The sequence below is a fragment of the Celerinatantimonas sediminis genome, from assembly GCF_046054195.1.
Taxonomy (GTDB): Bacteria; Pseudomonadota; Gammaproteobacteria; order Enterobacterales; family Celerinatantimonadaceae; genus Celerinatantimonas.
Genome location: NZ_JBEQCS010000010.1, coordinates 1 through 115,343 on the forward strand (window position 1 = coordinate 1; position 115,343 = coordinate 115,343).

Below are 115,343 nucleotides of genomic sequence, written 5' to 3' on the forward strand. Positions count from 1 at the left end.
CCTGCTAGGGCGCTGCTGGCAGGAAAGCCTTACAGGCGCATATGAAAAACCTCCGGCTATGCCGGAGGATTGTTTTTATGAATGTTTGTTAAAAATGATGGGTTTAGGCTCTTTCATTGGTTATTTCTATACTTGCTCTAATTAGCTGGATATTTGAGCGTCCTCACTCCCATCTTTTAGGTAAATTTGATAGACTCTATTTTTAACTACTGCGCTGAATTAGGATAATGGGAAAGAATGTAGTTGTTCTCGGCTCCCAATGGGGAGACGAAGGGAAAGGTAAGGTCGTTGACCTACTAACCGATAAAGCCGCTTATGTAGTGCGCTTCCAAGGTGGCCATAACGCTGGTCATACGCTTGTCATTAATGGTGAAAAAACAGTCCTTCACCTCATTCCATCTGGCATATTACGTGAAAAAGTTACCTGTGTGATTGGTAATGGTGTTGTTTTGTCTCCTGAAGCATTGGTTGATGAGATGACCACCTTAGAAGAACGTGGTATTCCTGTTCGTGAACGGATGGTGCTCAGCGAAGCATGTCCATTAATTTTGCCTTACCACGTTGCACTGGATGCTGCTCGTGAAGCAGCGCTTGGCAAAAAAGCGATTGGCACGACAGGTAAAGGTATTGGCCCAGCTTATGAAGATAAAGTTGCGCGCCGCTGTCTGCGGGTTGGTGACTTGTTCGATATGGAGCAATTTGCTGCCAAATTAAAAGAAGTTCTGGATTATCATAACTTCCAACTGACTAACTATTATCACGTTGACCCGGTCAGTTATGATGATGTTCTAGCGCGCATGCAAGAACTTGCACCACTGCTGACTTCGATGGTTAAAGATGTTGGTAGCCTGTTGGATACTGCTCGACGTAATGGCGATGGCATTATGTTTGAAGGTGCGCAAGGCACATTGCTGGATATCGACCAAGGGACTTACCCATTTGTAACATCCTCTAACACCACCGCTGGTGGGGTTGCAACAGGAAGTGGTTTTGGCCCTCGTTACTTAGATTATGTTCTGGGAATTACCAAAGCATACGCGACTCGTGTCGGTGCTGGCCCATTCCCAACTGAGTTGTCTGATGATGTGGGTGAAATGCTTTGTCAGAAAGGTCAGGAATTCGGAGCTACCACTGGTCGTCGCCGCCGTACAGGTTGGTTAGATGCAGTTGCGATGCATCGAGCGATTCAAATTAACAGTATTTCTGGCTTATGCTTGACCAAGTTGGATGTTCTTGATGGTCTCAAAGAAGTGAAAATTTGTGTTGGCTATAAAATGGCTGATGGTTCACTTCGTGATATTCCACCGATGGCAGCTGATGGTTATGAACATGTTGAACCTGTTTATGAAACTCTGCCTGGTTGGGATGAATCCACATTTGGTGTTAAAAGTCGCGATGGACTGCCTGAAAATGCATTGGCTTATATTGCACGCATTGAAGATATTTTGGGTGTTCCGGTTGATATCATTTCAACGGGTCCGGATCGTGAAGAAACGATTATTCTTCGTCATCCATTTGCCTAACATCTTGCACTTGATTGGATATGAAGCGGCTCAGTGAGCCGCTTTTTTATTTTTATTAAAAACACAATTTTATCTGCAGTTTTAGCTGACATAGAAACAAATTCACTAGATATTCATACTTTTTAGTGCTTTCTATGCCGTTTTTGCCTGCTTTTTAGCGCTATTCCAACATCTTCATACTTTTTTATAAATGACTTAATTCTTTTGCCTTATCAGCTAATTATCCGCTGTTATTAACAGAAAGTTGAAAAATTACTCAATTCGATGCACTGGCAAGCTTGCAAAGGGCTGGGAGGCTCCTTAAACTTACTAACGTGGTAAAAAGTGGATCATTGTGGATCAGAAAGGATTTTAATACTCATGTTACGTGGCGCGAATTCGATCAATCTTGATAGCAAGGGCCGGCTGGCAATGCCGACTCGTTATCGTGATTGGCTTAGCGAAGAGTGCCAAGGGCAGATGGTTTGCACAGTTGATATCACGCTCAATTGTTTGTTGCTTTATCCACTTAATGAGTGGGAAGAGATTGAGCGTAAATTACGTAAATTATCGAGTATGAACCCGGCTGAGCGCCGTTTGCAGCGTTTGTTATTAGGATATGCAGATGACTGTCAGATGGATAAAAACGGCCGATTGCTGATTTCTGCACCGCTGCGCCAACATGCTGGGCTTGAGAAGCAAGTGATGTTGGTTGGCCAATTGAACAAGTTTGAAATATGGTCGGATCAGAATTGGAATGACCAAATTGAAAGCGATCTAAGCGTGTCGGATGACGACGAACTATTTAGTGACCAGCTGCGGGACTTTTCTTTATAGATGACTGAACAATTTAAACATCAAAGTGTATTGCTGAATGAATCGGTGGATGCACTTCAAATTTTTGCCGATGGAATATATATCGACGGAACGTTTGGCCGAGGAGGTCATAGCCGTCTTATTCTTTCGCAGCTTGGCAAAAATGGAAAATTACTGGTAATAGACCGAGATCCACAAGCGATTGCGGTCGCAGAACAGCTTGCGTTGGATGATGCGCGAGTAACTGTATTAAAAGGGCCTTTTTCTCATCTACAAGAGTATGTTGAACAACTCGGTTTATCGAAAAAGATCAATGGTGTTTTATTAGATTTAGGTGTTTCTTCACCGCAATTAGATGACCCATCGCGAGGATTTAGCTTTTTACGTGATGGTCCGTTAGACATGCGTATGGATCCAACCCGCGGGCAAACTGCCGCGCAATGGTTAGAAAAAGCTGAACTGGAAGATATTGTCTGGGTATTGAAGACGTTCGGTGAAGAAAAGTTTGCAAGACGGATCGCCACCGCCATTATTGAGCAACGCGCTCAACAACCTGTGCGTAGCACGCTTGAATTAGCCAACTTGATTAGCCAAGCGATGCCTGTAAAAGAAAAGCATAAGCATCCTGCTACGCGTAGTTTTCAGGCGATCCGTATCTTTATTAATAGTGAGCTTGATGAAATAAGCCAAGCTCTGGAAGGCGCTGTTGAAGTGCTCGCTCCTGATGGGCGATTATCTGTGATTAGTTTTCATTCATTAGAAGATAGGCTGGTAAAACGCTTCATTCGTAAACAGCAAAAGGGCAAAGATTATCCCCCTGGTTTGCCATTAACCGAGGCGCAGCTCAATGAAGGGCGCACTTTAAAAGCCATTGGCAAAGCGTATAAGCCATCGCTTGAGGAAGTTTCCCAAAATAGCCGTTCTCGCAGCTCTGTGTTGCGTGTTGCACAGCGAATCAATCTATGAATCAAAGTGCTCGCCAGCCAAGTTTACTCGGCATCATCTTAAGCGACCTTAAACATTTTAAGTTGTTTTGGCTGATTGTCGTTTTGTGTCTGGTCAGTGCTCTGGCAATTGTCGTGACGACTCAAAATACCCGTTTACTCATTACTCAACGCGCCAAACTTATCGATAAGCAAGACCAGTTAAATAACAACTGGCGTCACCTGTTAATTGAAGATAATGCGTTAGATGAACACAACCGTATTGAACAGCTTGCTAAACAAAAGCTGCATATGGTGCGTCCTCAACCCAAAGATGAAGTGTTGGTGACGCCATGAAACGTAAATCGAAATTAGGGAATCTCTATATACGCTGGCGTTTCATTGTCGTGATAATCTCTATCGCCTTGGTTTTCTCAGCATTGGTTGGGCGAGTGGCTTATATCCAGGTGGTGAATGCAAAACAGCTCATCAGTCAAGGGGACAAACGTTCGGTACGCGTTGAGACAACCCGTGAACAGCGAGGCATGATTACTGACCGCCATGGAAGTGAACTGGCGATTAGTGTGCCTGTGCAGGCCATCTGGGCTGATCCGCTGCGTATTCAGCAATACCATAGTTTTGATAAACGTCGTCAATGGCAAGCACTGGCCAAAGTTCTCAATACTAATGTGAAGGATTTAGAAGGCAGGCTTGATAATCCCAAGCGGCGGTTTGTGTATTTGCGCCGTCAAGTCAGCAGTTCTTTAGCTGATTATGTGTCTAAGTTGGATATTCCGGGTATTTATCTCAAGCCTGAGTCTCGCAGGTTTTATCCAACGGGTGAAATTAGTGCGCATTTGGTTGGGTTTGTGAACATTGATGACCATGGTCAAGAAGGCATTGAACGCTCTTATGACAAATGGTTGACCGGTAAACCCGGTGAACGACTGGTTCGCCAAGATCGCTTAAGACGCACCATTGAGGATCTCTCGATCATCAAGCAGCAGCAACCCGGACACTCGATTGAGCTGAGCTTAGATCAACGGATTCAGACACTGGCTTATCGTGAACTTAAGCGAGAGGTTGAAGCAACCAAGGCAACCTCAGGCAGTGTGGTGGTGATTGATATTCGCACCGGTGAAGTTTTGGCAATGGCCAACAGTCCGTCATTTAATCCTAATGATCGCAGCCAATTGCAGAGTTACCGTTATCGAAATCGAGCGGTTACCGATGCTTATGAGCCCGGCTCAACGATGAAGCCGTTTATTATGCTTACGGCTTTGGAAAAAGGTGTTGCTAACAAAAGCACCATTATTGATAACCGGCCAGGATACATTCGCATTGGACATCATATTGTTCGTGACGATGAAGTCCTAGGGCCGATGAATTTGACCACAATTTTAGAGAAATCGAGTAATATCGGCGCCGCAACATTGGCGATTCGCTCTGGAGTCGACTCGGTCATGCACACGTTTTATACCGTTGGCTTTGGCAACGTGTTAGGTACGGGGCTTGATGGTGAGTCCACCGGCATTGTGCCTCAGCGCCGACGCTGGTCTGACTTTGAGTTGGCAACGATGGCGTTTGGTTATGGTCTGACTGTCACGCCGCTGCAACTTGCTCATGCCTATTCAATTTTGGGCTCAGGTGGGATTGACCGACCGGTGTCGTTACTCAAGCTGGATAAAGCACCCAAAGGACAGCGTGTTTTTGATCGTCAGCACACTGAGATGGTGCTGAAAATGTTGCAGTCGGTGGTAAGCGATAAAGGGACTGCACCAAAAGCGCGAGTAGCTGGGTATCAAGTGGCTGGTAAAACAGGCACTAGCCGTAAAGCCAATGCCGGTGGTTATAGTGATAATTATGTCGCGCTATTTGCAGGTGTAGCACCTGTGAGTAATCCGCGACTTGCAATCGCCGTTGTGATTAACAACCCGCAAGGCGATCGCTATTACGGCGGGCAAATTGCAGCGCCAGTATTTTCAAAGGTCATGTCTGGCAGTTTACAGTATTTAAATGTTCCACCTGATGGGCAAGGCATCCGCTTGGTCGCATTAGATGATGGTTCAAAGTTACAGGATAAAAATGATGAAGGTTAAACTAGCTGCGCTTCTAGCGGGCTGGTTAGATGTCCCGCTACCTGATGCGCTTAATGTCAGCGTGGATGATTTGGTGATAGATAGTCGCCAAGTCAAACCAGGTTGTTTGTTTGTCGCGGTGGTCGGGACTTTAAGTGATGGTCGCTTATATATCGACAAAGCAATTGCCAGGGGCGCAGTTGCTATTTTAGCTCAGGCTCAAAGCCTTGAGCAAGATGGCCAAATTGAAAGTCGCAATGGTGTTCCAATCGTTTATCGGCACAGTTTAAAAGCTGATTTAGCAACGCTTGCTAAGCGTTGTTTTGGCCCATTACCAGAATATATTGTGGGTGTCACTGGCACCAATGGTAAAAGTACCACGACTCACTTACTCGCATCATTGGCCAATCAGCACAATATCCAAGCCGCTGTGATGGGCACCTTGGGTAATGGGCGTCCAGGGGAACTGCACGGGGCGCTTAACACAACCGCTGATATTTTAACGAGTTATCGAACCTTAAGTGAATTTGCTGGTGCGGGTATTCAGTTGGTGGCGATGGAGGTTTCATCTCATGGGTTGGACCAAGGGCGAGTTGCGGGAATAGCTTTTAAAGCGGCTATCTTTACCAATTTGACGCGGGATCATCTCGATTACCACGGCACGATGCAAGCTTATGGGCAAGCCAAAGAGCGGTTATTTGAGATGACGGATTCTCAGGTGCAGTTGGTTAATAGCGATGATGAATTTGGCCTTGAGTTGCTGGCTAGGCATCCTCATGCCAAAAGTTTTGGCCTAAACGCTAATGCCGATTGGCATGCTCAGATTGAAGCGATGACTCCCAAAGGCGTGAGCATTAGTGTGCATCATCACAACGAGCAAGTTGCGCTAGATGTGCCCCTGTTAGGTGAATTTAATGTGAGCAATCTGCTGGCAGCGGTGAGCTGTTTAGATGAACTTGGGTTAGTTGCGCTAAACCAGTTAACTGATTGCGATAAATTGCAAACCGTACCCGGACGAATGGAGCTGTTCAGTGGCAGTTCTCAGGTAGTTGTTGATTATGCCCATACTCCCGATGCTCTTGCTAAAGCGCTGCAGGGATTACGCAGCCATTGCCAAGGCAAACTCTATTGTATTTTTGGCTGCGGAGGCGATCGCGACCGCGGTAAACGGCCATTGATGGCACAGGCTGCCGAGCAATATGCGGACGTGGTGATTGTCACCAATGATAATCCTCGAACCGAAGTGCCTGAGCAAATTGCCCAAGATATCTGCAGCGGTTTTTCTGATTCTTTTTCTTATCGAGTGATTTTAGACAGACGAACAGCCATCAAGATGGCATTAGAACAGGCAGGGCACCAAGACATGATCTTGGTTGCAGGCAAAGGGCATGAAGATTATCAAATTATCGGCCATGACAAACTTGCTTACGATGAGCGCTCATTTGTCGCGCAAGCCGTTAAGGAGTGCTTATGTTAACAATGAATCTGTCTGATATCGCGCTGGTTTGCCAAGGACAACTGATTGGTGATGATCAGCCAATTAGCTCAATCTGTACTGACAGCCGCCATATTGCGCCAGAAGAGCTGTTTATCGCTCTGGTTGGCGATCACTTTGATGGTCATCATTACCTTCAGCAAGTGGCTCAGTGTGGCGCGGGAGCTGCGTTAGTGAGCCAGGATATCGAGCTGGATATTCCTATTGTTCGGGTGAAAGATACGCGCATTGCATTAGGACAAATCGCCGCTTGGCAGCGCCAGCAATTTACCGGACCCGTTGCGGCCATTACCGGCAGCAATGGCAAAACAACCGTAAAAGAGATGCTCAGTGCTATTTTAAATCTCAAATATAACGTGTTGTTTACCCAAGGTAATTTTAATAATGATATCGGCTTGCCACTGACTTTATTGCGCTTAAATGAAGAACATCAAGCGATGGTGTTAGAGCTTGGTGCAAATCATCCGGGGGAGATCACCTATACCGCAAATATAGCCAAAGCGGATGTCGCACTGGTCAATAACGTTGGGGATGCCCATATCGAGGGATTCGGCAGCCGTGATGGCGTGGCCAATGAAAAAAGTGAGATTTTTGCAGCGCTTGATGAACAAGGATGTGCTGTTTTCGAATCCGACAGTCCTTATCTTAATTTGTTTAAACAAAAAACAGATAAAGCTCGCAGCGTGAGCTTCGGTTTATCGCAAACCGCTGATGTTTGGGCTGAGGATGCGAAATGTTTAAGTGATGGCTGTTATCAATTCAATCTTTGCTGTGGTGTCGAGAGCGCTTTAGTCAAATTGAAAACACCAGGTTTGCACAATGTTAAAAATGGCTGTGCAGCTAGTGCTATGGCTTTGCAGATGGGCATGAGTGTAGATGAGTGCGCCAAAGCATTAAGTGAATTCTCCGGTGTGAGTGGCCGCCTGCGGCGACTGAAACTGTCTGAGCATATTACGCTTTTTGATGACACTTATAATGCCAATCCAAATTCATTTAATGCCGCTTTAGATGTGCTTTGTAGTCGCGATAGCTTTGCTATGTTAGTTGCCGGAGATATGGGCGAGTTAGGTGAGCAAAGTAAGTCAGCCCACCAAGCATTAGGCGAGCAGGCAAAAGCGCGTCACATTGAACTAATTGCAACGGGGGCTCAGATGAAATATGCCGCCCAAAGTGCCGGTGACTATGGCTTGTATTATGACGACCAGCAATCGCTGGCTAAAGCATTGTTAGCGCGCCTTCATGAGCTCGATGCGCATCATTCAAATGCGTTGGTTGTCGTGAAAGGTTCTAGGAGTAGTCAGATGGAAAAGACTGTCCAATTTATTCAACAAAATTTTAATAAGGTTCATCAATGTTAGTTTGGTTAGCGGGATTTTTAGAACAATACATCCACGCTTTTGCGTTGTTTGATTATCTGACCTTTCGGGCAGTGATGAGTCTTTTGACTGCGCTGACATTCGGGTTATGGCTAGGCCCAAAAGTCATTCATCGCCTGCAATTATTGCAGGTTGGGCAAACCGTCCGTGATGACGGCCCTAAAACCCATTTAAGTAAAGCTGGCACCCCAACTATGGGCGGCTTGATGATCCTCGCTTCGGTATTTCTTTCGACGCTGTTATGGGCGCGATTGGATAACCAGTATGTTTGGATCATGTTGTATGTGTTTGGTAGCTACGCACTGATTGGTTTTGTTGATGATTATCGAAAAGTCGTGCGTAAAAATACTGACGGATTAGTGGCGCGCTGGAAATACTTTTGGCAGTCAGTTGTGGCGCTAAGTGTTGGGATATTTATCTATGCTACTGCTGATAACCCAGCGCAAACGCAATTGGTGATTCCCTTTGTCAAAGAGATTATGCCGCAACTGGGCTGGCTGTTTATCCCACTGACTTACTTTGTGATTGTCGGTTCAAGTAATGCGGTCAATCTAACCGATGGGTTGGATGGACTGGCAATTATGCCAAGTGTTCTGGTTGCCGGTGCGTTTGCGCTGCTGGCATGGGTCACCGGCAATAGCCATTTCTCGCAATACCTGTTTATCCCTTATGTTCATCGAGCCAGTGAGTTAATGGTGGTTTGTACCGCGTTAAGTGGTGCCGGGCTTGCCTTTTTATGGTTTAACACTTATCCCGCGCAGGTCTTTATGGGCGATGTGGGCTCGCTCTCCATTGGCGCTGCTCTTGGCGCAGTTGCTGTACTGGTACGTCAGGAATTTTTATTAGTGATTATGGGCGGCGTGTTCGTTGCCGAAACTGTCTCGGTCATCTTGCAAGTTGGCTCATACAAACTGCGTAAAAAGCGGATTTTTCGCATGGCGCCGATTCATCATCACTATGAGTTAAAAGGGTGGCCAGAAACTCGTGTTATCGTCCGTTTCTGGATTATTTCATTGATTTTAGTACTGATTGGTCTTGTGACCTTAAAAGTTCGTTAGTCGAGGCAAGCGGTAAATGGGAATGCAAATGACACAACAATATGGCGTTATCGGACTGGGTCGCTCAGGGTTGGCTACAGTTCGTTATCTATTGCGTCAGGGGATTACACCTGTTGTGTTTGATACGCGTGAAAATCCGGCATTGGCAGAGCAATTGCCTGCACAAGTATCACTTTTAAAAGGCGAACTTGAGCGCTTTGAAGCTGAATTGATGGTGCTGGATACTTTGGTCGTTGCACCGGGATTGAGCGTGCGCAGCGAACTGTTTGCAAGATTACGTCTCGCAGGTAAAGCCATTATCGGCGATGTTGAGCTGTTTGCATCTTTGTGCGATGCCCCAGTGATTGGCATTACCGGCAGTAACGGTAAAACGACAGTGACGACGTTAGTTGGCAAGATGGCACAAGCGGCTGGAATTAATGTCGGTGTTGGCGGAAATATTGGAACTCCGGTATTGGAGCTGCTCGAGCATGATGCCAAGCTGTATGTGTTGGAGTTATCTAGTTTTCAGCTTGAAACAACTGACTCGCTGCAATTGGTTGGCGCAACGGTATTAAATGTGACCAGCGATCATATGAACCGTTATCGAGACTTAGCGGATTACCGGGATGCCAAACGCCGCATCTATCGCCATTGCCAAATGTGTTTGGTGAATGCTGATGACTTAGCAACGATGCCTGAGAATGCCAATGAGCAAAACATTAAGCAATTCTCATTGAATAAACCAGCGGACTATTGGGTCTGTGAAGATAATGGTCAGTACTGGCTGATGGCAGGCCAGAGCAAGCTTATTGCTTGCAGCGAATTGAAGATGAGCGGCCGGCATAACTGGGCTAACGCACTGTGTGCTATTGCCTTGGGCGATGCCGCAGGGATTGACCGCAGCGCCATGCTTGAAGTGCTTCGCACTTTTGGCGGACTAACGCATCGCTGTGAATTCATAGCGCAGTTTCAGGGCATTGACTATATCAATGATTCAAAAGCGACCAACATCGGTGCCACAATCGCCGCGCTACAGGGCTTTGAACATGATGCGGGACAAACTTGGTTGATTGCAGGTGGCGATGGTAAAGGCGCTGATTTTTCAGAGCTTGCACCTTGGCTGGCTAAAACGGCTGGTGTGGCAATCTTTGGTCAAGATGCGGATAAAATTGCGCAAGTTTATCCACTTTCGCACCGCGTAAAAGATTTACCCGAAGCGATTGATTATTTAACGGCACAAGCCAAACCAGGCGATCGAATTTTGTTATCGCCAGCGTGTGCAAGCTGGGACATGTATCCGGGCTTTGCCGCCAGAGGCGATCACTTTAGAGAGCTGGTGGAGGGATTATGCAGCTAAGGTTAATCCCGAAACTGCAGCGTCCATGGGGTTGGTTAAGACAACCTCAGGCCTTTGAAACTGGGCGATTGTATGACCGCCAATTGTTGTTGTTAGCGATTGGTTTGTTATGTCTAGGTTTGGTGATGGTAGCTTCAGCTTCTATTGCTGAGAGCATGGCTTCACACCACAGCCCATTTTTATTTGTTAAGCATCACGCGGTTTATGTCGTAATTTGTTTAATCGCCATGGCAGTCGTGGTGCAGTGCCCGGTAGAGCTCTGGAAGCAGCACAATGCCAAATTTCTCTTGGCCACAATGGCTGGGTTGTTATTGGTTTTAATCGTGGGCCACGATATTAACGGGAGTAAGCGCTGGATTGGCTTTGGACCATTAAATATCCAGCCTGCAGAGTTCGCAAAATTAGCTTTATTTGCTTATCTGGCTGGTTATTTGGTTCGCCGAAATCAGGAAATACGAGAAAACCTAAAAGGGTTTTTAAAACCGCTGGTTGTTTTGTGCGTATTAGCCGTGATGATTTTAGCCCAGCCAGATTTAGGAACCGTCGTCGTTATGTTTGTTGCGACCATCGGAATGCTGTTTATTGCCGGCGCGAAATTGATTCAATTTATTGGATTAATGTCTAGCGGCATTGTGGCGGTGGTGATTTTGATTGTTGCCGAACCATATCGAATGCGGCGTGTGACATCGTTTTTGAACCCTTGGCAAGATCCGTTTGGCAGCGGTTATCAGCTTACCCAATCCTTGATGGCATTTGGCCGAGGACAGTGGTTTGGTGAAGGATTAGGAAATTCGGTTTTAAAACTGGAATATCTACCAGAGGCACATACTGACTTCGTGATGGCTATTTTGGCTGAAGAGCTCGGTTTTGTTGGCGTCTGTATTGTTTTAGCGCTGTTTGCTTGGTTGTCATACAAAGCGATTGCGATTGGTCAGCGGGCGTTAAAAAGCAATCAACCATTTGAAGGGTATTTGGCTAGCGGAATGGGATTTTGGATTGCATTTCAAAGTGCTGTGAATATTGGTGCGGCATCGGGAATGATGCCAACTAAAGGATTAACATTGCCGCTGGTAAGTTATGGCGGCTCAAGTTTGTTGGTGATGTCGGTTGCTGTTGGATTGCTACTTCGAATTGATTACGAGTGGCGCCAAGCGAATCAACAAGCCTATCGCAAGGAGGGCGAATGAACCAGCATATGCCTCATTTAGTCGTAATGGCTGGTGGTACTGGCGGTCATGTTTTTCCAGGACTTGCTGTTGCTCGATTGATGCAATCACGCGGCTGGAAAATTACTTGGCTGGGTACGCCAACTCGGATGGAAGCTGACTTAGTTCCGCGCCATGGTTTTGATATTGAATTTTTAGATATTAAAGGCGTGCGTGGCAACGGATTAATTCGTAAACTTGCCGCGCCTTGGAAAATATTGCGGGCAGTGATGCAAGCGCGTTCAGTGTTTAAGAAGCTTAAGCCCAATGTGGTGCTGGGAATGGGCGGCTTTGCCAGTGGCCCCGGTGGCATCGCTGCAAGAATGATGGGTATTCCATTGGTGATCCATGAGCAGAATGCCGTTGCTGGAATGACCAATCGTTGGCTTAACCGGTTTTCGAGCCGTTCTTTGGCCGCGTTTCCTAAAGCATTACCGGGCGCGCAGCAAGTTGGCAACCCTGTGCGTTTAGAGATTGTGGAAGTCGGCCGAGGCGCACGGATTTTTACTAACCGAATGAATATTTTGGTGATTGGGGGCAGCTTAGGAGCCCAAGTTTTAAATGAACAGCTCCCTGGTGCTATCCAATCATGTGGAAACTTGGCCTTGCAGGTTCACCATCAGGTGGGCCGTGGCAATGGTGATTCAACCTTGCAGCGTTATCGCGCCCTCGGGGTGAATCATGTTCAAGTTGATGAATTTATAGATGATATGGCGCAAGCCTATCGCTGGGCCGACTTGGTTATCTGTCGAGCCGGAGCATTAACGGTGAGTGAATTGGCAGCCGCTGGTTTGCCCGCGATTTTTGTGCCATTGCCCCATGCGGTAGACGACCATCAAACGAAAAATGCACGTTATCTGGCAGATCACGGTGCGGCGCGAATATTGCCGCAAGCACAGCTAGATGCACTGCATCTAAGCGAATTATTACAAGAGCTGGCTAAACCATCGGTGCGTGAAATGATGTCACGCGAAGCGTTGAAATTGGCGATTAACGATGCAACACAACAAGTTGCCGATGTGTGCCAGCAAATAGGTAAGAAATGAGTAGAACAATGACAAAAGTCGAATTGGCCAAAATACGTTTAATGATCCCAGAAATGCGACGGGTTAAACGGATCCACTTTGTTGGGATTGGTGGCGCTGGGATGGGCGGTATTGCTGAAGTTTTAGCAAACGAAGGCTATCAAGTTAGCGGCTCAGACCAACAGCACAGTATGATGACGGATCGCTTAAGTGAGCTCGGTGCTGATATTGCTTTTGAACATAAAGCCGAAAATGTTAACGGCGCTAGTGTAGTGGTTGTTTCATCTGCCATTCATGAAGGTAACCCAGAAGTAGAAGCCGCGCGCAAATTGCGTATTCCTGTCGTGCGTCGAGCGGAAATGCTAGCTGAGTTGATGCGCTATCGCCATGGTGTTGCGGTTGCTGGCACTCACGGTAAAACGACAACCACGAGTTTGATTGCCTCTATCTATGCTCAGGCACAGCGCGACCCAACTTTTGTCATCGGCGGGTTATTAAATAGTGCCGGGACCAATGCCCGTTTGGGCACAAGTCGTTATTTGATTGCTGAAGCTGATGAAAGTGATGCGTCCTTTTTGCATCTGCAACCGATGATGGCTGTGGTTACAAACATTGAAGCTGACCACATGGATACCTACGCGGGTGACTTTAGCCGTTTGCAGCAGACATTTATCAAATTTTTACATAACCTGCCTTTTTATGGTGTGGCGGTTGTCTGCGCTGATGATCCCGTGGTGAGCTCATTAATTGCACAAATCGGGCGTCAAGTGATCACCTATGGTTTTTCCGAAGGCGTTGATGTTCGTATCAGCGATTTTACCCAGCTTAGAGATCGCTGCCGATTTAATGTCACTCGTCATGATTTACCACCTTTGGCTATTGAGCTGGCCATGCCTGGGCGACATAACGCGCTTAATGCCGCGGCAGCCATTGCAATCGCCAGTGAAGATGGCATCAGTGATGAGTATATCGTCGAAGCGTTAAATAATTTTCAGGGGATTGGACGGCGTTTTCAGCAATATGGTGAATTTGAAACCGGTCGTGGCAAAGCAATTTTACTCGATGACTATGGGCATCATCCAACTGAAGTAGCGGCAACGATTGCAGCGGCTCGTCAGGCTTGGCCAGAACGGCGCTTGGTGATGGCTTATCAGCCGCATCGCTATACGCGAACTCGCGACTTATATGAAGACTTTTTAGATGTGCTTAGTCAAGTTGACCAGTTATTGCTACTGGAAGTTTATAGTGCTGGCGAGGATCCGATCCCAGGCGTTGATAGTCGCGCATTATGCCGCTCTTTGCGTCAGCGTGGCTTAGAACCGATCTATGTGCGAACTCCACAGGAGCTACCCGCGCGTTTAGCCGAAGTTGTTCGCGATCAGGATCTGGTGATAACTCAAGGTGCTGGCAACATTGGCGCGTTGGCGCGCCGTTTGGGTGAACTTGAATTAAATATTGAAAAAATGAAAGAGTTATCTGATGGTTGCTAGAGAAAAGACCTATTATTGCAAGATATCGATAAATTTTGTTGCTAAGGCTTTGAATCTAGCATTTAAAGGCAATGAAGCTGGCGCTATAATGACCAGTTTTAAATGTAGGAATGATAAGTGCGCGTAGCACTACAGACAATTCCCAGATTACTGCGCTTTTCGAGTGCTGTGAGTGGGCGGATTGATAAACCGTATTTTGCCGGGGTGCTATTTTTTCTGGCGGTCGTTATTTTCTGCGTCAGTGGCGCAGTGGATATCTATCACCAGTTGAGTAACTCAAAACTGATGCCGATGACCTCAATTTTGATTTCAGGTGATCGTCATTATGTGAGTGATGCAGATTTACAAAGGGCCTTGAAACAGGTGCCTCAGGCTGGCAACTTTTTTACCTTAGATGTGAATAAGGTGCAAAAGGCTCTGGAAGCTTTGCCTTGGGTACAGCAAGTGAGTGTTCGTAAGCAGTGGCCTAACAAGCTCAGAGTTCACTTGCAGGAGCAGCAGGTCGAAGCGTTTTGGAATAATAAAGCGCTGCTCAATCCGCAAGGCGAGATATTTAATGCACCAGTGAGTGATGTTCACAAAGATCTGGTTCATTTAAATGGCCCTGATGATTTTGCCAGCGAAATACTCAGCGCTTGGCAAAATATGCAGAAATTGGTAGCTGCTAAGCAGTTATCAATTCAGTCAGTGACTTTAAACGCAAGGCGTTCATGGTCTCTGACATTGACAAATGGTATCCAGTTACGGCTTGGACAGAGTGACCGGATTAAACGGTTGCAGCGGTTTATCAGTTTATACGACCAACTGCATCCGGAAAAAATGGCTTATGCAGATTTACGTTATAACAACGGTCTGGCAGTAGGTTGGAAACAGCAACAGGATTCGACGGCGAATGACCAAGGCGACAGATAAAAATCTAATTGTGGGATTAGATATTGGCAGCTCAAAAGTAGCGGTGCTGATCGGTGAAGTACTCCCGGATAACCAATTAAATATTATTGGTGTCGGTTCTCATTCATCCAAAGGGATGGATAAAGGAGGCGTTAACGATCTTGAAGCTGTCGTGAAATCAGTGCAAAGAGCAGTGCACGAAGCTGAGCTGATGGCCGATTGCCAGATTAGTTCTGTTTATCTGGGGATTTCTGGCAAGCATATTAGCTGCATGAACGAAAAGGGCATGGTGCCTATCAACGAAGATGAAGTGACTCAAGAAGACGTTGATAATGCCATCCATACAGCAAAATCGGTGCGCTTAAAAGATGAACACCGCGTGCTGCATGTGTTGCCTCAAGAATTTGCGATTGATTATCAAGAAGGGATTAAAAATCCGATTGGATTATCCGGCGTGCGAATGGAAGCAAAAGTCCATTTAATCACCTGCCACAACGACATGGCACGTAATATCGTCAAGTGTGTTGAACGCTGTGGGCTTAAAGTTGATCAGCTTATTTTTTCAGCGTTGGCATCAAGCTATGCAGTTTTAACCGATGACGAAAAAGAGTTGGGGGTTTGCCTGGTTGATATCGGTGCCGGAACCATGGATTTAGCCGCGTATACTGGCGGCGCACTGCGACATACTACGGTTATCCCATATGCAGGTAATGCAGTCACCAGTGATATTGCCTATGCGTTTGGCACGCCACTGGGAGATGCTGAAAACGTTAAGGTTCAATATGGCTGTGCGTTAGGTCAACTAGTGAGTCGGGATGACACGATTGAAGTTCCAAGTGTCGGTGGTCGTCCTGCACGCAGTTTGCAGCGTCAAACATTAGCAGAAGTCATTGAGCCACGTTATAGCGAGTTGCTCTCAATGGTCAAAGCTGAGTTAGATGAACTGCGCGATAAATTGAAAAAACAAGGGGTGAAACATCAGTTGGGTGCCGGAGTGGTACTCACCGGTGGGGCAGCCCAGATGGAAGGAATTGTTGAGTGTGCTGAGCAAATTCTGCAGTGTCAGGTCCGGGTCGGTAAACCTGAGCGGGTCGCCGGTCTGACCGAATATGTTCAGTCATCAACATATGCAACGGCTGTTGGCTTGTTGCATTACGGAAGGGAAAACCGCTACGAGCGCTTTACCGATGATAAAGCGCCCGGTTCTGTAAGTAATCTTTTGAAACGAGTGAAGAGCTGGTTTCAAGGTGAGTTTTAATCCGTTGGTCTAAAGGCCGACGAATCATGCGGAGAGAGAATTATGTTTGAGATTATGGATAGTCATACCGACGAAGCCGTTATTAAAGTGGTTGGTGTCGGTGGCGGTGGCGGCAATGCCGTCGAGCATATGGTTCAACAGTCTATTGAAGGTGTTGAATTTATTGCAATAAATACTGATGCTCAGGCATTGCGTAATTCCACTGCAGATAAAACCCTGCAGATTGGCGGCAGTATTACCAAAGGCCTTGGCGCAGGCGCAAATCCAGAAGTTGGACGAAATGCGGCAACTGAAGACAGAGAACAAATTCAAGATTTGCTCGAAGGTGCCGATATGGTATTTATCGCAGCAGGAATGGGCGGTGGCACTGGTACCGGAGCTGCTCCCGTTGTTGCTGAAGTAGCTAAAGAGTTAGGAATTTTAACGGTTGCCGTCGTGACTCGTCCGTTTGCCTTTGAAGGCAAAAAACGTAGTGCTTATGCACAAAGCGGGATTGATGAGTTATCTCAATCGGTGGATTCATTAATTACAATTCCGAACGATAAGTTACTTAAAGTATTGGGCCGTGGTGTTTCACTGCTTGATGCTTTTAAAGCAGCGAACAATGTGCTGTTGGGATCTGTTCAGGGGATTGCTGAGCTGATTACTCGTCCAGGCTTGATTAACGTCGACTTTGCTGACGTTCGCACAGTAATGCGCGAGATGGGCACTGCGATGATGGGAACTGGTGTTGCCAAAGGTGATGACCGCGCAGAGGAAGCTGCTGAAACTGCAATTTCTAGCCCACTACTGGAAGATGTCGATTTAGCGGGTGCTCGCGGTATTCTGGTCAACATTACGGCTGGCTTTGATATGAGTATCGAAGAGTTTGAAACAGTGGGTAACGCGGTTAAAGCGTTTGCATCAGAAAATGCAACAGTGGTGGTTGGTGCAGTGATTGACCCTGACATGAGCGAAGAGTTGCGCGTGACGGTTGTTGCAACAGGGATTGGCTCTGAACGCCGTCCAGATATCACTTTGGTGAATAATCCGGTCAGTAAAGAAGTTGCCAAACCACAGCCACAACAAGTGGCATCAAACATGCAGCAATCTGCACCGCCAGCACCAGAAAGTAAAGCTGCGGTAGGTGGACATGCTCCAGCTCCTGCTGAGCAAAAAAATGATCTAGAATATTTAGATATTCCAGCATTTTTGCGCCGTCAAGCAGATTAAGACGTGAATCGAGCTGTAGAATTGTCTTTACTTATGATAGAATATCCGACTAATTTTTGACGATGGCCGGATTTGACGAGAGGTTTTTGTGCCCATGATTAAACAGCGAACACTTGCGAAACCTGTGCATGCGACTGGTATTGGTTTGCATTCAGGTAACAAAGTGACCATTGCGCTCAATCCGGCACCTGTCAATACCGGGATTGTATTCCGACGGGTTGATTTGGACCCTGTAGTGTCTATTCCGGCAAGCGCCGACTTGGTCCAGGATACAATGCTTTGTACTGGCTTGGTTGATGAACGAGGAAATCGTATCGCGACCATTGAACACTTGTTATCTGCTGTTGCTGCTTTAGGACTCGATAACTTAGTGGTCGAAGTTGATGCACCGGAAATTCCAATTATGGATGGTAGTTCTAGTCCGTTTGTCTTCTTATTGCAGTCAGCTGGCATTGAACAGCAGAATGCATTGAAAAAATTTATCCGCATTAAAGAAACTGTGCGGGTAGAGGCAGAAGAAGGAAAATGGGCAGAATTGCGGCCAAATCCTGCCGGCTTTAAAATCGATTTTGCCATCGATTTTGAACATCCAGCGATTTCTGGGCGCAATCAAAGTATCTCAATGGATTTTGACAGTGTTAAATTCGTCAAAGAGCTGAGTCGAGCCAGAACATTCTGCTTCTTGCGAGATGTTGAGTTTATGCAAGCGCATAATTTGGCACTCGGTGGGAGCTTAGAAAACGCAATTGTTTTGGATGAATATCGGATCATCAACGATGAAGGTCTTCGTTACGAAGATGAATTTGTTCGTCATAAAGTTCTGGACGCGATTGGCGACCTTTGCTTAACCGGACATTCAATTTTGGGGCATTTGTGTGCTTACAAATCAGGCCATGCATTGAACAATATGTTGGCTCGTAAATTGTTATCAACACCACAAGCTTTTGAAATTGTGACCTTTGATGATGAAGCTGCTGAAGTACCGCTCACTTACAGTCAGCCTCTGCAGGCATTCTAAGCAATCTTGTATAGCGGCGCGTTATTTTTTCTCTCCGCAAAGCGCCGCTATCCTTTCCAGTCTTTCTTTTAATTCATCAGGCAGATGTTTGGCTGAGTCGCGAATATTTTGCGCACTTTGCGGGCTAATTTGTCGTGATTTAGTGATTTTTACAGCCGCTTCTGGTTTAATGCTAGCCAAATTTGGATTGACCTTTATCTCCAGTGAGATAAGGCTTGGATGTGCTTTTCGAAGCTCGCTAAGCAGTTGACTTTTAAGTTGTCTTAAACGCGTCATCCAGGCTGCATTGGGTGCACTGATAACCGCTTTAGAGTTCTCTAAATGGGTGAGCTGACAGTTATCCAGATGATATTGGTGTAAAATATGTTGCGTGCTTTTAGTTAGCTTTTCTCGTTGTTCACTATTTTGCCTGATTTGAGCCAACGGACCGCGAGAAAACAAGTGATCAATATCAATAGGCTGGTGCACTCGTTTGGCCATGATCACTCCTTATTAAGCGGGTTAAAACGCAAATTTTTGCCAAAAATAAAAGTTGAGTCAATAATCTCGGCTCATCGTAAATGAAATGATAGGATAAACTCAATTCATTTGAGTTGAATTTTTAACATAACGCCTCCATCTATCAATATAGCCGATGGTTTAAGACGTAAGTCTCCTGAGAGCATGCCTTTAAAACCTTCATGTTTTCTCTTGATTGCACAGTGATTCAGTGTAGGCGTTTGTTTTGTACGGACAAGGATGAACTTGAGATTGCATCCGTTAATGGTATGGTAATTTGCCATGTTTAGAATCATTATGGCTCGTTTGCCCATAAAATATGACACTTGTCCGATTTGGAAGCGATTTTCACAAGCTTAGATGCTCTTAGCTTGTGTCATCATAATTTGAATGACTCTTAAAAGATAATACGCATGATAAGTAAAATTCTTACCAAAATTATTGGTAGCCGAAACCAGCGTACGGTCAAGCAGTTACGCAAGATTGTCCGACAAATCAATGAAATGGAACCTGATTTTGAAGCGCTCAGCAATGAACAACTGCAGGCGAAAACAGCAGAGTTTCGTTCTCGATTAGATGAGGGAGAAGCACTTGATGCGTTACTTCCTGAAGCTTTTGCAACTGTTCGTGAAGCTTCAAAACGAATTTTTGGAATGCGTCACTTTGACGTCCAGTTGATTGGCGGCATGGTGCTTAACGATAATAAAATCGCTGAAATGCGCACCGGTGAAGGTAAAACTCTCACAGCGACTTTACCTGCTTATCTAAATGCGTTAACTGGCAAAGGCGTTCACGTTATCACGGTGAACGATTATTTGGCCACCCGTGATGCTGACTCTAACCGGCCATTGTTTGATTTTCTGGGTATGAGTGTTTCAGTGAATGTCGCTGGAATGGCTCCTGAAGAAAAAATCGCTGCCTATAAAGCTGATATTACCTACGGGACCAACAACGAATTTGGTTTCGATTATCTACGTGACAACATGGCCTATGCACCAGAACAACGCGTGCAACGCCCACTGTACTATGCATTAATCGATGAAGTGGACTCCATCTTAATCGATGAAGCTCGTACACCACTGATTATCTCTGGGGCTGCTGAAGATAGCTCTGAACTTTATATCAAAGTTAATCAGGTTATTCCTGCGCTTCAAAAACAAGATAAAGAAGATAGTGAAGATTATACCGGAGACGGGCATTTTACCGTTGATGAGAAAGCTAAACAGGTTTATCTGACCGAACGAGGTCAAGAATTTGTTGAGCAGCTATTGCATGAGAAAGGTATACTCGCCGAAGAACAATCGCTTTATTCGGCCTCTAGTATTTCGCTTCTGCACCACGTAAATGCCGCACTGCGTGCTCACACGTTGTTTGAGCGGGACGTGGATTATATCATCAATGAAAAACAAGAAGTGGTTATCGTTGATGAGCACACCGGGCGTACAATGGAAGGGCGTCGTTGGTCTGAAGGCCTACACCAAGCTGTTGAAGCCAAAGAAGGTGTGCCAATTCAAAGTGAAAACCAAACATTAGCTTCCATTACCTTCCAGAACTATTTCCGTCTTTACGACAAACTCGCCGGTATGACTGGTACGGCTGATACTGAAGCCTTTGAGTTCCAGCAGATTTATGGTCTAGATACGGTTGTTATTCCAACCAACAAACCGATGGTCCGTAAGGACATGGGCGATTTGGTCTTTTTAACCGCAGAAGAAAAATACGAAGCGATTATCGAAGATATTAAAGGGTGTATGGAACGAGGTCAGCCAGTACTGGTTGGTACGGCATCCATTGAAAACTCAGAATATCTCTCGAATCTTCTGAAAAAGAACAAGATTAAACATGAAGTGCTAAACGCTAAACACCATGAACGAGAAGCGGATATTATCGCTGAAGCGGGTGTTCCTGGCGCTGTGACTATTGCCACCAACATGGCAGGTCGTGGGACCGATATCATCTTAGGTGGGAATTGGAAGTCAAAAGCTGAAGCTTTAGACGAGCCTAGCGAGGAACAAAGCGAGCAAATTAAAGCTCAGTGGCAAAAAGTGCATGAACAGGTTATTGCCGCGGGTGGTTTGCATATTATCGGTACAGAGCGCCATGAATCTCGTCGTATTGATAACCAGTTGCGTGGTCGTGCTGGTCGACAAGGCGACCCAGGTTCAAGCCGCTTCTATTTGTCGATGGAAGACCCCTTAATGCGTATATTTGCCTCTGACAAAGTCAGCGGCATGATGAAAAAACTGGGGATGAAACACGGCGAAGCCATCGAGCATCCTTGGGTTTCTCGCGCCATTGAAAATGCTCAGCGTAAAGTTGAAGGGCGTAACTTTGATATTCGTAAATCTTTGCTCGAATTTGATGATGTTGCCAATGACCAGCGTAAAGTGGTTTATGAACAACGTAACGAGCTCATGGATGCGGATGATATTTCTGAAACCATTCATGTGATTCGCGAAGATGTCTTTAATCAAGCTATCGATAACTTTATTCAACCGCAATCGCTTGAAGAGATGTGGGATATTAAAGGGCTTGAAGAGCACCTGAAAAATGATTTCGGTTTAGAGTTGCCGATTCAGCACTGGCTGGATGAAGACGATAAACTTTATGAAGAAACATTGCGCGATCGCATTATCGAAGAAGCCACAAAAGCCTATCAGACGAAAGTTGAACTGGTGGGTGAAGAGGTCATGCGGCAGTTTGAAAAATCAGTGATGTTGCAAACTCTTGACCAATTATGGAAAGAACATCTGGCGGCGATGGATTATCTGCGCCAAGGGATCCACTTACGTGGCTATGCCCAACGCGATCCAAAACAAGAGTACAAACGCGAGTCATTTGAACTGTTTACTCAGATGCTGGATTCACTTAAATACGATGTGATTAGTGTGCTCAGCCGGGTTGAAGTGCAAGCGCCTGAAGAAGTCGAAGAGATGGAGCGTTTGCGCCGTGAACAGGCTCAGCAACTGAGCGAAAATGCCAAACATCAAGGTTCGGGTGATTACGATAGCACTGGCGGCGATGATGACGAAGGCACGCGTAAAGTGCAGCAGTATATTCGCGAAGGCAAAAAAATTGGGCGCAATGACCCTTGCCCTTGTGGTAGTGGTAAAAAATATAAACACTGCCATGGGCGGTTAAATTAAATGTTGCAAAAGCCCGGTTTATCCCGGGCTTTTTTATCGACGATACAGGAGCAATGAAGTGAGCAAAGAAGTCAATGTGGTGGTCGGTGTAATTATCCGAAATGACGAAATCCTTATCGCCAAACGCAGTGCTAAACAGCATCAGGGAGGCTTGTGGGAGTTTCCTGGTGGAAAGGTAGAGTCTGGTGAAGGTGAGGTTGAGGCTTTAGCCAGAGAGCTTAATGAGGAGCTTGGAATTGAAATTAATCCAGAAGCTTGTCAAAAGCGCCAGCAGATCCACCATCAGTATCCTGATAAAGCGGTTAACTTAAATATCTACTGGGTTAATGATTTTTCAGGCACAGAACAAGGTAAAGAAGGGCAACCGCTAAAATGGGTGGCAAAAGAACAATTAGCTGATTACCCGTTTCCTGAGGCTAACCAGCCAATTCTAGATGAGTTACTGTCGAAAAATTAAAAATTCCAACTATCAGGCTTATCTTCATCCTCGGCTATCGATTGTCCGGGGATGGCCTTTTCTTCGTTAGCCCATTCTCCCAAGTCGATTAATTTGCAACGCTCGCTACAAAAAGGTCGCCATGGATTATCTTGTGAATACTCACATTGTTTATGGCAAATAGGACAATTCACCAAAGTTACTTTACTCATTGAAAACTCCTGCAACAGGTTAGCGTAAAGTTTAAGTCATCGGTGATGGCTCCTTCAAGCGACATAAACTTAATCGCGAAACGATTTTTATGACCGCTGATAGTCGGAAAGCCTCTGAGTTCACCATTGATGGCGATTCGAAGCATAACGCAACCTTCGCGCTGTCCCTGATAAAAACCGCCTTGAGCAGTAACCTGTTCTTCGACACTTTGTTCTCTGAGCATACTGAGTAAAAAGCCCATGACTTCAGCGATGATGGCAAATGGATGAACCCACTTTTCAATATCACTAATGCGTTGCTCAAGGCTTTGATGTTGCCAAAAATACAGTTGGGGGAGATCGAAACTGCATGTCCCACCTGGTAGCGTTAAGCGCTGCCGGATGAGGCTCAACAATCGGTCCTCTTTTATAAAATTAGCCAGTTTGGGATGCTGGTTGATGGTGCGAAAATAATCTTCGGTTTTTGAGACTAACTCATCGACCTTACCGATATCGATTTGTGGTGCATTGGCCCATTGACGAAATAGCTGGCGCTGTTTATCCAGATCTTTAAGCAAGTCGCTGCGCCATTCACAGCGATCTAACACATCATTTAAATCAAACAGTGTGCGGAAAAAATTTTGAACACTACTGTCGCCTTCACTTAAGGTCGTTTTGATCTGCTCAAGCTGATTAAATAGTGTTTCCACCCGCAGATAAGTGCGAATTTTTTCATTCAGTGGATGTTCAAAAACTAATTCACTAGTCACAATTAAAAACTCTAACCTTTGATGACTTATAGATATTAAGTGTAGTGTATCGATTGCATTATGCGCTGTCATTGCCTATTGATACACATCAACTATGAATCTTTATACAAAGATTCTAAATCTATTTAATCAAAGAAATGTGAATTGACAGGGTTTTAGCGACTTAACGGTGGCTTTGGCCCAAATTTAGGTGTTGATTAAGCGAGTTTTGCTTGGGCCAATTGCAGATATTGCCGATGCAAACTAATGGTTTTTTGCTTAAGCTCATCAATTGAACCATCGTTACAGATAACATCGTCTGCTATGTTTAATCGCTCTTGTCTTGCGCTTTGCGTTGCGACAATCTGTTTTGCTTGCGAGAGGGAAACTTCATCGCGCTGACAAATCCGTTTTAACTGCTCTTGCGGGTCGATATCGACCACTAAGACGCGATCAGCAAGTTTCTCTAATCCGCTTTCAATGAGCAATGGCACAATCAGTAACGTATAAGGCGTTGTTGACAAGCTCAGTTGCGCCTTAATCTGTGCTTTGATGCGCGGATGCAGACAGTTTTCTAACCAGCGACGTTCATCTGGATGATTAAATATATGCTCTCTGAGTTTTCGCCGGTTTAACTGGCCTTCATCGGTAAGTATTTGTTCTCCAAAATGGTTGGAAATGACACTTAGAGCTTCTTGCCCCGGTTCTACAATCTGCCGGGCAATCACATCTGCATCAATACAATCAATCCCTTGTTGTGCAATCCAATTGGCGACGGTTGTTTTGCCACTGGCGATGCCGCCGGTCAATGCCACGATCACGTTATACTCCCTACAGAATAACCCAATATAGATGATTAATTTGTTCGCCAAATATAAGATAAACCAAAGCGCCCATTGCTAAAAACGGGCCAAATGGCAATTGTAACTGTCGCTTCTGGCGATGTTTTATCAGCACGGCGATGCCAATCAAAGCGCCAGTTGCAGAGCTTAGCAATAAAATAACTGGTAAAGAACTCCATCCTAGCCAAGCTCCGATAGCCCCAAGAAGCTTGAAATCACCATATCCCATTCCCTCTTTAGCGGTCAGTAATTTAAAAACCCAGTACAATGCCCAGAGAAATCCATAGCCCAAAGCGGCTCCCCACAAGGCTTGATGAGTTGATACGAATATCTGATGAGTATTAACCAATAAGCCAAGCCATAACAATGGCAAAGTGAGCTGGTCAGGTAGCAGGAGAGTTTTTAAGTCGATGCATGCAGCGGCTATGAGCGTTAAGGCAAATACGCATGCCCAGAGCCATTGTAATGACAGTGAAAATTGCCAAAAGAGCAATGCTACAATCGCTGCACAGAGTATTTCCACCAGAGGATAACGCCAACTGATAGGCCCATGACAGTAATGGCAGCGGCCGCGCAGCAGGATAAAACTCAGAACCGGAATGTTCCACCAAAAAGCAATGTCATGATGGCAATGTGGGCACTGAGAACGAGGATAAGCTAGATTAAAGCGTCCCTGTGGAAGCTCTGAGTCATCTTTAAGCTCAGATAAAAATGTGTCACATTCATCTTTCCACTGACGTTTGAGCATTAATGGCAGCCGATAAATAAGCACGTTCATGAACGAACCGATTACTAAAGCAACAGCAATGCATAATATCCAGAAAAAGACCGGGAGTTGTTGCCAGATTGTGTGCAAATAGGCCATGTTTGCTCAGTCAAAAAGTTAGATTATAAAGTGGTGCACTTTAATGAATGACGTTGCCAATTTCAAAAATAGGCAGATACATTGCGATGATTACGCCGCCGATTAAAAGCCCTACCAAAGCCATGACCAATGGTTCAATCAGATCAACGGCAATATGCATGACGACATCCAGTCGTTCATCATCCTGTTTAGCTATTTTAACGAGAATTGTCGCCAAAGTACCACTTTCTTGAGCGATCTTTAATAACTGCTGCTGTTCGAGATTAAAAAGCTCAGCAGTGACAACTGCCTGATAGAGGCTTTGCCCATGCTCAAGTGCATTCACACATCCCTTAATGCGCTTGGCAAACGCTTGGTTGGCACAAATATCTTTTGCACATTCAAAGGATTGTTTAATAGGCATACCACTTTGATAGGTTGCCGCGATAAGCGTGGTTAATTTGACCTGCTCCTTCAGTTGAATAATCGCTCCAAGCACAGGTACTCGCAATAGTGACTTGTCAAAGCGCAGTTTAAAAAGGCTGTGGCGATGATACTGATAGCGTAACACGCCAATTAGTAGCGCGAGTGAAATCAGTATTTCTAATGAATAATGGCTCAATGCTGCGAGTTTAATAATCCATTGCGTATAAATAGGCAGTGGTGTGTGTAAGCTTATAAATAATTGTGTGAATTGCGGAACAATAAATTCCAATAGAAAACTAAACATACCGATGGCCATAAGGGTAACAACGAGCGGATAACTCAGGGCTTTAATCAGTCGTCTGCGTAATTGGACTTGGCGAGTCAGATACTGTGCCAAATAGCTGCAAGTTTGTGGCAGCTGGCCAGATTGCTCGGCGGTATAAAGAAGCTGCTGCTCAAGGTGAGTAAAATGCCCGCTTTGTGCTAATGACTCAGAAAGCGATGCCCCTTGAGACATTGTGTGATGTAAGAAGCTTAAAACTGCCGTAAGGTGTGGGTTGCTGGCGCTATTGAGCATTAATGTAAGAGTCTGTTTAACGGATAATCCAGCGCTTAGTGAATTAGCTAACTGCTCAATGATCTGATGGCGCTTGTTTAATGAGAGCTTGCGCGCATAAGCTTGAGCGAATATACGAGGTAACTTGCGCATTTTGAGCAAGCTGATTTGACGCTGCTCAAGCTGTTCAATTAATGCATATTGCGAGTTGGCAATATGCATGCCGCGACAGGCTTGCCCGTTTTGATTGATCCCCTGCCAGTAAAAACAGTCGAGATTATTCGCCAGCATGGCCTAAAACCCGTAAAACTTCTGCTTTTGTAGTGATCCCTTGATGAATATATTCATAGGATTGTTGATGCAACGTGCGCATCCCTTGTTGGTGAGCAACTTGCTCTAACTCATCTAATGGCAGCTGGTTATTAATGGCGTGACGGATGGCTGAATTAAATGAGAGCAGTTCAAAAACACCAATGCGCCCATGATAGCCATCATGACAATCTCGACAGCCCTGCGGTTGATAATGGCCATCACTGGTTTTAATTCGACATTTAGGGCAGAGTTTACGCAGTAATCGCTGCGCGATAATCAGTTGCAATGATTCGCTAATTTGATGGTAACTCAGCCCTAATTGGTGCAATCGCTCGATGGATTCTAATGCGCTGTTGGTATGCAGAGTTGATAATACTCGGTGGCCTGTTTGGGCTGCATGCCACGCCATTTCAAGCGTTTGTTGATCACGAATTTCGCCGACCATTAGAATATCTGGATCTTGGCGAAGTAAAGCGCGTAACACGCTTTGAAATGTCAGTTGTGCGGCAGGATTTATCGCGACTTGATTGACTCCGGATAGCTCTATCTCAACCGGGTCTTCGACACTGGCAATATTGACACTTGGATGATTCAGATGAGATAACGCGGCGTATAAAGTGCGGGTTTTGCCTGAACCAGTGGGTCCGGTGACGATAATTAATCCGCTGGGCTGGTTTAGGTGATGATACACGCAGTTTAGCTGCGCTTCATCCATACCCAGCTGAGATAATGATAGATGCTGCTGATCGCTGCCTAACAAACGCAGAACAACTTTTTCACCATGAATGGTTGGTAAGGTGCTTACGCGAATATCCAAAGGCTGTTCTTGGTCTTGGGGAAGGTTAAGACGCCCATCCTGAGGATGCATTTTCTGAGCAATATCAAGATTGGCATTCATTTTAAGCCAACTAACAATGCGAGGACCTTGCTCGGGGGCAAATCGATAATAATGCTGCAGTAGGCCATCAATTCGTGCTCGAACGCGATAACCTTGGTGGCTTGGTTCAAAATGTAGGTCTGAGATACCACTGACACTGGCCTGGTAAATTAACTGAGAAAGCTCAATAGCAATATTGTTATCAGGACTTTCAGGCGCAGATGGCGCTGCTTTGGAAGAAACAACAGTCTCACTTAACTGCGCAAGCTGTGTCTCAAGCCAGCTGGGATGGACGACTAGCGGTTCGATTTCTTGCTGCGTTAAGGCTGCTAATTCATCAATGAGCAATTGATCCTCACAATCAATTAATCCCACCTGCAATACGCCAGCATAGTGGCTGGTGAGAATAACCTGAAAATCAAGCAGATGATGTAGCTTTAATTGCCCTGGCAAAGTGGTGATTTGATGAGGTAAATCGCAAGCGGCTAAGAGGCTGCGCTGACATGCGGCCTGATAGAGCTGTTGTTCTTCGACACAGTGCTGCTTAACTAAAGTGAGAAGCCAACGTTGGCGTCGATTGGGATAATGAGTTTTTAGCCGAGCAAGCAAATTTTTCGCTGAATCACTGCAACAAACCTCATCGCAAAGTGGCTCTGCCATTAGCACCATCCAAGTTCTACACAGGTACCCGTGCGCTGCCAACTGACAATGCCGGTATCTTCATCAAAAGTGCCAGTTAAGATATAGTTCACTGGCTGATTGTCGTCAGTGGTGAGATCTTTGGCATCAGCAGTCACCGTATAGGCGTTAGTGTCGTGGCTAATCGTTAAGGAATTAAGCTGGGAGTTTTCATCAGTGTTTTCGCTGACGTTGTAGCTATCAGTTGCTGTCATACAGGGATTGTCATCGCTGCTATCTTCTAGCTCATCGACACTATGGCTTTGCATACAAATTTCAAGTGCTGTTTTAACCGGTTCGGTGGCGTTAATCACCGAGCTAAAACGGGCCTGATTCATATAGTTTTGGTAAACCGGCATGGCCATCGTGGCTAATACTGCAATGATGGCAAGCGTTATCATCAACTCAATGAGTGTAAAACCACTCTGTTTAGTTTTTGTGTGAGGGCGAGGCATCGTTAAAAAATCATTTATTGATATTTATATTAATAATGCACTTGTCTAAGTCACGATTCAATATGCCAGCAAGTATTTATTGATGATTAGGTAATTAAAGGATAATGACTGAATATAGTGGGATAACAGAAGGTAGTTTATGCAAACGACTAAATATCTGGTAAATCAAAAAAATGCTGAGCATTGGCTGAGCGGTGTTCGTCATACCCCAAGCCCTTTTTATAATGAGCGTCCAGAGCCCGATGATATTTCACTTTTGGTCATTCATTGTATCAGTTTGCCAAGAGGGCATTATCGCAATGGCATGATACGAAAACTATTTACCAGCGGTGTTCCCAGTGGCATTCATCCAGAACTTGATGATGTAAGCGATCTTAAGGTTTCTGCGCATATTGTGATTGACCGTAAAGGGCAAATTGAACAGTTTGTCCCGCTTAATAAAAGAGCCTGGCATGCTGGTGTTTCGCAATATAATGGCCGTAATAACTGTAATGATTTTGCGATAGGTATTGAACTGGAAGGAACCGATGATAGTGATTTTTGTCCGGCCCAATATCGTGCTTTGGTTGCATTAACCACCGTGATTATGCAGACTTACCCGCGCATTAGCCTTGATCGTATTGTCGGTCATAGCACGATAGCCGCTGGTCGAAAAACCGATCCAGGCAGCGGTTTTAACTGGTCGCAATATCTGGCTTTGATACAGCAACCACCAACTGAAGTTTAAAATCATAAGGAGAATGAGGGATGTCCCTGATTGCTTTGATTATTGCTCTGTTGCTGGAGCGAACTCGGCACAGTCAGTCACGCTGGGTGTTTCATGAATTATGTGAACACTGGTATCACTGGTTACCGTGCCGTCATAATTGGAGTTGGTTGTTATTCGGTTTTGCTCTGCCAACGATCATCCTGGTTGCGGTGCAGTGGTTTATTCAAGGCTGGTTGTTTGGGTTGCTCTCATTAATTTGGTGGATTGTCTTGCCTCTGTTAGTGTTAGGATGCCCTCAACTGCAACGCGCTTTTCGTGATTATTTGCGCCAAGGTTGTATGGCTCCGCAATTAGCAAGCCAGCATTTTAATGAAACTTTAGCGCGATTCTTCCCCGGTTGCCTCAATCATCCTATCGACTCACAGTCTCAAACTGGCTTATTTATGTGTTGGATTAACTTTCGCTACTATTTTGCCATTGTCTTCTGGTTTGCCATAGGTGGGCCAGCGCTGGCGGTGGGGTATGGATTGTTACGTGCGCTTGAGCAATGGTCGATTGATCATCCAGAGCAAGGCTGTACTCATAGCGTTGTAAGTCGGTTTATGTTTGTTATCGACTGGGTTCCTAGTCGGTTATGTGCGTTAAGTTATGTATTAACTTATAGTAGTGCAGCTGGGTTTAAAATCTGGTTGGCTAGCTTAAGCTCTTCTAAGCGCAATCATGGTTATTGGCTTGCTCAAATTGCTCGTGAATGCATTCGTGCTCAAACGCAAACTAAAACCAATACCGAACATGCGATGGCCATGATGCAATTATTAAAAAGCAGTATGTTGGTCACTTTAGCGGTCGTTGCGTTATTTACCATTTATGGTTGGTTAATTTAGTTAACTGTGTGAAGTGTCTTTTGCCTTCAGCTACGATAGGTTACAAGCTGATGTGAGATGCTTCACAAAAATTTAGCATTTTTTATACCTCTCAAAAACCTCATTTACAGTGTTATTGTGATTGCACTTTGTTTATTGTTTCAATGTTAAATTGATGTTTTATTTCATTGAAAAAACAATGTTTTCTCCTTATTAACTAAAAACTTTTTCGGTTTTATTTTTCAACATTTCTTTATTTTTTAATGCATTATCCATAGTTTGATCAAGGTCAAAACCACTGGACTTCACCAGCACGTTTTGTTAACGTGCCCGCTGTAAATTGGTATTACCAATAGAGATTTGCCAGTGACTTATCCAAAGGTCAAACATCCAAAATTATCTGATCTGATTGTCCAGAGTCTGGAAACTATGATTCTGGAAGGAAGCTTTCGACCTGGTCAACGGTTACCCGCTGAACGAGAACTGGCTCGACAATTTGATGTCTCAAGGCCTTCTTTGCGTGAAGCCATTCAAAAATTGGAAGCCAAAGGCCTTGTTATTCGAAAACAAGGGGGAGGCACCTACGTGCAGCAAGATTTGCGCGAAGGATTAACCGATCCGCTTTTTAAATTGCTTTCTGACCATCGCGAAGGCCAATTAGACTTACTTGAGTTCCGACATGCTTTCGAAGGTATTGCTGCGTATTACGCGGCTTTGCGCGGGACAGAGGCTGATTTCGAACAGATTAATAATTGTCACGCTCATATTGCCATGGCTCAAAGCCAAGGTGATGTCGAGGCTGAATCAGAAGCGGTAATGGATTTTTACGAAGCGATAGCCAACGCTTCGCACAATATGGTGTTTTTGCACTTAATTCGTGGCTTGCGGCCCCTACTTTTGCAAAACATCCTGCACAATTTCAAAATTTTGTACACCCGTACAACTGTCGCTGCAAAGATTACTCAGCATCGACAATTGTTACTTAATGCAATTGTACAAAGACAGCCGGCGCAGGCGCGTGATGCCTCGTATCAACACCTCGCCTTTATTGAAGAAACGCTGTTAGATATCGGACGCGAATCCAGCCGGATTGAACGATCTCTGCGGCGTTCAGAACAAAGTTGAATTCGTACCGGATAAAAAACCGGAAGTTAGAATAACTTAAAACTATCTTTAAGATAGCTTAACGATTGAGGAATATGCCATGTCAGATCTTCTGCAACATGATGTGGATCCACTTGAGACCAATGAATGGATTGACGCGATTGAATCAGTCATTCGTGAAGAAGGAATTGAGCGGGCCCAGTACCTAATTGAACAGGTATTGCATCAAGCCAGTATTGAGGGTGTTTCGGCCGCTGGTGGTCCAGCCGTAACCGATTACATCAACTCGATTGCCTTAAAAGATCAGCCTGACTATCCGGGCGATCTGGAACTGGAACGTAAAATCCAGGCAATTATTCGCTGGAACGCAGTAATGATTGTTTTGCGGGCGTCGAAAAAAGACTTAGAGCTGGGTGGCCACATGGCTTCATTCCAGTCGGCTGCAGCGATTTACGAAACTTGTTTTAACCATTTCTTCCGTGCTCCTAACGACAAAGATGGTGGCGATCTGGTTTACTATCAGGGCCACATCTCTCCTGGGATCTATTCTCGCGCTTTCGTTGAAGGTCGTTTGAGTGCTGACCAGCTGGATCACTTCCGTCAGGAAGTTGAAGGTAAAGGTCTGCCATCTTATCCTCATCCTAAATTGCTTCCTGAATTCTGGCAGTTCCCAACCGTTTCTATGGGGCTTGCGCCACTATCATCTATCTATCAGGCTCGTTTCTTAAAATATATCACCAACCGTGGATTGAAAGACTGCTCTGAACAGCATGTCTATGCATTCTTAGGTGATGGTGAGATGGATGAGGCAGAATCACGCGGTGCAATTGCATTTGCTGCTCGTGAAAAACTCGACAACTTAACCTTCGTCATTAACTGTAACTTGCAGCGTTTGGACGGACCGGTTTCTGGTAACAGCAAAATTGTTCAAGAATTAGAAGGGCAGTTTAAAGGTTCTGGCTGGAACGTTGTTAAAGTGCTTTGGGGTAGCGAATGGGATGACCTGCTTTCTCGCGATACTTCAGGCAAACTGATTCAGTTGATGAACGAAACCATCGACGGTGATTACCAGACTCTGTCTTCAAAAGACGGCGCTTATATGCGCGAGCATTTCTTCGGTAAATATCCAGAAACTGCTGCGTTGGTTAAAGATCTCTCTGATGAGCAGATTTATAACCTGCATCGTGGTGGTCATGATGTTCGTAAAGTCTATGCAGCGTTTGCCAATGCTAAAGCGACCAAAGGTCAGCCAACCGTTATCTTAGCATCAACCATTAAAGGTTATGGTATGGGCGATGCGGCCGAAGGTAAAAACATTGCGCACCAGGTGAAAAAAATGAACATGACTTCGGTTATGCACCTGCGCGATCGTTTAGGGCTTGATATCGATGACGAGAAAGTTAAAGAACTGCCTTATCTGACTATCGAAGAAGGCACTGCTGAGTATAAATATCTGCACGCTCGGCGCGATGCACTGCACGGTTATACGCCGCAGCGCCTGCGCAATTTCACCAAAGAGCTGCCAATTCCTGCTCTGGATGACTTTAGCTCGTTGTTGCAAGAGCAGAAAAAAGATATCTCGACAACGATTGGTTTCGTTCGAGCTTTGAACGTTCTGTTGAAAAACAAAGGCCTTAAAGAGCACATCGTGCCAATTATTGCCGATGAAGCACGTACCTTTGGTATGGAAGGTCTGTTCCGTCAGATTGGTATCTACAACCCAGGTGGTCAGCAATATACGCCGCAAGACCGCGAACAGGTTGCATACTATAAAGAAGATGTGAAAGGTCAGGTTCTGCAAGAAGGGATCAACGAAGCGGGTGCTATGGCAAGTTGGGTTGCTGCGGCAACTTCATACTCAAGCAATGACCTGCCAATGATTCCGTTTTATATCTACTATTCAATGTTCGGTTTCCAACGTGTTGGTGACCTTGCGTGGATGGCAGGCGATCAGCAGGCTCGCGGCTTCTTGTTAGGCGGTACAGCCGGTCGTACAACCCTGAACGGGGAAGGCTTGCAACATGAAGATGGTCATAGCCACATTCTTTCTAGCACCATTCCAAACTGTGTTTCATATGACCCAAGTTTTGCGTATGAAGTCGCTGTTATCATGCAGGATGGTTTACGCCGGATGTATGGCGATCAGGAAAATGTTTACTATTACCTGACTCTGATGAATGAAAACTATCATCAGCCAGCGATGCCTGAAGGTGCTGAAGAAGGTATCCGTAAAGGTATTTATAAACTTGAAGATTACAGCGGTGACAAAGCGAAAGTCCAGCTGTTAGGTTCAGGTACCATCATGCTGCAGGTGCGTGAAGCTGCGAAAATTCTTAGCGAAGAATATGGTATTGCAAGTGACGTGTTCAGCGTAACTTCATTTACTGAACTGGCTCGTGACGGTCAAGAAGCAGAACGCTTTAACATGCTGCATCCAACTGACGAACCTCGTCAGGCATACATCAGCTCTGTTCTGGATAACTTGCCAACTATCGCTTCAACTGACTATGTCAAAGCATTTGGCGAACAGGTTCGTCATTATGTTCCAGGTCCATACCGCGTATTGGGTACTGATGGCTTTGGACGCAGTGACAGCCGTGACAATTTACGTCGTCATTTTGAAGTGAACGCAAGCTATGTTGTTGTTGCAACACTGCATCAACTGGCTGAACAGGGTCAAATCGATAAAAGCGTGGTTGCGCAGGCAATTACTAAATACGGTATCGATGCAGACAAGATTAACCCTCTACACGCTTAATTGAAGGTTTTAAATAATGGCAATTGAAATTAATGTACCTGACATCGGCGATGATGAAGTTGAAGTCACTGAAATCATGGTTAAAGTTGGTGACAAAATTGAAGCAGAGCAGTCACTGATCACCGTTGAAGGCGATAAAGCGTCAATGGAAGTTCCAGCGCCTCACGCTGGTGTGGTTAAAGAGATTAAAATATCTGAAGGCGATAAAGTTAAAACTGGCTCGTTTATCATGATATTTGAAGAAGAGGCCGGTGAAACTGCAGCTCCTGCAGCAGAAGCTGCCCCTGCAGCGGCACCAGCCGCTGCGACTGCAACATTAGAAGTAAACGTTCCAGATATCGGCGATGATGAAGTTGAAGTCACTGAAGTCATGGTTCAAGTGGGTGACAAAGTTGAAGCTGAACAGTCACTAATCACCGTTGAAGGCGATAAAGCGTCAATGGAAGTTCCAGCGCCGTTTGCCGGAACTGTGAAAGAAATTAAAGTAGCTTTAAACGATAAAGTTAAAACTGGCTCGTTTATCATGGTATTTGAAGCTGAAGGCGCAGCACCAGCGGCTCCAGCTGCAGAAGCAGCCCCTGCGGCAGCACCAGCTGCATCAGCGGTAAAAGATGTTCACGTTCCAGATATCGGCGGCGATGAAGTAGACGTCACTGAAGTCATGGTGAAAGTGGGTGATAAAGTTGAAGCTGAACAGTCACTGATTACCGTTGAAGGCGATAAAGCGTCAATGGAAGTTCCAGCGCCATTTGCCGGAACAGTGAAAGAAATTAAAATATCTGAAGGCGATAAAGTCTCAACTGGCTCTTTAATTATGGTCTTTGAAGTGGAAGGCGCAGCCCCTGCTGCCGCTCCTGCTGCGAGTGCACCAAAAGCTGAAGAAAAAGCTGCTGCACCAAAAGCTAGCGCCAGCGCACCTGCAAAAGCGGATGGTTTTGTCGAAAATACAGCCTATGTTCATGCTTCTCCAGTCGTTCGTCGCCTGGCCCGTGAATTTGGTTTAAACCTTGAGAAAATCAAAGCAACTGGTCGCAAAGGTCGCATCACTAAAGAAGATGTCCAAAGTTATGTGAAAGATGCGGTAAGCCGCGCTGAATCAGGTCGCACTGGTGGCAGCGGTATGGATGTTTTGGCATGGCCAAAAGTTGACTTCACTAAATTTGGTGAAGTTGAAGAGAAACCTCTGTCACGCATTCAGAAAATCTCTGGTCCAAACCTGCATCGTAACTGGGTGAAAATCCCTCATGTGACTCAGTTTGAAGAAGCTGACATCACTGATATGGAAGCGTTCCGTAAAGCTGAAAACCAAGTTGTTGCTAAAAAAGACCTCGGCTTTAAGATCACTCCGCTGGTATTTATGATGAAAGCTGCTGCTAAAGCACTGGAACTTCATCCTAAATTTAATGCTTCGCTCTCTGATGATGAGCAGAGCCTGATCATGAAGAAATATATCAACATCGGTATTGCGGTTGATACTCCAAATGGTCTGGTTGTACCCGTTGTTCGCGATGTGAACAAAAAAGGCATCTATGAGTTATCTCGTGAGCTGACTGAGATCTCTAAGAAAGCTCGTGGTGGTAAACTGACTTCATCTGATATGCAAGGTGGCTGCTTTACTATCTCAAGCTTGGGTGGTATCGGTGGTACGCAGTTCACTCCAATTGTGAATGCACCTGAAGTTGCTATTCTTGGGGTTTCTCGTAGTGCGATGAAACCAGTCTGGAACGGCAGTGAATTTGCACCACGACTGATGTTGCCACTGGCATTGTCTTATGACCACCGTGTCATTGATGGTGCTGATGGAGCACGTTTCATTACTACTATCAGCAGTACGCTCAGCGATCTGCGTAAATTGGTTCTGTAATTAGTAGTTAAAAAGCCGGAGAAGTTTCTCCGGCTTTTAAATCAAATCATCGCATTGTGAGCCAATAAGTTCTCAATATGCAGGTGATTCGTTACACTCTTATAACGCGGAGTCGGTCAATGAGCATAAAACCGACAGTTATTATTCCCGAGAGGTTATTAACCCATGAGTAACGAGATTAAAGCCCAAGTAGTCGTGCTGGGTGCTGGACCCGCAGGATATTCTGCAGCATTCCGCGCGGCAGACTTAGGTTTAGAAACCGTGATCGTCGAGCGCTATAGCACCTTAGGTGGTGTTTGTCTGAACGTTGGCTGTATTCCTTCTAAAGCGCTCTTACACGTAGCTAAAGTTATTGAAGAAGCCAAATCTTTGGCAGCCCACGGGGTTGTCTTTGGTGAACCAACCACTGATATTGAAAAAATTCGTGGCTGGAAAGAAAAAGTAATCGGTCAGCTGACTGGTGGCTTAAGCGGCATGGCCAAACAGCGTAAAGTTACCGTTGTTAATGGTCTGGCGAAATTTACTGGCCCGAATTCATTAGCTGTTGAAGGTGAAGACGGAACGACCGTTGTAAACTTTGACAATGCGATTATTGCCGCTGGTTCTCGCCCAGTTCAACTGCCATTTATTCCACACAACGATGAGCGTGTTTGGGATTCAACTGATGCTTTGGAGCTTAAAGAAGTTCCTGAAAAATTGCTGGTGTTAGGTGGTGGTATTATCGGCCTAGAAATGGGAACGGTATACAGCTCACTCGGTAGTAACATTGATGTGGTTGAATTTGCCGATCAGTTAGTTCCTGCAGCCGATAAAGATGTTGTTAAAGTCTTTACCAAACGTGTTGAGTCTAAATTCAACATCATGCTGGAAACCAAAGTGGTTGCTGTTGAAGCGAAAAAAGACGGTCTGTATGTGAGCTTTGAAGGTAAACAAGCTCCAGATGCACCTGTTCGCTACGATGCAGTATTGGTTGCTGTTGGTCGTGTGCCAAATGGTCTGGCGATTGATGCAGATAAAGCTGGCGTGAATGTGACCGAACGTGGCTTTATCGAAGTTGATAAACAGATGCGCACGAACATTCCACATATTTATGCGATTGGCGATATCGTTGGTCAACCTATGTTGGCGCATAAAGGTGTGCATGAAGGTCATGTTGCGGCTGAAGTTATCGCCGGCAAAAAACATTACTTTGATCCGAAAGTCATTCCAAGTATTGCTTACACTGAGCCAGAAATCGCTTGGGTCGGTATGACTGAAAAAGAAGCTAAAGCTGCTGGTATCGCGTTTGAAACGGCATTGTTCCCATGGGCTGCTTCAGGCCGTGCGATTGCTTCTGATTGCTCTGATGGTATGACTAAACTGATTTTCGACAAGCAATCTAACCGCGTAATTGGTGGTGCGATTGTCGGAACTAACGGTGGAGAACTGTTAGGTGAAATTGGTCTGGCGATTGAAATGGGCTGTGATGCTGAAGATATCGCTCTGACTATCCATGCGCATCCAACGTTGCATGAATCAATTGGTTTGGCCGCTGAAGTCTTTGAAGGTTCAATTACTGACCTGCCAAACAAAAAAGCGAAAAAGAAAAAATAACGATTTTTCGAACTCGCTCATCTAAGCCCTAGCCTTGTGCTGGGGCTTTTTTTTGAGCTGAATGTTAGCTGCTTCTCTTTTTAACACATAATAAACCAATAAAATAAAACACTGTTTTAATAATTTGAGGGATTATGATGAAGTGGAAACAATTAACTTTGGCCGCTTGCTGTGTTAGCTGGCTGGGATGCGCAAGCGCCGCTAGTAGTGATTATCAGACCGAAGCGTTAACCAAAGGGATGCTCCCGAGCTTTTATCCGGCGCTCAAAGCGCAGTTAACTTATCCAATGTCCTACTTGAGCGGCAATTATAAAAGTTTTGCCAAGTGGAAAGTGGTTGCTCGTAAAAAACTGCGAGCCTCCCTGCTTACGCCAGATTCTCATCGTGCGTTTGATGCAAAAATCATAGATAAAGTCGACCGAGGCAGTTACTGGGGATATAAAATTGCCTTTAATCTAACGGATGAAAGCCGTGTCCTAGGGTTGATGCTGGTACCGAAAACCAAAGGCAAACATGCCGCTGCAATTTTGTTGCATGATCACGGTGCCAAATTTGATATCGGCAAAGAGAAGATGATCAAGCCTTGGGGAGATGAGAAAAAGCTAGCTTCCGCGGTGGCATGGTCTAAAAAATACTTTACCGGACAGTTTGTCGGGGATGCGATGGCCAAACGCGGCTATGTTGTTTTATGCGTTGATGCGCTAGGTTGGGGCGATCGCGGCCCAATGAACTATGAGCAGCAACAGGCGCTAGCGAGCAACATGTTTAATTTAGGGCGATCGCTGGCGGGGAATATGGCATACGAAGATATGCGCGCTTTTGACTTTTTACGCTCGCGCCCTGAAGTGGACTCGAAACGAGTCGCAATTGTTGGGTTCTCGATGGGAGCATATCGTGCTTGGCAACTTGCTGCACTTCGGCCACAAGCGGTGGCGACCGTTGTTGATTCATGGATGGGAACCTATCAAGGGTTGATGGTGCCAGGAAATAACGTTCTTCGTGGGCAAAGCTCTTTTTATATGTTGCACCCAGGGCTTGCTAAATGGATGGATATTCCTGATGAAGCAGCAATCTATGCGCCTAAACCAATGCTAATTTTTAATGGTGGTAAAGATCATCTCTTTCCTGAAGCGGCTGTTAAAGATGCCTATGCAAAACTGCATAAGATCTGGAACAGCCAAAATGCTGGTAGCAACTTAACGACGCGGACCTGGCCTGATCTTGGACACGTGTTTTATGCAAAAGAACAGACGGTTGCATATAACTGGCTAAAAAAATGGACACATCCAGAAAAAGTCATTCATTAATAATTAGGGGCTGTATCTGAGGGTGGTTGATTCAGCGTTAAACGTTCTTTGTGGCCAATCACGGTACAATGTTTAGCTTGGCTAAATTCATCTCAGATGGCTTAAAAACTAATCATAAAAAGCTCAATTGCCCCTGGTTAAAAGGCCAGTTAAGTGGCCTTTTAACTTACCTTTTTTGCTCTCGATATCCATATCATCAGCGGCTATAATTCGACAACTTGTTGAATTTATGTTACTGATGGCTATCTTTCCAATGTCTATTGACCTTCTCGCAGTTAGATACTTAAATATTCAAAGTTAAAAATAATCTGATTGCCAGGGCCATTAACGACCATAATTAAATGCTATGGAAGCGATTAAGGAGCAAGTCGTGTTAGAAACTTATCGAGATCATGTAAAGGAGCGAGCCGCTTTGGGGATTGTCCCAAAACCGCTGTCTGCCGAACAAACTGTTGAGCTAGTTAAACTATTAAAAAAACCAATTAAGGGTGAAGAAGATTTTCTGCTCGACTTGCTAGAAAACCGCATTCCACCGGGTGTTGATGAAGCGGCTTATGTAAAAGCTGGTTTTTTAGCAGCCGTGGCTAAGGGTGAAGAAAGCTCACCTTTAGTTTCCTCGCAAAAGGCTACTGAATTGTTAGGCACGATGCAGGGCGGCTATAACATTGAGCCGCTGATTAGCCTGCTAGATGATGAGCAATTAGCTCCGATTGCCGCTAAAGCTCTATCGCACACGCTGCTGATGTTTGATGCGTTTTATGATGTTGAAGAAAAAGCTAAAGCAGGGCACGTTTACGCCAAACAAGTGATGCAAAGCTGGGCTGATGCTGAGTGGTTTTTGCAGCGTCCAAAATTAGAAGAAAAAATCACGCTGAGCGTTTTTAAAGTTTCGGGTGAAACGAACACCGACGATCTATCTCCAGCGCCTGATGCTTGGTCGCGTCCGGACATTCCACTGCATGCATTAGCCATGTTGAAAAACCCGCGTGATGGTATTGAACCAGACGAACCGGGTAAAGTTGGACCGATTAAACTGATTGAATCCCTCAAAGCCAAAGGTCATCCGGTTGCTTATGTTGGCGATGTGGTTGGGACTGGTTCATCGCGAAAATCAGCGACAAACTCGGTGTTGTGGTTGATGGGTGAAGATATTCCAAATGTGCCAAATAAGCGCGCTGGTGGTTATGTCTTTGGCGGTAAGATTGCCCCTATTTTCTTCAATACGATGGAAGATTCTGGTGCGCTGCCAATTGAGTTCGATGTTGCGAACCTCAATACGGGCGATGTTATTGATATCTATCCATATCAAGGCAAAGTGACCGTTCATGATAGTGATGAACAGCTAGCAAGCTTTGAGCTCAAAACCGATATTATTTTAGATGAAGTACGCGCAGGTGGTCGTATTCCGTTGATTATTGGTCGAGGTCTGACTGACCGCGCGCGTGAGTCCTTAGGTTTGCCTCTGTCTGATGTGTTCCGCAGGCCAAAACCAAGTAAGGCATCAACCAAAGGCTTTACTTTAGCTCAGAAAATCGTGGGTAAAGCGTGTGGTGTCGCTGGAGTTCGTCCGGACCAATATTGCGAACCGAAAATGACGACCGTTGGCTCTCAAGATACGACTGGCCCAATGACCCGTGATGAGCTTAAAGATTTAGCATGTTTGGGCTTTACAGCTGATTTAACGATGCAGTCATTTTGTCATACTGCTGCGTATCCAAAACCTGTGGACGTTGAAACGCATCATACACTGCCTGATTTTATTATGAATCGTGGTGGGGTTGCACTTCGCCCGGGCGATGGGATTATTCACTCTTGGCTGAACCGAATGCTGCTGCCTGATACTGTCGGTACTGGGGGCGATTCACATACTCGTTTTCCGCTTGGGATCTCTTTCCCGGCGGGTTCTGGCTTAGTGGCTTTTGCCGCTGCCACTGGGGTGATGCCTCTTGATATGCCTGAGTCTATTTTGGTTCGATTTAAAGGTGAGATGCAACCTGGCATTACGCTGCGAGATCTGGTGCATGCTATCCCTTATCAAGCTATTCAAGATGGGTTATTAACGGTTGAAAAACGTGGTAAGAAAAACGCTTTTTCTGGCCGGATTATTGAGATTGAAGGTCTGCCTAAACTTAAAGTTGAGCAGGCATTTGAGCTGTCTGATGCAACGGCTGAGCGCTCTGCTGCGGGTTGTACCATTAAGCTTGATAAAGAGCCGATTATCGAATATCTCAACTCCAATATTGTGATGCTCAAATGGATGATTGCCGAAGGCTATGGCGATCGCCGCACCATCGAGCGCCGGATCCAAGCGATGGAAGCATTCATTGCCGATCCTAAGTTGATGGAAGCTGACAGTGATGCTGAATATGCTGAAGTGGTTGAAATCGACCTTAACCAAATCAAAGAGCCAATTTTATGTGCGCCAAACGATCCTGATGATGCACGCTTATTGAGCGAAGTCACTGGTGAGCATATTGATGAGGTCTTTATCGGTTCTTGCATGACCAATATTGGTCACTTCCGTGCCGCTGGTAAATTGCTCGATAATTATCAGGGGGCATTGCCTACTCGTTTGTGGGTTGCGCCGCCCACCAAAATGGATCAAAAACAGCTGATTGCCGAAGGTTACTATGGCATTTTTGGCCGAGTTGGTGCACGCACTGAAATCCCAGGTTGTTCATTATGTATGGGGAACCAAGCTCGAGTTGCTAGCAATTCAACCGTTGTTTCCACATCGACTCGAAACTTTCCAAACCGTTTAGGTGATGGTGCAAACGTCTATCTGGCTTCGGCAGAGCTTGCCTCTGTTGCTGCTATTTTAGGGCATTTACCAAGTGTTGATGAATACCTTGAATATGCAGCAAAAATTAATACGACTGCGGCTGATACGTATCGTTATCTTAACTTCGATAAGCTTAGCGAATACACTAATATCGCCAAAGATGTGATCATCCAAAAAGCAGTTTAACGAAAAGTTTGCCATAGGATGAAAAGCCAGCTGCAAAGCTGGCTTTTTTGCTACTTGCCAGTAAGACTCGCTCGCGATAAAGTGCTGCGCTTTGAACAGCGATAAAAAGTCATGGATATTGAGTTAACTTATCTTGATGACGGCTCTTTTAGCATTGATTGTGGGGATGAACATCGTCCGTTGGCAATGTGGTTAGAACAAAGCTGGCAGGATCAAAGCTTTCAACAACAATTGCGCCAAAGCCGGATGGTTGCATTATTGCCGATGACCATACGTGGCATTGAGTTTTCAGCTCAAATCGATGCTGACGAGGTAATTATTTACGCCCATGGTAGCGAGCAGGCGGAACCTGTCGATGATAATGGAGATTCTCTGGTTGCACTGGATGTTGAAGCTCACTGCGGCTATGATGATTATATTCACCTGCTAGATTACCTAAATTAAATACAAACAGGATCAATAAGTTATTTTACGTTTTTGAGAGCTATTCAAACAAAATAACCAATTTGGTGCAATTGGGAATGGAAAATGCACTAAAATAATGCATATTTTGGGGTGGATTCTATTATCCTATTTTAACCATATGATTTTAAATAAATTTATATTGTTGGCATGAGAGTTGTTTAGCTATCTCAAGGATTACAACAAGAATTTGACTCGGAGGAAGGTCAGATGAAACTCGTTAGTGCAATTATAAAACCTTTTAAACTTGATGACGTCCGTGAAGCCATCGCTGAAGTGGGTGTTGAAGGATTAACTGTATCTGAAGTAAAAGGCTTTGGACGCCAGAAAGGCCATACCGAGCTCTATCGTGGTGCGGAATATCAAGTTGATTTTTTACCTAAAGTAAAACTTGAAATTGCGGCTCAAGATGATGACGTTGATCGCATTATCGAAGCAATCACTAGTGCGGCTTATACTGGTAAAATTGGTGATGGTAAAATCTTTGTTCATGAACTGACCCACGTCGTACGTATTCGTACTGGGGAAGTCGACGACGAAGCAATTTAAGTAATTTTGCCCCCTCCCTTCGTGTCGTGGCAGACACTAGTCCGCCTCTTAAATTTAGAGGCGGTCTGTGCTGATGTGGCTACGAGTGCTGTTAGCTGTTAAACGCAAAGGGAGCTGAACTTTGTTCGAATAGTTCTTTGATTGAATCTTGTAATTGGCCTATATCCATTTCCTGTGTAGGTGTGATGAATATGGTGTCATCCCCGGCAATCGTTCCTAAAATCCCTTCAGCTTTACCCAGAGAATCAAGTAGCCGTGCTATTAGTTGTGCCGCTCCAGGGCTTGTTTGAATAACGATCAAGGCATCATTATGATCGATTTCCATCACTAAATTTTTTAATGGGCTGGTCGCGGTTGGAACACCTAATTCAGCAGGAAGGCAGTAAACCATTTCCATTTTGGCATTGCGTGTGCGCACGGCGCCAAATTTAGATAACATACGCGAAACTTTCGATTGATTGATATTATCAAACCCCAATTCTTGTAGGGCCGTCACAATTTCTGCCTGAGAGCCAAAACGCTCTTCTTTTAGTAAAGCTTTAAATGCTTGAATGAGGTATTCTTGTCGGTCTGAATTCGTCTTCATGAGTTCGACTCTTAAAACTGGTTACGGCTCAAGTTTACTGGGTTAGCCTCTGATTTCAACTTTATACAGCAAATTTGCATATTCATTCAACAATTATTCAAAAATTACTTTCGTCTTTGCCAGAATTGGGATGCTTGTTAAGATGTCTGCCAAATAATATAAATCCCAAATTTAAATTTAGTTGATAGGGTCTAAGTTGTGGTTGTGATGTACAAGCGTCAGTTGTTTAAAATACTAATCTCGTTAGCCATGCTTACGATTTTCCTCCCGTTTGGGGCCAGAGCTAATAGCGATGTTATTCAATTTGCAACCGAAGCTTCTTATCCTCCATTTGAATCACTCAATTCAGAGAAACATTTTGTTGGGTTTGATATCGATTTAGCCAAGGCTCTGTGTGAGCAGATGAAAGCTCACTGCGTCTTTACCGATCAACCTTTTGATAGCTTATTGGCTAGCATTGAATTTGGGCGCTATGATGCAGCAATTTCAGCTATAGATATCACGCCAAAACGGGAAAAACGGGTGGCTTTTAGCCAACCCTATTTATTAAACGGTGCGGTGTTTGTCGTCCCTGATGGTCAATACCACTCGTATAGTCAGCTTTTTTCTAAAGTGATTGCCGTGCAAAATGGCACCTCTGAACAACAATATCTTCTAGATCGATACGTCCGCCATGGGGCTGTCGTTGTGCCTTATACGAGCTATCAAATGGCACTCAATGATCTGGTTAAAAATAAGGTCGATAGCGTTTTTGTTGATGAAGCTGTTGCGGCTCTATGGTTAAAAACACATCCTCACTACGCAATGCTTGAGCCCATTACCAATAAAGATTACTTCGGTGCAGGCTTAGCTATTGCAATTAGTAAAGACAATTCTCACTTAAAGCAACGCCTTAATGATGCCCTTGCAATTATTCGTAAAAATGGCACGTATAAAAAAATCTATCGCAAATATTTTGCAGATAGTCCTGCTGATGTCGCTACGGGTGATTAATTGTTCTGATTGAATGCTCTGATTATTGAAATCCGCTCGTGATCCTGACAACAATTTGCCTGAAATAGTGGTTGGTTTTTGGAATTTTGTGCTAATTGTTTCTGTAGTCCTTGCAATTTCTGCACGGATTTAACAGGGGACGATGAATATGAAAGTTGCTGTGCTGGGCGCCGCTGGCGGTATCGGTCAGGCATTATCTTTAATGCTGAAAAACAGACTTCCAAAACATAGTCATTTAGCACTCTATGACATTGCACCGATGACGCCAGGAGTCGCTGTCGATTTAAGTCATATTCCAACAGATGTGGATATTATAGGTTTTAGCGGCACTGACCCTACGCCTGCGTTGGTGAATGCCGATGTGGTGATGATAAGTGCCGGTGTGGCCCGTAAACCGGGGATGGATCGAGCGGATTTATTTCATATCAATGCCGAGATCATTAAAGGCATTATGGAGAAAATTGCGGCTGTTTGTCCAAAAGCCTGTATTGGAATTATTACTAATCCTGTCAATTCAATGGTTCCTGTTGCTAAGGAAGTATTAAGCGCTAAAGGCGTTTATGATCGCGACAAGTTATTTGGTGTGACTACATTAGATGTAACTCGCGCTAAAACGTTTGTTGGACAGTGCAAAAAAATTGACCCAACGCCACTTCGCATCCCTGTTATTGGTGGCCACAGTGGGGTGACTATTTTGCCGTTACTCTCGCAGTTAGGGCTTGATTTTTCAGATAGCGAAATTGAAAAACTGACCGACCGGATTCGTAACGCTGGCACTGAAGTGGTGGATGCTAAAGCTGGTGGTGGTTCTGCGACGCTATCAATGGGACAAGCTGCAGGTGCATTTTGTTTGAAATTAGTCGATGCACTATTGGGCAAGGCTGATTTACAGTTGTGTGCCTATGTGGATGATGGCGGTCAGTATGCAGGCTTTTTTGCGATGCCAGTATTACTTGGACGCAACGGTATTGAAAAAATACTGCCCATTGGCCCGCTTAGTGACTATGAACAACAACAGTTTGACCAAATGTTACCAATTTTAAAATCGGAAATTGAACAGGCCAAACAGCTTTAATTTAACCAAGTCAAAACAAGCCAGTCAGAATTAAAGTTCTAACTGGCTATAGTTTTGTCATATTTGGCCGATAGAATCGTTAGGTAATATTTTCATGAGTTTGTCATGCGTTTACATGTGAATCTAATCGGTCTTGTTGGTTTGCTGGTTTCCTTCAGCTGTCTAGCTGCGACAACAGGTAGCAGTGCGTTGCCTAATATGAGCGGCCCAGAGGTTAATTCGCCAGAGCCTGCGGATCCTAAAAGCGCCCAAGATGATGCGCCATACAAACCGTTGCAGGCTGTGCAAATTTATTCTCAGGATGAGCTATTAGATCTCATCAATAAAAATCAGCATTTAGCGCGAGTAAAAGCAGATCGTTGTCAGCTTAATCAAGATATTGAGCTTAGAGCTGAAAAGCTTGAATTGCCTGCTTATCAGTTTTTATGGGGCGATATGTTAGCGTGGGGCGTGTGTGTGCCACGCGATGCCAAACTTGGGATTCATTATATGTGGCAGGCCGCTCAACAGGGATTGCCTGCCGCGTTAGAACAACTCGGCCGTTATTATGCGCATGGCACGTTGGTTCAGGCTAATCCTGAGCGAGCGGTCCAATTACTCAGAGAATCAGCCAGTTTAGGATTTTTAAAAGCCAAGTTAGAGTACGTAAATTTATTGGTACAAGGCTACGGAAGTCCGTATGATTATAAACAAGCTTATCAATGGTTGTATAATTCGATTATTGCCGATAAAAAACAACATAAACAGGCCACAATGTTGCTTTTATCGTTAGCTCAGAAAATGCCACCAGGTGTGGTTGCCCAAGTGCAGGACAGCCGACCTGAACCATAATAATAACATTGCTAATCGAGGCTTAGTTTTACAAAACTAGCCTCCGGGCCAGATTAGCTATACCATACTCTCATTGCTCGCCTATTTTTTGCGAGATTATAAAAGGTTAGAATTTATGCCCAACGACGACAATCATGTCGATATCCCGTCTGAATTAGTCGCTTTTATCAAGCAGCAAGATGCTCCAGTTTCTTCTACATTTCTATGTAACCAGTTTTCACTGGCTGAACCAGATTTAAAATCCCACTTAAAATCGTTATGTCAGCAAGGGCTGATAGCTTCAACACGCAAAGGCGAATATACCTTGCCAGAGCGTCTTGGATTAGTCGTGGGGGATGTCATCGGCCACCGTGATGGCTATGGCTTTTTACGCTGCGCGGATAAAGGCAATGATCTGTTTATTCCTGCCAATAAGTTTGGCGGCGCGATGCATGGTGATCGCGTCTTAGCAGCACCTGGACCGGTTGATAAAAAAGGACGCCAAGAAGCTCGGGTTTTGCGAGTTCTGCAGCCGGGTCAACAAGAGATTGTTGGACGCTTTTTTAAAGAGCGATCAGGGTCGTTTATCGTTCCTGATGACAGCCGTTTTAATTTTGATGTTTGGGTCGATGACTCTGCCACATTAGGAGCCCGCCAAGGTCAGGTCGTTGTGGCTAAGCTGATTCGGGGAAGTAAAAGCGATCCGGTTGTTCGGGCTCAGATTATCGAAGTTCTGGGCGAGCAGATGGACCCTGGCATCGAAGTCGAAGTGGCGCTGCGCAACTATGATATTCCGCACTCTTGGCCCGATGATGTAACAAAACAGCTGGCCGGTATCGGTGAGCAATTAAGTGAAAAAGACTATCAGAATCGAGTCGATTTACGCCAATTACCGTTGGTCACAATTGATGGCGAAGATGCCCGAGATTTTGATGATGCAGTTTATTGTGAGCGTAAAAAGTCCGGCGGTTGGCGCTTATGGGTCGCGATTGCTGATGTCTCTTATTATGTCCGCCATGGCAGCGGCTTGGATAATGAAGCGTTTGAGCGCGGAACTTCGGTCTATTTCCCTGATCAGGTGATCCCCATGTTACCTGAGAAACTGTCGAATGGTTTGTGCTCGCTGAACCCTGATGTTGACCGGGCTTGTTTAGTTGCTGAGATGACTATCTCTGAAGCAGGGCGATTGTCTGGGTATAAATTTTACCCTGCGGTGATGCACTCTCATGCCCGGCTTACCTATAACAAAGTCGCAGCAATTTTAGATGGTGATGAACTGCTTCAAGAGCGCTATCAGGCGCAAGTGCCGCATCTAAGACAATTACATCGATTGTATTTGGCTTTAAAACAAGCGCGCTCTGAGCGTGGTGGTATTGAGCTTGAAACGGAAGAAGTCCGCTTTATTTTCAATGCCCAGCGAAAAATCGAACAGATTGTGCCGCTCAAACGCAACGATGCACACAAGATGATCGAAGAGTGCATGATTCAAGCGAACGTTGCAGCTGCAAAATTTGTTGAAAAACATAAAGCTCCGATTTTATTTCGTGTTCATGATAAACCGAGCACCGAACGGCTTAACAACTTTAGAAGTTTTCTAAATGAGCTGGGATTAACCTTAACTGGCGGTGATGAAGCCGAGCCTAAAGATTACTTTGCGCTGGTGGAACAAATTGTTGAACGTGAAGATAAAGATCTGATTCAAACGATGTTGCTGCGCTCGATGATGCAAGCGGTCTATCAGCCCGATAATATTGGACACTTTGGGTTAGCGCTTAAAAGCTATGCGCATTTTACTTCGCCGATTCGTCGTTATCCTGACTTATTGCTGCACCGAGTCATTAAATATTTATTGGCCAAAGAGCAGGCAAATCCGAAACATCGTTGGACGCCCAATGGCGGTTATCTGTATAAAATTGAAGAGATGGATAACTTCGGTGAACATTGCTCAATGGCTGAGCGCCGCGCTGATGAAGCCACGCGTTCGGTGAGCGATAAACTCAAATGTGAGTTTATGCTTGATCATGTTGGCGAAGTTCGCAGCGGCAAAGTCGCAGCGGTGACTAATTTTGGACTGTTCATCCGTTTAGATGAGCTGCATATTGATGGATTGGTGCATATCAGTAATTTGGGGCGCGATTACTTTGAATACGATAATGCGCGCCAGAGCTTAGTCGGCCGGGCAAGTGGTATCCGTTATCGAATTGGTGATTCTCTTCAAGTGAAGGTCGCCAGTGTCAATATGGATGATAGTAAAATTGATTTGATGTTAGCTTCAGGCGACAATGCTGGTGCATCGGGTAAAACTCGTCGTAAAGCCACTAAAAAGGCTCCGATTGCTGAAGCGGAAATATCGCAGGATAAGCCTAAATCGAGTAAATCGAAAAAGAAAAAGGCGCCGCCTAAAGCTGTAGAAGCGAAACCCAAACGCAAGAAAAAACGTAAAAGTCGGCCTGGTAAAAAAGAACGGGCCAAATTGAAAAGTGCATCGAAGTCTTAAATTATGAGCCGTCCATATTATGTATACGGCCTGCATGCTGTGCAGGCTATTTTAGAGCACAACCCTGAGCGAGTGATCGATTTAGCCCTGTTGCAAGGGCGTGATGATGAGCGCATGCAACAGATTTTATCGTTATCTAAAAAGATGGGATTGAGCATCCAGCGAATGAATCGCAAAGCGCTTGATGAGCGTGCAGGCGATCCGCACCATCAAGGTGTGGTTGCCCGCGTTAAAGAAGCTAAGAATTATACAGAGCATGACTTGTCAGCGCTGATTCAAGAAAATCCTAGCCCGCTTTTCTTGGTTCTCGATGGAGTAACAGATCCTCATAATTTGGGTGCGTGTTTGCGAAATGCTGACGCAGCCGGTGCATGCGCGGTCATTGTGCCTAAAGATAAATCAGCGCAGCTTAGTGCAACCGTTCGAAAAGTTGCGGTAGGAGCTGCTGAAACAGTGCCTTTAGTAAGTGTTACTAACCTCGCTCGTACGCTTAAGCAGTTGCAAAAAGAGGGCGTTTGGGTTGTTGGCACCGCTGGCGAAGCGCAGCAGTTAATCTATGATTGCAAACTTAATGGCGCTTTGGCGCTGGTGATGGGAGCTGAAGGCAAAGGCATGCGCCGTCTAACTCGCGATACTTGCGATGAACTGGTTAAGTTGCCCATGGCTGGCAGTGTATCGAGCCTTAATGTCTCTGTTGCGGCAGGTATCTGTTTGTTTGAGGCTGTGCGTCAGCGCCGCGGCTAAACGTTGTTGATAGCGAGCCATTTTTTTGCTCGCTATCAAAACTCGTTTATGAGTGAATCTTTATTAATCGAAGCAATATAATAGCCCCTAATAATATTGCCTCTAGAAATACACCAATTGCACCGATAATGCCTGGCAAGCTTTGTGGTGCAGGGATGGGGCATTTCAAAGCCAAAAACCACCAATAATTAATCCGTCCCAAAGAGCCTAAAAACATTCGAGGATAACTGTCTCGGTGTTATTGATTAGATGTGATCATGAGATATTAACGGGCTTAAAATTTTTCGTTTTATGATATCCCTCCACAGCGGTTGATATTTGCCAATAATCGATTGCACATAAAGCGGCAATTGTGTAAAATCTTCGCCCTCAAAACAGTTACTTCATATTAGTTCCTTGCCTCCACGCGTTTGACTGTACGCAGAGAGAGGCTGTAACCCGTAAGGAGCAATCATGCGTCATTACGAAATCGTATTCATGGTCCATCCGGATCAGAGCGAACAAGTTCCAGGTATGATCGACCGTTATAAAGGCATTATTGAAGGCCAAAACGGTATTATTCACCGCTTGGAAGATTGGGGTCGTCGTCAACTGGCTTACCCAATTGAAAAACTGCACAAAGCACACTATGTTCTGTTGAACATCGAAGCGACTGCAGAAGTAGTTGAAGAGTTGGAAAGCGCATTTCGTTTCAACGATGCCGTTATCCGTAACATGATCATGCGTAAAAAACACGCTGAAACTGAAGCATCTCCAATTGCTAAAGCAAGAGAAGATCGCCCAGCTCGTCGTGACCATCGCGATGATGCTTCACGTTCTCAATCAGATGATTCTGAAGAGAATGAAGAGCAGAGCGAAGCAGCTGAGTAATAACGGTTGTGGAAAACTCTTTGGTAATTGTTGGCTCGCTTACTAAAGCCCCACGTTATCGTAAGAGTCCGAGCGGCATTGAGCATTGCCAATTTTGGCTAAGCCACCGTTCCCAACAAACCGAAGCTGGATTACTTCGCTCAGCCCAATGCTTTATCGCAGTTGTGGCAAGCGGCGAGCAATTTAGCAAGCAATTACTCCCGTTAGAAATGGGGTGCACAGTGCGCGTTAGCGGTTTTTTACAAACCCAACGCTCTAGAAACGGTGAATCAAAGCTGGTTCTGCATGCCCAACACATAGAATTGTTATCTTGAGGATAAACTTATGGCACGCTTTTTCCGTCGTCGTAAATTCTGCCGTTTTTCGGCTGAAGGCGTAGTTGAAATCGATTATAAAGATATCGCTACTTTAAAAAACTACATCACTGAAAGTGGTAAAATTGTACCTAGTCGTATTACTGGTACTAGCGCTAAATATCAGCGCCAACTGGCACGTGCTATCAAACGTGCTCGTTACCTGGCTCTGCTGCCTTACACTGACTTACACAAGTAAGGCATTGGCCTAACTCAATTACATAACTTTCGAGGAAAGGTAATGGATATTATTCTTTTAGACAAAATTGGTCACCTGGGTAGCCTGGGCGATAAAGTGTCTGTAAAACCTGGTTATGCTCGTAACTATTTGTTCCCACAAGGTAAAGCTGTTCCTGCAACTAAAGCTAACCTGGAACATTTTGAAGCACGTCGTGCTGAATACGAACAACACCTGGCTGAAACTCTGGCTAAAGCAGAAGCTCGTGGCCAGCAGTTAACTGCCTTAGAACAGGTAACTATCACTTCTAAAGCTGGTGATGAAGGTAAACTGTTCGGTTCTATCGGTACTCGTGATATTGCTGATGCAATCACAGCTGCCGGTGTTGAAGTAGCTAAATCTGAAGTTCGTCTGCCTAACGGTGTTCTGCGTAACACTGGCGAATACGATATCGACGTTCAGGTTCATGCTGATGTGACAGCAACTGTTAAAATCGTTGTTGAAGCTGAATAAGCATCGAGTCTACTTTAAAAGTGAAAACCACGCTATTGAGCGTGGTTTTTTTATGCCTATTGGCAAGAGTCATCTGTTCAGCTAGGGTTATAAGCATCAATTTAATAAAAGGATTCTTTGATGAGGCTTGAAGCTCTATTTAATTATCCCCTCAAAGGCTGCCGCGCGAACCCAATACAGGTAGCCGAGCTTGATAGTTTGGGAATTCGCGGCGACCGGCGCTTTATGGCTGTCAATCACCGGGGACAATTTGTTAATGGTAAAACATTTCCCAAGCTAGTATTGGTGAACTGTCAGGTAGAAGATGAGCAATCGGTAATTTTTTCGGCGCCGAATATGCCTGAGCTAAAAGTCGATTTAACTGGCGATGATGGGCGAGTCGATGTGCGAGTTTGGCGCTCAGATGTCAATGCCAAAAGCTTAGGTGAAAAGGCCAATAGCTGGATCAGTGACTTTTTAGGTGGTGATTTTAGGCTTTGTTTTTATGACCAAAATTCTCATCGCCAGGTCAATAGTCTTCCTGAATATCCCGTTAGTTTTTCAGATAGTGCGCCCGTGCTAGTTGCAAGTCGGCAGTCTCTTGAAGCTTTGAATGCTTATACTGGACGAGTTGATAAAATTGAGCAATTTAGACCCAATATAGTCATCGATGCCGATTCAGCCTTTGCTGAAGAAACGTGGCAACGCATTCGCATTGGGGACGTGGAGCTTTTAGCCGTGAAAGCTTGTGCACGTTGCCCTGTGATTAATACAGATGTCGAGTTTGCACAACCAGATCCAAACCAAGAGCCGCTTCGCTCTTTGACAAAGTTGCATCGACGAGTCAGTGATGGCAAGGTGATCTTTGGGCAATATTTTGTAGTGACTCGGCCCGGGCAAGTTGCCAGAGGTGATAAAATTGAAGTTTTGCAGTCTATGCAAGCTCAAGAGTATCAGCCGTTGCCTGATGAAGAGCAAGGTAAATACACCATCACCTTTGAGCCAATGACCCAGAGCGCTATAGCGGCGGTTAATGATACGATTTTAGAAGTGGCTGAAAACGCCGGTATTGCACTTTCAAGTAGCTGTCGGGGCGGTAGTTGTGGTGCTTGCCGAGTAAAATTAATCAGTGGTGACGTCGAAGTCGGTGCCGATTATGCGTTAACGGAGCAACAAATTGAGCAAGGCTATATTCTCGCATGCAGCTGTTTTGCCCGTAGTGATGTGGTAATAAGTTTGGAGGATTGATTTTAAGGTTGTTTAGCTTGTGCCTAACGCTGTTTAAAGCATCTGTGTTGGCGTTTAAATAACGCCCTTTAGATTGGGTTTGGGCAAACAACCCCTAGCTAGATAGCATCAGGAGGTGTTATGCAGTGGTTAAAAGCAAAACTCGTTGAACGTAAGTTTTGGACTGAGACACTTTTCTCTATCAAAGTTGAGGCCCAACTTGAGCCTTATAAAGCGGGGCAATATGCCCAGCTGGGGATGATGATAGATGGCGAATTGGTTAAGCGTGCCTATTCTTTTGTAAATCCGCCATCCACAACATTGCACGAATTTTACCTAGTCGATGTGGCAGGTGGTAAATTATCCCCCCAGTTAGCTACAGTGCCATTAGGTAGTGAATTAGAAATCGCTGAACACGCGACGGGTTTCTTTACGCTAGATGAAGTGCCTGATGCGCACCATTTGTTGATGCTTTCCACAGGCACTGCGGTTGGGCCATTTTTGGCGATGCTACAGAGCGAGCAATGCTGGCAAAAATTTGAGCGAATTACCCTGGTTCAGGGCGTTCGTTATAATCAGGACATTAATTATCAGCCACTGATTAAATCGATTGCTAAGGAGCACGAGCACTTTCAGTTCATTGCGTTAGTCAGCCGTGAAGCTCCTGAAGATGGATTGTCTGGACGGATAACCGATGCTATCGCCACTGAACAATTGAGCGAGTATGGCCACTTCACGCTTTCACCCGAGCTGTGTCAGGTGATGATCTGCGGTAATCCAGCAATGGTCAAACAGACTCGTGATATGCTCAAAGATCGCAATTTTACACGTAACTTACGCCGTAAACCCGGACAATTGACTGTCGAAAATTATTGGTAGTTTTTGCTCTGAGTGTTTGATGAAGATAGTCAATTGAAGCACTGCTTTTTTTATGGATAATAGCCGAGCAGTTTGAATAAGTGAGTCATAGATGGCTGAACGAGATAATAGAACAAAAATTTCCGATGCTCAGGTTTCGGCGCTAAAAGTTCCACCGCATTCTTTTGAAGCAGAGCAAGCCGTGCTGGGTGGCTTGATGCTGGATAATAATTCTTGGGATGATGTTGCTGAACAGGTTGTTGAGCAAGATTTTTATTCGCGCCAGCACCGCTTGATTTTCGCTGCCATGCATCGTTTGGCAGAGCAGGGTAACCCAATTGATTTAGTTACCGTTTCAGAAGAGCTCGAGCGTCAAGAACAGTTAGAAGATATCGGTGGTTTTGCCTATTTAGGTGAAATTGCCAAAAATACACCTAGTGCAGCCAATATTCGTGCTTATGCTGAAATTGTTCGCGAGCGAGCGGTCACGCGTGAGCTCATTAGTGTGGCGAATGAAATTGCTGATGCAGGTTATGAACCGCAAGGGCGTAAAAGTGGTGAGTTATTAGATTTTGCTGAAAGCAAAGTATTCCACATCGCTGAAGCTCGAACGACCAATGATGAAGGCCCCCAAGGCGTTAAAACTCTGCTGGCAGAAACCTTAGACCGTATTGAAGAGCTCTATAAAAGTCCTGGTGCCGGTGGTGTCACGGGGGTTTCAACCGGTTTTACTGACTTAGACAAGATGACCAGTGGTCTGCAGCCTGCCGATTTGGTTATCGTTGCCGCGCGTCCTTCAATGGGTAAAACAACCTTCGCCATGAATCTGGCTGAATACGCCGCTATGACGCAAGATAAGCCAGTACTCGTCTTTAGTCTTGAGATGCCCTCAGAGCAGATTATGATGCGTATGCTCGCATCTTTAGGGCGTATTGACCAAACTAAGATTCGAACTGGTAATCTTGATGATGACGATTGGGCGCGATTGTCATCGACGATGGGTTTGGTGGCTGACAAAGGTAAAATGTATATCGATGACTCCTCTGGTTTGACGCCGACTGAAGTTCGATCCAGAGCGCGGCGAGTCGCCCGAGAGCATGGCGGATTGAGCCTGATTATGATTGACTACCTGCAGCTGATGCAGGTGCCTGGGATGGCAGAAAACCGGACCTTGGAAATTGCCGAAATTTCACGCTCGCTCAAAGCTCTGGCTAAAGAGTTGAGTGTGCCAGTTGTGGCGCTTTCACAGCTTAACCGTAGTTTGGAGCAGCGCTCAGATAAGCGCCCGGTGAACTCGGACTTGCGTGAATCAGGCTCTATCGAGCAGGATGCAGACTTGATCATGTTTATTTATCGGGACGAGGTCTATCATGATGATCCGAACAACAAAGGTTTGGCCGAAGTGATTATCGGCAAACAGCGTAATGGTCCGATTGGGAAAGTGCCATTAACGTTCCAAGGGCATTTTTCTCGTTTTGATAATTATGCAGGGCCTGAGTTCGACGATTTTGAATAGCTTTGCTAAGCCATTTGGTTCATTTGCTTTAGTCGTGGCTAAAATGTAGTCGAGACGTTAATAAAATTTCAAAAAATATTCTTCAAATGTTGAAAACATTTGATCCATCCCCATATATAATGACAGAGTTTTTGATAGGGCATTGTTTTTGATTTGAAAACAATGAATTTTTTACCACAAATGCAAGCATTGAGGAAAAGAATATGAGCGTTTTAGTAGGTCGTCCTGCTCCTGATTTTACTGCTCCTGCCGTTTTAGGTACTGGTGAAATCGTTGATAGTTTCAACTTTAAAGAAGCCACTAAAGGTAAAAAAGCGGTAGTTTTCTTCTATCCAATGGACTTCACTTTTGTCTGCCCATCTGAAATTATTGCTTTTGACCATCGTCTGGCTGAATTTAATAAAAAAGGTGTTGAAGTCATCGGTGTTTCAATCGATTCTCAGTTTACCCATAATGCATGGCGTAACACCGCTACCAAAGATGGTGGTATCGGTGCTGTGAAATTCCCACTGGTTGCTGATGTTAAACATGAAATCTGCCAAGCATATGATGTTGAACATCCAGAAGCTGGTGTTGCTTTTCGTGGTTCATTCCTGATTGACGAAGACGGTGTTGTTCGTCACCAGGTTGTTAATGATCTGCCTCTGGGTCGTAATATCGATGAAATGTTGCGTATGGTTGATGCTTTGGCATTCCATCAGGAACATGGTGAAGTTTGTCCTGCTCAATGGGAAGCAGGTAAAAAAGGTATGAAAGAATCACCTGACGGTGTTGCAGCTTACCTGTCAGAAAACGCAGATAACCTGTAATCTGATACATTGGTATTTTGAAATCAAAAAAGCTCGCTGCAAATGCGGGCTTTTTTATTGGCTTTTAAGTGATTAAAAACAGTTTGTTTAGATTAAAATCAGCGCGTTAAACTTCTACTTTGAGCAAAAAATCATCATGCTTATTTATCAAAACAAATTTCGATGGTTGCATGGCCATAATCGGATGTAAATGGCATTAAAATCTTTGCACCATCAGATTTATGCTGAATTGTATGACCAGGGCCTGAGACAACAATCGGTGTTGCCATATCAAATTCATACCCCTGTTCGGCCAAAATGCGTTTTGCGCCACCAGTGACCATGTTGGTAATTTCACCGACCATGTCAGTCACTTCGTCATTAATCGATTTAGGTTGTTCCCCTAACATGCGGCGCATGATCTCAAGAGATAATGATTTATCAAAACTTACCGAAAAAGACCCTTTCGTTGTTGGCCCTATCATCCCTATGACACCAGAAACATCCCCACGGGCAACGTCGTCTTTTTTGAGTCGTGGCGCCTGAGGCTTGAGCTCAAGCTGGGCCATGGTACTAACGACATTGAGTAATGAACTTAAAAATGGGTTGACGAACTTTGCTTCCATAATAGTTTGATATCCCTCACCGAGAATATGGGCAGAATACTAAACTTCTACCATCCACCTCTTAAAACATAGTCAATATAGCTGACGATGTGAAAAAAGTTACATCATCATGTCAGCATATCTTTTAGGGATCAACTTATATGTGAGCAGTTAGGTAGTAAACTCAAACAGTTAGCTTATTTTTTTACCGAGTTATTCAAATGGATAACAGGGTTTTCCGAAAATAGGTATCGGTCATCTTGCAAATCACCATCAAAATTGGTGGCTTTAAAGAGCATTTCCTTGGTGTTTTCAAGATGCTGCCAAGTCGTCAGTTTGGCTTCGCGAGGATCTTTACGCATCAGTGCTCGTAAAATTTGCTCATGATCTGATGTCCAGCTATCTATCGCTTTATCGTCAATATGAGAATGAAGTTTCAACCAATAGGGGTTTTTATCCCGATGAACCCAAAGGTTCTCGATAACGATGACTAGAACTGAGTTTTGTGTCGCTTTAGCGACCTGAATATGGAATTGTTTATCCCAAGCTGAATCTCGAGCTCTGTCTTCATAACGGCCCTGTTCAACGATTCGGGTTAATTCAAGGATATCTTGTTTGGTAACTTGGGTTGCTGCAAATTCGGCAATATTACTTTCTAATAACTGCCGGGCCTGTAGTAGCTCAAATGGACCAGCGGTTAATAATCCATCATTGGCATTTTCAAGCGTTTCATCAGCAGATGAAACCTGAGAGGCGATGATATGAATCCCGGATCCTTTCCTTACTTCGACTAATCCTTCCACTTCCAACATGATAATCGCTTCACGAATGACCGTTCGGCTTACATTCATGGTTTCAGCAATTAGTCTTTCAGCTGGTAATCTATCTCCAACCTGATAAATGCCCGATGCAATCTGAGCTTTTAGCTTGGCGGCAATAGATTGATAAAGCCTTTTGGGGTGAAAACTCGTATCGATATTATTCACAGATCCAAATCCTAGTAGATTCAACGAAGAAATACTCTGGGGACATCATGTCCCCAGAGGAAAGGGCGCTAATATAACCCGAATAACTTAGGTAAAAACAGACTCAATTGTGGGATGTAAGTAATCAACAGTAACGATACGACCAGTGCTGCAAAAAATGGAAGCATTGGTTTAATCAAATTTTGAATTTTCAGATTAGCTACAGAGCAACCGACGAACAGAGCACTACCTACTGGTGGTGTACATAATCCAATACATAAGTTAACTACCATCATGATACCAAAATGTACTGGGTCCATACCAATGCGAGTTGCAATTGGTAAGAAGATTGGTGTGAAAATCAGTACCGCTGGCGTCATATCCATGAACACCCCAACAACTAACAGGATGATGTTAATCATCAGCAAGATGATAATTGGGTTGCTCGATACTGATAACAGACCTTCAGCAATGGTATTTGGAATTTCTGCATCTGTCATAACCCAAGACATCCCAACAGATACCCCAATCAGCATCAATACAATTGATGTCATTACAACTGATTCAAGAATAATTTTTGGCAACTGTTTAGGTTTGATCTCGCGATAGACAAAGACCGACAGAATAAAGGTATAAACCACCGCAATTGCAGAGGCTTCTGTAGCTGTACAAATCCCTGCTAAGATCCCGCCCATTACGACGACAACCAATAACATACTTGGCACAGCATCAAGGAACGCTTTAATAACCTGTTTGAAGGTTGGGCGTGCTGCGATTGGGTAGTTACGGCGTTTGGCGATAACTGCGCCAACTATCATAACCGACAGACCCATAAGGATCCCTGGGATGTAACCTGCCATAAATAGCGCGGCAACAGATAAGCCACCTGCTGTTAATGCATAAACGATTAACACGTTTGAAGGTGGAATCAAAAGCCCTGTAATACATGATGTTACGTTAATCGCTGCAGAATATGGCGCTGGATAACCGGCTTTTTTCTGCATTGGTGCCATGGTTCCGCCAACTGCGGCACAAGCTGCAACAGCAGAACCTGAGATAGAACCAAACATCATATTAGCCATTACGTTTACGTGGCCCAATGAACCAGGCATCCGACCAACGATGACTTGCGAGAAGTTAATCAGCCTTTGGGCGATACCGCCGTTGTTCATTAAAATCCCAGCTAAAATAAAGAATGGGATGGCAAGTAACGAGAAGCTATCTAAGCCTGTTGCAACTTTTTGTCCCAAAATTGCCAAGGCAACTTGAGGCGGAAGCAAGGTAAAACATGATAATAGTGATGCCAAACCAATCGAAAACGAAATAGGCACGCCACTAAAAACTAAGATAAAGAAGCTGCCGAACATAATCAGCGCTGTCAACCATTCCATATCCATTATGCTTGCTCCTCGTGAACATCATCGTCAGGTTGATTAATATGGACAATTGCATCCAAAATAAATAACAGGCTGTAGTAACACATAATAATGCCGGCAAGAGGCAGAACAGCATATACATAAGCCATTGGGACTTGCATCGCGGGAGAAACTTGACCACTTTGCATGACACGTGTTGCTAAGTGAATGCCCCCCCAAATCATCGCGCTAGCTGCAAAAGCTAAGACACAAAGATTGGTATAAATTGTACAAATTCGTTTTTTTACTCCGGTCAGGTGAGCAACCGCTAAGTCGATTGCCAAGTGACGTTGTGCGCCGACGGTATAAGCTGCGCCTAGCAAGCCTACCCAGATCATACTAAAACGTGCGATCTCATCGGTGAAAGTACTAGGGGCATTGAGCACCCAACGACTAAAGACCTGCCATACAACGCAGACCACCAAAGAGGTCATAACAACGACACAAATTGTAGCAACCACTAAATCAACGGGTTTTTTAAAGGATTCCAGACGCATATTTTACTCCTGCATAGCCGGACACTGGCATGTCCGGCTGTTCGTCCTTGGTAGAATTTCTATTTAACAGCTTCGATTTTGTTCAGCCATTTGGATTTAACAGGATCTTTTTCGAATTCATCCCAAAGCGGTTTCATTGCTTTTTGGAATGCTGCTTTGTCAACTTTTACGAAAGTAGCTCCCAGTTTGATAGCTTCTGCTTTAGATTTTTGAACCTGAGCATCCCACAGTTTTTTCTCATATTTTTCTGAGTCACGAGCTGCTTGTTTAACAACTTCCTGTTGTTCAGGAGTTAAACGTTGCATTGCCATGGTTGAGATGGCCAGAAAATCAGGTACAGAAGTGTGTTGGTCTTCAGAGTAGTATTTAGCAATTTCAACATGACGCGTCTGAACATAAGACGGAATGTTGTTTTCTGCTGCATCAACCACGCCTTGTTGCAGAGCAGTATAAATTTCACCAAATGGAATTGGAGCAGGTGAGCCGCCGAGCAATTCGATCATTTTGTTGGTGGTTGGTGTTGAAACTACGCGAATTTTTAAGCCTTTGACATCAGCAGGTTCTCTAATTGCTTTTTTACCATAGAAGCTACGAGTACCTGCTTCATATGCTGCTAACAGAACAAAGCCATTTTTCTTCGGTAGCTGTTCCATTTCATGTCCGACTGGGCCAAATACGACTTTATCGAAGTGCGCAGGGCTGCGGAATAGATAAGGTAAGCTAAAGATAGAGAAAGCAGGTTCAAATGGTTCCAATTCACTGGCACTGACTTTAGTCATTGAAAGTGCGCCTTGTTGGAGCATTTCCAAAGTCTGACGAGGGCCGCCCATCTGGCTGTCACCATAAATACGAATTTTTACTTTGCCATTGGTTTTATCACTGATTTCTTTGGCCATATGGCGCAGAGTAACGGCAACCACGTGGTCAGCTTGCAGGTTATGCGCAAGTTTTAGTGTGACAGCTTGAGCTGACAAACTGGCAACAGTAAGAGGTGCAGCGAGCAAAACACTCAGTGATAAGGCTTTCATTTTCCATTTCATAAAACTAATACCCCATTTGTAAAGGTTAGAGATAGGTTCTTCAGACAATACCAATAGATGGGAACGTCCTGTCCTATAAGTTATCCAGCGGTAATATAATTGGTATGATATATATTAAAGTTGAGAACCATCACAATTTTGAAGGTCTTTATTTGGGATGGCGTGTTATTAGTTAGAAAGGAGATTTTGATCACGTTTTATAAAGGGTTTTAATAAACTTATATGACTAATAAAAGGATAGTTATTTTATTTATTAGTAATAAAAATGTAGTTGCTTATGTTATTTTTATGAAAAATATTTTGTTAAAATAAATTATAATATATTGATTTTATTGTATTTTTTATAATTTCTTGGGTTTTTATTTTAGCCTATCCGTACTTTTCATCTCTGTTTTATCGACAATTTTATGGTTTTTATCTGGTTTATAGATAAATCGAAAAATGCTCTATTTGAGCATTTATTTGTATATTAAAACATTTACAAAAAATAAATCTTCAACTGACTTTTATCGGAAGTTATCAACCTCTTTGGTTTATAAATACCAATTGGTATTAAATGTATTATGCAATAATTAATTAAAATATTAGATTGCTAATTTTCGCTAATTAATAATAAAGTTGTTATACCAATATTATCCTGTCTGTGTCCTATCTCTCATAATTGACTAATTAATTATCATTGTTTTGGTAATTTTAATTCTGTCACGGTTTTTTCCGTTAACACTCGAAAAAATGATAACTGTGTCACATTAAATGAATCTCATACCCGTCATTACCTCTCTAATTTGATGAGGATCAAGTAAGGTGTACTACCAAAAATAAGAGAATTAGACCAATTCATAGATTTGGTATAACCAATAACGGTTAAACATCATATAAATTTTATTTTTCCTTTTGGTCTGCTACATCGCAATTTCAACAGGAATCAGAGGTTGATTTTGCTTTAGCCCATACATATTGACGGAGTTACTATGCGTAAAATTAGAGGGATGCGTTGGTATATGATCGCGCTGGTCACATTAGGCACAATTCTGTGCTATTTGACCCGTAATACCATTGCTGCCGCTGCACCAACATTGCAGTCTGAGTTACATATTACTACTCAGCAGTATTCATATATTATTGCCGCGTTTTCTGCGTGTTATACCATCGCCCAACCTATTACTGGTTTCATTGTTGACACACTGGGAACTAAACTGGGCTACGGTATTTTTGCTCTGTTATGGGGGGCTTTTGCAATTACTGCCTCATTTGCCAATGGCTGGGTCGGTTTAGCCGCAGCTCGCGGGCTTGGCGGTTTTGCTGAAAGTGCGATGATCCCATCAGGTCTTAAAGCATCAACTGAATGGTTCCCTTCTAAAGAACGCTCTGTTGCAGTCGGTTACTTCAACGTTGGTTCATCTATTGGTGCTGTTTTCGCTCCGCCAATCGTTGTATGGGCGATTATGTATCAGAGCTGGCGTTTAGCATTTATTATCGTTGGTCTGTTTTCTCTAGCCTGGGTTGCGTTGTGGGCATATTCATATTTTCATCCTTCCAAACAAAAACATTTGAGTGAAGAAGAATATAAATACATCACCGATGGTCAGCCAAAAGTTAAAGCCGTAAAAGAGAAAGTGCACTTCTTGGTCCTGATCCGCCAGAAAAAATTCTGGGGTATTGCATTGCCTCGGTTCTTGGCAGAACCTGCTTGGGGGACTTTTAATGCCTGGATCCCACTATTCATGGTTAAAACCTATGGTTTTGATTTAAAAGAGATTGCTATCTTTGCCTGGATGCCAATGGTCTTTGCTGATGTGGGTTGTATCTTAGGTGGTTACATGCCTGTCATGTTCCAGAAATTCTTCCACGTTAACCTCGTCGTTTCTCGTAAATTGGTTGTGCTATTAGGTGCTGTATTAATGATTGGCCCTGGTCTCATTGGCGTGTTCGGCAACCCTTATATTGCAATCGGCTTATTGTGTATCGGCGGGTTTGCTCACCAGTCTTTGTCTGGGGCGTTAATTACCTTGTCATCAGATGTATTTGAACCGCATGAAGTCGCAACTGCTAACGGTTTAACTGGTATGGCTGCGTGGACTGCTAGTACTCTGTTTGCACTGGTTGTAGGGGCTCTGTGTGATGTGATTGGCTTTAGCCCATTGTTCGCAGTGCTATCTGTGTTCGATATCTTAGGGGCGATTATCCTGTTCAGCCTGCTTAAAAATAATGAAGCGGTTAGCGCTGAACAAACCGAAGAAAGTGAATCACTAGAAGCGCCAGTAAGTGACCCTAACTTAGCTGCTAAATAACCTGATATGAATGAGCAAGATGGGAGGGCAACCTCTCATCTGCTACATCTTCATCATGTTGAACGCATATTTTTTAAACATTTTGTCTATCTATTAAATAAAGTACTTATCATGGCCAGTTATAGTTTATTTCTTTGGAGCTATAACACTCTGTCAGCAAAGTATGATTTGCTAATTTCTCAGTTATATTGCCGGTCATTAATGTCTATTTTCATTGTTTGATCACCAATTCAATAACTTTAAATATTGGTATAACAATTCACTCTAAATTGTTTACATATTTTTAATGTTTACTAGAAATAATGAAAAGGTGACTAAGGTCAAAAAAAAGGGAATAGGTTATTTTTTTACCAATAATCTGTGATGAGACTAGCAAAAAGAAGAATACTCGTAGACAGTCTTTCGAAGAAGTAGAATAATTGGTATAACACATTTTGAATCGTAAGTATGACTGCTATAAACTACTAAACAATATAGCAGGAAGCTTAGCACCTTTTATTGGAGTGAATAATGAGCTCGTTTTTGACTGAAGACTTCTTACTCGACACCGATTTCGCTCGGCACCTTTATCATGACTATGCTAAAGATCAGCCAATTTTCGATTTCCACTGTCACCTTCCACCTGAACAAATCGCGCAAAATTATCAATTTAACAACCTTTATGACATTTGGTTGAAAGGTGACCACTACAAATGGCGAGCAATGCGTTCAAACGGTGTTGAAGAACGTTTTTGTACTGGTGATGCTAGCGATTACGACAAATTTAAAGCATTTGCAGCAACAGTTCCTTATACCATTGGTAACCCAATTTTCCATTGGACTCATTTAGAGTTGCGTCGCCCATTTGGTTTAACTGATAAACTGCTGACACCAAAAACCGCAGATTCAATCTGGAATGAATGTAACGAACTGCTGGCTCAGCCAGAATTCTTTGCTCGTGGCATCATGGAACAGATGAATGTCAAAATGGTTGGGACAACTGATGATCCAGCTGATTCACTGGAATATCACTCTCAGATTGCACAAGACAGTAGCTTTAAAATTAAAGTGCTACCATCTTTCCGCCCTGACAAAGCTTTCAAAATCGATGCACCTATCTTCGTCGATTATCTGACTAAATTAGGTCAGGCCGCAGATGTTGAAATCAGCCGTTTTGCTGACTTAACTCAAGCATTGTCTAACCGTCTGGACCATTTCCAGAAATTGGGTTGTAAAGTTGCTGACCATGCATTGGATACTGTTCCATACGGTGAAGCTGATGAAGCTGCACTGGATCAGATGATTGCTGCTCGCCGCGCCGGTGAAACTTTAAGCAAAGACCAGGTCGATGCATTTAAAACCGCTGTATTGTTGTTCTTAGGTCACGAATATCATCGTCGTGGCATGGTTCAGCAGTATCACATCGGTGCACTTCGTGATAACAACTCATACCAGTTTGGCCAGTTGGGTCCAGATACTGGTTTTGACTCAATTCACGATGAACCAGTTGCTGCTAATTTATCTAAACTGTTGGATTCTCAGGCTTCAACTAACCAACTGCCAAAAACTATCCTGTTCTGCTTGAACCCTCGTGATAACGAAGTTTTAGGAACCATGATTGGTAACTTCCAAGGTGATGCAATCCCTGGAAAAATGCAGTTTGGTTCTGGCTGGTGGTTCAATGACCAAAAAGATGGCATGCAACGTCAGATGACACAGCTTGCACAGCTTGGTCTGTTAAGTCGTTTTGTTGGGATGCTTACCGATAGCCGTAGCTTCCTATCTTATACTCGTCATGAATACTTCCGTCGTATCCTTTGCCAAATGATCGGTCATTGGGTGGAAGCTGGTGAAGCTCCAAATGATCTAAAATGGTTAGGATCAATGGTGGAAGATATCTGCTTTAATAATGCACGTAACTACTTTGGCGTTGAATTGGGCGAATAAGCCCAGATCTTAGTCAATTGAATGGTGAAATATATATGAAACAATTAAATCGAAAAGACTTTCCAGGTGCTAGTTATCCTGACAAAGTAATTCAATTTGGCGAAGGGAACTTTTTACGTGCCTTTGTTGATTGGCAGATTGATAAATTGAATGAAAGCACCTCATTTAATGGTGGGGTGGTTATTATTCGACCTATTGATTCCGATTTTCCACCTAGCCTGAGCACTCAGGATGGGTTATACACCACACTGATTCGTGGTCTGAACGAAGAAGGCAAACCGGTTCGTCAGCCTCGTATTATTCGCAGTGTCAACCGTGAGTTGAACTGCTACAAACAGTTTGATGAAGTACTTGCTTTGGCTCGTGACGAAAACATTCAATTTTTGTTTTCCAATACCACTGAAGCCGGGATCAGCTACCACGCTGGCGACAAACTCACTGATGAGCCACCAGTAAGCTACCCTGCTAAACTGACGCGTTTACTATTTGAACGTTTTAACCACTTCAACGGTGCTAAAGACAAAGGCTTAATCTTGTTGCCTTGTGAGTTGATTGACCATAACGGTGATCAACTGAAAGCTTTGGTTGAACGTTATGCTAAAGAGTGGGATCTGCCACAAGAATTCACAGCTTGGCTAGAAAATGACAATACATTCTGTTCAACACTGGTTGACCGTATTGTGACTGGTTTCCCTCGTGATGAACACGCAGAGCTTCAAGAAGAATTTGGTTATCAAGACCAGTTTGTTGATACTGCTGAATACTTCTATCTGTTTGTGATTGAAGGTCCTCAATCACTCAGCGAAAGTTTGTGCTTGAATGAGCTCAGCGATGATGCCAAATTAAACATTAAAATCGTTGACGATATCCAGCCATACAAAGACCGTAAAGTGGCTATCTTAAACGGTGCTCATACTTCAATGGTTCCGGTTGCTTATCTTGCTGGCCTGGATACTGTTGGTGAAGCAATGGATGATGAACAGCTGTTAGCTTTCGTTAATGGCGCTATTTTTGATGAAATCATTCCAACGCTGAATCTGCCAAAAGATGAGCTGGAATCATTTGCAAAAGATGTTCTGTCTCGCTTTAAAAACCCGTTCATTAAACACCAACTGTTGTCTATTTCGCTTAATAGCATGACGAAATACCGGACTCGTATTTTGCCTCAGTTGTTACGTTTCCAGCAGTTGCATCAGCAGTTGCCAAAACGTTTAACATTTGCTCTGGCAGCATTACTGGCGTTTTATCGCGGTGAACGTAATGGGGATGCTATTCCACTTAAAGATGACGAAAAATGGCTGACTTTCTTCAGTGAAAATTGGGCTAAAGTAAAAGCTGGCCAGTTGTCTTATACAGATCTTGTGACAGCAGCCTTAGGTGATGCTGAACATTGGGAACAAGATTTAACTAAAGTTCCAGGTTTAGTTGAACAGGTTACTGAATCTTTGCAGCAGATTGTTGAAAAAGGTGCTCGTGAAGCGCTGACTGCTGCGTTAAGGGGGTAATGATGCAATCAGTCATCCAAATCCATCCGCTCGACAATGTTCTGGTTGCTTTGACAGAGCTTAAAGCTGGCGAAGTGATTGAGCATCAAGGGCAACAAATAAAGCTTGGCAGCGATGTTCCAAAAGGACATAAACTTGCTCTGCATGCTTTAGCTGAAAATGAACAAGTGATTAAGTATGGCCAGGCTATTGGCCATACGCTGGCAGCTGTTGGAGCCGGTGAACACCTACATGCTCATAATTTGAAAACTAATCTGAGTGATTTGGATAGTTATAGCTATGAACCTGTTGATGTTTCATTGAAAGAACAGATGGCTGATCGCGATGTAATGATCTATCGCCGCCCCAACGGAGAAGTTGGTGTTCGTAACGAGTTGTGGATTGTTCCTACCGTTGGCTGTGTCAACGGTATGGCAAAACAGATGATTAAACGTCTGGAAAAAGAAGAAGATCTCTCAGCTATCGACGGCATTCACTTACTTGAACATACCTATGGTTGTTCTCAGTTAGGCGATGATCATCTTACTACCCGTACTATTTTGCAGGATATGGTTAAGCACCCGAACGCCGGTGGCGTGCTGGTGGTTGGCTTAGGTTGTGAAAACAACCAGATCGGCGCATTTGAAGATACTTTGGGTGAGCATGGCGATCGCGTTCGTTTTATGGTTTGTCAGGCTCAGCTTGATGAAGTTGAATACGGCGTGAATCAGCTTAAAGAACTGCTCGCAGAAATGAAGCAAGACAAACGTGAACCTGGCAAACTCAGCGAATTACGTTTTGGTCTTGAATGTGGCGGTTCTGATGGCTTTTCTGGCATCACAGCGAACCCAATGCTAGGAGCCTTTTCTGATTACCTCATTAGTAACGGTGGCACAACCGTTCTAACTGAAGTTCCAGAAATGTTTGGTGCTGAACGCTTGCTAATGTCTCGCTGTAAAGATAAAGAAACCTTTGAAAAATTGGTCGCTATGATCAATGACTTCAAAAGCTACTTTATCGAACACAAACAGCCAATTTATGAGAATCCATCACCGGGAAACAAAGCCGGTGGGATTTCAACACTTGAAGATAAATCTTTAGGTTGTACTCAAAAATCAGGCCAGAGTCAGGTTATTGATGTGCTTCATTATGGTGAACGCTTAAAACACCATGGTTTGAACTTGCTCAGTGCTCCGGGTAACGATGCGGTTGCGACCAGTGCTTTAGCTGCTGCTGGGTGCCATATGGTGCTCTTTAGTACAGGTCGCGGTACTCCTTATGGTGGGCCAGTGCCAACCATGAAGATTGCAACCAATACAGAGCTTGCTAATCGTAAACCACATTGGATTGATTTTAATGCTGGTACGCTGTTAGAAGGCGTGACAATGCAAGAGCAGTTAATTAAATTTGTCGATAAATTGGTGACCTTAGTCAATGGTCAGCCAACTCGCAACGAAGTTAATGAATTTAAAGAACTGGCTATCTTCAAATTAGGCGTAACGTTATAGCGTCTAATAACTGCAGAAATAGGCAGTATTGTCATAGGGCATCCGTTAAGGATGCCTTTTTTGTATATGCTAGGGACTGTTGATCTTTGGTGGTTGAATTTTGTTCAAATTAAACGCATTTTGAACGCGGCGCATCCTGTGTCGCTTATTGAGTGAAGCAAGCAGGGAGCAACAAAGTTCAGGATGTGTTTAAATGAACCCGAAGGGCAGTATCTGAGAGGAATTTATCCAGCGTTAAACGTTTTTTGTGGAGAATGCTACACGGCACAACGTTTATCTGCCTAAATTCCTCTCAGATTGCTGCAAAACTAATCACAAAAGGTCAACAGCCCCTGACTAAAATTTATTTAATCTCCCGTTGTATCAGGCAATAAAATTATCATTAAACGTGTCTTGTTGATCATGGACTGAACTGGCTATAATGGCCCGCTATTTGATTATGCGGTAGCTCATTATTATGCTCAGTTGGATTGTGGATCCAAACGCCTGGCTGGCGTTAGGAACATTAACGTTGTTAGAGATTGTTCTTGGAATCGATAACATCGTGTTCTTGACTCTGGTCGTCTCAAAACTTCCTGAACGCCAACGAGGTAAAGCTCGGCAAGTTGGTTTGCTCGCTGCCATGTGTATGCGATTGGTTTTATTGTCCTTAGTGGCATGGGTCAGCCATCTGTTACACCCGCTGTTTTTTATTGCTGGCAACGGAATCTCTGCTCGCGATCTGCTGATGTTGTTGGGTGGGCTCTTCCTATTGTGGAAATCTACCACTGAAATATACGAAACCATTGAAGGGGCTGAAGAAGGTGAACCTCGTGGCGCACCTTCATTTTTTGCAGCGATTATTCAGATTATGCTATTGGACATCGTCTTTAGCTTAGATTCTGTGATTACCGCTGTGGGACTTTCACCGCATCTGTTTATTATGATGGCAGCGGTTGTGGTCGCCGTATTGGTAATGATGTTAGCGGCTAAATCGATTGGAGATTTTTTAGAAAAACATACATCGGTGAAAATTTTGGCTTTGGCATTTTTATTGTTAGTAGGCTTTACCCTGATTTTGGAAGGATTTCATATCGAAGTTCCTAAAGGGTACATCTACTTTGCGATGTTCTTCTCTATCGGTGTGGAAATGCTCAATCTGTTGTTTAAACATCGCCAGCAAAACTAATTGACCTTATTGGGATAGTAAAACTGCGCCAAATGAGGCGCAGTTTTTTATTGTCATCTAAAAACCATTTTCATAGATAAGTTAGCTTTTAACTTAAGAATTTGATGGTTTATCTTTATCTGTTGCGGTTTTATCTTCTTGCTCTTGCTCTTGCTCTTGCTCTTGCTCTTGCTCTTGCTCTTGCTCTTGCTCTTGCTCTTGATGTTGGCGAATATCCGAGCTTAACTCCTGATTATCAATCTGCTCGGCTTCGTGCAAAATTTCTACAATATCAGAGGCAGCTTCTGGAACATTTTCAACGACTGCTGCAGCGATTTTAACCGCGTCTTGAGGGCGATTTTCAACATAATGGGCCACCAATTCGGCAGCTGATTCTTGATATGCTTCAAGGTCGGCTGGACGCATCGGTTCTTCTTGCTCTTGCTCATCTTGTTCGGGCAACTCTGGTTCTTCATCTGAGCTATCATCGTCTGCTTGCGGATATTGATTGGCAATTGCCAGCACGATATCTTGTAGTTTTTCTGGATGATGGTCACTGAGCCAGGCAACTAACTCAGCAGTTTGCTCAGGCGCGTTGCTTGCCAGCGCATCGGCAATATCTTGGCTAAGCTCCGGAGCGGCTTGAACGATAGCACTATAGAGACGGCCCACTTCGATATCGTCTATCTGAGCAAGACGAGTACACAGCTCTGCTGCTTTTTCTGGCGCTGTTTGAGCAATTTCAATTGCCATTCGCACCGCTGCTGCGGGACTTTGCTCGGCAATGGTTGCTGCTACCTGCGTTTCTAGGTTATCGGGCGTTTGTGAGTCATCTTGCGGAATACGCGGGTCAAGATCGTACAACGCTGAGCCTGCCTCGGTGTGCATCACAAAGCTTTCCTGTACATCGATAGGCAGAGCTTCGCGAGCGCGCATCCGATACACCACAAATCCTAATAGGGCTAACTGGGTGATAATTAAAAACCCAAAGAGCGCCACATCACCAAAATGCTGCATCACATAGGAAGCTCCCAGTGGGCCCACAATATCACCTAACGCGTAAACGATTAATAAGCCGCCCATTGCCGCAGCCATATCCGATTTTTGAATACGGTCAAATGTTTCAGAAATACTCAATGGATAAAGACAGGTGAAAATGCCATTGGCGATCCCGGTAGTAACCATCATTGCTGTTTCTAGTTGATATTGTGCAGCCAATGGGATTAGGGCCGTGACCACAATGTTAAAGGCAATCAGATAAAACAAGACTGTTCGACGGTCAAAACGGTCAGATAAAATCCCGATTGGAAATTGTAAAACAAATGAGCCCATTACCGCGGCGGCCATAAATAAGGACAACATAAACCCAACAATTTGGTGGTGCGCTGCAAATAGCGGCAACATATTCATTAATGCGCCGTAAAAAAGCCCACTGGCAAAACAGCTCATGACCCCAAGAGGCGATTTTTTTAATAGAGTTAATAGCGACATGCTGGTGGTTTCATGAACTTCTGGGCCTTTACGGCGGCTCATGACCAGCGGGATTAATCCGGCACAAAATAAAATGCCGCTAATCACAAATAGAGTTGGTTGATCGATAGGGGCGAGGTTAATCATGAACTGACTGACAAACATCGCGGACATCACAGTAATTTGGCTCATGGCCAAAATTTTGCCGCGATTGGTGTCGCTGGCTTCATCGCTTAGCCAGCCATCAATAGCGGCAAATGTACAGGCACTGCAAAAACCGAGAATGGTTCGAAACAGAGCCCACATCAACGTGCTGTTTGTTAAGGAAAAAGCCAGAACACTAATCGCACCTAATGAAGCGCAAGCGGCAAACATTCGAATATGGCCCACTCGGGCAATAAGCTTTCGGCTATAGACGCCACCGATTAGCATCCCGACAGCATACATCGCCAGCACTAAACCAATTGTGCTGGTATCTAAACCTGCCCACCCCATTCGCACAGGCAGAACAAGGCCAATGAGGCCAAATCCCATCATTGTGATAAAACAGCTGACAAATAGAGAAATTAATGGGATAAGCGTGACAACCACAATCCATCCTTACATAAGTCGATTTGATGTTGTCTGAATTAACAACAGCCCTTAGTGTAGCTAGCTTGTTAATACTTTTTCAACCGATTAAGGCAGTTAATCAAATAAGTTAGTTTAATCAACGGATAGACAGGGCAAAGTTCTGATAAAACGCTCAAGAAATGGCAGATATATTGGTCACAGGTATCGGCCCTGGCGCAAAGACAGGGCCATATTTGACTAAACTCGCAGTTTTAACACACTTGCACTGACTTCTGGGGTGACATCGTTGTTTTCACCTAAAGTGACCATGCCATGCACTTTGAGCTGTTCGGCAATCGGTGCAATAGTTGATTCATCTAGATTATAGTCACTCAGATGAGTACCAATACCCATTTGCTCGAAGAATGCTTCGGTTTTTGCAATGGCTTGATCGATCATTTCTTCATCACTGCCTTCGGTTATGTGCCAAACTCGTTGTGCGTATTGTTTGAGTTTAGCCGCTTTGCTCTGTTTGCGAATTTGGAGCATGCCCGGCAGTACAATGGCAAGTGTCCGCGCATGATCAATGCCATGCATAGCTGTGAGCTCATGGCCTACCATATGGGTTGCCCAGTCTTGCGGTACACCAGCACCAATGAGTCCGTTCAATGCCATGGTTGCGGCCCACATGAGATTTGCTCGAATGTCGTAATTGTTAGGTTCTGCCAACGCTTTGGGACCCACTTCGATAAGCGTCTGCAAAATCCCTTCGGCAAAGCGATCTTGAATCATGCCATTGACTGGGTAGGTGAGATATTGCTCGACAGTGTGAACAAACGCATCAACTACACCGTTGGCGATTTGCCGCTCTGGCAGTGTGTAGGTCTTGGTTGGGTCAAGAATCGAAAACTGTGGATAGACCAATGGACTGCGAAATGGCAATTTGGCATGTTTACCTTTATGGGTCACAACAGCACCATTGTTCATTTCTGAGCCTGTTGCGGGTAGGGTCAGAACGCTACCAAACGGCAGTGCTTTGTCAATGTTATTGCCATAGTTTTCTAAAATTGACCATGGGTCTTGGTCTTGCTCGAAACAGGCCGCAGCGGCGATAAATTTAGTGCCATCAATAACCGAGCCGCCACCGACAGCCAACAGAAAGTCAAAATCTTGGGCTTTGATAAGCGCCACTGCTTTCATCAGTGTTTCATAGGTTGGGTTCGGTTCAATGCCACCAAATTCGGCAACCTGTCGTTGGCCTAATGCAGCTTTGACTTCATCTAACGTGCCTGTTTTTTTTGCACTTTGGCCACCATAAAGCAACAAAACTTTAGCGTCTTTGGCTAGCAGTTCATCAAGTTTTGCAATGGTTTTGTCACCAAATACGATTCGAGTTGGATTATAAAAATCAAAGTTATTCATGTTCCAAACCTTTTTGTTGAGGATAGGGAAATAGGCCGAAAAAGCACTTAGTTAACAAGCTAAGTGATTATGTTAAGCCATTTTTGAGTAGTGGACATTGCCAGTTTAAAAGGCTCATCACTACGATAAACTTTTGCCTGCAGGCTAGCACCGAGCCAGAGCTGGTACAAAACCTGGGCAATTTCTCGACTTCCCTGTGTACTGTGTTGTTGTTGAATCAGCTGCGTTTTTTCCACGAGCGCACTGATATGCGTGATAATTTGCTCCATCCCTATATGCAGTGCTTGACGCATCGCATCAGAGAGGTCGCTTACTTCGGCTGCCAATTTTACGACCAGACAGCGGTGTGCATGCGAATGACAGCTTTGGGTGGTTTGCCAGTTCTGCCAATATGCCAATAGTGACTGTTCTGCACTTTGGTTATTATCTTGGGTCAGCTGCTCAAACTGCTGGAGATACTCGCTAAAATAATGTTCTAGCAGGGCCACACCAAATGCTTCTTTGGAGCGAAAGTAGTGGTAAAAAGACCCTTTAGGCACTTCGGCTGCCTGCAACAGCTCATTTATTCCAACTGCCGAAAATCCTTTTTGACTGATAATGACTTCAGCCGTATCTAAAATGTATTTGCGAGTATCTTTTTTGCTCATGATGTGAATGTACCATAAATTAGACCGGTCGTCTAAATGCGTGTGTTTTCAGATAACCTATTTGTGTCACTTGGTGTTATCGATTGTATTCAAGTTTAACCAAGATTGGCTTTAGTTTAGAGGATCCAATCACACAGCTAAAGCTTCAGTGTTATGTTGGGTAGGGGATATTGCCTATTTCTTTGCCTTCATTGTGAGATTAACTTTAAGGCTCCTATGTCTTAAGCGACTTATTTTCTTTCAAATAGGCTTATTATCATGAAATTCAACCTCATCTGCGCTGCTTGCAGCGCAATTTTGATTAGTCAGTTTGCTAACGCCGATCAGTTTAATAACTTAGGTGTTGGCTATGGAATTAGCGGCGATCAACACCAGGGAACGGTTGAATTTGACAAAACAATCATGCCAAATGTTTATGTTGGTGCCGAAGCGGATTACAACAAAGATCGTCATCATGGCTCGAGTCATGCTGACTCTCTCGGTGCTCACATTGGTGGGTATGTTCCGTTTGGCAATAGTGGCATTCAAGGCTATGCAGAACTTGGTTATACGTCGGTTAATAATCACGGCGCTTTGAAACAGAGCAATGGTGATAATCTAAATCTATTTCATACCGAGCTTGGTGTCACTGGCCCACTAACTCCTGCGACTTTCTATAAAGTTTATGGTCAGGACAACATTAATATGGGCTCTCACGAGAAAGTTAATTATCAAACCGCATTTGGTGGGGAAGTGGGGTATCACTTTTTGCCCGATGTTACCTTTAACTTAGGGGTTAAGCACGATAATACGGATTATCGTGGTGGGCACTCATCTGACAGTGATGACATGCTGTATATTAAATCCCAATACATGTTTTAACGAAGCAAAGCCCACATACATCTCTTCGATGTGGGCTCTATTTATTTCACCTTTTTTCAAATATTAACCTATTTATCAATTTGTGACCTTGCCATGGATAACCTCAATAGTTGAGCCAAAATGGTGTTAACCGTTGGCTCAATTTTCAAGGTTGAATAACTTCGCTCTTGCCAAGATGAATTATAGAAATGAAAAATCGTTTCAATATAGTTTTTCTTGGAATGCCGAGGAGTTAGACAATGCCTTTATCCTATCGTCAATGGCTCGGTGCTGCGGCACTGAGCGCTTTATTGAGTGTCAACAGCTACGCAGCCACAGTGCTAAAACTCGCCTATGCAGAAAACAGCCAACCGGTTAAAACTGCCCTAAATTACATCGGCGAAGCCGTTGCGAAGAAGACCAATGGCCAAGTGCAAATTCAATATTTTCCTGACAGCCAGTTAGGGGGCGAGCGTGAGTTAGTGGAGATGACTCAGGTTGGTGCTATTGATTTGACGAAAGTTTCATCTGGGCTGATGGAAAGTTTTTCGCCTTTATATGGTGTGTTTTCTCTTCCTTATCTATTTGATTCTGAAAAGAGCTTTTATCAGATCATGAACGACTCCAGCATCATGCGGCAAGTTTATCAATCGACTCAGGCGCAAGGATTTGTCGGGGTCGGTTGGTATGACTCTGGGGCTCGCAGTTTTTACATGACCAAGGGACCTATTCGCGATGTGGCAGATCTTAACGGCAAAAAGATTCGAGTGATGCAAAGTGATACCGCTATTCAAACGATGAAGCTGCTTGGTGCGTCTGCTGTAGCAATGGCGCAGGCGGAAGTGTATACCTCGCTGCAGCAAGGCATTATTGATGGGGCAGAAAATAACGAATTTGCGCTCACGGTCGCACGTCATGGTGAGGTAGCCAAGTATTATAGTTGTGACATGCATACTCGCATTCCGGATGTCATTTTAATGAGTAATGCAACGGCCGCTAAATTAACATCACAGCAGCAAAAGGCATTGCAAGAAGCGATTGATGAATCCATGCAAGTAGAGCAAAAAGCGTGGCATGAAGCTGTCGAAAAAGCCCGCTCAACAGCTAAAAATCAGTTTGGCGTGCATTTTTATGAGGTTAATAAAGCGCCTTTTAAAGCGCGTGTCCAGCCACTTTATCAGCAGTTAAAAGCTAAACCCAAAGTTTACGCACTTTATCAACAAATAACTGACAAGCTAAATTCTCAGCAGTAATTCGGTATCTGGTAAATCATGGAGAAGAATTATGGACCTGTTACGCAAATGGTTAGATCGATGCATTGAAGTATTTGGTTGTTCATTAATGTTGGTGATGGTTGTTGTCGCTTGTTGGCAGGTGATCAGCCGCTATATTTTTAATTCTCCCAGTACGTTTTCAGAAGAATTTTTGCGCTTTTCACTGGTTTGGCTCTCTGTCATTGGCATTGTCTATGTCGCTGGCAAATGTGAGCACATTAACTTAACGCTGTTTTTAGATAAGTATCCGTTAAAACTGCGGTTAATGTGGAATGTTGCGATTCAAATTGTCTTTATTTTATTTTCTATTTACATCCTCATTATTGGTGGCTGGCGAGTTTCAAGTAATGCGATGGCTCAGATATCCCCCGTATTACATGTTTCGATGGGCAAAGTTTACTACGTGTTACCTCTTGCGGGCGTGCTTATCATTATCTACAGCATTCTTAATATTCGCGATATGTTTAAAGTGGCCTCTAAGACGCACAAAGTACTGATAAACGCTTCTTCACCCCTTCACGAAAAAGAGTAGCATTATGGTTGATCCTGTTTTTGCCGCGTGTGTCTTGATGGGGGTTTTTATTGTTCTGTTGTTTGCTGGAACTCCCATTGGCTTATGTATTGTGATTGCATCTGGTGCCACTGTGATGTTGGTACTACCGATGGACATCGCCATGTTTACCACCGCCCAAAAGATGTTTTCAAGTTTAGATAGTTTCGCTCTATTGGCTGTCCCATTTTTTATTCTCTCCGGTGTGATTATGAATAACGGTGGGATTGCCACTCGGCTGGTGAATTTTGCCAAGTTATTTACTGGCCGAATTCCCGGTTCACTCTCATATACCAATATTGCTGGCAATATGATGTTTGGCGCAGTGTCCGGCTCAGCAATCGCGGCATCGACCTCTATCGGTGGGGTGATGGTGCCGATGAGTGCTAAAGAGGGTTATAACCGTAATTTTGCGGCTGCGGTAAATATTGCATCAGCGCCAACCGGTATGCTTATTCCACCAACCACTGCTTTTATTTTGTATGCGTTAGCTAGTGGTGGAACCTCTATTGCTGCTTTGTTTGCAGGAGGCTTCGTTGCTGGCAGTTTATGGGGTCTAGGATGTATGGTAGTCACTTATGTGTTCGCTAAACGCCATCACTATGACCATTTCTTTTCGCTTGAACAAGGCGTGGTCTGGCAAGTCACGCGTGATGCTATTCCCAGTCTGTTGCTGGTGGTGATTATTGTCGGAGGGATTGTTGAAGGGATCTTTACCGCGATTGAGGCTTCTGCTGTTGCTGTGGTTTATACCGCTTTTTTAACACTGGTGCTTTATAAAACACTCTCATGTCGCGATTTGCCCAAAATATTGCTGCAGACATTTGTCATGACTGGGGTGATTATGTTTTTGCTGGCAACGTCATCGGCAATGTCGTTTGCCATGTCGATGACTCGTATTCCGATGGCGCTGAGTCAACTCATTTTGGGCTTGTCGCCAAGTCCTGCCATCATCATGTTGGTCATCACTGCATTTTTGCTTTTGGTGGGGGCATTTATGGATATCGGGCCTGCCATATTAATCTTTACCCCTATCTTTTTGCCCATTGTCGAGAAACTAGGTATTGGGCCGGTGCACTTTGGTATTTTGCTCGTGTATAACTTGGCTATTGGCACCATTACACCGCCTGTTGGCAGTGGACTTTATGTCGGAGCAGGCGTTGGGCAAGTGAAAGTTGAAGCGCTTATTCGTCCATTAATGCCTTTTTATATAGCGATTATTGCCGTACTTTTGATGATTACCTACCTGCCTCAATTGACGCTGTTTTTACCGCGTTGGTTAGGGGTGATGTAAGCTATTTTGGAGAAGATGTATGCAAGTTTTCCCAGTAAAAGATTCACCACTTTTAGCTCAGCCAATCCGAGCATTTAGCAAAGAACAGTTGATTCAAACCATTGAAAAGCTCATCGATAATCTGGTTCATATCAAGGATGAAACAGGAGAGTTTTTACTGCATTTAGATGATGGGCGAGTCATTGATACCAAAGGTTGGGATGGTTGGGAATGGACTCACGGCATTGGTTTATATGGCATGCTGCAATATTATCAGTTAAGCGCTAGTGAATCGGTACTACGCCAAATTGATAACTGGTTTGAAAGCCACCTATCAGACGAGCTTGCGACCAAAAACGTGAATACAGTTTGCCCGTTTTTGACGCTCGCGTATCGCTATGAGCAAACCCGAGATGAGCGTTGGCTGCCGTATCTTGAAAGTTGGGCGGATTATGTTATGTACCAGATGCCAAAAGTTAGTAGCGGCGGTATCCAGCATATTGTTTACAACAGTGAAAATCCGCAACAGATGTGGGATGACACGTTGATGATGAGTGTGTTACCACTGGCTAAAATTGGTTTGTTACTGGGTCGAAACGACTATGTTGAAGAAGCCAAATATCAATTCTTAAACCATATTCAATACCTATCCGATAGACGAAGTGGCCTGTGGTTCCATGGCTGGACATTTGATGGCAACCATAACTTTGCTAATGCGCTCTGGGCTCGTGGCAATAGTTGGGTAAGCATTGTTATTGCTGATTTCTTAGCGCTGTTAAATCTGCCCAAAGAAGATGCCTATCGACGCCATCTGTTGCATATTTTAGAGCGTCAGGTGCAAGCACTTCAGCAATGCCAGAACAGTAATGGTCTTTGGCCGACCCTACTTGATGATGAAAGCTCCTATGTCGAAACCTCTGCGAGTGCTGGGTTTGCTTATGGCATTTTAAAAGCAACGAGGCTGCGTTATCTGGATTCATCCTATGCCGCTCTGGCCCATAAGGCTGTTGAAAGCATCGTTCGTGATTACATTAGTCCTGATGGTGAATTGACTCATGTTTCTTTTGGCACCGCGATGGGTAAAGATCTCGATTATTATCGTCAAATCCCATTGACTTCAATGCCTTATGGGCAAGCAATGGCAATTCTGTGTTTGGCTGAATATTTACGCAGTTACTATTAGTTAAGTCGCGTTAGCTTTAGAGATTGTGACCATAGGCACTTAGAAATTTATAAATCAGCCAAACCGAAGGTGATCTCCGCTGTTTTTTTAAGTCCTTTTTTTTCTTAATCGACATACTTACACGATAGGTTGTTTATATCAGCAAGCACCTATGTGTTGATATTTGTTTTGTATGGATTGAGGAGGAAAAGACAATGGTGCACCTTAATCAAGCGGTATTAAATGAAATTGCTAAGGTGAGTGAGGTTGCCAATTACCTGTGGCAGCGGGAATGGGCAGAGCGCAATGGCGGAAATATCTCCGTTGATTTAACGGATATTTTTGGCGCATTTGATGATGATTTAGCTCAGTATTCTCATTTACCTTTGACGATGGTTGGCCAAGATAGTTTCCCGGCTGAAGCGGCTGGCCATATCTTCTATGTCAAAGGCACTGGGCAGCGCATTCGCGAGCTGCGCGAACCCGATAAAGCGGGTTGTGTTTTACGTATTGATGACCAAGCGCAAGGATATCATCTGCTGTGGGGGGGAAATCAAAATCCGCAGTTTGCCCCAACCAGTGAATTTATCTCGCATGTTGAAATTATTTTAGCTAAACAACAGTCAGGATCTGCTGATCGCTGTGTTGTGCATACTCACCCTTTGGAACTTATTACGTTGTCTCATCATCCTCGTTATGCGCATGATTCCCAAGCATATTGCTATGCCTGTTGGCAGATGTTGCCAGAGGTCAGAGCGTTTGTCCCTCGAGGTATAGGGATTGTGCCGTATTGTATGCCAGGCAGTAAAATGATGGCTGATGGTACTCGCGATCAACTGATGCAGCACGATGTCGCCGTTTGGGAAAAACATGGCGCAGTTGCCACAGGCGTTGATGCATTATGTGCATTTGATTTTATTGATGTTGCTAATAAAGGCGCTAAATTATTTTTGAAATGTTTGGCCAGTGGGTTTGAACCTGAAGGGGTGACTCCGGAGGATATGCAGCGTTTAAAAGAAACGTTTCATTTATAAATGTGATTTGGCGCAACTGCGTGAGATGCCTTGATCACAACTTAACATTAAGGCTGAATGGAGTGCACTGAAGTATGATCTGTATCGCTTGTTGTCTGTGTCAATATTCATTAATTTGATTGCTATCCTTTAAGGAGGTTAAATATGTTGCAATTGAATTGTAATGAATTTTTTAAAACTTCCGATGCGACAATCTGTTCTGAAGTGCGCTCGCCACAGTTCAATTATCCAGAGCACTCTCATGAGTTCAATGAACTCGTGATTGTCTCCAAAGGAGCAGGGCAACACATCATTAACGATATCCCTACCAATTTGACCTGTAATTATGTGTGTTATGTCTCGCCCAAAGACAGACACTTATATGATCAGGTTAATGATTTATACTTAACAAATATTTTATTTAAAAAGTCACAACTTGGCTTATCGACCACGCTGAAAGATTATCTGCCAGCGGATAGAGATGGCTCTGTTAGTTGGTATATTACCTCTCAGGCTATGAATCGGGTTAATGAGCTCTTGCAACGAATTGAAGTCGAAACAAAGCTGCCAACACTTGAAGCAAAGTTGATGAGCGAAGCGCTGTTCCAACAATTGGTTGTTGAATTAGCCCGGGGGCGGTTAAGTAACCTGATTGGTAATGAATCAGGCAATGTTATTTTGCAGGTCATTGACTGGTTGCAGCATCATTATAGTGATGATATCTGTATTAATGATATAGCCGAACAATTTGATATTTCATCTCGCACGCTCTGCCGACAAATGAAGCAAGTCACGCATCTGTCTTTTAACAACTATGTTCATCGTGTAAGGATTAATCATGCGATGGATTTATTGCTCTATTCTGATAAATCGATTACAGATATTGCCTTTGATGTCGGCTATAAAGATAGTAATTACTTTTCCACGAAGTTTAAACGATTTGTTAACAGAAAACCCTCTGAATTCCGCCATGGGAAAATCATAAATAGTAATTTAATTTAAACTCTAGTTAAACTATGTGATTAGAGTTCATATCATTATGTTTTTTAAGTGTTTTTATTAATTGATTAATTATAATCAATTAGTGTTAATGATGATTTTTTATTCAAATCAATTTAATTAAAAAGTATTAGTTATTTAAATAATTAAAAAGTTATAAACTATTAGTATTGCAATGTATTAGTATTTTATTTTTTATAAAAATTATTGATTTTTAATTGAGAAAAGGGGAGTATGAGATTGTAATATTAAGAATGTATGTTCTGTATTTAAAAAATAGTAACAAGTTTTCTAACTAAAATAATATAAGATAGAGGCAATTAATTTGATTGTCAGATGGATAACTATATTTAGCTGGTTGCTAATGGTTATAGCAGGGACTGCTTTTGCCCAGTCAAATGATTATGACCATTTAATTAAATTAGCAAGGAATGGCGATGTCTCTCCATTACTTGTTTATCTCAAAGATAAAGCTGCCCTAAATCAACTTAGTCACTCTCAAATTGCTGACTTACTCGAAGTTAGCCAATGGGCCGATCATGATCGCGAGGTGATTGCGCTTTGGCAAGCTCAACCCGATCATCATTTGTTACCTACTCGTGCTTTTGCAGCTGTTGGCCGCGCTTATCGAAATACTCAGCAGTGGGACAATGCTATTAAGATATGGCAGATAGTATTACATAAAGCCCCGCATAATGATGATTATTATATTGATTATGTTATGACACTAGCAGATTCTGGTGATTATTTAAGAGCGCAGCATTTAGCTCAAACTCTATTAAATAAAGATGCTAGTGAATCACATTATTTGTTGCTTGGTTATGTTTTGCATAAAGAAAAATTATATTGGCAACAGCTGGATATAGCATCTCGGGCAAAACAGCTCTTTCATAGCCGTAAAACATTAAATTTTTGGATTATGAGTCTTGCTGATGCTGGCGTTGATTATCCAGCCTATTCTTATGCAAAAAAAGAAAACTTATCTCAAGATACTCAATATCTTTTGGCTAATAATGTCGGTGCTCGTTTAGTCAAACATAGCTTTACCGATGGTCGTAATGAATTACAACGATATCTAGTTGCCGATAAGGCGTTGGATTGGTTTAAAAATTATTCTTCTTATTGGCAAAATAATTACAGTGATACGCAAACTCTACGTCCTAATATTGATATTTTAGGGGCTTATTTAAATCGCCAACAATATCAAAAAGTGGTTGATTATTATCATCAACTAATAAAAGCGCATGTATCGGTTCCAACTTATGCAAAGCAATGGGTTGCGTCTGCTGAGTTATCCCTTCGTCATCCTGAGGCTGCTTTTAAGTTATTACATCCATTGATTCAAAAAGCCGATAAGGATACGCAAAAAGCCGATAAGGATACGGCTCCTGATTTCATGACTCTTTCTGATCAAGAAAATGATGCAATTTTTTATGCAGAAATTGAAACGGAACGTTTTAATTTAGCCCATCAGCAAGTTGAAGAGTTTTTGAAACAGCAACCTTATTATCACTATGAATACGGCCTTAAAATTCTCCAAGCTAACGATCAATGGTTGTTAGGAAAAAATCTTCAACTCAATTATCTGTCTGGCACAAATGAGCTAAATAAAGCTCAAAGGTTGGCTCAGCAGATGGCTAATAGTGCACCCGGCAACCAGGATCTTCTTATTTCGTATGCATCAGTTCTGGAGCAACGAGGGCTAACTCACCATGCTTGGCAAGAACTTGCTCAGGCTCAGGTTTTATATCCTCGTGATGTTACTTTGGAACAACAGCAGGCTCAAGTTGCATTTGATTTGCAAAACTGGCAAAGCGCGGAACAACTTACTGATGATGTAATCTCAAGAGATCCTCTGAGCTTATCAAATCGTCAACTTAGTCATCGGCGTGATGTTTTTCATATGTATGAGTTAACGGTGTCTGTTGGTAAAGGACTACATTCCTCTAACCCGGTTAGCGGGAACCATGACCTGTCAGTAGAAACGCGTTTATATAGCAAACCCATTGCCGAAAATTGGCGGTTATTCACTGAATTTGCTTATGCAAATAGTCGCTATGATGAAGACAATGCTTTTCGTCGAGATGGTGGTGGTGGTCTGGAATGGCGCTCATTAGATAACTGGGCGGAACTTGATTTAACCAACTGGGGTGATAGTAATCGGCAGTTAGCTTCTCAGCTGTCCTATTGGCATGACTTTAATGACCATTGGCGGTTGGGTGGGTCTTTAGCTCGCCACTCTAAAGCGACGCCTCTTCGAGCATCCAATGCTGGTATTTATGCAAATCAACTACAGGCTTATGTTCGCTGGTATCAGAACGAGCGCCGTTATTACCAGTTATCTGTTGCTCCTTCAGACTATTCAGACGGAAACCATCGGTGGGAATTTACCTTAGATGGAAGTGAACGACTCTATACTCAGCCTCGTTTAACCGTGGATCTGCTGCCTAATTTAAGCTCAAGCACAAATAGCTTAGCAGATACCGTTTATTACAACCCGCGGCGTGATATTGCGCTAAGTGCAGCTGTTCAAGCTGAGCACATTCTTTATCGGCGTTATGACACTGTATGGAGTCAGATTTTCCTAGTGGGCAGTGGTTATTACTGGGAGAAAAACTATTCGGGCGGTGCGATAGCCCAGCTTGGTTATGGCCAACATTTTCAGTGGAACCAGCAGCTTGATAGCACCTTGATGGTGACGTGGGGCCGCCAACCTTATGATGGCTCGTCAGAAAACGACCTCGCGCTTTCCTTTGATTTAGATGCAAGGTTTTAAATAATGAAAAAACAGTATATTTGGTTTCAGCATCTGATCATTGTCTTCTGTCTTTTATTGACCGGATGTCAGGGGGCCTATGTAGTAAATTATACGCCACCGAAGCAAAGGGCCATGTTAGCCAATGAACGGCCCTGGTTAAAAAATCACTTTTTAACTCTTGCTTACCATGATGTTGAAGATGAAGGGGCGAACCAGGCCTATCTGGCTGTTCGAACTAGCGCACTCAATGATCAAATTAGCTGGTTAATTGATCACGATTACCACTTTATTAGCGTTCAACAGATTATTGATGCCCATAATGGTGTGAAAGACCTCCCGCCACGAGCTGTATTGATCTCATTTGACGATGGTTATAGCAGTTTCTATCGTCGAGTTTATCCGCTGTTACTTGCCTATCACATTCATGCTTTGTGGGCTCCCGTTGGCAGTTGGGTTAGCACGCCAGCGGATCAAAAGGTTAATTTTGGCGGATTGATTTCACCTCGTAAGCAATTTTCGAACTGGCAACAGATCAAACAGCTCGGTCATTCGCCTTTGGTTGAAATCGGTTCGCATACTTGGAATTCCCATTTCGGCTCTATTGCGGACCCTCAACTCTCCAAAGAGCCAACGGCCGCATATCATCGTTATGACGCAAAAACAGGAAAATATGAAACGAGTGCTCAGTTTATTGCGCGAATGGACAAAGACGTTACGCATATCACTGATAAAATAGCGCAGGTCACAGGGAAAAAACCAAGAGTCTGGGTTTGGCCTTATGGGGAAGCGAGTGGCGAAACCTTGTCGATTCTTAAACGCCATAGCTATCAATTGGCGTTTACCTTAGAAGATGGTATTGGTGATGTTCAGCATCTAAATAATATTCCCCGATTGCTGATGACCAATAATCCGACCATTCAAAATTTTGCAGCGCAAATACAAGCTGAAGAACAGCATGATTTTGTGAGGGCGGTTCATGTCGATCTTGATTATGTTTATGATAAAGACCCTATTCAAGAGAAGAAAAATATCGATGCGCTGATTCAACGTATTTATGATATGCGTGCATCGACAGTTTTTTTGCAGGCCTATGCAGACCCTGATGGGGATGGTACTGCTGATGCGGTTTATTTCCCTAATCACCTGCTTCCGGTTAGACAAGATCTCTTTAATTATATCTCTTGGCAAATTCAGACTCGGGATCACAATGCGCAAGTATTTGCGTGGATGCCGGTAACCGCTTTTAATTTAGCATCATCAATCCCTCGCGTTAAATATATGCGTGGAGATGATAATCGAGCGCTCATTGATAAAAAACAACCGATTCGTTTATCCGTTTTCAGCGCCAAGGCTCGGGAAAAAATTACTGAGCTGTATCAAGATCTTGCTCGTTACAGCAGCTTCAGTGGCATTTTATACAGTGATGATGCCATGCTTTCTGATTTTGAAGATGCGTCAGAACCTGCCCTAAATGCTTATCAAAAAGCTGGGTTTCCTCGTTCAATTGCTAAGATTCGTCAAAATCCAGAGTTATTTGCGCGTTGGACTCGCTTTAAAAGTCATGCGCTGATTAAGTTTACGAACCACTTAACCAAAGCTGTTCGAGCTATTCGAGGGCCTCAAATACAGACGGCCCGTAATATCTTTGCTAATCCGATTTTGCATCCGCATAGTGAAGCTTGGTTTGCTCAGAATCTAGATGATTTTTTAGCTAATTACGATTGGACAGTGCCCATGGCCATGCCCTATATGGAAAAAGTACCTAAGTCACAAGATAACAAGTGGCTTAATCAGTTAGTGCTTGCGGTTAAATCACACCCGGGTGCAATTGATAAAACGATATTTGAATTACAGACGCTTGATTGGAATAAAACGGGCGCCCAACAAAAAATAAGCTCTAAAAAAATAGCTCAATGGATGCGTCAGCTCCAGTATAGCGGAGCTCGCCATCTTGCTTATTATCCGGATGACTTTCTGTTTAATCATCCACGATTAAGCACTATCTATCCTGTATTTTCTACTTATTGGTACCCTAAAGATGAGTAATCGTATCACTAGCATAATAATTTTATGCATCGTTATACTTCTGCCTTTGGTTGGGTTCATTTGGTTAACAGGACAAGTCATTTTAGATTTCGTCTTTTTCTGGCCGCTTGTGATGTCAGCCCTTTGGATAACCGGAGGTTTATATTTCTGGTTCTATCGAGAACGACATTGGCAATGGAATGAGACAACCCCCGCACCGGAGTTACCTGGTAATCCTCTGATCTCAATTTTGATCCCTTGTTTTAATGAAGGTGTCAACGTTAAAGAAACGATATCAGCGGCTTTAAACCAGCGCTATCCCAATATCGAAGTGATAGCGATTAATGATGGCTCAAGCGATGATACCGCTGTGCTATTGAATCAACTTGCCGCTAATGATGAACGCTTAAGAGTGATTCATCTCACTGAAAACCAAGGTAAGGCGATTGCCCTTAAAGCAGGAGCGGGTGCGGCACGTAGTGACTATCTGGTTTGTATTGATGGAGATGCTCTATTAGATAGAGATACCGCTGTTTATATGGTCAAACCAATGATCGATCACCCTCGGGTGGGGGCTGTGACGGGTAATCCGAGAGTGAGGACTCGTTCAACATTGGTTGGGCGTATCCAGGTCGGGGAGTTTTCATCCATTATTGGTTTAATCAAACGAACTCAGCGGATTTATGGCCAAGTATTCACTGTTTCTGGGGTTATCGCGGCTTATCGTCGTCAAGCTCTTATTGATGTGAATTACTGGCGACCCGATATGGTCACAGAAGATATTGATATCAGTTGGGAGCTACAGATAAGACATTGGTCTGTTTTTTTTGAACCAAGAGCGCTTTGTTGGATTTTAATGCCCGAAACTTTTAAAGGGCTATGTAAACAGCGCTTGCGTTGGGCCCAAGGTGGAGCAGAAGTTTTTCGATTGCATATGGGTAAACTCTGGTCTTGGCAATATCGCCGGATGTGGCCACTATTTTTTGAATATACACTCAGTACGGTTTGGGTCTTTTCATTTTTCTTAAACATCGTTTTGTACATCTTAACGAAATTGTTTGATATGCCTGATTCATTAACCGTATCGCATTTGCTGCCACCTGAATTTACCGGAATGGCTCTAGCTGTCTTTTGTTTGGTTCAATTTCTGGTCAGCCTACTTATTGAGAGTCGCTATGAGAAACATATCGCAGGCTCTTTATTTTGGGTGATCTGGTTTCCACTGTTTTTTTGGTTATTAAGTTTTTTTACAACGTTGATTGCTTTTCCAAAAGTTATGTTGCAAGGAAGACGAAAACGCGCCCGTTGGGTTAGCCCTGATCGCGGCATAGGGAGAATGAAATAATGACTACACCACTTATTATGACTCAACCAAAATTTTGGCGGTTGGGGGTTGATATTGTTCTGACACTGTTAGCTTGGTTTATATTCTTTTGGTTATTAGATTACAGTATGTATCGACTAGAGATATCTCGTTTAGAACATTTAGCTTCTTTATCTAGTACTTTAATTATGTTTGCTATTTTTGTCGGTTGTGGTGTTTTTAATGGTATTGCATTAATCGTTTGGGCCAAATATAACCAACATCGTTTTTATATTGATAAACGGACCCATCCTCGCCCATCAAACCCAAGCCAGGTTGCTAAGAGCATCCACCTCTCATTAGAACAGCTTGCCGAGTATAGTGCTAAGCAGATTAGTTACGTTCAAGTTGATAACTTTGGTGTACTGCATCCGTTAGAAAGTTAATTTCTATTGGTTTTGTTGCGTTCTCTGAGCTTGGTTTTGTCATCTTACAATTCGCGATATACTACGCCACCTTGTCATCAGCTATGCTGATCTTGAGTGAAGACTCGATGAGTTGATTGAATTGTTTGTATTGGAAAAGTTATGAACCCAGGCTCAGCCCAACCTGTTGCAGAAAAATCTAATTTAACCGTTAGTGATGTGTATCGCTCATCTCGCTTTAGTATTGCACCGATGCTCGATTGGACGGATCGCCATTGCCGCTATTTCCATCGGTTACTGACAAAGCAAGCTCAGTTGTACACTGAAATGGTAACAACTGGGGCTATTTTGCATGGAAAAGGCGATTATCTGCTATTCAACGAACAAGAACAGCCCGTTGTATTGCAGCTTGGTGGAAGTAATCCAAGTGAGCTTGCTTCATGTGCTCAAATCGCACAGCAGCGAGGTTATCAAGAGCTCAATTTAAACGTAGGTTGTCCCTCTGACCGGGTTCAAAATGGTCGCTTTGGCGCATGCTTAATGGCTGAGCCACAGTTAGTGGCCGATTGCGTGAAAGCAATGCAAGACAGTGCTTCAATTCCAGTGACGGTTAAAACGAGAATTGGCATTGATAATCAAGATAGCTATGCGTTTCTCATCGATTTTATTCAAACTGTCGCAGACACAAGCCAGTGTCAGGATTTTATCGTTCATGCTCGCAAAGCTTGGCTTCAAGGTTTGAGTCCTAAAGAAAACCGAGAAATTCCCGAGCTTGATTATGAGCGGGTTTATCAACTGAAACGAGATTTTCCGCAGTTAAATATCAGCATTAATGGTGGCATCACAACCCTTAGCCAAACTCAAGCGCAGCTCGAATATGTGGATGGTGTGATGATGGGGCGCGCGGCCTATCAAAATCCATATTTATTAGCCGATGTTGACCGTCAGATTTTTGCCGATCACAGCAAAGCTCCGGTGAGTCGCGAGCATGTTGTTGAACAGATGATCCCATACATTGAAGCGCATTTAGCTCAAGGTGGGCGAGTGCAACATATTACCCGACATATGCTCGGTTTATATCAAGGCGTTCCAGGTGCTCGGCGCTGGCGTCGTCACTTAAGTGAAAATGCCCATCGTCCTGATGCTGGGGTCAATGTCCTTGTCGATGCAATGAAGCTGCTAGGCTAATTGCCAATTAGCCATTCATTTAGAATTTTTAATAAAAAAGATCTGGCACATAGTTTGCTCTCTAGGTTGTAACGTCATTGGTTTGACAATAAGGGAGAGCTTTTATGCGTTGGTTAAAGCAAGCGTTAGCTCGCTTAAATATTCTAGAAATGTTACTGGCTTGGTGTGGCTGTGGTGCTGGCTTTTTTATTCTGGTTCCGCAATCTTATTGGCCCGTTCATATTGAGCCTAATTACTTTTTGGCCGCTTGGGCTGTGGCTTTGGTGAGTCTGTCCTATTTCGTTGGGCGATTGTTTCTTCGTTGCTGGGCGGTCGTCGATGGTCTGTGGCGCAAACGACTTGCCAGGCGCAATATGGAGTCATTAATTCAGTGTCTTGATCATACTGAGCGCGCTATTTTGCGTGAATTTGTGATTCGTCGTACCAGCGTTTTAAAATTGCCTGTTGCAGAACCGGCCGTGGTTAATCTGCTTGATAATGGCGTGCTGGAGATGAACGACCCACAGCAGTTGATTGAGCAACATGAGCGCGTTGAGTGCATGATCTCATTGGCTGCTCGGCCGTTATTAAGTTATCGAGTCCTTGCTCTACCTGTTGGAAATTTGACAGAAGAGCAGCTTGATAAGCTTAAAAAAATGCGGCCAGCATTTTTGCAACCCGATTATCAGGCTAATCGAACCTATTCTGGTAAAGTCTTTCGGATTCGAACCGTTGAGCAGCACCATGAAAATCCAGTAGAGATGCCAGCTCAGCAGCAGCCACCGATTGCATCTTAACGTCAAATTAATGACAACCATCCGTTGCTTTTAAAGTCACGGATGGTTGTTTTATCCCAATTAAAAATGTTTGTATGCTAAAACAGTCAACATTTTTAAGCTCGCAGAGTAATAATCGTCTTGATGAGTGATGTGCGTATCTGAGCGATTAAGCTGGTTTAGACTCAGATCTCGAACCGCTAAGAGCCCACCTTGCATTGGATAATTGGCTGTTTTAGCTGATTGGACATTCACCCAAGCTGGTGTTTGCAAACGAGAATATTTTTTGAACCAGTGCTTCCATACGCCAAGTAAGTCGCTATTTGGCTGTTGCCAGTAAAGGTATAGCGGGATACGAATAGCATCATAGCTCATTCTCGCAGGCCAACGAGAAGCTGGCGTAAAAACCCCATCGTCATGAAGTGTCAACCAGTCACCAGGTAAGTTAACCATTTTACCGCGCATGGTTTTTAATAAATTAAAAGCATCTTTTGTGAGCTCATTCCAGATCTGTAAATGGCTACGTTTTGCAAAGTCTTGCCAGGCAGGGAAAATAAAATAGGATGGATTAATATCGATTTTATTTTTAAATTGAAAACTTGTACGTCCCGGCAACATCACCTTGTGATGGGCAAAGTCTACAACCGTATAGCGAATAAGCGCTTGAGTAATTTGATCAGAGCTTTGCAAATAATTTAAGTTGTGCCATTTTTGGCCGGCTTTTAGTAGTGCCCAAGCGATTAAAGTGTCGCCATCGCTGGCATTGTTATGGTCTTTGACTGGCATCGGGGCAGTGGGGTCATAACGCCAATAAAACAGATGGCTTTTTTTGTCTTCTAACGTGGTTTGTGTCCAATGCCAGATTTTTTTAAAACTTTCTGGGTCGTTAGCTGCTACTGCAAATAACATCCCCACACCTTGTCCTTCGGTATGACTAATCGAATGGTTACCTGTGTCAATAATGCGACCATCATCCATCATAAAACGAGCTTTGTAGGTGGGCCAGTCCAAGGTAATGTCAGCCTCTACAGAAAAAGAGAATAAGAGCAGAAGCGTTGCTAATATTTTGAAACAATTTGCTTTTTTATTCGCCAAAGTGATTCCCTTTATTTTTATGTCCAATGTGATTACAGGGACTGTTTAGCTTTGGTGGCATATTTAAGATTTTCGATATTAAAGATGAATCTGAGTTAGAACCGTTTAAATTTATAGGTTCTAACTCAAACGATTATCGCCTAGCTTTGTTAATTATCTAGCATATGTTTCAACCAGATATAAGCGCCAGTTTGATTATAATCACCAAATGTATCGTAATTAAGGCTACCACCAAAAATTAAATCCGGACTAATTGTATAATCGATTTTTGCGTGTAGGTTATAGCCGATACCATTATGGCTTTCACCAGCATAGTAAGCCTCTTTGGTTTCACCATTATCTGCATAACTTTCAAGTTCACTTTGCAATGTTGCATCAGTTGGAAAGTACGCACCGCCATCCTCACTGTAAGATTGATAGCCTAACGCACCGCCAATATTATATTTTAGATCTGCATATTCTCTAGAGAAATCAACAGGGAAAGAGATACTGACATAATGCTGTGGGCTGAAATATCCACCTTGACCATAACTGAAATGACTCAAATCTTTGTCAAAGTTCATATAGGTTAGGTTCACTCCTGTTTGCAGGCGACGATCACCTAAATTAATAGGTCTTAGGTAAAATCCTGCGCTTTCTTCAATACCAGTGTTGCTAGCGACGTTTTTACCTAAATAGCGCCAGATTCCTAGAGAATCGTAAAACCCAACATCACCATTATCAAAGCTTAGTTTAGCTTGTCCGCCATTACGGGTGACTTGTCCCCATTTCTTGCCAGTAAAGCTATCTTTGGCTCCAACATAGGAAAGTAAGCTATCGGTCACTGCGCGTCTTTCAACTTTTACATTTAGTTGGGTATCATCACCGACCTGAGGTGACCATTGCATACTGCCAACCCAGGTTTGTAATTCTGCTCCAAGTGGGGTCGTTCCAATATCTGCCTGATAATCACCCATATTATATTTGGCGTTTAACTCGACACCCGAGTCACTTTGTCCGCCTTGCGTTGTAGCATCTGGCAGAACATCATCATTATCGGTTGATAGTCCTTGACTGGCGGCCTTCGCCCCTTGATTTAAAGCCCCTGTGCCATAACGGCGGCTGGCATCGTCTGAACTTGCGCCAGCATCTAGAGCAACACTTGTCAGGGTCGCGGTAAAGCGGCTATTGTCATCAACCTGATGAGACCATGACAATGGTACTTTAACGGTGGTTAATTTGCTTAACCCGCTTTCCCCATCACGACCATTAACACTCATTCCTGCTTTGAGAACTGTGGCGCTTTGTTTATGAATATCACTGAGCAATTCATTGACTTGCTCCAACGTCTGCGTTGATTGTGATGGTATTGGCAATTGCTGGGTTACATTTTCGCTGGTGGATGGGGCCCGCAGTTTAATTTGCCACGGTAGTGAACGGGTGTCAGTCGTCCTCGTATTACTGCGTGTGGAGTGTCTAAATGGGTTATTCGCAATGATGAGTCCACTGCTTGTTGTGGCATGAGTATTTGGCTGAAATTGTGCACTCAGCAATTTATATCTAGCCATTTTCAGATAGGCCTTTGCTTGCGTGTTGTGCCCCTGAGCATGTTCAATACGAGCCATTAACAATAGTCTGGCGGGTTTCTGTGATGGCGTTAAGCCTTGAGTAAGCTGTTGAACTTCTTTAAAACGGTGTGTGGCTAATGCTAAATTAATGGCCCCAATTCGAGCATCTTGGTTTGCTGTGTCGTCATTGAGCAAATAGTAATAGACTTGTCGAGCTTGGTTATACATCTTTCCAGATTGATATAATCGGGCCATCGCTAGCATGAGTCCTTTATCTTTCGGTGACTGCTTGAGCGCATTGGTTAATAAATCATAATCCTTAGCAAATTTCCCTTGTTGGCGGAGTCTATCGCTTTGGGCAATAGTGATAATATCCTGAGCCTGTATGAGTTGTTCTAAGGTACTATTCTTCTTAAGTTTTGGATTGTTCACTAATGCTTGAGCACTCATGTCTAATCCTTTCTGCTCTAATATCGATATATGATCGATATAATCACCAATATTTCCATTTACACCTTGTTTGATATTATTTTGTATCAGCATCACTGCATCATTTAAATCACCTATCTGAGCGAGCATTTTTGCAATCTGTCCAACATTGACTGGCGTTTTCGGTGGATTAGTAATGAAAGGTGCAAGCGTTTGATAGGCTTCGTGTAATTGTCCTTGCTCAATCTGTTGATTGGCTTTACTCAGCGCAAGATTCAGCATCGTCTGATTTTTTAGCTCTAACATTGACGAGTTGAGCTGTTTTTTAGGGATTCGATCTAGTAGTGATCGAACCTGTACCCAGTTGTGCTGATCGCTGGCAAATAATGCTCCGGCGTAGAGTTGAGTCGCATTAGCTTGAGAATCGATAAGCGGCTCGATGATGCTCGTGACCTCAATATTACGTCCAATTTTACTCATTATTCGTGCTAAATCGAGACGGATCCATGGGTTTTGTGGTGCGTGGTTTAGTGCTGTAAGCAAGGTTGCAATCGCCTGTTCTGGTTGTCCATCGGCTTGCAACTGCTGCGCTTTTTGCCGCACTATTGAAAAGTTCCCCTGTGCTTGCATACGCTGACGAATTTTTGATGGTAGTTGACTTAGCAATTTATCTGCTTGGTTCAACTTTTGTTCATCATTTAACACGTAGTAGAGCTGTGTAATTGCATCAGTATTTTTCGGTTGGGCTTTTAGCACATCACGTAATAGTTTTTCTGCTTCGTTATTGTGATTGTTGTGCCTTAAGAGGTTTGCTCGAAAAAGTTTTGCTGCAATAGCCCGAGAGCTAGACCCCTTGACTAAGGGGGCGCTCAATTTCAGAGTATCATCAATTTGACCTTTTTGTGCCGCCCATTTGGCTTTGGCCAGCTGAGCATAAAAAGATGCATTTGCAATTAAAGACTGATGAGTACTAGGTGATTGACGGCGGGCTTGCGTGACGGCTCGGCGCAGATATTCTGCAGCGTTTTTATAATGCTCTTCTTTTAGTTCGATAAATCCTAGCCCTTGCAATGCATCTGGGTCATGAGGGGTTGCGCGTAGTATTTTGTCAAAATGCTTTTTAGCTTGCGTTAAATGTCCAGTATTGAGTGCTTTATATCCTTCTTGCTTATCAGTATTTACAAGATGGCTTTGATAGTAATGAATGACTGTACTGTCACCAGGATGGCGTTTCATCCAATGGCGATAAAACGTTGCATCGCTCACTTTAGGGGCTAACCACAATAAACTTTGACGCAAGCTTTGGTCCGCATCTTTATTGTTAGGTGCTAGTTTTTCAAGTTCTTTAATCCCTTGGCGGCGACTATCAGAGCGATAACTTAGAACCTTGCCAAGTGCCAGCTTCAACGCACTATTATGTGGATGAACACTAACCAATTTGCGCAGTTGTTGACGAGCTTTAGGGTAAAGCGATTGGTCCGCTGCCATCGTTTGGTAGTACTCGGGGGCGAAACTAACAGGAATATCACCATTTTTGAAAATTTTCTGCCAGGTTTTGATGGCTGCTTTGATATTGCCACTCTGTGCCTGTTCTCGAGCCAGAGATAACTGTTCTTGTGGAATTTTTTGCAGTGCTTGGGCATTGTCTAGCTCACGAAGTTGGGTGGCATTAGGGGCTGCTTGTTCCAATCGTTTACGCCAAAGATCGGCATTTGTAAGATCGCCTTTTTGCCTTGACCATAAAGCTAATAAATAGAGAGCTTGAGTGTTATTTGGTTCTGCCATCAGCACTTTCTTCAGTGAGTCCATGGCTAAATCATTATGATCTTTTTGATGCCAGTATTGAGCTTGTTCAAACAGTGCATTGATTTCAGCTGGCATTTGTTTGGCGTGAATAGAAGCGGTTGCAAATGTCGCACTTAACAATGTTGCTACATATATTACTTTAAATTTTAATGAGTTATGTGTCCATTTCTTCATTGGTGTTATTCCATGTTAAGGCGTTTTTCACTGCGACGTTTCATGAGGCTGATGACAGCCAAAGCGATGATAAGGCAGGCAAAAATAGTGCAAATTGCAGTAAAAACAGAATGCGCACTGGCAAACCAGATAATTTTCAAATACCAAGGTAACTGACCGCTGGCAAAATGAGGTGAAACCTGAAAACTTTGGACACCATTATCGCTGGTAATAATTGAGACATCTTTGCGGATATCTGCGTTGGTTTGTGAATTTTCTAAGTCGCTGTGGAGCATGCTCAATTGCTGGTCACTACTTGCTGTTGCCATCACGACTACGCGTTTAGAATTCCAAGGTGAACGGTAGCTAATAAATCCACGCCAAGCGCGATTGGACATTAAGTAGTGGTTCGCTGCTTCACCTTGTAAAGCCCAGTGTCCCGTGACTAATGCTCTTAAATGTTGCCAAAGTGATGGGTCTCTAACACTTAATGTATTGTTACTTATAGTAAATGGAGTATTTGTAAATAAATGTTGATTGAAGGCTTTTGCACTCATTGATGACACAACTAAAACATGCCGATTTTTTAAGACATCTAAATCTTCTTTATTGTGAGCAAGACCAAACAAGACCCGATTATGTGCCAGAACAACTCCGGTATTATTGCCTGCGCGAGTCGCTAAATTTAGTAGTGTTGCAATTTGTGCAGCACTTGGTGCTGGTGGTAATAATAAAGCGGTCTGAGCAAAGTCGGCTTTAATGGAAAAAGGAAATGAAGCCCCAATAAAAAATGACAGATTAGGAAGCATAGAGAAGTGATGTGTGTCGCTTAAGTCTATCCAAGAGTCATCTGATATTTGGCTCTGAATATTTCTCGATGCAATCACATCACATGGCACATCAGTTTTTGGCGTTATCTGAAAATAGAGTGATAGGAGGTTATCGCCGTAGATCATATAAGGGGCCAGAGCGATATCAGCATGATCTTGGCGTTCATTGTAGCCGAGTTTTCCCCATAAATGCTCAAGTACTCCTGGCTTATTAATTGACAAGTTTTGCAATAAATGGTGGTTAAAAGTAAGGTTTAGATATGATTTTTTGGGATTAATCCACTGTTGAGCTGGAAACTGGTAGCCAATGTGCAGTGGAATTGTTTCGCCATCCCATAAAAATAGATCTGGAGCGGCTTTGAAGTGCACTTGTACGGCATTGTGCCAGATCCCAGAAACAGCTAGATTTTGTTGATTTTTTACCAATTTCCGAAAATAGACTCGGTGTTGGGTCGAGATCCATTTAGGCGCATCATAACTATGACGATATGGAATTGTTTGTGCCGGGATTTGGTTATCATGACTTTGTGTGGGTAGTTTCCCTTGGGTCAGCCACCACGCGGCTTGGCGCAGTTCATCACCTTGCCCCGAGATTAATAACAGTTGCGATTTATCATCAATAGGATTGGCTATCACTGTTAGCGCTGCAGATTGAGTCTGAGGCAGTTTTATACCAGCGACTGTTTGGCCAGGATAGCCCAAAATAATTGCGTTTCCTGTGGGCAGTTGGTCTTTAAAAACTTGCCAGTGAACATCATGGTAGCTTGCTTTAATACCAAACCATGAGGCAATCAACGCTCCGGCACTCACTTGGTCTGGGCTGGGTCTAGATGGCAATACCATGGATAAAACTTGTGGCGTCATCTGCGAAGCTTGTAAAAATGGTTGCGGTAGCTGTGCCAAATTTGGAGCAGATTTCAACGGCAATTCGGATAATTGCAGATACGAACTTGGCAAGATTGTAATCTGATAACGATTCGCGTCATTAGAAAAGCACTGTTGCTCTTTATTCTTATCTAAGTGAATGCTGAGGTTGTTTGCTGATGCCATCAAAATAGCTGGAACAGTTAACTGATAACTACGTTGTGCCGCAGATGATAAATCAAGTGGGATTGTGCCAACTTTTTGGCCATTTAACATTATCGCCAAATCAGTTTGACTATCTGAAAGCTTTGATTGAATTTTTAGGTGTAAAAATAGCTTTGCTTGATTCACTACTATATTGTTGGCTAGAGTAAAATGTATTCCTGCTTGTTGCTGAGAGGGGCGCAGAAATAGACCTTTTGTTACACCCATCTGCGCAATACTTAGGTGAACTTGATGCGCATCATCGGTTTGTGCATGAACAGTCGGTGCTATCACAAAGCTCATAACCATGCATAGCATTGTCTTTAATATTCGTCTCATGGTTATTTAATTCCCTGCTCGAGAGATAAGGTTTGTGGATGTAAGCCTTTGGGAGTCGTTTTAGGTGCTTTGTACATTTGTGGCCGGAACATAGACCAATATACTCGAGCAATACATTTAGCTAATACAAGTAGTGACTTAAATCCATTTTGTCTTTGCCTTGGTGTTTTTACCCATGCATCTGCGCGCGAAAGAACAATTCTTACCAGTTCTCGACGTTGATTGGTTGAAAGCTCATCAAATACTAAATGGGCTTGTCCGTGAGCTACTAGAACTGTTTTAGCCTCTAATTCGACTTGACATGATTGCAGTTCTAATTCAATAGCTTCGATTGGGTCGGTTAGGTGTTGTTCATCTTCGAGCTTGATACAGCACCCACTCATCGAAAGATCAACTGTTGTGGTGGTTGAAAGAATGCCACTAGCATAGTGGATTATCGCTGGCAGAGTGATCTTTAGCCTCGTTGTCGTGCGGGTTTGATGTTGTTCATTAGCAACCGCAATGGCTCCAAGCATAAAAAATAGGCTATAAAACCCCCAAATAATATTTATGGCAACAACGAAAGGATGATAAGCTGGATAGCCCCACTGGGTGAAGCGAAATAATCCCATTACTAGTCCAAGGGCGATAAATCCTGCGACGAGTATATGGATACGAACAATATGAAAATCGAAGTAATCTTTATCTAGTAATCCACCTTTATCTGTGACATTAAATTTGCCTCGTGTTGGCATAATCATTGTGACAAAGGTTGGAATGACAAGATGAAATGCGAGCACTGTATCATAGATATCCCCCCAAAAAGCATAACGAGAACGGCCACTTAAACGTGATCCTGTTATATTTGAAAGCACTAGATGGGGGAGTACATAAGCTAAAATCAAGATTGCTGAGGCGTGAATCACTTTCAGGTTAAATAGCAGATACGTAAGTGGCGCGGTGATAAAGACAATACGCGGCAGAGCAAACTGAAAGTAGAGCATTGAGCTGAGATAACATAGGCGCTGGGCCAGTGATAGACCTCGTCCGAGAAGTGGATTATCAAGGCGAAAAATTTGGGTCATACCTCGAGCCCATCGGTTGCGTTGGATAACATGCAAAGCCAACCTCTCGGTCGCGAGCCCTCCAGCCATTGGAATCGCTAAAAAAGCAGTATTCCAGCCTAAGCGCTGCAATTTTAAAGCTGTATGGGCATCCTCGGTGACCGTTTCAACGGCAAAACCGTCGATTTCATCTAGTGCGCTGCGCCGAATGACGGCGCAAGAGCCACAGAAAAAGGTAGCATTCCAGTTATCGTTGCCTTGCTGAACCGGGCCGTAAAATATTTCACCTTCATTGGGTACGTTTTCACCCTGTGCGAGGTTGCGTTCAAATGGATCAGGCGAATAAAAATGGTGAGGCGTTTGTATCAGTGATAATTTTGGATCTTTGATAAAAGCACCAACGGTGGCCTGCAGGAAGATTCGCGTGGCTACATGGTCACAGTCAAAAATACAAATGAGTTCACCATGGGTCAGTTGCATTGCATGATTGAGATTGCCAGCCTTTGCATGCTCATTATTATCGCGGGTGATATAGCCAACACCAGCATCGGCAGCAAAAGCCGCAAAGGATTGGCGATTCCCATCATCAAGTAGATAAATCCGCATTTTATTGGCTGGATAATCCAAACATTGCGCAGCAAGTACAGTATCTCTGACAACGTTTAAAGGTTCATTGTAGGTTGGAATATACACATCAACAGTTGGCCAACTTCGTTCATCTTCAGGCAGTGGCACAATTTCACGCTTCAGAGGAAAGGTGGTTTGCAGATAGCCTAACAACAACATAGTAAATGAGTATATTTCGGCGACAAACAATCCAATCCCCAAAATCATTTCGATTTCAGAGCTGAAAACTAGCGTTTGGGTTGCACGAAAATAGATATATCGAGCCGACATTAGTATCGACAGAAACACCATAATGACAGAAACACTGCGCCGTTTAGAAAAATTCATTATGACCATGCAAAGCAGAATACTGATTGCAAAAATGAACTGTTTGTAACTGTTCATCGGGGTGATGATGACCAATACTGCAATAGGAATGCAGATAAGGATGAGTAGATATGACAGTAATTTTTTCATGTTCATTTACTCGCGGATGGATTCTTTGAGATCGTGATAAATTGCACCAGTTCCGATTTCCAGTCCTAACAAGTCGATAACCTTGTCACTGATGGCTTCAATATCAGCAGCGGCTGCAGATAGTCGATTAAAATCAGTGATTGATTGTTCAGCCGAATGAGCTTTGAGGACGCTTTCATCTCGGTGAATTTGGCCAATTAACTGCTTAGATAGGGTATTTTGAGCAAATGTTTCAACGTCTTGGCATACATCACTACGTGGGTTTGTTTGGTTTAGGATAAAGAAATTCTTAACACTTTGTGGATGCTCAAGAAATCCTGTCCGTTCCAAATAAGGTAGCTGCGTCATTGAAGCTGTATCAGATAGTAGAGGAATGAGCTGGATGTCAGCTAACTGTGTTAAGGCTTTAAATGCTGGACTGCTCAAAGATGCTGTATCCGCAACTAAGATCAGTCCTTCAGTATTGCGCAGTGCTTGTAAACCATGGTGTAAAAAATCACTGTCATTAAGTAGACGTTGTTCAAAAATACTTTGAGTTGATTCATCGCATTCACCATAAGGGAGGACAAACAGGTTATTGCTCACTGAAATGATGAAGGGGCTCCAATCACTTTGCCTTAGCGCTTTACTGACAAATCCTTGGGTATCACTAAGGGGAATGCCAAAGTGAGTGCGCAGCGAATTTTGTGAGTCGAAATCAATAGCCAGAACTGTAAATCCACGCAGTGATAACATATGCGCCAAATTTGCGGCAATAGTTGTTTTACCCACGCCGCCTTTACTTGAACTAATAGATATGAGTTTCATGAGAGTTGCCTTTTTTCTACAGCAGACTGAAAAACAGATGGCATTGGTTGCTTAGGTAATGTTGAAGTAGTGCTGGTGTGTTGTTTGTTTGATGTTAGAACTTTGCTAAGGCCAGATAAGATCCCTGTTTTTACTTCGGGTTCTAGCGTTGGCTCTTGTTCTGGTTGCTGAGTATCGCTAATGGTTAATGGTATTTCCGGTTGCGCGCTAAGTTCGGCTTGATTGCTCTGTTGGGCTGGTGTTTGAGTGGTCAATTTCTCCGAGCTGAGTTGATATAACTGGCTGAGAATGACATTTCGGTTTTGCTGATATTTATATTTATTGTGAGTAAAGCTTTTAAATTTAACTGATTCATTATTAGTGGTAATTTTAAACTGAGCGATATCATCATATTCAGTCATCGATCTACCTCGACTTTAAGCTGCGTGTTTAGTTATTTGCTTGTCTTTTATTGTGTGTTGAAATGGTTATTGGAGAGTGTAAATATTCCAACAATCATTTATAGATAGTATTCGAGCGGTGAAGATAAATATTAAATTATCTACGCTAAATATTATTATTAATGAATAATGTTTTTAGAAAAGATACTAACTTGTTAAAAGAGATTGTAAATGAATTTTTATAGGGTTATTTAAAAAAACCGAATAAAGTATGATTAAATTGATTAGATTGTTTTGAGTGGTTTTAATACTTATTTTTATTTCGTAATAAAAAGTACTAATATTATGGTTTGATTTTGCGTGTTATTTGCTCGAAAAATTTCAGGTTCAGGATGGAAACATGATGAACATCACATTGCAACTTGATTAGATGGTTATAGGTGTTTTTCGATTGGCTTTGGAAAAAAAAAATCAATGCTTGTTGATTGTTTTAACATTTATATATCATTTTATAATGATATATAAATCATTTTTTTGATAATTATTGTTTTTCATTTCAAATAGTAATTGTTATATAAACTGACAGTTATATATAATAAGGATGTTAGTACTAGTTGTTTTCATCATTATAGATGTTAAAGTTTAATAAAAGTATGAGGCTATATCTAAAAAGTATTGCTTAATAGTATAGTTATTTCTTTTGGGGAAATTTGAATGCTCGTAGTAGCTAATGCCTATGGAATATAGGTCATCACTTCAAAGAAAGAATTAATTCTTTATCGGGCAGGGAAGATATTTACCAAAATGCCCAAGCATTAGTTATATGAAGGCTTGGGCAAGCAATGTTGTGATTAAAAAAATTAATTGGTCCTATCGAATAGATAGCCACTGTAGTCAGGGATTTGTGTGACAAATTCTTCGCCAAAGTACTGACAGGCAATCAGAAAATCTGCAGATGCTTCGTTAATTGCAACAGGAATGTTCCAAACAGTGGTGATACGCAGCAATGCTTTGACATCTGGATCATGAGGCATTGATTCCAGTGGGTCCCAGAAGAAAATAAGAATATCGATTTTGCCTTCGGCAATCATCGCCCCTAATTGTTGGTCACCACCCATTGGGCCACTATAGAGACAGTTAACATCTAATCCGGTTTTTCTTAAAAGTGAACCGGTCGTTCCTGTTCCGTAAAGTTGGTGTTGGGCGAGAGTTTCTTGGTTACGTGCGCACCAGCGCATTAATGCTGGTTTTTGATTATCGTGGGCAACCAGCGCAATATTTTTTTTCGACTCGAGAGTCCTCTCGATTGTTTTCATCGGTGTACCTGCTTGATTGTGAATTATTTTAAATTCATCTTACCTGCTTCTTTGTGCTTTGGGTAATGTCTTAGCGAGAAGATGATAATTTTTGTGATATGTCTAATACTCAATAAGATAGAGTGATTTGTGCTGTGAGGATTAAGGGCAATTATGGTCAGATTGCCCTTGAGATAAAGTAGAAAACGTTATTGCAGTTGATGGATAGCGATGTAACGTTTGTGTTTGCTTGGTTTAAGCTGCGCTACATCGACTAAAACGAGGCCATCGACGCACTGCTTAAAATTAGGGTCAACGTTAAAGTCAATGAATTGAACGCCGCCTGGCTCACACAGCTCGGTGTACTGTTTATATAAAGTTGGAATGGCGCAGCCCATATTGGCCAACGCTGATTTAAGCAGAGCAAAGTCTTTTTGATAGTCGTTACCTTCAAATCTCAAACTTAAATTCTGTCGGATCTGTTTTTCTAACAGATAGGGGTTGCGAGAGCGAGCCAAAAAGAAATCTGAAGCAAAGTACTGTTGGTAAAAATAGACTAACAGATCGCGAGCCTGTGGGGGAAGTTTTGCGCTGATACTGACCGGTCCAAATAGGTAGCGATATTGTGGGCGGCGAGCTAAAAATGCGCCAATTCCTAGCCATAAATAATCCAAACTGCGTCGTCCCCAGTAGCGAGGTTGCACAAAGCTTCGTCCTAACTCAATGCCTGATTTTAGAAATGCGCAATTTGAATGCTGATATTCAAACAAACTATGGCTGTAAAGTGCTTTGAGCCCATGCTCTTGGATGGCTTTAAAGCTATCGACCAGCCGATAGGCGCCAACAATTTGTTGATCTTGGGGATGCCATAGAACTAAATGCATATATTCGGCATCATAATGGTCCGTATCGCTGCGCTGGCCCGTCCCTTCGCCAACGGCTCGGAATGAATATTCGCGTAATCGGCCTAATTCTGCCAGTAGACTTTCCGGGTGGTCTTTTTCAGAAAGGTAAATCAGTTGTCCATCGGGGGTTTGTCCGAGTTTTTCTAACTGACAGATATCTTGAGCTAGCTTTTGCCGAGGTTGTGGATGGGCGATGGCCGCTTCAGTCTGAAATAAGCCTTTCTTTCCAGAACCGATACGATAGGTATGTTTGCGCAGCAGTTGGGCTCGAGTAAATAAATCAATATTGGGGTGACTATAACTGTGATGTGGGATTGGCTCACCTATCACTAACTCAATGGTTTGACCTTTGTGCCAGAACAGTTCTCGCACAAGTAAGATGGTCGAAAGCGATTTATTCAGCATTGAGCACAAATAAAACAAAGAGCTGTTACGTGCTTTGACGCATATCGGAAGAATAGGGGCTTTGCTTTTATCTGCAATTTTGACAAAGCCGCGTTGCCAGCGGCAATCACGCTGACGTAGATGTTTCAAACGCGATACTTCTCCGGCGGGAAAGACAATCAAAGCGCCTTGTTGTTCAAGATGTTCTTGTAGTTTCTCTAATTGTTCGCGACGACTGTGACCAGTCATATTATCGACGGGTAAAATGAGCGACTCAAGCGCTGAAAGGGCACTGAGCATTTGGTTGGCGATGATTTTAACGTCACTTCTGATCTGTCCGACCAGGTGTAATAGAGCTAATCCATCCAGTGAGCCAATCGGATGGTTCGCCACAATAATAACGGCACCTTCAGATGGAATCCGTTCGCGGTGACTGCTTGAAACCTGATAGCTAAAATCTAATTCGTTAAAGACTTGGTCAATAAATGCCAGTCCGCTGAGCTGAGGGTGTCTTTGTTCAAAACTCTGAAAAGTTTCCTCAAAGAGTACTTTGCTAAGAAAGTATTTAAGTATTGAGTAGCGACGCGGTTTATTCTGTATCGCCGGGTAATAATCCTGAATAAGTTTATCGACAGAAAACATAGCCATCCTCCTGATGTTCCAGCATCAGGCTACGAAGCTTTGATTACATTCTGGTCACAAAATTATGGAAATTTTGTGACAATATATTCATTTTGACTATTACGAATCTTCAGTGATATTCCATTTAGGGCTAACTAATGATGAATATAAAACCTTAAAAATCCTTGGCGAGTATTCTGCTATTTCTCATTTTTAAGTATAAATTTATTGATAATACAGAGTGTTAGAGAATAATTTTGTGAAAGCTTTATAAGAAGGAGTTTTACTTGGATGACTCGATGGGTAACGCAAGAGCTGGCAGAGAAGAGCTTTAATCAATAAAAAGCCAGTCTTAAGACTGGCTTTATCATCACACCAATGAGTGTAGCTTCAATTACAGAACGTGAACTGAAGAAGTATTGGTTGTGCCTGATGGAACCAATGCACCAGATACCATCACAACGATGTCACCTTTTTGTGCCATTTCGGTTTTAAGTGCTAACTCTTTACCGATTTTGTAGAAGTCATCAGTGCTGTCAATTGCATCAACTAAATAAGGATAAACGCCTTTAGACAGACTCAACTGTTTGGCAACTTTTTCGTTAGTTGTTACAGCCAGGATGTTTGCCTGTGGGAAGTATTTACGGATAGATTTAGCTGATTTACCACCGCGAGTAGCCACAACGATCAGAGGTGCACTCAGTTTTTCTGAAGTTTCTACTGCACTTTTACATACAGCTTCAGTGATGCGCAGATGGTTGCTGTCGTGAGCAGGGTCAAGACGTGAAGTCATTACTGCATCAGTACGCTGACAGATAGTAGACATGATGCGAACGGCTTCAGCTGGATATTTACCTTTAGCTGATTCACCAGAAAGCATAACTGCATCAGTACCATCTAAGATAGCGTTTGCAACGTCGCCTGCTTCAGCACGAGTTGGGCGAGGGTTTTTGATCATTGAATCAAGCATCTGAGTTGCAGTAATAACAACTTTGCGAGCTTGGTTACATTTTTCAATCATCATTTTCTGTGCGAAGATAACTTCTTCGACAGGGATTTCAACACCAAGGTCACCACGAGCAACCATGATACCGTCAGAAGCGGCTAGAATTTCATCGAAGTTGTCCAGACCTTCTTGGTTTTCAATTTTCGAGATAATCTGGATGTTTTCGCCGCCGTTTTGTTTTAGCCATTCACGAATTGCTAAAACGTCATCTTTTTTACGGATGAAAGAAGCTGCGATGTAATCAACGCCTTGTTCGCAACCAAATACCAGGTCACGTTTATCTTTTTCAGCCAATGCTGGCAGACTAACGCTAACGTTTGGCAGGTTAACGCCTTTGTTTTCGCCCAAGTCGCCGTTGTTGAGTACTTTACAGATAACTTCTTCGTCAGTTACTGATGTAACTTCCATTTCCAACAGACCATCATCAACCAGCACGATGTTGCCTGGGCGTAAGTCTTGAGCCAGACCATTATAAGTAACCGCAACACGTTCGTTGTTGCCAATCACACTCTGGTCAGTTGTGAAAGTAAAGGTTTGGCCTGTTGTTAAAGAAACATCCTGACCGCCTTCAAGTTTCATTGTACGGATTTCAGGACCTTTCGTATCTAATAAGATGGCAAGTGTTTTACCTGTTTCTGCCATGATTTCACGAAGGCTTTTGATACGGCCACCGTGTTCTTCGAAATCCCCATGGGAGAAGTTCAAACGCATGACGTTCATGCCAGCGTCAACTAATTCACGGAGTTTTTCTTTTGGTTCGGATTTAGGTCCGATAGTACAAACGATCTTAGTTTTTTTCATGGAAAAATATCTCCAGATGAGAAGTTCAGTCTTAAACCTCGGGGTATTATACAGAATTGATTCGACAATTATGTAGAAAAATTACAACAAACCTAATTTTGATCAATAATTATTGACCTATCAATTTAATTTTGTTCCGGGTAAAAAAACCCGCTGTTAACAGCGGGATGTTTTTTATTCTTGTTCTATCTCACCACAAAAGCGATAACCTTCGCCGTGGATAGTCGCAATGATTTCCGGGGTTTCCGGTACCGATTCGAAATGTTTACGAATACGGCGAATCGTTACATCTACCGTGCGATCATGGGGCTTAAGCTCACGCCCGGTCATTTTTTTGAGAAGCTCAGCTCGGGTTTGAATTTGTCCTGGATTTTCAACAAAATGGAGCATTGCTCTAAATTCACTGCGCGGCAGTTTATAACTATCACCATTAGGGCTTACTAATGAGCGACTGTTAATATCTAGTATCCATCCGTTAAAGTGATACGTTTCAACTGGATGACCTTCATCATGAGGACCTTGCACATTGAGCGTACGGTTGAGCAGGTTGCGAGCACGAATCGTTAGCTCACGAGGGTTAAACGGTTTGGTAATATAGTCATCTGCGCCGATTTCTAGCCCCAGAATTTTGTCGACTTCATTATCACGCCCAGTTAAAAACATTAATGCAATCTGTTCTTTATCGCGAAGCTCGCGAGCCAATAGCAATCCGTTTTTGCCTGGTAGATTAATATCCATGATAATCAGATGAATCGTGTTGTTCGCGAGCAGGTCATTCATCTCAGAGCCGTCATTGGCCTCTAGAACATGATACCCTTCTGCTTCAAAAATACTCTTAAGAGTATTTCTGGTGACCAGTTCATCCTCGACAATCAAAATATTTGGTGTCATGGTCTTCCTCAATAATGAAAATAAAAAACTTTTACGTCTCGGCTGGAGTAGAAGCTAGACCAGCCTTTCATCTTGGCTGTTACGACTATTGTTGATTTTGTGTTAAATATGTCTGTGACTCAACCCATCCTTTAGGGAGTCAGCCAAAGAAATCTTCTATTGATAAACAGCTAAGTTAAGTACGTTTGTAATGATGCTATTCTAAGTACTTAACACAGACATAACAACTTCAGGTGTGCCTAGGTTGCAATTTTTTAACGTGTTCTTGATACAAGTCAATCTCATATTATGAAAGAAAGTTACACAAAAGGGCGTTATGTTTTCAATCGGCAATTTTCAGCGTTATGGGCGAGCTACCAGCAGGTCGATTTTGTCAGTTTATCTTTAGTGCCGAGGTTTTCAGGATGCATTATTACTGGCGCAAATCCAATGGGGAAAATTTATTCAAAAAATGAGAACCGCCGTTTCAATTTATCTTTGAGCAGTGCGCTGTTTCGACAGCATTGTCACTTTATTACGCTTTGGGGCGCAGCAAAAGATAATCGTCATGCTGAGCTGAGTTTTTATTGTCAGTTATCACCACATCAAGGGATTAGTTTGGCGCGGCGTTTTAAGCAATTGGCTATTTATACTGTCAATGATAGAGCGAGGGTGGAGCTGTTAAGTTGTGTCGATTCCGCTTTTGTCAGTGATCTGGGTTCGATTGATAGCTATTGGCAGTGCTCGGCTCGGCGTTATTTAAAGCTCCGTCAACAATTTTAAAATGCAGCTAAATGCTTTTCATCGCAAATGTATATATGACCAAGCTCATTAAAAATTATAGTTAAGATCAAACACTAGACTGTTTTCACTTAAAGGGTCGTTATCGGGATACACTTTATAGCGTGCTTTTAGCGCTAATTGAGTATTGAGCTGATAGGCACCTTCAAAATCCATCGACATCATTGCATGGTGTTGGTCATCATCAGCTGCTTGCTGATTAAACATTCCAGAGAGTTCAACCTCTGATGAGAGCTGATAGCGTAATCCAGTACTCAAATTCATGCCATGTCTTGAAGCAATGTCACTAAGTTGTCCGTCCTCTAACGGTTTAAAGCCTGTTTCAATAAACCAATTAAGCTGACTCGGCAGAGCATATTGATAGCCACCGACGAATTTTCTCTGTGCATTATGATTTGCAACATCGAAACTAACCGCCTCATTACTGGTGTAAACATACCAATGAGATGCAGGAGCACTGGAAGCAATCGGTTGGCTGATTTGGGCAAAAGCAGGAGTACACACCGCGGCATACAGCAGTGCAATCGCGTGCAAATCCATTCGCAATCCATTCATAAGCCAAGCCCAGTTTTTAAAGACAGTGGATAAATTATGAACTAATTCTTCCCTTTAATAGCATTTTTTTGTGTGCTGAATCAATAACTGATTCTCAGATAAAGAGAAAAAGTTTTTGCAAGAAAAACAGCAGAGATAGACCGTATGAGTGTGAGCATTTTGCTAGTTAATTATGCTGAACCTAAATGGTATAGATGATAAAAGACTTGTAGTAGAAATTTTTTGGTTATTTATAAGGTTATTGTCTAAGTTCTATTATTTTTAAGCATTCATTTTAATGATGTAAGAATTCTTGAAATAATATTTTTTCTTGACAAACGATGTTAACTAATGAATGGTAGTGCAATAGATTCCAGAGGTTACACATGTTACAGACTACCAGCCTGACAACCACCACCATTATTATTCGCACCATTACCATTGGGCGCGAGGCGGGCTGATCGTAACTTCTAAAATGATTCAGGGCCCGTCAAACGACGGGCCTTTTTTTTAGGGCTAAAAAAGTATAGGAGCTGTTGGGAATGAGGGTTTTAAAATTCGGAGGTTCGTCGCTGGCTGACGCTGAGCGCTTTAATCAGGTTGCCGATATTGTCTTAAATACTTACCGGCAAAGTCAGGTGGCAGTTGTGCTTTCAGCCCCTGCCGGGATCACTAATCATCTCGTTGCCCTGATTGATAAAGTCGATGATGATGAGCAAGTGCACAAGTCTCTGTCAGCCTTTAAGCAGATATTTATCCAGTTATTTGAAGATCTTCAAAAATTATATCCCTCCTTTGCCCTCACACCTTTGCAACAACAACTCGCTGATAAAATCCAACAACTTAAACATTTCTGCCATGGTATGCAGATGCTTAAGTGTCGTCCTCAGAGTACCCAAGCCGCGGTTTTAGCTTCTGGTGAGGAGCTCTCAGTGGCATGTATGAAAGCGTTATTGCAGGCGCGCGAGCGTCCCGCTGTGATTCTTGACCCGCGTCAGTTGTTTGCCGGTGAAGGCGAGCCACTTAATGCCAGTGTGAATATCTTGGTCAGTCGCGAGCGTTTTGCCAGCCAAGTCATCGATGAAAAACATGTGTATTTGATGCCAGGGTTTACCGCTGGCGATGCCAACGGCGAGACCATGGTGCTAGGGCGTAATGGTTCGGATTACAGTGCCGCGGTATTAGCCGCGTGTATGGATGCGGACTGCTGCGAAATTTGGACCGACGTTGATGGTGTTTATAATTGCGACCCTCGCTTGGTTAACGATGCGAAGCTGCTTTCTCATTTAAGCTACGCAGAGGCGATGGAGCTTTCCTACTTTGGCGCAAAAGTATTGCATCCTCGCACCATCGCGCCAATTGCCCAGTATCAAATTCCGTGCTTGATTAAGAATACCTTTAAACCACAACATCAGGGGACGTTAATTGATGCTCATCAGGCCGAGCAATCTGTGCAAGCGGTTAAAGCATTATCAAGTTTATCGAATTTAACCATGTTGACGGTTTCTGGCCCAGGGATGAAAGGCATTGCTGGCATGTGTGGGCGAGTATTCTCTTGCATTGCCCAGCAGAAAATTTCAGTGGTATTAATTACTCAGTCTTCTTCTGAATACTCCATCAGTTTTTGTGTTCATAGCGTTGATGCTGCGCATGCGGTGCAAGCTTTGCGCAATGAGTTCAACTTAGAGCTGAAAAACCAGCTTCTGGAACCGGTTGAGCAAGTCGATCATCTCGCGATTATCTCGTTAATTGGCGATCAGATGCGCTCAAGCAAAGGTGTTGCCGCGCGATTTTTCACAGCTCTGGCACAAGTTTCGATTAATATTGTAGCGATTGCTCAAGGCTCATCAGAGCGCTCTATCTCGGCGGTGATTAGCGAAGACAAAAGCGAAGAGGCGATTCGAGCCTGTCATCAGAACCTGTTCAACAGCCGCTCTTATATCGATCTGTTTGTCATTGGTTGTGGGGGAGTTGGCCGAGCATTGCTTGAACAGATTTATGCCCAGCAGACCCATTTGTTAACTCAACAGATTGGGCTGCGAGTGTGTGGCATCAGTAATAGCAAAACAATGATCTCCAATCCAAATGGGATTGATTTGAGCCAATGGCGGCAGATGCTTTCACAAAGTGCTCCCAATGGCGGATTCTCTTTGGATGATGTCAGCGAAATGGTTCGCTCCTATCATCTGATTAATCCGGTGATCGTTGATTGCACCAGTAGCGATTGCGTGGCGGCTTTATATAGCGAACTGCTTGGAAATGGCTTTCATGTCGTCACCGCCAATAAAAAAGCAAATACTGGCGATATTCATTATTATCGACAGCTTCGCCAACAAGCGCTGAAACATCGGCGCAAGTTTTTGTACGACACCAACGTTGGGGCAGGGCTTCCGGTGATTGAAAACCTGCAGAACCTGCTTAAAGCAGGCGATCAACTGCAACGCTTTACTGGCGTACTTTCTGGCTCGCTCTCCTATATTTTTGGCAAGCTTGATGAAGGGATGAGTTTTTCTCAAGCAACGCGTTTGGCGCTGGAAAATGGTTTTACTGAACCTGACCCACGAGATGATCTTTCTGGGACTGACGTCGCTCGTAAGTTGCTGATTTTGGCTCGTGAATCTGGATTAATGCAGGACTTGGATGATATCGAAGTACAACCTGCTATATCACCAGATTTTGATATGAGTGGCACTAAAGAAGATTTTCTGTCTCGTTTAGAGCAAAATGATGACTTCTTTAATCAATGGATTGAACAGGCTAAACGTGACAACAAAGTGTTGCGTTATGTGGGTGAAATAAATGAAGGAAAATGCCGCGTGAGCATCAAGGCTGTCGATGTCAGCGATCCGTTGTATCGCGTCAAGGATGGTGAAAACGCTCTGGCTTTTTATAGCCGTTACTATCAGCCTCTGCCACTGGTTTTACGTGGTTATGGCGCCGGTAGTGCTGTGACAGCAGCAGGTGTTTTTGCAGATATTTTAAGAACTTTAAATTGGAAACAGGAGATCTAGCATGTCAGTGGTAACCTATGCCCCGGCATCTATCGGGAATGTCAGCGTTGGCTTTGACGTGTTAGGTGCAGCTTTAGAACCGATTAGCGGTGAACTATTAGGCGATCGCGTTCAGGTGTTTGCAAGCGAGCAATTTTCGATTGAAAATCGTGGCCGCTTTGCGCATAAATTGCCAGAAGATCCCAAACAAAACATCCTTTATGGTTGTTATGAGTATTTTCTGGAGCAGATAAAACCGCTACAAATTAAAGAGCGGCCTTTGGCCATGATCTTAGAAAAGAACTTGCCCATTGGTAGTGGCTTGGGCTCAAGCGCTTGTTCGGTGGTTGCCGCTTTTGAAGCATTAAATCAATTTTATGATAGCCCCTTTGATGCCAATCAGATGCTAATGATGATGGGCGAGCTAGAAGGCAAAATCAGCGGCAGCGTCCATTATGATAATGTTGCCCCGTGCTATTTAGGGGGCATTCAGCTCATGCTCGAAAGCGAAGGTGTGATCAGCCAGTCGATCCCAACCTTTGATGATTGGCTTTGGGTTTTAGCTTACCCTGGCATTAGTATTTCAACGGCTGAAGCGCGCGCGATTTTGCCTGCTCAATATCGGCGCCAAGATGTGCTGACCTATGGTCGGCAATTGGGCGGCTTTATTCATGCCAGCTATACTAACCAGCCTAAGTTAGCCGCAAGCTTCTTAAAAGATGTGATTGCAGAGCCATATCGCAGAGCTCTCATTCCAGGTTTTGATCAAGCGCGCCAGTTCGCATTGGATGCCGGTTCCATCGCTTGTGGTATTTCTGGTTCAGGTCCAACTTTATTTAGTATTGCAACAGACATGGAACAGGCTGAGCGCATCGCCGATTGGCTAACCAAACACTTTATTCAAAACGAAGACGGATTTTGCCACATTTGTCGCATCAACAAACAAGGCACTCAAGTTACAGGAAACCAACTATGAAGTTATACAACATTAAATGCCCCGAGCAGCAGGTTAGTTTTGCCCAGGCTGTGCAAATAGGCTTAGGTAAGCAGCAAGGGCTATTTTTCCCGTCTGAGTTAGTCAAATTAGAGAATATTGACGAGCTTCTAAGTCAGGACTTTGTAACCCGTAGCAGTGCTATTTTGCACCATTTGATTGGTGATGAACTCTCTTTAACCGAAGTCACTGATATGGTTAGTCAGGCATTTAGTTTTGCCGCGCCAATTGCCAATGTTAGTGATAATGTGGCGGCGTTAGAGCTTTTCCATGGACCAACACTGGCATTTAAAGATTTTGGTGCGCGGTTTATGGCCCAATGTCTGAAACGCTTTAGCAAGGGCCGTGCGGTTACCATTTTAACGGCAACCTCGGGCGATACCGGGGCTGCGGTCGCTCATGCTTTTTATGGCATAGAAAACATTAAAGTTGTGGTGCTCTATCCTGAAGGGAAAATCAGTGAGTTACAGGAAAAACTGTTTTGTACTTTAGGCAACAACATTACTACCGTTGCGGTGAAAAGTGATTTTGATGCCTGCCAGTCACTGGTCAAACAAGCCTTTGATGACCAAGCTTTGCGTGAAGATGTTGGCCTTAACTCAGCTAACTCAATCAACATTAGCCGTTTGTTAGCTCAAGTCTGTTACTACTTTGAAGCGCTCGCTCAGTTGCCTAAAGAAAAACGAAACAATGTCGTGTTCTCGGTTCCAAGTGGTAACTTTGGTAACCTGACAGCAGGGCTGATTGCCCAGAGTTTAGGCTTGCCAGTGAAACGCTTTATTGCAGCAACCAACGTGAACGATACGGTTCCTCGTTATTTGGCGGATGGTCAATGGCTGCCTCATCCAACGGTGGCAACCTTGTCTAATGCGATGGATGTGAGTCAACCGAATAACTGGCCACGTATTGAGGAGCTCTTTAAAGTGCAAAATCGCTCGCTTAGCGAATTAGGCTTTGGAGCATTAACGGATGAGCAAACTCGCGAAGCGATGGTCGCTCTGTATCAGCAGGGGTATGTTAGTGAGCCGCATGGTGCGATAGCTTGGCAACAGCTAAGTGCTCAGCTTAATGATGGCGAACAGGGGATTTTCTTGTGTACAGCACACCCTGCGAAATTTAAATCAGTGGTTGATGCAATTTTGCCAAAACCCGTTGAACTGCCTGATGCATTGGCTCAACGAATTGATTTACCATTGCTTTCTAAATTTTTCCCAGCAGAATTTGCGCCATTAAAAGAGTTATTAATGCAAGTCTCTGGCTAAATTTTAAGCGCAGGGGATTGATCTTCTCGTCGACTTTGCGCATCCTTGTCGCTTTTATGCAAACAGATGCGCCAGAGTCATGAGTAAAATTCTCTCAAATTTGCTGGATCTGCTCAGTCTAGAGTCGATAGAGCAAGGATTATTTCGGGGTAATAGCGAAGATTTAGGGATCGGCGTTGTTTTTGGTGGCCAAGTTTTAGGGCAGGCACTCTGTGCAGCCAGTGAGACGGTCATTGAAGAGCGCCGAATTCATTCGCTACATTCTTATTTTTTACATCCTGGCGATCCAGCAAAACCGATTGTTTATGAAGTCACAAAATTACGTGATGGGCGAACAATCACAACGCGCCAAGTTCGGGCGATTCAGTATGGACGTCCTATTTTTATGATGATCGCCTCTTTTCAGGAACAGGAAAAAGGTTTTGAACATCAAATGAGCATGCCGGATGTGCCATCACCTGATGAGCTGCAGTCTGAGCAGGAATATGCTTTTGGGATGCGTGATAAGCTCCCTTCTGAGCTGTGTAACCGCTTTATTTGCGATAAACCGATTGATATTCGGCCGGTGCAGTTTATCGATCCGATTAATCCACAAGCATGCGAAGCCAAGCGTAGTATCTGGATGAAAGCCAATGGGGTATTAAATGATCGCCCTAATTTACACCAGTCGCTGATTGCGTACGCTTCGGATGTGAATTTCTTGCCAACCGCACTGCAGCCTCATGGCCGAACTTTCTTTGATAAACAACTGCAAGTTGCAACCATCGATCACAGTATGTGGTTCCATCAACCATTTCGTATGGATGAGTGGTTGCTCTATGTGATTGACAGTCCTGCGGCTTCTTCTGGGCATGGATTAGTTCGTGGTCAATTCTTCAATCAAGATGGGATTTTAGTAGCTTCGACTGCTCAAGAAGGTGTTATTCGCGAAATTCGCTAATGAGTCGCTAAATAAGGGTGATTTTACATCAAGGTTGTACATTAACCATCTTGACAACTTTGAGACCTGCATTGAAAATTATCGACTTATTATTCGTTAATTTTGGTATACCCTTTTGCCAGAGTCTTGTGTTTTTCAAATAAACTTAAAGACATTCATTTATAAGTCGTTATGGGTGATTGTCTTTACCCTTGCTATATTTGCTGCAAATCTCTCTAGCGGAGATTTACGCGGTGATAGCATGGTCTATGCGGCGATTTCAAAAAATATTTTGACCCTACATTCGCCGCTCATTATGCACTTTAATGATGCTATCTATCTGAATAAGCCTCCTGTACTTTTTTGGTTAACAGCGCTGAGCCTTCATGTTTTTGGTTATAGTGTCTTTGCCGTGAAATTAGTTGCAGCCGTTGCAGCACTGGCGTTGAATTTGGCTTTTTTTTACTGGATAGCCAAGATAACCAGAGGGTTTAATCTCGCTTATCTGAGCGTTTTCTGCCTAGATACCAGCTATGTCATTTATAAAAACTCGCATACTTTAAAAATGGAATCGCTCACTGCGTTTTTTATTGTGATGGCGATGATTTTTTTCTGGCATTATCTTAAAGACAAACGCTTGTGGTGGATGCTTGGCTTTGGTTTGATGAGTGGCCTTGCTGTGATGACCAAGGGCTTTTTAGGTGGTATTCCTTGGGCCATTGTTATTTTGTATCTATTTACTCCGGCTGGCCGTGATATTCGCTCGCGGCAGTTTTTGGGTCATGCAATCGCTGCGTTCATTGTCTTTTTAGCCTCATTTATGTGGTGGTATACCTACATTTCACTGCGAACTGATTTTTTACATCACTTTTTGTATGAACAGGTGTGGGCGCGTTTAGCAACCTCTGATGATACTCAAGCGGCGCAGCAATATAGCACTGAGCCCGTTTATCACTACCTATGGTTGACGCTAAAAGATTATTTTATGTATCTGCCATTTTTCTTTTATGCCTGTTATCGCCTGTACAAGCATAAAGATGAGCGTATTGACCGGGAAGGGCTGACCCTTTTAACTATTTTTACTATCTTTTGCTTTGCTGTGATTCACCTGATAAGCACTCGCGCCGAACGCTATATGTTCGAGTTTTTCATCTCGGCTGCGTTTTTCAGTGCTTATGGGATTGCTTGTATTCCGAAGCTTAAAAATGTGAATTTTGCCAGTTGGCTGAAGGTGATGGGCACTTTATACATGCTCTTTATTCTAACGACGCCGTTAAAGCTTGGTTGGAATAGCTATACCTCTTTAAGAGACTTACAACAGCTTAGCGATAATACTGATGTCCCAATTATGGTTAATAAAGATTGGCTGCCAAGTTATGTCGACCAAGCGGCAGTGACTTTCTTTTTGGATAAACCCCCATTAAGTTCAGCGCCTAAAGGCAGTTATTTCACATTATTGCCTCGTGAATACCAAGGGCCTTTAAAATATAAACTGATTAAGAAAACGCGTCAGTTGCTGATTGTCTTGGTGGCCAAACCTGACTTTGTTACTCCCAACTTGTTGGATAAGTCATGACTTATTGAAAATGAGTGAGTCGCTGATTTTTAAACAATAAAAAAGTCGCCCTTGGGCGACTTTTTGTAAATCTGAAATCAGAGTTATTACATTTTTTCAGTGAAAGTACGAGTAATAACGTCTTGTTGCTGTTCTGGTGTCAGTGAGTTGAAACGAACCGCATATCCAGAAACACGAATAGTCAACTGTGGATATTTCTCAGGATGTTTTACAGCATCTTCAAGAGTTTCACGACGCATAACGTTTACGTTCAGGTGTTGGCCACCTTCAACGCGTGGTGCTGCGTGCATTGGAATTTCGCGATATTCGATGCTACCCAATTCGGCTAGAGGGACGATCTGATCTTCATCATAAAGACCATCTTTAACACACAGGCAACGTGCCTGTTCGTTAGCTTCGTCTAGCAACCAGAAAGAGTTCAGCAGTGCATCATTACTTGCTTTGGTAATCTGAATACCTTTAGTCATGGTATGACTCCTATACTATCTACCTGAGTAAATTAGGCCTGCCAGTTGTTTCTGAATATGATCTCAATCATATTTCGATAATTGAGCTTTCTAAGACAAGCCTTTTGATTGACCTCAATCAATGTTGTTTATACTAACATGGTTTAATAACCATTTAAATCATGTGGATATATGTACTTTAAATACATGTTTAATCGCCTGCATTGATCTAGGTAAAGTTTTGCTAATTTATTCTTTTTCGTTTGTTTGTTGTTTCAGCCAGCTGATTTCTTGCGGCCAGATTTGTTGATCAATTGTTTCTAAAATCAGTGGGATATTGTCAAAACGTGCATCTTGCATAATATATTTAAAACACTCTTGGCCAATCTCGCCCTGACCTAAGCTATGATGACGGTCAAGCCGTGACCCTAATTTGCCTTTGCTGTCATTCAGATGCATGCCTCTGAGGTATTCAAATCCAATCTGTGAGTCAAAATCAGCAAAGGTTTGGGTAAATCCTTCTTGAGTATGAATCGGATAGCCTGCGGCAAAGCCGTGGCAGGTATCAATGCACACGCCAACGCGGCTTTTATCTTCAACGCCTTCAATAATTTGGGCAATATGTGTGAAATCCCAACCAAGATTAGAGCCTTGTCCTGCGGTGTTTTCGATCACAGCAACCACATGGGGCACTTCTTTATGCGCTAAATTTATCGATTCACTGATCTTGGCCAAAGTTTGTTCGACACTTTGTTTGCGAAGATGGGAACCCGGGTGAAAATTAAGTAGTGTTAGACCGAGTTGATGACAGCGCTGTAGTTCGTCAATAAATGCCTTGCGAGATTTATCGAGCGCTTCGGGTTCGGGGTGACCTAAGTTAATCAAATACGAATCATGCACTAAGATTTGTTCGGCACTAAATTGATAATGGGCGCAATTGGCTTTGAATTGGGCGATGGTGTCTT

The 115,343-nt window shown here is 43.5% G+C and carries 94 protein-coding genes and 2 pseudogenes (1 of these 96 running past the window's edge); 66 read left to right on the plus strand and 30 right to left on the minus strand.

What is annotated here, in order from left to right:
* Window positions 1-227 precede the first annotated feature (227 nt).
* The 16 genes from ABTQ23_RS12350 (at window position 228) to lpxC (ending at window position 18,686) form a co-directional block, all read left to right on the plus strand.
* Window positions 228-1,523, plus strand: a complete 1,296-nt coding sequence (locus ABTQ23_RS12350; RefSeq protein ID WP_408616047.1) for an adenylosuccinate synthase — start codon at window positions 228-230, stop codon at window positions 1,521-1,523.
* A gap of 360 nt (window positions 1,524-1,883) precedes the next feature.
* A complete protein-coding gene (mraZ, locus tag ABTQ23_RS12355; RefSeq protein WP_408616048.1) occupies window positions 1,884-2,339 on the plus strand; it encodes a division/cell wall cluster transcriptional repressor MraZ in 456 nt (151 codons plus the stop codon).
* Window positions 2,340-3,284: a 16S rRNA (cytosine(1402)-N(4))-methyltransferase RsmH gene (gene rsmH, locus ABTQ23_RS12360; RefSeq protein ID WP_408616049.1), complete on the plus strand. Its 945-nt coding sequence runs from the start codon at window positions 2,340-2,342 to the stop codon at window positions 3,282-3,284.
* Window positions 3,281-3,598, plus strand: coding sequence for a cell division protein FtsL (ftsL, locus tag ABTQ23_RS12365; RefSeq protein ID WP_408616050.1), 318 nt, complete (start codon window positions 3,281-3,283; stop codon window positions 3,596-3,598). Before rsmH ends, ftsL begins: the two co-directional genes overlap by 4 nt.
* Complete coding sequence (locus tag ABTQ23_RS12370) at window positions 3,595-5,340, plus strand: peptidoglycan D,D-transpeptidase FtsI family protein (protein WP_408616051.1); 1,746 nt, start codon at window positions 3,595-3,597, stop codon at window positions 5,338-5,340. Before ftsL ends, ABTQ23_RS12370 begins: the two co-directional genes overlap by 4 nt.
* Entirely contained in the window at window positions 5,327-6,796 is a 1,470-nt protein-coding gene (locus tag ABTQ23_RS12375) for a UDP-N-acetylmuramoyl-L-alanyl-D-glutamate--2,6-diaminopimelate ligase (RefSeq protein ID WP_408616052.1), read from the plus strand. The genes ABTQ23_RS12370 and ABTQ23_RS12375 overlap by 14 nt, the downstream gene beginning before the upstream one ends.
* Window positions 6,790-8,172, plus strand: coding sequence for a UDP-N-acetylmuramoyl-tripeptide--D-alanyl-D-alanine ligase (locus ABTQ23_RS12380; protein ID WP_408616053.1), 1,383 nt, complete (start codon window positions 6,790-6,792; stop codon window positions 8,170-8,172). The genes ABTQ23_RS12375 and ABTQ23_RS12380 overlap by 7 nt, the downstream gene beginning before the upstream one ends.
* A complete protein-coding gene (gene mraY, locus ABTQ23_RS12385; protein ID WP_408616054.1) occupies window positions 8,166-9,248 on the plus strand; it encodes a phospho-N-acetylmuramoyl-pentapeptide-transferase in 1,083 nt (360 codons plus the stop codon). The genes ABTQ23_RS12380 and mraY overlap by 7 nt, the downstream gene beginning before the upstream one ends.
* A gap of 28 nt (window positions 9,249-9,276) precedes the next feature.
* Window positions 9,277-10,587, plus strand: coding sequence for a UDP-N-acetylmuramoyl-L-alanine--D-glutamate ligase (gene murD / locus ABTQ23_RS12390; RefSeq protein WP_408616055.1), 1,311 nt, complete (start codon window positions 9,277-9,279; stop codon window positions 10,585-10,587).
* A complete protein-coding gene (ftsW, locus tag ABTQ23_RS12395) occupies window positions 10,578-11,774 on the plus strand; it encodes a cell division protein FtsW (protein ID WP_408616056.1) in 1,197 nt (398 codons plus the stop codon). The genes murD and ftsW overlap by 10 nt, the downstream gene beginning before the upstream one ends.
* Window positions 11,771-12,838: an undecaprenyldiphospho-muramoylpentapeptide beta-N-acetylglucosaminyltransferase gene (murG, locus tag ABTQ23_RS12400; protein WP_408616057.1), complete on the plus strand. Its 1,068-nt coding sequence runs from the start codon at window positions 11,771-11,773 to the stop codon at window positions 12,836-12,838. Before ftsW ends, murG begins: the two co-directional genes overlap by 4 nt.
* A gap of 8 nt (window positions 12,839-12,846) precedes the next feature.
* A complete protein-coding gene (gene murC, locus ABTQ23_RS12405; RefSeq protein ID WP_408616058.1) occupies window positions 12,847-14,307 on the plus strand; it encodes a UDP-N-acetylmuramate--L-alanine ligase in 1,461 nt (486 codons plus the stop codon).
* A gap of 117 nt (window positions 14,308-14,424) precedes the next feature.
* Window positions 14,425-15,219: a cell division protein FtsQ/DivIB gene (locus ABTQ23_RS12410; RefSeq protein ID WP_408616059.1), complete on the plus strand. Its 795-nt coding sequence runs from the start codon at window positions 14,425-14,427 to the stop codon at window positions 15,217-15,219.
* On the plus strand, window positions 15,200-16,456 hold the full coding sequence (gene ftsA / locus ABTQ23_RS12415) for a cell division protein FtsA (RefSeq protein ID WP_408616060.1): 1,257 nt from the start codon (window positions 15,200-15,202) through the stop codon (window positions 16,454-16,456). The genes ABTQ23_RS12410 and ftsA overlap by 20 nt, the downstream gene beginning before the upstream one ends.
* A gap of 42 nt (window positions 16,457-16,498) precedes the next feature.
* The gene (gene ftsZ / locus ABTQ23_RS12420) at window positions 16,499-17,668 is read left to right on the plus strand and encodes a cell division protein FtsZ (RefSeq protein ID WP_408616061.1); all 1,170 of its coding nucleotides are present in this window, start codon (window positions 16,499-16,501) and stop codon (window positions 17,666-17,668) included.
* Window positions 17,669-17,762: 94 nt separating this feature from the next.
* Window positions 17,763-18,686 carry a UDP-3-O-acyl-N-acetylglucosamine deacetylase gene (gene lpxC / locus ABTQ23_RS12425; protein WP_408616062.1) on the plus strand — a complete coding sequence of 308 codons (924 nt, stop codon included), beginning with the start codon at window positions 17,763-17,765 and terminating at the stop codon, window positions 18,684-18,686.
* Window positions 18,687-18,707: 21 nt separating this feature from the next.
* Here lpxC and ABTQ23_RS12430 read toward each other — a convergent pair whose 3' ends face one another.
* Window positions 18,708-19,166 (minus strand): DciA family protein, encoded by a 459-nt coding sequence (locus tag ABTQ23_RS12430; RefSeq protein WP_408616063.1) that lies wholly within the window; start codon window positions 19,164-19,166, stop codon window positions 18,708-18,710.
* Window positions 19,167-19,597: 431 nt separating this feature from the next.
* On the opposite strand from ABTQ23_RS12430, the pseudogene secA reads away from it, so the two are divergent.
* From secA to mutT, 3 genes and pseudogenes are all read left to right on the plus strand, one after another.
* Window positions 19,598-22,096: pseudogene (gene secA / locus ABTQ23_RS12435) on the plus strand (preprotein translocase subunit SecA); the annotation flags it as partial.
* 153 nt (window positions 22,097-22,249) lie between these two features.
* Window positions 22,250-22,330 (plus strand): annotated as a pseudogene (locus ABTQ23_RS12440) (SEC-C metal-binding domain-containing protein); the annotation flags it as partial.
* A 58-nt stretch (window positions 22,331-22,388) separates the two neighbouring features.
* Window positions 22,389-22,787, plus strand: a complete 399-nt coding sequence (gene mutT, locus ABTQ23_RS12445; RefSeq protein ID WP_408616064.1) for an 8-oxo-dGTP diphosphatase MutT — start codon at window positions 22,389-22,391, stop codon at window positions 22,785-22,787.
* Here the strand turns inward: mutT and yacG are convergent.
* The 7 genes from yacG to ABTQ23_RS12480 all read right to left on the minus strand — a co-directional run bounded on the left by yacG (window position 22,784) and on the right by ABTQ23_RS12480 (window position 28,696).
* Window positions 22,784-22,978 (minus strand): DNA gyrase inhibitor YacG, encoded by a 195-nt coding sequence (gene yacG, locus ABTQ23_RS12450; protein ID WP_408616065.1) that lies wholly within the window; start codon window positions 22,976-22,978, stop codon window positions 22,784-22,786. The two genes, mutT and yacG, sit on opposite strands and share 4 nt — an antisense overlap.
* Window positions 22,975-23,727, minus strand: a complete 753-nt coding sequence (locus tag ABTQ23_RS12455; protein ID WP_408616066.1) for a cell division protein ZapD — start codon at window positions 23,725-23,727, stop codon at window positions 22,975-22,977. The genes yacG and ABTQ23_RS12455 overlap by 4 nt, the downstream gene beginning before the upstream one ends.
* 197 nt (window positions 23,728-23,924) lie before the next feature.
* Complete coding sequence (coaE, locus tag ABTQ23_RS12460; protein ID WP_408616067.1) at window positions 23,925-24,527, minus strand: dephospho-CoA kinase; 603 nt, start codon at window positions 24,525-24,527, stop codon at window positions 23,925-23,927.
* 10 nt (window positions 24,528-24,537) lie between these two features.
* Window positions 24,538-25,413: a prepilin peptidase gene (locus ABTQ23_RS12465; RefSeq protein WP_408616068.1), complete on the minus strand. Its 876-nt coding sequence runs from the start codon at window positions 25,411-25,413 to the stop codon at window positions 24,538-24,540.
* A gap of 40 nt (window positions 25,414-25,453) precedes the next feature.
* Entirely contained in the window at window positions 25,454-26,665 is a 1,212-nt protein-coding gene (locus ABTQ23_RS12470) for a type II secretion system F family protein (RefSeq protein WP_408616069.1), read from the minus strand.
* Window positions 26,652-28,223, minus strand: a complete 1,572-nt coding sequence (locus ABTQ23_RS12475) for a GspE/PulE family protein (RefSeq protein ID WP_408616070.1) — start codon at window positions 28,221-28,223, stop codon at window positions 26,652-26,654. Before ABTQ23_RS12475 ends, ABTQ23_RS12470 begins: the two co-directional genes overlap by 14 nt.
* Complete coding sequence (locus ABTQ23_RS12480) at window positions 28,223-28,696, minus strand: pilin (protein ID WP_408616071.1); 474 nt, start codon at window positions 28,694-28,696, stop codon at window positions 28,223-28,225. Before ABTQ23_RS12480 ends, ABTQ23_RS12475 begins: the two co-directional genes overlap by 1 nt.
* A gap of 139 nt (window positions 28,697-28,835) precedes the next feature.
* Here ABTQ23_RS12480 and ampD point away from each other — a divergent pair, with 139 nt between their 5' ends.
* The 10 genes from ampD (at window position 28,836) to glnK (ending at window position 42,873) form a co-directional block, all read left to right on the plus strand.
* A complete protein-coding gene (gene ampD, locus ABTQ23_RS12485; RefSeq protein WP_408616072.1) occupies window positions 28,836-29,423 on the plus strand; it encodes a 1,6-anhydro-N-acetylmuramyl-L-alanine amidase AmpD in 588 nt (195 codons plus the stop codon).
* 20 nt (window positions 29,424-29,443) lie between these two features.
* Window positions 29,444-30,289, plus strand: coding sequence for a regulatory signaling modulator protein AmpE (ampE, locus tag ABTQ23_RS12490; RefSeq protein WP_408616073.1), 846 nt, complete (start codon window positions 29,444-29,446; stop codon window positions 30,287-30,289).
* A gap of 345 nt (window positions 30,290-30,634) precedes the next feature.
* Window positions 30,635-31,393, plus strand: coding sequence for a pyruvate dehydrogenase complex transcriptional repressor PdhR (gene pdhR / locus ABTQ23_RS12495; protein ID WP_408616074.1), 759 nt, complete (start codon window positions 30,635-30,637; stop codon window positions 31,391-31,393).
* Window positions 31,394-31,472: 79 nt separating this feature from the next.
* Complete coding sequence (gene aceE / locus ABTQ23_RS12500) at window positions 31,473-34,130, plus strand: pyruvate dehydrogenase (acetyl-transferring), homodimeric type (protein ID WP_408616075.1); 2,658 nt, start codon at window positions 31,473-31,475, stop codon at window positions 34,128-34,130.
* A gap of 16 nt (window positions 34,131-34,146) precedes the next feature.
* On the plus strand, window positions 34,147-35,994 hold the full coding sequence (aceF, locus tag ABTQ23_RS12505) for a pyruvate dehydrogenase complex dihydrolipoyllysine-residue acetyltransferase (protein WP_408616076.1): 1,848 nt from the start codon (window positions 34,147-34,149) through the stop codon (window positions 35,992-35,994).
* Between the two features lie 165 nt (window positions 35,995-36,159).
* Window positions 36,160-37,587 carry a dihydrolipoyl dehydrogenase gene (lpdA, locus tag ABTQ23_RS12510; RefSeq protein ID WP_408616077.1) on the plus strand — a complete coding sequence of 476 codons (1,428 nt, stop codon included), beginning with the start codon at window positions 36,160-36,162 and terminating at the stop codon, window positions 37,585-37,587.
* A 137-nt stretch (window positions 37,588-37,724) separates the two neighbouring features.
* The gene (locus ABTQ23_RS12515) at window positions 37,725-38,894 is read left to right on the plus strand and encodes a dienelactone hydrolase family protein (RefSeq protein WP_408616165.1); all 1,170 of its coding nucleotides are present in this window, start codon (window positions 37,725-37,727) and stop codon (window positions 38,892-38,894) included.
* Between the two features lie 370 nt (window positions 38,895-39,264).
* A complete protein-coding gene (acnB, locus tag ABTQ23_RS12520; protein WP_408616078.1) occupies window positions 39,265-41,862 on the plus strand; it encodes a bifunctional aconitate hydratase 2/2-methylisocitrate dehydratase in 2,598 nt (865 codons plus the stop codon).
* Between the two features lie 111 nt (window positions 41,863-41,973).
* Window positions 41,974-42,306 (plus strand): YacL family protein, encoded by a 333-nt coding sequence (locus tag ABTQ23_RS12525; protein ID WP_408616079.1) that lies wholly within the window; start codon window positions 41,974-41,976, stop codon window positions 42,304-42,306.
* 228 nt (window positions 42,307-42,534) lie between these two features.
* Window positions 42,535-42,873, plus strand: coding sequence for a P-II family nitrogen regulator (glnK, locus tag ABTQ23_RS12530; protein WP_408616080.1), 339 nt, complete (start codon window positions 42,535-42,537; stop codon window positions 42,871-42,873).
* A 91-nt stretch (window positions 42,874-42,964) separates the two neighbouring features.
* Here the strand turns inward: glnK and argR are convergent, their stop codons facing one another.
* Entirely contained in the window at window positions 42,965-43,459 is a 495-nt protein-coding gene (gene argR, locus ABTQ23_RS12535; protein WP_408616081.1) for a transcriptional regulator ArgR, read from the minus strand.
* Between the two features lie 207 nt (window positions 43,460-43,666).
* Here argR and ABTQ23_RS12540 point away from each other — a divergent pair, with 207 nt between their 5' ends.
* The 13 genes from ABTQ23_RS12540 (at window position 43,667) to ABTQ23_RS12600 (ending at window position 55,881) form a co-directional block, all read left to right on the plus strand.
* Complete coding sequence (locus ABTQ23_RS12540) at window positions 43,667-44,452, plus strand: transporter substrate-binding domain-containing protein (protein WP_408616166.1); 786 nt, start codon at window positions 43,667-43,669, stop codon at window positions 44,450-44,452.
* A gap of 148 nt (window positions 44,453-44,600) precedes the next feature.
* Complete coding sequence (gene mdh, locus ABTQ23_RS12545; RefSeq protein ID WP_408616082.1) at window positions 44,601-45,527, plus strand: malate dehydrogenase; 927 nt, start codon at window positions 44,601-44,603, stop codon at window positions 45,525-45,527.
* A 105-nt stretch (window positions 45,528-45,632) separates the two neighbouring features.
* Window positions 45,633-46,358 carry a tetratricopeptide repeat protein gene (locus tag ABTQ23_RS12550; protein WP_408616083.1) on the plus strand — a complete coding sequence of 242 codons (726 nt, stop codon included), beginning with the start codon at window positions 45,633-45,635 and terminating at the stop codon, window positions 46,356-46,358.
* 115 nt (window positions 46,359-46,473) lie between these two features.
* Window positions 46,474-48,834, plus strand: a complete 2,361-nt coding sequence (gene rnr / locus ABTQ23_RS12555; RefSeq protein WP_408616084.1) for a ribonuclease R — start codon at window positions 46,474-46,476, stop codon at window positions 48,832-48,834.
* A 3-nt stretch (window positions 48,835-48,837) separates the two neighbouring features.
* Window positions 48,838-49,578 (plus strand): 23S rRNA (guanosine(2251)-2'-O)-methyltransferase RlmB, encoded by a 741-nt coding sequence (gene rlmB / locus ABTQ23_RS12560; RefSeq protein ID WP_408616085.1) that lies wholly within the window; start codon window positions 48,838-48,840, stop codon window positions 49,576-49,578.
* A gap of 453 nt (window positions 49,579-50,031) precedes the next feature.
* On the plus strand, window positions 50,032-50,448 hold the full coding sequence (gene rpsF / locus ABTQ23_RS12565; RefSeq protein ID WP_408616086.1) for a 30S ribosomal protein S6: 417 nt from the start codon (window positions 50,032-50,034) through the stop codon (window positions 50,446-50,448).
* An 8-nt stretch (window positions 50,449-50,456) separates the two neighbouring features.
* Entirely contained in the window at window positions 50,457-50,762 is a 306-nt protein-coding gene (gene priB / locus ABTQ23_RS12570; protein ID WP_408616087.1) for a primosomal replication protein N, read from the plus strand.
* 10 nt (window positions 50,763-50,772) lie between these two features.
* Window positions 50,773-51,000: a 30S ribosomal protein S18 gene (rpsR, locus tag ABTQ23_RS12575; RefSeq protein ID WP_408616088.1), complete on the plus strand. Its 228-nt coding sequence runs from the start codon at window positions 50,773-50,775 to the stop codon at window positions 50,998-51,000.
* A gap of 42 nt (window positions 51,001-51,042) precedes the next feature.
* Window positions 51,043-51,492: a 50S ribosomal protein L9 gene (rplI, locus tag ABTQ23_RS12580; protein ID WP_408616089.1), complete on the plus strand. Its 450-nt coding sequence runs from the start codon at window positions 51,043-51,045 to the stop codon at window positions 51,490-51,492.
* Between the two features lie 120 nt (window positions 51,493-51,612).
* Window positions 51,613-52,719 (plus strand): YcbX family protein, encoded by a 1,107-nt coding sequence (locus ABTQ23_RS12585; protein WP_408616090.1) that lies wholly within the window; start codon window positions 51,613-51,615, stop codon window positions 52,717-52,719.
* Window positions 52,720-52,839: 120 nt separating this feature from the next.
* Window positions 52,840-53,577, plus strand: a complete 738-nt coding sequence (locus tag ABTQ23_RS12590; RefSeq protein WP_408616091.1) for a ferredoxin--NADP reductase — start codon at window positions 52,840-52,842, stop codon at window positions 53,575-53,577.
* Window positions 53,578-53,668: 91 nt separating this feature from the next.
* The gene (dnaB, locus tag ABTQ23_RS12595) at window positions 53,669-55,072 is read left to right on the plus strand and encodes a replicative DNA helicase (RefSeq protein WP_408616092.1); all 1,404 of its coding nucleotides are present in this window, start codon (window positions 53,669-53,671) and stop codon (window positions 55,070-55,072) included.
* A 203-nt stretch (window positions 55,073-55,275) separates the two neighbouring features.
* Window positions 55,276-55,881 (plus strand): peroxiredoxin, encoded by a 606-nt coding sequence (locus ABTQ23_RS12600; protein WP_408616093.1) that lies wholly within the window; start codon window positions 55,276-55,278, stop codon window positions 55,879-55,881.
* Between the two features lie 140 nt (window positions 55,882-56,021).
* Here the strand turns inward: ABTQ23_RS12600 and ABTQ23_RS12605 are convergent, their stop codons facing one another.
* The 5 genes from ABTQ23_RS12605 to ABTQ23_RS12625 form a co-directional block, all read right to left on the minus strand.
* Window positions 56,022-56,486 carry a chemotaxis protein CheX gene (locus tag ABTQ23_RS12605; protein ID WP_408616094.1) on the minus strand — a complete coding sequence of 155 codons (465 nt, stop codon included), beginning with the start codon at window positions 56,484-56,486 and terminating at the stop codon, window positions 56,022-56,024.
* 176 nt (window positions 56,487-56,662) lie between these two features.
* Window positions 56,663-57,451 (minus strand): transcriptional regulator ExuR, encoded by a 789-nt coding sequence (gene exuR, locus ABTQ23_RS12610; protein ID WP_408616095.1) that lies wholly within the window; start codon window positions 57,449-57,451, stop codon window positions 56,663-56,665.
* A 68-nt stretch (window positions 57,452-57,519) separates the two neighbouring features.
* Entirely contained in the window at window positions 57,520-58,821 is a 1,302-nt protein-coding gene (locus ABTQ23_RS12615; RefSeq protein WP_408616167.1) for a TRAP transporter large permease, read from the minus strand.
* Window positions 58,822-58,826: 5 nt separating this feature from the next.
* On the minus strand, window positions 58,827-59,342 hold the full coding sequence (locus ABTQ23_RS12620) for a TRAP transporter small permease (RefSeq protein WP_408616096.1): 516 nt from the start codon (window positions 59,340-59,342) through the stop codon (window positions 58,827-58,829).
* 59 nt (window positions 59,343-59,401) lie between these two features.
* Window positions 59,402-60,370, minus strand: coding sequence for a TRAP transporter substrate-binding protein (locus ABTQ23_RS12625; protein WP_408616168.1), 969 nt, complete (start codon window positions 60,368-60,370; stop codon window positions 59,402-59,404).
* A gap of 983 nt (window positions 60,371-61,353) precedes the next feature.
* On the opposite strand from ABTQ23_RS12625, the gene ABTQ23_RS12630 reads away from it, so the two are divergent.
* The 5 genes from ABTQ23_RS12630 to ABTQ23_RS12650 all read left to right on the plus strand — a co-directional run bounded on the left by ABTQ23_RS12630 (window position 61,354) and on the right by ABTQ23_RS12650 (window position 68,759).
* Window positions 61,354-62,673, plus strand: coding sequence for an MFS transporter (locus ABTQ23_RS12630; protein ID WP_408616097.1), 1,320 nt, complete (start codon window positions 61,354-61,356; stop codon window positions 62,671-62,673).
* Between the two features lie 510 nt (window positions 62,674-63,183).
* Window positions 63,184-64,599 (plus strand): glucuronate isomerase, encoded by a 1,416-nt coding sequence (gene uxaC / locus ABTQ23_RS12635; RefSeq protein ID WP_408616098.1) that lies wholly within the window; start codon window positions 63,184-63,186, stop codon window positions 64,597-64,599.
* 35 nt (window positions 64,600-64,634) lie between these two features.
* A complete protein-coding gene (locus tag ABTQ23_RS12640) occupies window positions 64,635-66,104 on the plus strand; it encodes a tagaturonate reductase (protein WP_408616099.1) in 1,470 nt (489 codons plus the stop codon).
* 2 nt (window positions 66,105-66,106) lie between these two features.
* Window positions 66,107-67,591: a UxaA family hydrolase gene (locus tag ABTQ23_RS12645; RefSeq protein ID WP_408616169.1), complete on the plus strand. Its 1,485-nt coding sequence runs from the start codon at window positions 66,107-66,109 to the stop codon at window positions 67,589-67,591.
* A gap of 457 nt (window positions 67,592-68,048) precedes the next feature.
* Window positions 68,049-68,759, plus strand: a complete 711-nt coding sequence (locus ABTQ23_RS12650; protein WP_408616100.1) for a TerC family protein — start codon at window positions 68,049-68,051, stop codon at window positions 68,757-68,759.
* A gap of 93 nt (window positions 68,760-68,852) precedes the next feature.
* On the opposite strand, the gene ABTQ23_RS12655 is transcribed toward ABTQ23_RS12650, so the two are convergent.
* The 3 genes from ABTQ23_RS12655 to ABTQ23_RS12665 all read right to left on the minus strand — a co-directional run bounded on the left by ABTQ23_RS12655 (window position 68,853) and on the right by ABTQ23_RS12665 (window position 72,829).
* On the minus strand, window positions 68,853-70,799 hold the full coding sequence (locus ABTQ23_RS12655; RefSeq protein ID WP_408616101.1) for an MFS transporter: 1,947 nt from the start codon (window positions 70,797-70,799) through the stop codon (window positions 68,853-68,855).
* 219 nt (window positions 70,800-71,018) lie between these two features.
* Window positions 71,019-72,182, minus strand: a complete 1,164-nt coding sequence (locus ABTQ23_RS12660) for an iron-containing alcohol dehydrogenase (RefSeq protein ID WP_408616102.1) — start codon at window positions 72,180-72,182, stop codon at window positions 71,019-71,021.
* Window positions 72,183-72,241: 59 nt separating this feature from the next.
* Window positions 72,242-72,829: a TetR/AcrR family transcriptional regulator gene (locus ABTQ23_RS12665; protein ID WP_408616103.1), complete on the minus strand. Its 588-nt coding sequence runs from the start codon at window positions 72,827-72,829 to the stop codon at window positions 72,242-72,244.
* 258 nt (window positions 72,830-73,087) lie between these two features.
* On the opposite strand from ABTQ23_RS12665, the gene ABTQ23_RS12670 reads away from it, so the two are divergent.
* The 13 genes from ABTQ23_RS12670 to ABTQ23_RS12730 all read left to right on the plus strand — a co-directional run bounded on the left by ABTQ23_RS12670 (window position 73,088) and on the right by ABTQ23_RS12730 (window position 88,415).
* Window positions 73,088-73,690: a hypothetical protein gene (locus tag ABTQ23_RS12670; protein ID WP_408616104.1), complete on the plus strand. Its 603-nt coding sequence runs from the start codon at window positions 73,088-73,090 to the stop codon at window positions 73,688-73,690.
* Between the two features lie 239 nt (window positions 73,691-73,929).
* Entirely contained in the window at window positions 73,930-74,922 is a 993-nt protein-coding gene (locus ABTQ23_RS12675) for a TRAP transporter substrate-binding protein (protein ID WP_408616105.1), read from the plus strand.
* A gap of 31 nt (window positions 74,923-74,953) precedes the next feature.
* Complete coding sequence (locus ABTQ23_RS12680; protein ID WP_408616106.1) at window positions 74,954-75,475, plus strand: TRAP transporter small permease; 522 nt, start codon at window positions 74,954-74,956, stop codon at window positions 75,473-75,475.
* Between the two features lie 4 nt (window positions 75,476-75,479).
* Window positions 75,480-76,787: a TRAP transporter large permease gene (locus ABTQ23_RS12685; RefSeq protein WP_408616107.1), complete on the plus strand. Its 1,308-nt coding sequence runs from the start codon at window positions 75,480-75,482 to the stop codon at window positions 76,785-76,787.
* 19 nt (window positions 76,788-76,806) lie between these two features.
* Window positions 76,807-77,949 carry a beta-galactosidase BglB gene (gene bglB / locus ABTQ23_RS12690; protein ID WP_408616108.1) on the plus strand — a complete coding sequence of 381 codons (1,143 nt, stop codon included), beginning with the start codon at window positions 76,807-76,809 and terminating at the stop codon, window positions 77,947-77,949.
* Between the two features lie 194 nt (window positions 77,950-78,143).
* Window positions 78,144-78,962: a rhamnulose-1-phosphate aldolase gene (gene rhaD, locus ABTQ23_RS12695; RefSeq protein WP_408616109.1), complete on the plus strand. Its 819-nt coding sequence runs from the start codon at window positions 78,144-78,146 to the stop codon at window positions 78,960-78,962.
* A 144-nt stretch (window positions 78,963-79,106) separates the two neighbouring features.
* A complete protein-coding gene (locus ABTQ23_RS12700; RefSeq protein WP_408616110.1) occupies window positions 79,107-79,943 on the plus strand; it encodes a helix-turn-helix domain-containing protein in 837 nt (278 codons plus the stop codon).
* 355 nt (window positions 79,944-80,298) lie between these two features.
* Window positions 80,299-82,716 carry a poly-beta-1,6 N-acetyl-D-glucosamine export porin PgaA gene (pgaA, locus tag ABTQ23_RS12705; protein ID WP_408616170.1) on the plus strand — a complete coding sequence of 806 codons (2,418 nt, stop codon included), beginning with the start codon at window positions 80,299-80,301 and terminating at the stop codon, window positions 82,714-82,716.
* A gap of 3 nt (window positions 82,717-82,719) precedes the next feature.
* Window positions 82,720-84,744, plus strand: a complete 2,025-nt coding sequence (pgaB, locus tag ABTQ23_RS12710) for a poly-beta-1,6-N-acetyl-D-glucosamine N-deacetylase PgaB (RefSeq protein ID WP_408616111.1) — start codon at window positions 82,720-82,722, stop codon at window positions 84,742-84,744.
* The gene (gene pgaC / locus ABTQ23_RS12715; RefSeq protein WP_408616112.1) at window positions 84,737-86,068 is read left to right on the plus strand and encodes a poly-beta-1,6-N-acetyl-D-glucosamine synthase; all 1,332 of its coding nucleotides are present in this window, start codon (window positions 84,737-84,739) and stop codon (window positions 86,066-86,068) included. Before pgaB ends, pgaC begins: the two co-directional genes overlap by 8 nt.
* On the plus strand, window positions 86,068-86,472 hold the full coding sequence (gene pgaD / locus ABTQ23_RS12720) for a poly-beta-1,6-N-acetyl-D-glucosamine biosynthesis protein PgaD (RefSeq protein ID WP_408616113.1): 405 nt from the start codon (window positions 86,068-86,070) through the stop codon (window positions 86,470-86,472). Before pgaC ends, pgaD begins: the two co-directional genes overlap by 1 nt.
* 141 nt (window positions 86,473-86,613) lie before the next feature.
* A complete protein-coding gene (dusA, locus tag ABTQ23_RS12725; protein ID WP_408616114.1) occupies window positions 86,614-87,639 on the plus strand; it encodes a tRNA dihydrouridine(20/20a) synthase DusA in 1,026 nt (341 codons plus the stop codon).
* Between the two features lie 104 nt (window positions 87,640-87,743).
* Window positions 87,744-88,415, plus strand: a complete 672-nt coding sequence (locus ABTQ23_RS12730) for a super-infection exclusion protein B (RefSeq protein ID WP_408616115.1) — start codon at window positions 87,744-87,746, stop codon at window positions 88,413-88,415.
* 60 nt (window positions 88,416-88,475) lie between these two features.
* Here the strand turns inward: ABTQ23_RS12730 and ABTQ23_RS12735 are convergent, their stop codons facing one another.
* The 10 genes from ABTQ23_RS12735 to arcA all read right to left on the minus strand — a co-directional run bounded on the left by ABTQ23_RS12735 (window position 88,476) and on the right by arcA (window position 104,877).
* Window positions 88,476-89,489, minus strand: coding sequence for a family 8 glycosyl hydrolase (locus tag ABTQ23_RS12735; protein ID WP_408616116.1), 1,014 nt, complete (start codon window positions 89,487-89,489; stop codon window positions 88,476-88,478).
* Between the two features lie 149 nt (window positions 89,490-89,638).
* A complete protein-coding gene (locus ABTQ23_RS12740) occupies window positions 89,639-93,445 on the minus strand; it encodes a cellulose biosynthesis protein BcsC (RefSeq protein WP_408616117.1) in 3,807 nt (1,268 codons plus the stop codon).
* Between the two features lie 5 nt (window positions 93,446-93,450).
* Window positions 93,451-95,661 carry a cellulose biosynthesis cyclic di-GMP-binding regulatory protein BcsB gene (gene bcsB, locus ABTQ23_RS12745; protein WP_408616118.1) on the minus strand — a complete coding sequence of 737 codons (2,211 nt, stop codon included), beginning with the start codon at window positions 95,659-95,661 and terminating at the stop codon, window positions 93,451-93,453.
* Between the two features lie 2 nt (window positions 95,662-95,663).
* Window positions 95,664-97,787 (minus strand): UDP-forming cellulose synthase catalytic subunit, encoded by a 2,124-nt coding sequence (bcsA, locus tag ABTQ23_RS12750; protein ID WP_408616119.1) that lies wholly within the window; start codon window positions 97,785-97,787, stop codon window positions 95,664-95,666.
* A gap of 6 nt (window positions 97,788-97,793) precedes the next feature.
* A complete protein-coding gene (bcsQ, locus tag ABTQ23_RS12755) occupies window positions 97,794-98,594 on the minus strand; it encodes a cellulose biosynthesis protein BcsQ (protein ID WP_408616120.1) in 801 nt (266 codons plus the stop codon).
* Window positions 98,591-98,995, minus strand: a complete 405-nt coding sequence (gene bcsO, locus ABTQ23_RS12760; RefSeq protein ID WP_408616121.1) for a cellulose biosynthesis protein BcsO — start codon at window positions 98,993-98,995, stop codon at window positions 98,591-98,593. Before bcsO ends, bcsQ begins: the two co-directional genes overlap by 4 nt.
* Window positions 98,996-99,834: 839 nt before the next feature.
* The gene (locus ABTQ23_RS12765) at window positions 99,835-100,290 is read right to left on the minus strand and encodes a methylglyoxal synthase (protein WP_408616122.1); all 456 of its coding nucleotides are present in this window, start codon (window positions 100,288-100,290) and stop codon (window positions 99,835-99,837) included.
* A 188-nt stretch (window positions 100,291-100,478) separates the two neighbouring features.
* The gene (olsF, locus tag ABTQ23_RS21140; RefSeq protein WP_498038934.1) at window positions 100,479-102,200 is read right to left on the minus strand and encodes a bifunctional ornithine lipid synthase OlsF; all 1,722 of its coding nucleotides are present in this window, start codon (window positions 102,198-102,200) and stop codon (window positions 100,479-100,481) included.
* Between the two features lie 373 nt (window positions 102,201-102,573).
* Window positions 102,574-103,986: a pyruvate kinase PykF gene (pykF, locus tag ABTQ23_RS12785; RefSeq protein ID WP_408616123.1), complete on the minus strand. Its 1,413-nt coding sequence runs from the start codon at window positions 103,984-103,986 to the stop codon at window positions 102,574-102,576.
* Window positions 103,987-104,160: 174 nt separating this feature from the next.
* On the minus strand, window positions 104,161-104,877 hold the full coding sequence (gene arcA / locus ABTQ23_RS12790) for a two-component system response regulator ArcA (RefSeq protein ID WP_408616124.1): 717 nt from the start codon (window positions 104,875-104,877) through the stop codon (window positions 104,161-104,163).
* A 288-nt stretch (window positions 104,878-105,165) separates the two neighbouring features.
* Between arcA and ABTQ23_RS12795 the strand changes: the two genes are divergently transcribed.
* The gene (locus ABTQ23_RS12795; RefSeq protein WP_408616125.1) at window positions 105,166-105,639 is read left to right on the plus strand and encodes a DUF3293 domain-containing protein; all 474 of its coding nucleotides are present in this window, start codon (window positions 105,166-105,168) and stop codon (window positions 105,637-105,639) included.
* Window positions 105,640-105,687: 48 nt separating this feature from the next.
* On the opposite strand, the gene ABTQ23_RS12800 is transcribed toward ABTQ23_RS12795, so the two are convergent.
* Window positions 105,688-106,197, minus strand: coding sequence for a hypothetical protein (locus tag ABTQ23_RS12800; RefSeq protein ID WP_408616126.1), 510 nt, complete (start codon window positions 106,195-106,197; stop codon window positions 105,688-105,690).
* 536 nt (window positions 106,198-106,733) lie between these two features.
* Here ABTQ23_RS12800 and thrA point away from each other — a divergent pair.
* From thrA to ABTQ23_RS12825, 5 genes are all read left to right on the plus strand, one after another.
* Window positions 106,734-109,202 (plus strand): bifunctional aspartate kinase/homoserine dehydrogenase I, encoded by a 2,469-nt coding sequence (gene thrA / locus ABTQ23_RS12805; RefSeq protein ID WP_408616127.1) that lies wholly within the window; start codon window positions 106,734-106,736, stop codon window positions 109,200-109,202.
* Window position 109,203: 1 nt separating this feature from the next.
* On the plus strand, window positions 109,204-110,157 hold the full coding sequence (gene thrB, locus ABTQ23_RS12810; RefSeq protein ID WP_408616128.1) for a homoserine kinase: 954 nt from the start codon (window positions 109,204-109,206) through the stop codon (window positions 110,155-110,157).
* On the plus strand, window positions 110,154-111,437 hold the full coding sequence (thrC, locus tag ABTQ23_RS12815; protein WP_408616129.1) for a threonine synthase: 1,284 nt from the start codon (window positions 110,154-110,156) through the stop codon (window positions 111,435-111,437). Before thrB ends, thrC begins: the two co-directional genes overlap by 4 nt.
* 79 nt (window positions 111,438-111,516) lie before the next feature.
* Complete coding sequence (gene tesB / locus ABTQ23_RS12820; protein ID WP_408616130.1) at window positions 111,517-112,377, plus strand: acyl-CoA thioesterase II; 861 nt, start codon at window positions 111,517-111,519, stop codon at window positions 112,375-112,377.
* A gap of 175 nt (window positions 112,378-112,552) precedes the next feature.
* Window positions 112,553-113,932 carry an ArnT family glycosyltransferase gene (locus ABTQ23_RS12825; protein ID WP_408616131.1) on the plus strand — a complete coding sequence of 460 codons (1,380 nt, stop codon included), beginning with the start codon at window positions 112,553-112,555 and terminating at the stop codon, window positions 113,930-113,932.
* Window positions 113,933-114,018: 86 nt separating this feature from the next.
* On the opposite strand, the gene grcA is transcribed toward ABTQ23_RS12825, so the two are convergent.
* Both grcA and nfo read right to left on the minus strand, forming a co-directional pair.
* On the minus strand, window positions 114,019-114,399 hold the full coding sequence (grcA, locus tag ABTQ23_RS12830; RefSeq protein ID WP_408616132.1) for an autonomous glycyl radical cofactor GrcA: 381 nt from the start codon (window positions 114,397-114,399) through the stop codon (window positions 114,019-114,021).
* A gap of 228 nt (window positions 114,400-114,627) precedes the next feature.
* Window positions 114,628-115,343, minus strand: partial view of a deoxyribonuclease IV gene (nfo, locus tag ABTQ23_RS12835; protein WP_408616133.1) — the 3' portion only. Its footprint extends 136 nt past the window's final position; only the last 716 of its 852 coding nucleotides appear in the window; its start codon lies beyond the right edge, outside the window; it ends in the stop codon at window positions 114,628-114,630.

Bases quoted from the DNA above. Each gene is read 5' to 3' on its own strand.
- aceE (WP_408616075.1), top strand. From the start codon at position 31,473: ATGTCAGATCTTCTGCAACATGATGTGGATCCACTTGAGACCAATGAA.
- ABTQ23_RS12670 (WP_408616104.1), top strand. From the start codon at position 73,088: ATGAAATTCAACCTCATCTGCGCTGCTTGCAGCGCAATTTTGATTAGT.
- ABTQ23_RS12665 (WP_408616103.1), bottom strand. From the start codon at position 72,829: ATGAGCAAAAAAGATACTCGCAAATACATTTTAGATACGGCTGAAGTC.
- rlmB (WP_408616085.1), top strand. From the start codon at position 48,838: ATGAGCCGTCCATATTATGTATACGGCCTGCATGCTGTGCAGGCTATT.
- ABTQ23_RS12540 (WP_408616166.1), top strand. From the start codon at position 43,667: ATGTACAAGCGTCAGTTGTTTAAAATACTAATCTCGTTAGCCATGCTT.
- ABTQ23_RS12680 (WP_408616106.1), top strand. From the start codon at position 74,954: ATGGACCTGTTACGCAAATGGTTAGATCGATGCATTGAAGTATTTGGT.
- murD (WP_408616055.1), top strand. From the start codon at position 9,277: ATGACACAACAATATGGCGTTATCGGACTGGGTCGCTCAGGGTTGGCT.
- ABTQ23_RS12650 (WP_408616100.1), top strand. From the start codon at position 68,049: ATGCTCAGTTGGATTGTGGATCCAAACGCCTGGCTGGCGTTAGGAACA.
- ABTQ23_RS12640 (WP_408616099.1), top strand. From the start codon at position 64,635: ATGAAACAATTAAATCGAAAAGACTTTCCAGGTGCTAGTTATCCTGAC.
- ABTQ23_RS12605 (WP_408616094.1), bottom strand. From the start codon at position 56,486: ATGGAAGCAAAGTTCGTCAACCCATTTTTAAGTTCATTACTCAATGTC.
- bcsB (WP_408616118.1), bottom strand. From the start codon at position 95,661: ATGAGACGAATATTAAAGACAATGCTATGCATGGTTATGAGCTTTGTG.
- ABTQ23_RS12660 (WP_408616102.1), bottom strand. From the start codon at position 72,182: ATGAATAACTTTGATTTTTATAATCCAACTCGAATCGTATTTGGTGAC.
- ABTQ23_RS12675 (WP_408616105.1), top strand. From the start codon at position 73,930: ATGCCTTTATCCTATCGTCAATGGCTCGGTGCTGCGGCACTGAGCGCT.
- ABTQ23_RS12700 (WP_408616110.1), top strand. From the start codon at position 79,107: ATGTTGCAATTGAATTGTAATGAATTTTTTAAAACTTCCGATGCGACA.
- ampE (WP_408616073.1), top strand. From the start codon at position 29,444: ATGTCCCTGATTGCTTTGATTATTGCTCTGTTGCTGGAGCGAACTCGG.
- ABTQ23_RS12515 (WP_408616165.1), top strand. From the start codon at position 37,725: ATGAAGTGGAAACAATTAACTTTGGCCGCTTGCTGTGTTAGCTGGCTG.
- ABTQ23_RS12615 (WP_408616167.1), bottom strand. From the start codon at position 58,821: ATGGAATGGTTGACAGCGCTGATTATGTTCGGCAGCTTCTTTATCTTA.
- ampD (WP_408616072.1), top strand. From the start codon at position 28,836: ATGCAAACGACTAAATATCTGGTAAATCAAAAAAATGCTGAGCATTGG.
- mdh (WP_408616082.1), top strand. From the start codon at position 44,601: ATGAAAGTTGCTGTGCTGGGCGCCGCTGGCGGTATCGGTCAGGCATTA.
- ABTQ23_RS12795 (WP_408616125.1), top strand. From the start codon at position 105,166: ATGAAAGAAAGTTACACAAAAGGGCGTTATGTTTTCAATCGGCAATTT.
- thrC (WP_408616129.1), top strand. From the start codon at position 110,154: ATGAAGTTATACAACATTAAATGCCCCGAGCAGCAGGTTAGTTTTGCC.
- ABTQ23_RS12525 (WP_408616079.1), top strand. From the start codon at position 41,974: ATGGATATTGAGTTAACTTATCTTGATGACGGCTCTTTTAGCATTGAT.
- ABTQ23_RS12465 (WP_408616068.1), bottom strand. From the start codon at position 25,413: ATGGCCTATTTGCACACAATCTGGCAACAACTCCCGGTCTTTTTCTGG.
- ABTQ23_RS12740 (WP_408616117.1), bottom strand. From the start codon at position 93,445: ATGAAGAAATGGACACATAACTCATTAAAATTTAAAGTAATATATGTA.
- bcsQ (WP_408616120.1), bottom strand. From the start codon at position 98,594: ATGAAACTCATATCTATTAGTTCAAGTAAAGGCGGCGTGGGTAAAACA.
- murG (WP_408616057.1), top strand. From the start codon at position 11,771: ATGAACCAGCATATGCCTCATTTAGTCGTAATGGCTGGTGGTACTGGC.
- ABTQ23_RS12585 (WP_408616090.1), top strand. From the start codon at position 51,613: ATGAGGCTTGAAGCTCTATTTAATTATCCCCTCAAAGGCTGCCGCGCG.
- ABTQ23_RS12375 (WP_408616052.1), top strand. From the start codon at position 5,327: ATGATGAAGGTTAAACTAGCTGCGCTTCTAGCGGGCTGGTTAGATGTC.
- ABTQ23_RS12370 (WP_408616051.1), top strand. From the start codon at position 3,595: ATGAAACGTAAATCGAAATTAGGGAATCTCTATATACGCTGGCGTTTC.
- arcA (WP_408616124.1), bottom strand. From the start codon at position 104,877: ATGACACCAAATATTTTGATTGTCGAGGATGAACTGGTCACCAGAAAT.
- ABTQ23_RS12430 (WP_408616063.1), bottom strand. From the start codon at position 19,166: ATGGCCAAACGAGTGCACCAGCCTATTGATATTGATCACTTGTTTTCT.
- ABTQ23_RS12620 (WP_408616096.1), bottom strand. From the start codon at position 59,342: ATGCGTCTGGAATCCTTTAAAAAACCCGTTGATTTAGTGGTTGCTACA.
- lpdA (WP_408616077.1), top strand. From the start codon at position 36,160: ATGAGTAACGAGATTAAAGCCCAAGTAGTCGTGCTGGGTGCTGGACCC.
- mraZ (WP_408616048.1), top strand. From the start codon at position 1,884: ATGTTACGTGGCGCGAATTCGATCAATCTTGATAGCAAGGGCCGGCTG.
- pykF (WP_408616123.1), bottom strand. From the start codon at position 103,986: ATGAAAAAAACTAAGATCGTTTGTACTATCGGACCTAAATCCGAACCA.
- pgaB (WP_408616111.1), top strand. From the start codon at position 82,720: ATGAAAAAACAGTATATTTGGTTTCAGCATCTGATCATTGTCTTCTGT.
- rhaD (WP_408616109.1), top strand. From the start codon at position 78,144: ATGGTGCACCTTAATCAAGCGGTATTAAATGAAATTGCTAAGGTGAGT.
- thrB (WP_408616128.1), top strand. From the start codon at position 109,204: ATGTCAGTGGTAACCTATGCCCCGGCATCTATCGGGAATGTCAGCGTT.
- ABTQ23_RS12645 (WP_408616169.1), top strand. From the start codon at position 66,107: ATGCAATCAGTCATCCAAATCCATCCGCTCGACAATGTTCTGGTTGCT.
- ABTQ23_RS12350 (WP_408616047.1), top strand. From the start codon at position 228: ATGGGAAAGAATGTAGTTGTTCTCGGCTCCCAATGGGGAGACGAAGGG.
- rsmH (WP_408616049.1), top strand. From the start codon at position 2,340: ATGACTGAACAATTTAAACATCAAAGTGTATTGCTGAATGAATCGGTG.
- mraY (WP_408616054.1), top strand. From the start codon at position 8,166: ATGTTAGTTTGGTTAGCGGGATTTTTAGAACAATACATCCACGCTTTT.
- aceF (WP_408616076.1), top strand. From the start codon at position 34,147: ATGGCAATTGAAATTAATGTACCTGACATCGGCGATGATGAAGTTGAA.
- rpsR (WP_408616088.1), top strand. From the start codon at position 50,773: ATGGCACGCTTTTTCCGTCGTCGTAAATTCTGCCGTTTTTCGGCTGAA.
- dusA (WP_408616114.1), top strand. From the start codon at position 86,614: ATGAACCCAGGCTCAGCCCAACCTGTTGCAGAAAAATCTAATTTAACC.
- bglB (WP_408616108.1), top strand. From the start codon at position 76,807: ATGCAAGTTTTCCCAGTAAAAGATTCACCACTTTTAGCTCAGCCAATC.
- ABTQ23_RS12470 (WP_408616069.1), bottom strand. From the start codon at position 26,665: ATGCTGGCGAATAATCTCGACTGTTTTTACTGGCAGGGGATCAATCAA.
- olsF (WP_498038934.1), bottom strand. From the start codon at position 102,200: ATGTTTTCTGTCGATAAACTTATTCAGGATTATTACCCGGCGATACAG.
- ABTQ23_RS12765 (WP_408616122.1), bottom strand. From the start codon at position 100,290: ATGAAAACAATCGAGAGGACTCTCGAGTCGAAAAAAAATATTGCGCTG.
- yacG (WP_408616065.1), bottom strand. From the start codon at position 22,978: ATGAGTAAAGTAACTTTGGTGAATTGTCCTATTTGCCATAAACAATGT.
- thrA (WP_408616127.1), top strand. From the start codon at position 106,734: ATGAGGGTTTTAAAATTCGGAGGTTCGTCGCTGGCTGACGCTGAGCGC.
- rplI (WP_408616089.1), top strand. From the start codon at position 51,043: ATGGATATTATTCTTTTAGACAAAATTGGTCACCTGGGTAGCCTGGGC.
- ABTQ23_RS12475 (WP_408616070.1), bottom strand. From the start codon at position 28,223: ATGGCAGAGCCACTTTGCGATGAGGTTTGTTGCAGTGATTCAGCGAAA.
- ftsZ (WP_408616061.1), top strand. From the start codon at position 16,499: ATGTTTGAGATTATGGATAGTCATACCGACGAAGCCGTTATTAAAGTG.
- ABTQ23_RS12380 (WP_408616053.1), top strand. From the start codon at position 6,790: ATGTTAACAATGAATCTGTCTGATATCGCGCTGGTTTGCCAAGGACAA.
- ftsL (WP_408616050.1), top strand. From the start codon at position 3,281: ATGAATCAAAGTGCTCGCCAGCCAAGTTTACTCGGCATCATCTTAAGC.
- pgaD (WP_408616113.1), top strand. From the start codon at position 86,068: ATGACTACACCACTTATTATGACTCAACCAAAATTTTGGCGGTTGGGG.
- ABTQ23_RS12480 (WP_408616071.1), bottom strand. From the start codon at position 28,696: ATGCCTCGCCCTCACACAAAAACTAAACAGAGTGGTTTTACACTCATT.
- ABTQ23_RS12730 (WP_408616115.1), top strand. From the start codon at position 87,744: ATGCGTTGGTTAAAGCAAGCGTTAGCTCGCTTAAATATTCTAGAAATG.
- bcsA (WP_408616119.1), bottom strand. From the start codon at position 97,787: ATGAAAAAATTACTGTCATATCTACTCATCCTTATCTGCATTCCTATT.
- ftsW (WP_408616056.1), top strand. From the start codon at position 10,578: ATGCAGCTAAGGTTAATCCCGAAACTGCAGCGTCCATGGGGTTGGTTA.
- ABTQ23_RS12550 (WP_408616083.1), top strand. From the start codon at position 45,633: ATGCGTTTACATGTGAATCTAATCGGTCTTGTTGGTTTGCTGGTTTCC.
- dnaB (WP_408616092.1), top strand. From the start codon at position 53,669: ATGGCTGAACGAGATAATAGAACAAAAATTTCCGATGCTCAGGTTTCG.
- bcsO (WP_408616121.1), bottom strand. From the start codon at position 98,995: ATGACTGAATATGATGATATCGCTCAGTTTAAAATTACCACTAATAAT.
- rpsF (WP_408616086.1), top strand. From the start codon at position 50,032: ATGCGTCATTACGAAATCGTATTCATGGTCCATCCGGATCAGAGCGAA.
- rnr (WP_408616084.1), top strand. From the start codon at position 46,474: ATGCCCAACGACGACAATCATGTCGATATCCCGTCTGAATTAGTCGCT.
- lpxC (WP_408616062.1), top strand. From the start codon at position 17,763: ATGATTAAACAGCGAACACTTGCGAAACCTGTGCATGCGACTGGTATT.
- ABTQ23_RS12630 (WP_408616097.1), top strand. From the start codon at position 61,354: ATGCGTAAAATTAGAGGGATGCGTTGGTATATGATCGCGCTGGTCACA.
- tesB (WP_408616130.1), top strand. From the start codon at position 111,517: ATGAGTAAAATTCTCTCAAATTTGCTGGATCTGCTCAGTCTAGAGTCG.
- argR (WP_408616081.1), bottom strand. From the start codon at position 43,459: ATGAAGACGAATTCAGACCGACAAGAATACCTCATTCAAGCATTTAAA.
- pgaC (WP_408616112.1), top strand. From the start codon at position 84,737: ATGAGTAATCGTATCACTAGCATAATAATTTTATGCATCGTTATACTT.
- ABTQ23_RS12600 (WP_408616093.1), top strand. From the start codon at position 55,276: ATGAGCGTTTTAGTAGGTCGTCCTGCTCCTGATTTTACTGCTCCTGCC.
- grcA (WP_408616132.1), bottom strand. From the start codon at position 114,399: ATGACTAAAGGTATTCAGATTACCAAAGCAAGTAATGATGCACTGCTG.
- ABTQ23_RS12625 (WP_408616168.1), bottom strand. From the start codon at position 60,370: ATGAAAGCCTTATCACTGAGTGTTTTGCTCGCTGCACCTCTTACTGTT.
- uxaC (WP_408616098.1), top strand. From the start codon at position 63,184: ATGAGCTCGTTTTTGACTGAAGACTTCTTACTCGACACCGATTTCGCT.
- ABTQ23_RS12590 (WP_408616091.1), top strand. From the start codon at position 52,840: ATGCAGTGGTTAAAAGCAAAACTCGTTGAACGTAAGTTTTGGACTGAG.
- ABTQ23_RS12685 (WP_408616107.1), top strand. From the start codon at position 75,480: ATGGTTGATCCTGTTTTTGCCGCGTGTGTCTTGATGGGGGTTTTTATT.
- glnK (WP_408616080.1), top strand. From the start codon at position 42,535: ATGAAACTCGTTAGTGCAATTATAAAACCTTTTAAACTTGATGACGTC.
- ftsA (WP_408616060.1), top strand. From the start codon at position 15,200: ATGACCAAGGCGACAGATAAAAATCTAATTGTGGGATTAGATATTGGC.
- ABTQ23_RS12800 (WP_408616126.1), bottom strand. From the start codon at position 106,197: ATGGATTTGCACGCGATTGCACTGCTGTATGCCGCGGTGTGTACTCCT.
- murC (WP_408616058.1), top strand. From the start codon at position 12,847: ATGACAAAAGTCGAATTGGCCAAAATACGTTTAATGATCCCAGAAATG.